Raw genomic sequence first — 115,343 nt, 5'->3', positions numbered from 1 at the left:
TATTTAAAATCGGTGCCTCTTACTCGCCGACTAACGTTCCGCATTCCCACAAAACTGCTTCTTATGACGGCGGCTGTTATCACAATTATGGTTGTTGTTTTGGGAGTACAGATGGTCTCAATGGTACGTGATATGACTCGTGTTGAAATAACGACTTTGGCAAAAAACAATGCCGCTCTTTCTTCCGACTATCTCAATGCCATGCAGGCACGCGCGCAGGCACTCAGTAGTTCTATAACAGATTTGCATGATGCCTCCATCCTAATAAGCAATAAGGTGGATCTGTCAAAAAGTATGATGAAGAGTGTACTGACAGATGATCGCATTTTCTCAGTTTACACTGCATGGGAGCCGAATGCGTTTGTTCCCAATACGCCCGACGGAAAATCGTATTACTATTACCGCAACGGCAGCAGTATTGTATTAGATGAATTGTCTGATTACAGTACATACGGGAAGAGCGATTATTATTTACCTACGAAAGAAACGTTAAAGCCTCATATTACAGAACCGTATACCTACGACCTTAGTAACGGCAAACGAGCATGGCTGATTACGATTAGCAATCCCATTCTTTCCAGCTCCGGCAAGTTTTTGGGCGTTGCCAACTGCGATATTATTGTAGATACGATTAACACACTCGAGTTTGATACGGGTGAATACAAAGAAGCTTACACCTATTTGCTTTCCGGAAAAGGCGTTTATTTGGCCAACTCAAAAAACGCTTCCGTCATGGGCTCTCAATTTGCTACGGGTGGAGTGAATGATGAGATTATTTCGGTAGCAAAAGAAGGCAAACAGCAACAGTGGGAGGCAAAGGATTCTCTATTTCAAAAGGAGAGTTATATTGTACATATACCGGTAACGATTTCAGGGGTAGATACCCCGCTTTCCAGTGCTTTTGTTGTAACAAAGGATGATGCGTTGCGGCAGGTGTATTTTATACTGGCACTGCTCATTGCAATTGGCATTCTAGGCATCATTGGAATCGGTAATGGAATCGTTTTCACCCTGCGCCGTGCGCTAAAACCAATTGGAACGGTGGTTACTGCGGCGGAAAATATGGAGCAGGGCAACCTGAGTGTGGATTACCACGTGGATTCCTCTGACGAGCTAGGGTATTTAAGCGAAGTATTTCAGCGAACCGCCACGGTTTTGCAAGGTTATATCCAAGAGATTTCTGCACTGCTAACCAAATTAGCTGACGGTGACATGCGAATAGCCGTTGATCAGGAGTACGTTGGTGACTTTGCGCCGATTCGGGAAGCACTGGAACGTATATCCGATTCATTCAACAGCACGCTGTGCCGAATTGGGCTTGCGGCAGATCAGGTGGGCGCGGGTGCGGCACAGGTTTCAAACGCTGCGCAGGCATTGGCTTCTGGTGCAACCGAGCAGGCCGCCACAGTAGAGCAGCTTTCTGCTTCTGTTATGAAAGTATCGGAACAGGCAGAAGAGAATATGAAGCACGTGGAAAAGGCCTCCCAATTGGTCGCCGAAACCAATGAGAGCTTTCAGCTGGGCATTTCTCATATGAAGCGCCTGGAAGAATCGATGGAAGGCATTGACGATGCTTCGACACAGATTAGTACCATTACCAAGGTGATTCAAGACATAGCGGCACAAACCAATATTTTGGCTCTCAATGCCGCAATTGAAGCGGCAAGAGCTGGTGCTGCCGGAAGAGGCTTCGCCGTAGTTGCGGATGAGGTGAGAGAGCTGGCTGCAAAATCTACGGAAGCAGTAAAGAAAACCGAGCAGCTAATTCAAAAATCTGCTGATATGGTGAAAGATGGAAGCAAAATCACAGACGATACTGCCAGTATTCTGAAAGAAATATTTGGGAAGGCAGCGCGTATTGGAGATATTACCAATGACATTGCAAAGGCCTCTGAGCAGCAAACTGCTGCAATTGAGCAAATTTCCACAGGGTTATCTCAAGTATCTGCAGTGGTGCAAACGAATGCCGCAACGGCGGAAGAAAGCTCGGCCTCTAGCCAGGAGCTTTCTGCTCAGGCAGAGACCCTACGGCATGAAATTAGTGGCTTCCAGCTAAGAGAAGAGATTTGTGCCGATGCGGCGCAAGTCGAGGAGCCTCTGTTTTAAGAGCAGCGATTCATCCGATGGCGTTCTTAATTCAAAGAATTAGATTACAAAAAATTTGTAAAATGGAAGCTTTGTTGAAAAAATGGAGTAAGTTGTAAAGTGCAAACTTAAAAGATAAGTAGGGAGCCGAGTGATTTCACCCGGCTCCTTCTTTATTAGCTTAATTATAAAAATACATTTATTATTTGTTTAACCTCTACCTCATATTGTAATAATATATAGAAAGAAGGATTCGTTTTTCTCAATACCCTCACATTTGCCAAAAAACTTCGTATGAGAATTCTGCTGCTTCCACTTTTATCGACAAGAATTACGATCTGCGTTATAATAAAATAGAAATATATATGTATTTCACTTGTTTGTACTCGATGACTCGCGAAAGGAGCGGTCTAAGTTGAACCCAGTGATGAATACGATTCTTACCAGACGCAGTGTTCGTTCTTTTGAGGAACGGCAAATTTCGGAGGAAAGCCTAAACCAAATTCTTCTTGCAGGTTCCTATGCACCTTCCGGCAGAAACCTGCAAACGTGGAAGTTTACCGCTGTGCAGAATCCGCAGGTGATAGCGAATATTAATACAGCAATTCGCAATGCCCTACGCGCTGTTATAATAGATGAGGACACTCACCCGTACGTTTCGTTTCTGAAAACAAAAGCGGAACGGGAAGACTCTGAATTTTTGTTTCATGCGCCTACTTACGTAATCGTTTCAAATCAACGTGAAAATGTGAACGCTCTAGCCGATACGGCTGTTGCGTTGGAAAATATGATGCTGGCCGCTCATTCTTTTGGAATTGGCTCGTGCTGGCTTAATCATCTTCCTGGTTTAACACACCATCCGGTAATACGAAGCCTGATGATGGAACTTGCGATTCCGGAAGATCACGATATTTACGGAACACTCGCACTTGGCTGGCCTAAAAACAAACTGCCAGCCGCTCCCCCACGTAAGTCTGACATTTACATTATCCGCTAACAGGGCGGCAATACCTGCCGTTCTTTTTATGAAAGAAAGGGGACCCCATGAAAAAGAAAGAGAAGCCCCGAGAAAAGAATCCGCGTGCACCAGTTGTGTTACAGGTGCAAGAAGCCGGAATACTAGTTGATTTTTTACGCAACAATTTGCGAGGGAAATCAAGGAACAACATTAAGTCTCTGCTGGTACGCGGTGCGGTTTTGGTAGATAACCGTGTTGCAACCCGTTACGATTACCCTTTGCGCCCTGGGCAAGCTGTTCAGGTTCGCTGGGCACCGGAGGTACCCACCGCTGGTGGCAAAGCACTCCAAATTTTGTATGAAGATGACGAGCTTTTGGTCATTAATAAGCCTGCTGGTCTACTCTCTATTTCGAATGAGAAAGAAAAAGAACGCACGGCTTACCATCAAATGACGGAGCATGTGCAGCAAAGTGACCCAAACTCCCGCATTTTTATTGTTCACCGGCTTGACCGAGATACCTCGGGTGTATTGCTTGCGGCAAAAACCTCCGAGATGAAATATGCACTGCAAGACAATTGGAGCAGTTTGGTGAAAACCAGAAAGTACACCGCAGTGTTGGAGGGGTGTCCCGAACCAATGAGCGGGCGCATTCACACATGGCTGTACGAAACAAAGAACTTAATGGTTTACTCTGGAGAAAAAAGTGATGAAGGCTTGGAATCGATTACCGATTATAAAGTAATTGGTGTCGCGCCCGGGTACTCTTTGGTAGATATTTTTCTGCAAACCGGGCGAAAAAATCAGATTCGCGTTCATATGAAAGAAAAAGGCTGCCCGGTTGTAGGCGATAAAAAATACGGTGCAAAGGGAAGCCCCTTTAAGCGACTTGGTTTGCACGCAGGGCTACTGGAATTGCGCCATCCGGTCACCGGAAAGCTGATGCGGTTTGAGGCAAAGGTACCCGCTGTGTTTTTGTCCATCTCGTTCCAGCGTGTGAAAGCAGAAAAAGCTATTTAATAAGAGTTTAGATATTTCTTTTCACTTGAAGCAGTAAGGCCGTCACGATATGGTATCGTGACGGCCTTACTCATTTTTACATATATTCTTAGGAGACTTTGAAAAGAAAGCGTAATAGAAATATAATAGCTTACGAAAAAATTAAGGCAAAAGTGCGGTGGAGAGAAGCTGGCCATCCCGCAGTTTATGGCGGGTGTTTTGAATAACGGCATCCATACGCTCCAGCTCTTCCAAAAGCTCGCGTTCCTGCTCACTGGTGGTGATTACTTTATGAATACCACCGTTACGAATGACAATTCGGCGGTCAGCAATCAGTGCGAGCAAGGGATCATGCGTAGCCATCAAAACGATTTTATCCTCGGCGACAAGGAGCTTTAACGCTTTTTTGCGGTCAATACCCGCGTTTTCAATTTCGTCAATCAAAACAATAGGTGAGGTGCTCAAAATTGCGGTGTCGGCAATCATGAGTGCGCGGGACTGCCCGCCGCTCAAGCTGGTTACGGGAGTATCTAAACGGAATTTCTCACCGGCAAGATAGTTCGCTTCTTCAATAATGCGGGCAATCACCGTATCGGCATTGTCGCACAAGCGGCTTTGGGCATGCAGCTCCAAAAACTCCTGTACCGTCAAATCCATTACAAAGTTCATGTTTTGAGAGAGCTGTGCAACCAGCTTGTTGCCGGATGAAAACCGCCATTTATTATCCGGTTTTTCTTCATTTATGAGGATACTGCGCCCGGTGGGGGTATCTCCCTGTGCCGCCCACTCAATGTCTGCCAAGAGGCGGCTTTTGCCGGAGCCGGTAGGACCAACGATGGATATAATCTGCGAACTGCTTACTGTTAAGCGGTCAAATCCTTCTGGTACACCGTTTTTATCGTGTCCCGGTAGTATGGTGAGAGAATGTACAAGCGAAGAAGCGTCCATCCCCAAAAAATCCTTCATTTGCTGAATGTATATGGGTAGGTCTGCTAAAAGACTTTCTTTATCGATTGCCATTTCTTCCAGCTCTATTGGTGAGAAATGCTCTAAAAACTGCGGGAAGGTCATTGCTTCATAACCGGCAACATCCAGCTTGTTCTGATCAAGATAATCTGAAACAAACGGATAATCGCTCAACAGCTGAGCAATGGTCTGCTCCATCATGCCAAATCCTCCCCCAAGTCAATTTTCTTTATGTTACCCAATTGGTAGTTCTCGCCGATTCGTGTTTCACCCAAACAGTAGGAGCAAAGGGCGGCGGGCATAGGGAATCGAAGCTGCATTCCCTGTACAGAATCCACACGCTTTTCTTCATCATAAACCAGCGTACCAAGCTCGTAGGCACCCTGCCCGGTCAGGCCGTTCACGTGCATCACAATAGCGCGGGGATTGACTGAGCTAACACGAGAAGAAAACACCTCGCGCTCTGCCTGCGACACAATGTCACCCTTTGTAATGACCACAATATCGGCAGATTTGAGCAAAGGGCCAATTTTCTTTGGGGTGTTAATGCCCGAAAGGTTATCAATAACACAAATGCCTTTGATTTCTTTCAAGTAAGGAGAGCAGCGATTGCACAATCCAGCGGATTCACTAATCAGCAAATCAAGCCCGGTGCGGTTGCCCCACTTTACAATCTCTTCAATGTTTGAGGCAAAGAAATGGTCGGGGCAAAGTGCGCCGGAAAGCCCCTTTTTTACGGGAACGCCCGCCTTTTCATATGCAACGTCATCATCTGTGTATAGGCAGTCAAACTTTACAACGCCCACTTTCATGCCGCGCCCCTGAAGGGAGGCAATGGTTTTTAGAATAACAGAGGTCTTACCCGATGAGGGAGGACCAGAGAATATGGTTAGGTTCATACGATCTCCTTTCCGGCAGCAGCGTAGAAATCACGCTCCGTCTCCAGGATTAATGCGCCGATGTCATTTTCATGGATATAATCCCAACCTAGCCACATGAAGGATTGATCCGGGGCAAGGTGATTGTTTACGATCGGATTGGTTGATGGGAATTTGCCGTTTACAGACATCAACTCGCCAACCTCTTTGGAGAAAAGGAAATCGACAAATGGCTTTACCTTATCTTTGGAGGCTGCTTTTGTGAGAAGAAAGATGGGGCTGATGATGGCACCCTCTTTTGGCCAAACCGGGACAAGCGGGCTTTTATCGTCAATCATCTGGGTAAAAAAGTACGGAGTAATAGAAACCGCAGGGCCTTGCTGCTGCTTACCGGCTTTTACCATCTGCGCCGGGTGCATACCACTAAGCAGATTGCGCCCGAGTTTCTCAACGCCTTCCTTGCCAAAGAAGCGGCGAATGTGCAGAGTAAGAGCGTTAAACATGTCCAAATCCCGAACCGGAAGAGAAATACTATTCTCAAATTCTGGGCTAAGTAGGTCTTCCCAGCTGGAGGGGAAGCGACGGTCGCCCAAAACTTTGGTGTTCACCATAAACACGCAAGCTACGGCACCAATAATGGTGTATTGCCCCTTAGGGTCTCGTAAATTAATATGCTCGTTCTCAAAATCGGTGTTTAAGTGCTCAAGACCAGAAATGTCTTCAAACACACCAGCGTCACGGTAACGACCCATCAGCTTGTGGTCGAAGAAGAGGTCAAATCCAGCGGAAAGATACAGGTCAGACAGCTTCTCGGCATCTCCGTCTGCGGCAAGAACACGTTCTTTTGTGCCATCAAGCCCCATGCTGGCAGCTTTTAAATCATAGTCTGTTTTAGCGGCGATGTCGCTGTTCTCTTTCAGCCAGCTTTCTAGCTTTTCAAGCAAAGGCAAACGTATGGGGCAGGGAAGAACGCCCTCTACTCGAATCTCGGCGCCGCTTTCCTTTTTCATAGCAGAAAGACCAGTTCCGGTGGAGTATTGCCCCTGCTCAATAGCATCCGTCAGCTTTTGAACAAAAAGCTCTGGGCTGATTTTGCGGCTCTTCAGTGCTGTTTCTAGTGAGATGGTGCGCCCCATGGTCTTTCGCATCAAATCGTTTTTAAGCTGTTCAAACCCGTGAGAAATCAAGAGCTCCTTTGCCTCGGGGTATTTTTCAGTAATATCGTAAACCGTATCGGTAAGTTTAAAGTACTTGTTCATATTTATTCCGTCCTTTCCGTTCGCTTTATTGGCGGATATTTTTTAAGTTAATGTTAGTATACCAAAATAGGGGACATTTGTATGTTGCAAAAGCAACAATTTTAAATCATTTATTAAATCTTATAATACGTTATATGATTTTTAGACATACAATAAACCGATTGATAATTGATTGGCGTTGACAGCTTAGAATGATGGGGAGTATAATACGAAAAACATTTGGATGGGCTGCTTCGCGATGAAGTTAAGGTTCGCGCAGGCGTTGTCCGCATATTATGAAAAAGAGCGCGAAAGTAGACGAGTTTGAGCGGAGGTGCTGCTATGGTGATTCATGAGCTGCCGTTTCCTCTTGTGTGGGAAAATGATGTACAAGCGGGGTACGGAGGGAATCAGGCATGGTTTTTGCAGGCGTTCCAACGCACTGCGGGCTGTGCCAGTGTGTCGGGTGCGAATTTGGCTGCCTATTATGCGTCTCAGTTCCCAGAGTGTCGCAGTGTTTACAAAGGCAATGTTGAACATTTTTCAAAAGAAGAATACCTGCAAACAATGGAGGCGGTGTACCGTTATATGACGCCGGGGCCGATGGGCTTCCCCGTGGCACGACAGTTTGTGCAAAAGCTTTTATTGTTTGCTGGTGACCGCGGAACAATGCTGGAAGCACACACTCTTTTTCACCACCAAAGCTGTGAGGGACGGATGCGCTTTCTAAAAGAAGCGATTGCCAAAGGGAACCCGGTTGCATTTTTGATATTAAAGCATCGTTCTCCTAAAATGAGGGAAAACAATTGGCATTGGATGACGATTACCGGGTGGGCGGAGGATGCCGACAGTGAGCATGTAATTGTGTCGAATCTAGGCAGGCGTGAGGTTTACCCAACGGAGCTGCTGTTTGAAAACCATTGGGGAAATGTGATGAGAATGGTATACTTTTCTTTATCACAATAATATAGATGGTCTCTTGCAAGAAATGCGATAAGGTTACATCTGCGGGGTAATGAGAGCACTCTAAAAATGACCGTTTGCATTTTTCTAAATGCTTTGATAAAAGCAGTATTGCGCTTGGACGCAAAGCATTCTGCTGGCGCAGGGCTTTACCCCTCATTCCAGAGGCTTTTGCTTTTCAAATAGAGAGAATTTGCTTGAAGAAGTTTTGCACTAGGGCGCAGGGACATTCTGCTGGCGCAGGGCTTGCCCCTCGTGCCGGGGCGGGCACAACCTTTCGCGAAAGGGTGAAAGGTTGCAAAGGCCTTCCAAGGGGAGAGTATCGATTCTCTCCCTTTGGATTCCCTCTCAACGACCAAAGGCTCTGCCTTTGAAATCCGGGTGAGCTCCCGCTCTGCATCTCATTTCCGCACAGGAACAAGCCTGTGCGTTGCAGTTTGTGCGTAAGGTTTTGCTTTACCACTCGTAAATGGAAAAGAAGCTAGCTATCAAATCTGTTTCTGCGAGGGAACGTGGAAGAGGTTAAAAAGCAAAAAAGAACGCCGTTCCAATCAAGGAACGGCGTGAGCCGCACGGGCGATAGTGCGGCGTTATATGCTTACAGACAAATAAGCGTGGCGAAGCCGGGTTCCACGGCTCAGGGATGGAGCGATGGCATTAAAATAGCTTGCAATATTACATCGGGATCAGAAAAGTGATTGGAGTGGTTTATTTTTTATCCCGAAAATCCGGCTTCGCTTTGCCTTTGTCTGTAAGGCAACAAAAAAGTGCTCGTCACGGAATCCCTCATAAGGGTACTTCCACAACAAAGCACTTACTCTATCCGTGCATCAAACACAATATAACCGTTAGGAGCCGTTGCTCATGCCCTCTGTACAAAAGGGAATAAATGGGTTATAATTGTGTAGCAATTCGCAGCGTAAGCTGTTGTTATGGAGGTTACTGCTCCGTAGCAGGGGGTGGGTGGTGGTACACCCATCCTCGCTTTGCACTTATATGTGCCCTACAAGGTAAATTATACCAGTATTTATTAATGATTGCAATATGATTTTGATAAAATGGGAAGTTTTATCACATTATAAATTTTCGAGTCGGATTTTTAGAAGTCCGACTTTTTTTATTTTATAGGTCTTTTTAAGCTATTTTTTCTTTATCAAGTAGTTTTGCGCTATGGCGCAAGGCACTCTGCTGGCGCAGGGCTTTGCCCCTCGTGCCGGGGCGGGCACAACCTTTCGCGAAAGGGCGAAAGGTTGCAAAGGCCTTCCAAAGGGAGAGTATCGATTCTCTCCCTTTGGATTCCCTCTCAACGACCAAAGGCTCTGCCTTTGGAATCCGACTGAGCTCCCGCTCTGTATCTATATTTCCGCACAGGGACAAGCCTGTGCGTTGCAGATTGTGCGTAAGGTTTTGCATTGCCGCTCGTAAATAAAAGAAGTACCTAGCTGCCGAGCATCTTTCTGCGAGGTGACGAGAGCGCTCTAAAAATGACCGCCGACGAAAGTTTGCAGATTGCTATCCGATTGTACAAGCAAAGGAGAGTGGGCATTTTTAATGGAGCGCCTTTCCGGAGGCTTTTGTTTTATCGCTTAGGGGTCGTTCCCCAAATGGAATCCAAAGGCGGAGCCTTTGGTGAGTCTTTCCTCCTTTTCTTCTCATCAAGAAAAGGAGAGCCTGCCCCGGCTTGAGGGGCGAATGAAAGAAAAGAAGAACCCCCCTGCGGCGCAAGCCGCTATCAATTTCAATTATTAAATGTGCTTTAGTAAGATAAGGGTTTTGCGCTCTGGCGTGTGGGGCAAATGAAACGAAAGAAGAATTTCTCTGCGACACTAGCCGCTTAAAATACTTTCATTCTAGAAGATGGAACTGCTGCCTATATAATGAAAAAGACCTCCCGTTACCGCATTCGCGGATACCGGAGGTCTTTTAAATATTTATCTTTACTGTTTTACTGGTTTCTTCCATTCAGCAACCAAATCGGCTGTTTCTTCGAGTACAGAGGCGGGGTAGCCCTCTACATTGCCGCTGTCACACGCTGCTGCCAAGGCGGGGTCAATGGGCAGCTTGGCAAGAACCTTTAGGTTATGTTCCTGTGCAATCTCATCTACATGACTTTCCCCAAACACAGCAATCTTTTTATTGCAGTCGGGACACTCCACATAAGAGTAATTCTCTATTAGACCAAGAATCGGAACGTTCATCATCTCTGCCATCTTAACTGCTTTCGAAACAATCATCGAAACCAGCTCCTGCGGAGAAGTGACCAAGATAATGCCATCCAGCGGAATCGACTGGAATGTGGTCAGCGCGACATCTCCCGTTCCCGGAGGCATATCAATAAACAGAACGTCTACATCGCCCCAAATAACGTCCTTCCAGAACTGCTTTACCACGCCGCCTACAATTGGGCCACGCCATAAAACGGGGTCGGTTGGGTTATCCAATAAAAGATTAACGGAAATCATCTTGATTCCTGTTTCACTCAAGACGGGGAGAATCCCATTCTGGTTTGCCATTGCTTTTTCGGTGATGCCGAATAGCTTTGGGATGGAGGGGCCGGTTATATCTGCGTCCAATACGCCGCTTACCAAACCCATACGGTTTGCTAGCACAGCAAGCATGGCTGTAATGGAGGATTTACCAACACCGCCCTTACCGCTCACAACACCGATTACTTTTTTAATACGGCTTTGGCTGTGGGGTGCTTCTAAAAGACTTGCCGGCTCGGTACGGCTGGCACAGTCTGAACTGCAGCTACTACAGGAATGGTTGCAGGTTTCACTCATCGTTTTTCGCTCCTTTTGACCTAGATTATCACCAACGGGCACGCCCGTATTCAGGTGTTTCCAGTTCAGTATACTCTGTTTAAGACGATTGTCAATAAAAGCACTGATTGGGATTTGGACATAAAAATATCCCTTTCGCTATGCGAAAAGGATCGAAAATCTCTCTTTTATTCAATAAAATACTAGAATATGTTTATTTGGTTAGAATTATTCCAATTATCTTTCAGGATATACTTGACAAATGCACTATATTGTAATAAAATAATATACTGCATCATCATGGAGACGTATACTTTTTCCCTTAACTTTAGGTCTATTCTAACACGCTTTTTGGAAAAAGGCAAGAGCATCTTTTAAAATTTTACCGAAGCGGTGGTGTCGCCGGCAGGAAAGTTTGTTTATCCGACAAAGATGGTGAAATATATGAATGGAGTGATTGAGCCAATGGTGAATGTCAAACCGGTACAACTAGGCAAGAATACTCGTATGAGCTTCTCCCGGATTGATGAAGTCTTGGACATGCCGAACTTGATCGAGGTACAGAAAAATTCCTACCAGTGGTTTTTAAAGGAGGGTTTAAAAGAGGTTTTCCGCGATGTTTCCGGTATTACGGATTACACAGGAAACCTGGTTCTCGACTTTGTAAACTACAAACTGGATGACAAGCCTAATTACAGCGTAGAAGAATGCAAGGAACGTGATACTACCTACGCTTCGGCTCTTCGGGTAACAGCCCGCCTGCTGAATAAGGAAACCGGAGAAATTAAAGAATCCGAGGTTTTCATGGGTGATTTCCCGCTTATGACAGACAGTGGAACTTTTGTGATTAACGGTGCGGAGCGCGTTATTGTATCACAGCTTGTGCGTTCTCCCGGTGTTTATTATAAAATGGATTACGATAAGACAGGTAAAGAGCTGTTCAGTGCTACTGTAATCCCAAACCGCGGTGCTTGGCTGGAATACGAAAACGATGCGAACGACGTGTTCTATGTTCGTATTGATAAGAACCGCAAAATCCCGATCACGGTGTTTATCCGTGCGCTCGGCCTTTCTACCGATGAGGAAATCCGCGAGTACTTTGGCGAGGATGACCGCATTATGGCTACCATTGAGAAAGACCCCTGCAAGAATACGGAGGAGGCTCTGTTTGAGGTTTACCGCAAGCTGCGCCCCAGTGAGCCGCCCACCATTGAAAGTGCTCAAACGCACATTAACGGGCTGTTCTTCGATGCACGGCGTTACGACCTTTCTCGTGTTGGCCGCTATAAATATAATAAGAAGCTGAACTTGGCTGGCAGAATTACCGACCAGCAGCTTTCTCGCCCCATTATCAACCCGCTTACCGGCGAGCTGATGGCAGAGGCTGGTGAAGTGGTTACTCTTGAAAAAGCCATGCAGATTGATAACGCTGGTGTATCTACTGCGTTTGTGCAGCAGGGCGAGCGTGAAATTAAAGTGATTTCGAACGGCATGGTGAACCTGAACGATTTTGTTCCGTTTGATGCGAAAGCAGAGTGCGGCATCAACGAGCGCGTTCGCTTTAGTGTGTTGGTTGAGATTCTGGAAAGCTGCGACGGCGAAGAAGAGTTGAAAGAAACTCTGCGTGCCCGTGCAGATGAGCTCGTACCCAAGCACATTATTATTGACGACATTTTCTCGTCGATTAACTTTTTAAACTGCCTTGCAATGGGCCTTGGCCATATTGATGATATCGATCACTTGGGCAACCGCCGCATTCGCTCCGTTGGCGAGCTGCTGCAGAACCAGTTCCGCATCGGTTTCTCCCGTTTGGAGCGCGTCATTCGTGAAAGAATGACCTTGCAGGCACAGGATTTGGAAATCCTGACTCCCCATTCACTCATTAACATCCGTCCTGTGGTTGCAGCAATTAAGGAATTCTTCGGTTCCTCTCCGCTGTCACAGTTCATGGATCAGAATAACCCGCTGGCAGAGCTGACGCATAAGCGCCGTCTGTCATCATTGGGACCCGGTGGTTTGTCCCGTGACCGCGCCGGATTCGAAGTTCGAGACGTTCACTACAGCCACTATGGCCGTATGTGCCCAATTGAAACGCCAGAAGGCCCGAACATCGGTCTGATTTCGTACCTCGCTACATTTGCACGCATCAATGAATATGGCTTTATTGAAGCACCGTTCCGCCGTGTGAATAAGGCAACCGGCTGTGTTACCGAAGAAGTAGAGTATATGACTGCCGACGTTGAGGATGATTACATTGTGGCGCAGGCCAACGAACCGTTGGATGAAGAAGGTCACTTTGTTCACCCCAAGATTAACGGTCGTTACCGTGACGAGTTCGTACAGGTGGAAAGTTCCCGTGCCGACTTTATGGACGTTTCCCCTCGTATGGTTGTGTCTGTTGCAACCGCAATGATTCCTTTCCTTGAGAACGATGACGCCAACCGTGCGCTGATGGGTTCCAACATGCAGCGGCAGGCAGTTCCACTGCTCACAACCGAGAGCCCCATTGTTGGTACCGGTATGGAGTATAAGGCCGGTGTTGACTCCGGTGTTTGCCTCCTTGCAAAGCGTGCTGGTGTGGTTCGCAGTGTAAGTGCAGACGAAATCCGCATTACTGCGGATAACGGCGAGATAGACACCTACCGAGTTACTAAGTTTATGCGTTCCAACCAGGGAACATGTATCAATCAGGTTCCGCTGGTAGACCGCGGCCAGCAGGTTGAGGCAGGCGAGGTTATCGCGGATGGTCCTGCAACCGACGGCGGTGAAATCAGCCTTGGTAAAAATGCCCTGATTGGCTTTATGACCTGGGAAGGTTATAACTACGAAGATGCTGTTCTAATCAACGAAAAGATTGTTCGCGAAGATGTGTACACTTCCATTCATATTGAAGAATATGAAATTGAAGCCCGCGATACAAAGCTCGGGCCGGAAGAGATTACCCGCGATATTCCGAACGTAAACGAAGATTTGCTCAGTGACCTGAACGAGAACGGTATTATCCGTGTGGGTGCTGAGGTTCGTGCTGGCGATATTCTGGTTGGTAAGGTAACCCCCAAGGGTGAAACCGAGCTGACTGCGGAAGAACGCCTGCTACGCGCCATTTTCGGTGAGAAGGCTCGTGAAGTTCGCGATACCTCCCTGCGTGTACCGCATGGTGAATACGGTATTGTTGTGGATGTTAAGGTGTTCACTCGTGAAAACAGCCACGATGAGCTGAGCCCCGGTGTTAACAAAGTGGTTCGCTGCTATATTGCCCAGAAGAGAAAAATCTCGGTTGGCGATAAGATGGCAGGTCGCCACGGAAACAAGGGTGTTGTCTCCCGCATTCTGCCGGAAGAGGATATGCCCTTCCTGCCAGATGGCCGCCCGCTCGACATCGTGCTGAACCCCTTGGGCGTTCCGTCTCGTATGAACATCGGTCAGGTTCTGGAAGTTCACCTTGGCCGTGCAGCAAAAGCACTTGGCTGGAAAATCATGACCCCCGTATTCGACGGTGCGCATGAAGATGATATTCGTGCCTGCCTGAGCGAGGCTGGTATGAGAGAAGACGGTAAGGTAGAGCTGAGAGACGGCCGCACCGGCGAGCTGTTCGACAACCCCGTTACCGTTGGCTATATGTATTACCTCAAGCTCCATCACTTGGTTGATGATAAAATCCATGCCCGTTCCACAGGCCCCTATTCACTGGTTACTCAGCAGCCGCTGGGTGGTAAGGCACAGTTTGGTGGTCAGCGCTTCGGAGAGATGGAAGTTTGGGCGCTGGAAGCTTACGGTGCTGCTTATACCTTGCAGGAAATTCTGACGGTGAAGTCCGATGACGTGGTTGGTCGTGTGAAAACGTACGAAGCCATTGTGAAGGGACAAAACATTCCGAAGCCCGGCGTGCCGGAATCCTTTAAGGTTCTCATTAAGGAACTGCAGTCTCTGGCTCTGGACGTTAAGGTGCTTGATTCCAATAACGAAGAAGTTGACCTTCAGGTGAACTATGATGAAGATGTTGGATTCACACCGTCTGGCGACACCTTTGATGAGCCTACGGTTGCCACACAGGATAATTTCGATGGGTATACAGTGGAAGATCCCGACCTGGACGATTCCTACGAAGAGGAAGCGGATCTGTTCTCAGAAGAAGAGGAGGATCCCTTCGAAAGCGAAACGACTACTAGCGATGATATGGAATAAACAGGGGGTTGCAACATGGAATTTAACGTATTTGAATCAATGAAAATCGGCCTCGCTTCTCCGGATACCATCCGCGAATGGTCGCACGGCGAAGTAAAAAAGCCCGAAACGATTAATTACCGCACCCTGAAACCGGAACGTGATGGTTTATTTTGCGAAAGAATTTTCGGGCCGCAGAAGGACTGGGAGTGCCACTGCGGAAAATACAAGAGAATTCGTTACAAGGGTAAAATCTGCGAACGCTGCGGCGTTGAAGTAACTACCGCAAAGGTTCGCCGTGAGCGCATGGGCCACATTGAGCTGGCCGCACCTGTTTCTCACATTTGGTACTTTAAGGGCATTCCCTCCCGCATGGGTTTGATTTTGGACATCTCGCCTCGTATGCTGGAAAAAGTTCTGTATTTTGCCCTTTATATTGTTACAGACCCGGGTGATGTGCGCGAACTCCAGAAAAAGCAGATGCTCAATGAAAAAGAATACCGCGATATGCGCGAAAAATATGAGGACGATTTCAAAGCAAGCATGGGTGCTGAAGCAATTCAGACTCTGCTTGCAGAGATTGACCTTGATAAAGAGTCTGAAGAGCTGAAGGTAGAGCTGGAGAATTCCTCTGGACAGAAGCGCGTTCGCATCCTGAAAAGACTCGAGGTAATGGAGGCGTTCCGCCTTTCCGGCAACCGTCCCGAATGGATGATTATGAATTCCGTTCCCGTTATCCCGCCGGATCTTCGTCCTATGGTACAGCTCGACGGCGGCCGCTTTGCGACCTCTGACCTGAACGACCTGTATCGCCGCGTCATCAACCGTAACAACCGTCTGAAAAGACTGTTGGAGCTTGGTGCGCCGGATATTATCGTGCGCAATGAAAAGCGTATGCTGCAAGAAGCAGTGGACGCCCTTATCGATAACGGCCGTCGCGGCCGCCCGGTAACTGGCCCGAACAACCGCCCGCTCAAATCCCTTTCGGATATGCTGAAAGGTAAGCAGGGTCGTTTCCGCCAGAACTTGTTGGGTAAGCGTGTTGACTATTCCGGTCGTTCGGTTATCGTTGTTGGTCCTGAACTTAAGATGTTCCAGTGCGGTTTGCCAAAAGAAATGGCTCTAGAGCTGTTTAAGCCCTTTGTTATGAAGCGCTTGGTTGAAACCGGTCTTGCTGGTAACATTAAGGCAGCAAGAAAAGCGGTTGAGCGTGCAAAGCCCGAGGTTTGGGATGCGCTTGAAATCGTAATTAAGAATCACCCGGTTTTATTGAACCGTGCACCTACACTTCACCGCTTGGGTATTCAGGCGTTTGAACCGGTTCTGGTAGAAGGCAAGGCGTTGAAGCTTCACCCGTTGGTTTGTACCGCATACAATGCGGACTTCGACGGCGATCAGATGGCGGTTCACGTACCGCTTTCCGCAGAAGCACAAGCGGAAGCCCGCTTCTTAATGCTGGCTGCCGGCAACCTGCTGAAGCCCTCCGATGGACGCCCCGTTGCAGTTCCAACACAGGATATGGTTCTGGGCTCCTATTATCTGACTCTAGATAAGGATGGCGAGCTGGGCGAGGGCAAAATCTTCCGCGATGTGGATGAAGCTTTGATGGCTTATGACACCGGAGTGGTTGAGTTGCATGCCAAAATTAAGGTGCGCCGTTCTCTTGAAATTAACGGGGAGCTCGTTACCGGTTTGGTTGATACTACCGTTGGCCGCATCATTTTCAACCGTCCCATCCCGCAGGATTTGGGCTTTGTCGATCGTTCCATTCCAGAAAACCGCCTGAAATTCGAAATCGACTTCTTGGCGGGCAAGAAGCAGCTTGGTAAAATTATTGACCGCTGCATCCGTGTGCATGGAACCTCGAAAACGTCTGAAGTGCTTGATAGCGTAAAATCGCAGGGCTATAAATACTCCACGAAGAGTGCCATCACCGTTGCGGTTAGTGATGCTACCATTCCTGGGGAGAAAAAGACACTTATTAAAGAAGCTGACCATCAAATCGATATGGTTACTGATGAGTACAGAAACGGTCTGCTTTCCGAATCGGAGCGCTACAATGCTGTTCTGAAAATTTGGGAGAGAACCACAAACCAGGTTACAGATGCTCTGCAGCATGCACTGGATCGCTACAACCCCATCTTCATGATGGCGGACTCCGGCGCCCGTGGTTCGATGAGCCAGATTCGTCAGCTCGCTGGTATGCGCGGACTGATTGCGAATACCTCCGGTCGTACCATTGAAATTCCAATCAAGGCAAACTACCGTGAAGGCCTAAACGTTTTGGAATACTTTATTTCTTCTCGTGGTGCTCGTAAGGGTCTGGCCGATACCGCTCTGAGAACGGCGGACTCTGGTTACCTGACCCGCCGACTGGTTGACGTTTCGCAGGAAGTTATTATTCGTGAAGACGACTGCGGTACAATGGAAGGCCTTGAAGTATTCGATATTCGCGAGGGTAAAGAATCGATTGAGCCTCTTACCGAACGTTTGCAGGGTCGTTACCTTGTGGAAGACTTTGTGGATGCTGAGACTGGAGAAGTGCTAGTTTCGAAAGATAAGCTGATGGATGAGCAGGATGCGGACCTGATTGTATCAAAAGGTACAACACTCATTAAGATTCGCTCTATCCTCAATTGCCACGCAAGACATGGTATTTGCAAAAAGTGCTACGGTGCCAACCTTGCAAACGGCCAGCCTGTTAATGTTGGTGAGGCTGTTGGTATTATTGCGGCTCAGTCTATCGGTGAGCCTGGTACACAGCTGACCATGAGAACGTTCCATACCGGCGGTGTTGCCAGTGCGGAAGATATTACACAGGGTCTGCCGCGTGTTGAGGAACTCTTCGAAGGTAGAAAGCCGAAGCACCTTGCTATCATCAGTGAAATTCCCGGTGTGGTTTCCTTTGAGGAAATCAAGAAGAACCGCCATGTTGTTATTACCAACCGTGATAACAGTGACCAAAAAGCCTACCTTGTTCCGTTCGGCTCGCGTATCAGCGTGAAGGAAGGGCAGGAGGTTAAGGCTGGCACAAGGCTGACTGAGGGTTCTGTTAACCCGCACGATGTTCTCGCAATCACCGGCCCGCAGGCCGTGCAGGACTACCTGATTCAGGAAGTACAGCGCGTTTACCGTATGCAGGGCGTTGATATTAACGATAAGCACATTGAGGTTATTGTTCGCCAGATGATGAAGAAGGTTCGCATTGAAGAAGCAGGCGACACGAACCTTCTGCCCAGTGCACTGGTGGATAAGAGCGACCTTGAGGCAGAGAACGAGGCAGTTCAAATGCGCATAGACGCAGGCGAAACCGAGTTGCAGCTTGCAACCTTTACTCCCATGCTGCTTGGTATTACCAAAGCCTCTTTGGCTACCGATTCGTTCCTTTCTGCCGCATCCTTCCAGGAGACCACACGCGTTCTTACCGATGCCGCTATTAAGGGCAAGGTTGACCCGTTGCTCGGCCTGAAGGAAAACGTATGTATCGGTAAGCTGATTCCCGCCGGTACCGGCATGAAATGCTACGGCGATGTTGTGGTTGAGTGCGAAAAACCGGTATTGACAAACGACGCAGTATCGTGATAAAATAACCAATTGTGATGATTTGTGAAAAGAACAGCGAAAATCCTGCTCAAAGCAACGTAAAAAGGGCAGGATTCCGCTGTGCTCTTGTGAATTTTTTACAAATAGTATTCTTGTAATTCTCTGTTTGTGCCATCTTTTTTTCGGTAAAAAATAAGAGAAAACGGCATTAATTTGTAAAAAAATTCTTGCTTGCTTAGTGCAAAGACAAGCCATCCATAGTATCAATTCGGTTAATACGGGAAGAATATTCCTGTTTAACATATTTATTCTTAAGTGAGGAGGTGTCATATGCCCACGTTTAACCAGTTGGTCCACAAGGGCAGAGAAGTCAGCGAAAGAAAGGCTAAGGCCCCTGCGCTATTAAAAGGTTGGAACTCCAAGAAGCGTATTGCTATCGATCAGGATTCCCCTCAAAAGCGCGGCGTTTGTACTTCTGTTAAGACCGCTACACCGAAGAAGCCGAACTCGGCTCTTAGAAAGATTGCCAGAGTGCGTCTTTCCAACGGAATTGAAGTAAGTGCTTATATTCCTGGTGTTGGTCACAATCTGCAGGAGCACAGTGTTGTAATGATTCGCGGCGGTCGTGTAAAAGACTTGCCTGGCGTGCGTTACCACATTATCCGTGGTACTCTGGATGCCCAGGGTGTTGCGAAGCGCATGCAGGCCCGTTCCAAGTACGGTGCGAAGCGTCCGAAGCCCGGCGCTGCGAAAAAGGGCTAAAAACCGAATATGACAGAAACCTTACGGCTGCGTGCGCATGCACACCTGCGGCGTTTTTATATTGATTGATTTTTCTATTAATAGATAAGAGCGTCTCTCGGCCCACGGGAGTTTGTCCTTTCGAGTACCTATGATATCATTTTTGTGAAGGAGGGAAGTAAAGTGCCAAGAAGAGGTTCTATAGCGAAACGTGATGTTTTGCCCGATCCGCTTTACAAATCCAAGCTTGTCACCAGACTGATCAATAACATTATGCTGGACGGTAAAAAGGGTGTATCCCAGAAAATCGTTTACGGTGCATTTGATATTATCAGCGAGAAAACAGGAAAAGAGCCGCTCGAGGTTTTCGAGCAGGCTATGGAGAACGTAATGCCTTCTCTAGAGGTTAAGGCTCGCCGTGTTGGCGGTGCTACCTACCAGGTTCCTATGGAGGTTCGCCCTGAGAGAAGACAAACGCTGGGTCTGCGTTGGCTCACTCGTTATTCGAGACTGAGATCTGAAAAGACCATGAAAGAAAGACTTGCCGGAGAGATCCTTGATGCGATTAATGGTGCCGGTGGCGCTGCCAAGAAGCGTGACGATACGCATAAGATGGCGGAGGCCAACAGGGCGTTTGCTCATTACAGGTGGTAATTTTCCGGCGCTGACCGAAAGATTTTCCGTGTGTAATCATGAGCGGATACATTTTTCAGATTTAAGGAGGAAACTATGCCGAGGCAGGTATCGCTTCAAATGACAAGAAATATCGGCATCATGGCCCATATCGATGCCGGTAAAACGACCACTACAGAAAGAATTCTGTATTATACGGGTATTAACCATAAAATTGGTGAAACCCATGACGGCTCCGCTACCATGGACTGGATGGCACAGGAGCAGGAGAGAGGTATTACTATTACCTCCGCTGCGACTACCTGCTTTTGGAAGGGGCATAGAGTCAATATTATTGACACTCCCGGCCACGTTGACTTTACCGTTGAGGTAGAGCGCTCCCTGCGTGTGTTGGACGGTTCCGTTACCGTTTTCTGCGCAAAGGGCGGAGTTGAGCCTCAGTCTGAGACCGTATGGCGTCAGGCTGAGGAATATAAGGTTCCCCGTATGGCTTACATCAATAAGATGGACATTATGGGTGCCGACTTCTACCGCGTGGTACAGATGATGAAGGACCGCCTGAAGTGCAATGCGGTTCCGATTCAGCTACCAATTGGCAGTGAAGATGTGTTCCGCGGTATCATCGACCTAGTAAACATGAAAGCTTATGTTTACTACGATGATCTGGGCAAAGATATTCGCGAGGAAGAGATTCCCGAGGATATGAAAGAGCTGGCGGACAAATATCACACCGAGATGGTTGAGCATGTGGCTGAGCAGGATGACGCTTTGTTTGAGAAGTACCTCAACGGGGAAACTCTTACCGAAGATGAAATCCGCAACTGCATCCGCAAGGCAACTCTAGCGAACCATATGGTTCCGGTTACCTGCGGTACCTCTTACAAGAATAAGGGCGTTCAAAAGCTTCTCGATGCGATTATTGACTATATGCCTGCTCCAACAGACATTGAGTCGATTAAGGGTGTAAATCCTGAGACCGAAGAGCCTGAGGTTCGCCATTCTTCTGATGAAGAGCCTTTCTCAGCTTTGGCGTTTAAGATTGCTACCGACCCCTTTGTTGGTAAGCTGTGCTTCTTCCGTGTTTACTCCGGTAAACTAACGGCAGGTTCTACTGTTTACAACTCTACGAAGGATAACAACGAGCGCATCGGCCGTATTCTGCAGATGCACGCAAACCACCGTCAAGATATTGATACCGTGTATGCGGGCGATATTGCTGCGGCGGTTGGCCTGAAGAACACCGTCACCGGTGATACCCTGTGCGACGATAAGCACCCGGTTATCCTCGAGTCCATGGAGTTCCCGGAGCCTGTTATTCGTGTTGCAATTGAACCCAAGACAAAGGCCGGCCAAGAGAAGATGGGTATTGCTCTTGCGAAACTCGCAGAAGAAGATCCCACCTTTAAGGCTTATACCGACGAAGAGACTGGCCAGACCATCATCGCCGGTATGGGCGAGCTTCACCTTGAAATCATTGTAGATCGTTTGCTGCGTGAATTTAAGGTTGAGGCGAACGTTGGTAAGCCCCAAGTTTCTTACAAGGAAACCATTCGCAGAAACTCTGATGCTGATACGAAATACGCAAGACAGTCTGGTGGTAAAGGCCAGTATGGTCATGCGAAGATTCGTATTGAGCCCAACCCGGGCAAGGGCTACGAGTTTATAAATGCGGTAGTTGGCGGTGCGATTCCGAAGGAGTACATTGGTCCTATCGATCAAGGTATTCAGGGCGCTATGCAAACCGGTATTTTGGCAGGCTACAACGTTGTTGACGTAAAGGTTACCCTGTATGATGGCTCCTACCATGAGGTTGACTCCTCTGAAATGGCATTTAAGATCGCCGGTTCTATGGCGTTCAAAGAGGCTATGAGAAAAGCTGACCCGGTTTTGATGGAACCCATCATGAAGGTTGTTGTTACTGTTCCGGATGAGTATATGGGCGACGTTATCGGCGACCTGAACTCCCGCCGTGGTATGATTCTGGGCATGGACGCTGTTTCCGGTGCACAGCAGATCAACGCGGAAGTTCCGCTTTCTGAAATGTTTGGTTATGCAACCGACATGCGCTCCAAAACACAGGGCCGCGGCCAGTATGTTATGGAGCCCGCACACTACTCTGAGGTGCCGAAGTCTGTATCGGAAAGCATTATTTCCGACCGCAGCAAAAAGAACGACTAACAAGTGCAAAAGGCTTGATTTTTCATACCCAACTTGTTAGAATAGGCGTAGCCTTGTAATGAGAATCAGGGGAGCTATATGGCTTTCTTATGGAGTTGGGCTTGCCCGCTTTAAAGGTTCTTATAATGAAATGAATTAATTGAAAAATAAAAGGAGGATTTCCAATGGCAAAGGCAAAGTTTGAAAGAAACAAACCGCACATAAACATTGGTACCATCGGCCACGTTGACCATGGTAAAACCACATTGACCGCCGCTATCACTAAGGTTCTTAACCTGAATGGTACTTCCGAGTTCGTAGATTATGCGAACATCGATAAGGCTCCCGAAGAAAGAGCACGTGGTATCACGATTAACACCTCTCACGTTGAGTATCAGACTGCAACTCGCCACTATGCTCACGTTGACTGCCCTGGGCATGCTGACTATGTTAAAAACATGATCACCGGTGCTGCTCAGATGGATGGCGCTATCTTGGTTGTTTCCGCTGCTGACGGCCCTATGCCCCAGACCAGAGAGCACATTCTGCTTTCCCGTCAGGTTGGCGTGCCGCACATCGTTGTATTCATGAATAAAGCTGACCAGGTCGATGATCCTGAGTTGCTGGACTTGGTCGAGATGGAAATCCGCGACCTGCTCAACGAGTACGAGTTCCCGGGCGATGATACCCCGATTATTCGTGGTTCCGCTTTGAAGGCTTTGGAATGCGCTTCCACAGACATCAATGCGCCTGAGTACAAGTGCATTCTTGAGTTGATGGACGCTGTTGACAGCTTTATCCCCACTCCTGAGCGTAAGGCTGACCTGCCCTTCTTGATGCCTGTTGAAGACGTTTTCACCATTACCGGCCGTGGTACTGTTGCTACCGGTAGAGTTGAGCGTGGCCAGCTGAAGACATCTGAAGAAATTGAGATTGTTGGCTTGTCCGAAGAGCGCCGCAAGGTTGTTGTTACCGGTATCGAAATGTTCAGAAAAATTCTGGATTACGCCGAGGCTGGCGATAACGTTGGCGTTTTGCTGCGTGGTATTCAGAGAACTGAGATCGAGCGTGGACAGGTTCTGTCTAAGCCCGGTACCATTCACCCCCACACAAAGTTCAAGGGTCAGGTTTACATCCTGAGCAAAGAAGAAGGCGGCCGTCATACTCCGTTCTTCAACAACTACCGTCCCCAGTTCTACTTCAGAACAACTGACGTTACCGGCGTTATCTCTCTGCCCGAAGGCACTGAGATGTGCATGCCTGGCGATAACGTTGACATGGACGTTGAGCTGATCACCCCCATCGCTATTGAAGAGGGTCTTCGCTTCGCTATCCGTGAAGGCGGCCGTACTGTTGGCTCCGGTGTTGTTACTGGCGTTACAACGGCTTAATTACAGGTTTTAACTTGTCTGACTGCCCCCAACCTTTTTGGTTGGGGGCTTTTTGTTAAAAAATTTTTTTGAATTCAATAATAATAGAAACTATGAGAACAGTGAAGATATTGATAATAGTTCTTAAATACTAAGAAAATACTGCAAAACGATGTTGACAAATAAATATCAGAGGGATATAATAAATATAACAAATTAATAAGCTGTCTTCGGGGCGGGGTGTAATTCCCCACCGGCGGTAATGCGGTTTTGTGCCGTTAGCCCGCGAGCTAGTGCTGATTTTGGTGAGATTCCAAAGCCGACGGTATAGTCCGGATGGAAGAAGAACTGCGCGTTTTGCGTTTGTTTTGTCCCGCAGATATTCTGCGGGATTTTTTTTCGTTGACAGCGAAAAAAGGAGAGAAAATAAGAATGAACAAACCCATGACCCAGAAAAGCATTCTTCAAATGACCCAGCTAGCTGTTTTAGCCGCAATTTCAGTAGTGCTCATTGCTTTCGTACGTATTCCTTTAATCCCTGCTGCACCTTTTTTAGAGTACGATATGGCAGATGCTCCCATACTAATTGCAGCGTTACTATTTGGCTCTGGTCCTGCATTTTTAGTGCTTTTTGTGGTTTCCATTATTCAATCAATGTTTTTTGGCAGTAATGGTTGGGTTGGTCTGGTCATGCACCTTATGGCCTCCGGTGCTCTTGTTTATTTGGTTGGCGAGTTTTACAAAAAGAAACAACGATTTACAGATGCAGTAATTGGTATGGTACTTGGCACATTGGCAATGACTGCACTCATGGTTCCTATGAATTACATCTTTACCGTTCACTTTTTTGGTATGCCTAAAGCAGTGCTCGACACATTAATCTGGCCGGCAATTATTCCGTTTAATTTGCTAAAGGCAGGTCTAAACAGTGCAATTGCGGCAGTTCTTTTTAAGTCCTTACAGCCATTTGTTCAAAAAAATCGCAAAATGATTCATCCGGTTTAGCAGTTATTTTTTCGACATTTATTTTGTATTCTTCATATAATATGATATAATGGGCTTACAGCATAGCATGTCTTAATAATGGAGTGCTTGCGGGAGTTTCAATAATCTGTTTGGCTTTTAAATTTGCATATCTTATAAAGACTATAAAGTTATTTTTAGTCTGAGGTATTTTTTACGTAACAAACAACAGAATAATTCCTTATCAAGAGTGACGGAGGGAACAGGCCCTGTGATGTCCGGCAACCTACGCAATGAGCGAAAGGTGCCAAATCCTGCGGATAAAGCCGGCAGATGAGGTTGCTTCCCACCGTTTGGCTTCTCCAAGCGGTGGTTTTTTATTTTCTGTAAATTTTCTACTTTTAATTATCTAGGAGGCTTACTATGTCAAAATATTTTTTCACTTCTGAATCAGTAACGGAGGGTCATCCCGATAAAGTTTGCGACCAAATATCTGACGCAGTGCTAGATGCCATTTTGGCGCAGGATGATAAGGCTCACGTAGCCTGCGAGGTAACTGCCACTACTGGATTGGTGCATGTTATGGGTGAAATTTCAACCGAGTGCTATGTCGATATTCCCGCAATTGCCCGTGACGTAATTCGAGACATCGGCTACGATGACCCGCAATATGGGTTCGACGGCAACTCCTGCGGCGTTCTCACCTCCATTGATATGCAGTCCCCCGATATTGCGATGGGTGTGAATCAGTCATTTGAGGCTCGTGGCGGCGCTACGGATGAAAATGATTTGATTGGTGCTGGCGATCAGGGAATCATGTTTGGATTTGCTTGCAATGAAACCACCAATTTGATGCCGTTGCCGATTTACCTTGCCCATGCGCTGGCCAAACGCTTGGCAGCAGTGCGCAAAGAGGGAAAGCTTGCTTACCTGCGTCCCGATGGAAAAACACAGGTAACCGTAGAGTATGTGGATGATAAGCCCATTCGTGTGGAAGCGGTCGTTGTTTCTACGCAGCACGACCCCGATGTAACACAGGAGCAAATCTATAAGGATATTCTTGAGCATGTGGTTCATCCGGTTATTAATGCGGATTTGCTCGATGAAAATACAAAGTATTATATCAATCCCACCGGGCGCTTTGTGGTCGGTGGACCAGTGGGTGACAGCGGCCTGACCGGTCGGAAAATCATTGTAGATACCTACGGTGGTTTTGGTCGCCATGGCGGCGGTGCTTTCTCCGGTAAAGACCCGACGAAGGTGGACCGTTCCGCGGCATATGCGGCTCGCTATGTGGCAAAGAATATTGTTGCCGCAGGCATTGCCGAAAAATGCGAGGTACAGCTTGCTTATGCCATTGGCGTAGCACGCCCGGTTTCTATTTTGGTTGAAACCTTTGGTACCTCAAAGTATTCTAGCACTGAATTGGAAGCTGCCATTCAAAAGGTGTTTGACCTTCGCCCGACTGCGCTGATTCAGTCTCTTGGGCTCAATCGTCCCATTTACAGAGCCTTGGCTGCTTACGGCCATATGGGGCGTGAAGATTTGGGCGTTGCATGGGAAAAAACCGACAAAATAGAGCAACTAAAGGCTGCTCTTGTTTAATTCAATCGATTATATTTTAAAAAAGAGGAAAGCCTTGTGCTTTCCTCTTTTTAGTAATTGTCAATGATTAAAAAAGCATTAAATTGTAATTTATCTTTCTTTAGAAAGTACTTTGCTCCCTATTCCAATCGAATTATGATTTGTAATTTTCGTTACAAGCTTTGAATGTATTAGATTTGTTTATCAAAATACTTAATTGCGATTAATTCGAGCAAATTACGTATGCCAATAAAGAAGACTCCGAATATGGTTACTCTTTGAAGTGTGAATACAATTTCGGTATCAATAAAAAATGGAATTAATGTTCCGACAAACACTAGTAAAATTAAAATCGAGTTTGCTATATTGGCAGTCTGATTGGCTTTCAACTGTATCGTCTGCCAGCGTTCATCTTTCTTATACTCTACTTCTTTTTTTGCCTTTAAAAAGTATAGCCAAAATGTGACTACTAGAGCTAAAACAAGAAAAATTAAAATAACCATTTGTTCTGTCATACTATTTTTCCTCCTTATGTTCAAAAACTACATCAATCGAAACTCCAAATGTTTCTGCAATTCTGAATGCTAATTCTAGGGATGGAGTATATTTGTATCTTTCTATTGATATGACAGCTTGTCGCGAAACTCCAACTTTATTTGCTAAATCTTCCTGCGTCCAATCCCTTTCAGCTCGCAAAACTTTAATTTTATTAGATATCAAAGTAATGATTCCTTTCCAAAATGTAATGTGTTGATTACTTTTATTGTAATGTACTCATTACATTTTGTCAATATGTAAGTGGAAAAGCCAATACTTTATTTACTGCATAGCAGTGCTTGACTACTTCACTAACGGAGTGCTTCTTGAACTGTCAATTTTTCTTCCTTCGCATATCATAACAATGAGGTGATAAACATGGAAGATATGATCGGCAGAATTCTGGTGGCGTTTTTTGCAGTTCTAGGGCTTACTGAGCTGTGCCGTTTTGTATTGTTCTGGCTGACCCGCCCCACCAGAGAAGAAAAAATCACCGTTCTGGTGTGTGTTTCAGGCAACGACAGCAGAGTGGAATATCGACTGCGCGGTGCGCTGGAGCGTTTGCGCTGGCTGCGCCATACGGGGCACAGAGAGCTTATTTGTGTGGATTGTGGGATGGATAAAGAAACAAGAGCGGTATGTGAAGCCTTCGCGCTGGCGAACCCCAGTGTACGCCTTTGTATAGCAGCGGATTTACCCGAAACACTGCGTGCGGAGTTTGCAAATACATAGAAAAAGAGGTATACTGAAAACAATAGCAATCAAGCTGAGGATGGAAATATGCAGGAAAAACAATTGCTCGAACTAACCGGAACAGTAGAAGAAATTGTATTTAGCAATGAGAATAACGGTTACAAGATTTTGGAACTGAAAGCAGGGGAGGAACTGATTACAGTAGTCGGTACCCTCCCCTGGGTTGGTTGCGGAGAAGAGCTGCGGGCAATTGGCACGTGGGTGCATCACCCAAGCTTTGGCCAGCAGTTTAAAGCAGAGGCGTTTGAGCGTTCTGCTCCCAAAACAGCAGATGCAATCTTACGCTACCTCTCTTCTGGTGCAGTAAAAGGAATAGGCCCGGCTACCGCAACGCGTTTGGTGGAAGCTTTCGGTGAGCACACGCTGGAGGTTATGGAAAAAGAACCCGAGCGCCTTTCCAGTATTAAGGGGCTTACCAAAGCAAAGGCAGAGAAAATCGCGCAGGAATTCCAGCGGATTTACGGGATTCGTGAGATAATGCTGTACCTTGGGGGCTTTGGCATTACGCCGGAAGAAGCACTGCGGGTTTGGAAGCAATATGGCCCATCCTCAAAAGAACTCATTCGCACCGACCCCTTTTTGTTGTGTGTGGATGGAGTCGACATCGATTTTGGACGTGCCGACCTCATTGCCGAATCTGCCAGTGTTGAGCAAGATGATTTTTCGCGCCTGCGTGCAGGGCTGCATTATGTGCTTCGCCACAACACGAACAATGGCCACACCTGCTTGCCGCAGGACAAGCTGATACCGGCGGCTTCGCGAATGCTGGGGATAGAACCGGAACGCATTTTCACTGTGTTACAGGAGCTCAAGGAGGAGCACGTGCTTATCCCTCAGTTTTTTGGGGAGAGGGAGTTTGTGTTCCTTCCGCGCTACTATCAGGCGGAGGCGTACTGTGCGGGCCGGCTGTTGATGCTGCTGCGGTACCCCGCTCAGTCTCTGCGCAATATTGATGGGCACATTGCGGCAGTAGAAACCCGCCTTGGCATTGAATATGCCGAGGGGCAGAAGCAGGCAGTGCGGGAAGCATTGCAGGAAGGCATGCTAATATTAACCGGCGGCCCCGGAACTGGTAAAACAACGGCACTCAACGCAATTATCTCCATATTGGAAGAGCAAGGGGAAAAGGTATTGCTGGCGGCGCCCACTGGGCGTGCGGCGAAACGAATGTCTGAGGTGACGGGCAAGGAGGCGAAGACCATCCACCGTATGCTTCAGGTAGAATGGAACGACCGTGATGCACCAACGTTTGCCCGCAATGAAAAGAATCTGCTGGAGTGCGATGCTCTTGTGTTGGACGAGCTTTCAATGGTAGACGTGCAATTGTTTGAAAGTGTATTGCATGCGCTTCCCTTGGGGTGCCGCCTAATATTGGTAGGTGACTGTGACCAGCTCCCCTCTGTGGGTGCGGGCAACGTGCTGGGGGATTTAATTCACTGTGGTAAGTTCCCTGTCGTTCAGCTGCAAGAGGTCTTTCGCCAGTCAATGAACAGCCTAATTATCCGGAACGCGCACCGGGTGGTTGCGGGTGAAATGCCAGAGCTGCATGACCGTACCGGCGATTTTTTCTTTCTCCCACTGCGGCAGGCAGATAAAATTGCAGATACGGTGGTGGGCCTATATACCGAGCGTTTACCGCGTACTTATGGCTATGACCCAACGGTAGATATTCAGGTGCTTTGCCCCGGTAAGCGCGGCGCTGTGGGAACGGAAGAAATGAACCGCAGCTTGCAGCAGGCGCTGAATCCGCCCGCACCCCATAAAAATGAGCTTACGGCAAACGGAACCGTTTTACGTGTGGGCGACAAGGTGATGCAGGTAAGAAACGATTATAACCTTACCTGGATGCGCTCGGATGGTACCTCTGGTGAGGGCGTATATAACGGGGACGTTGGCACATTAATAGAAGTTGACAAACGCGGTGGCACGCTCACGGTGCAAATGGATGACCGCTATGTACTCTACCCACTTGAAAGCGCCGCAGAGCTCGATTTGGCTTACGCTATGACGGTTCACAAAAGCCAGGGCAATGAGTTTCAGGCAGTGGTAATTCCGCTTTACACGGGGCCATCACAGCTTAATTACCGCAACCTGCTGTATACCGCCATCACCCGAGCAAAATCACTTTTGATTTTAGTCGGGATGGAGCATGTAATCGAAGCGATGGTAAACAATAACCGTAAGACCCTGCGCTATTCCGGGATGGGCTGGTTCTTGGCAGAGGAAAGCGTACATGAGCTTTAATTCATTTTCGAGCCACATTTTAGAATTTATTTACCCACCGCGTTGTATGTTTTGCCGCAAAATCATTTTACCCGGCAAAACATGCTGCGAGGTTTGTGAGAGTACGCTTGTGCCCTCCCATTGGGACGCACGCATCATGGAGTCGCAAAGCGGGAAAACTCTCGTTTGCATGGCTCCAGATGAATACAACGGTGACCTGCGAAAGGCCATGATTGCATTTAAGTTTCACAATAAGCCCAAACATGCGGATTTTTTTGCAAAGAGAATGGTGGCACAGTTAGAGCAGAGCTCTTTTTTTACCCGTGCCGATGGTATTACAAGCGTACCGCTTTCACGCGAACGCCTGCGGCAGAGAGGGTATAATCAGTCGGAGCTGATTGCCCGTGAAATCGCCGCACAAATCGGGCTCACTTATTCCACATTATTGGAGAAGAATGTGGAAAATCACGAGCAGCACCGCCTTCACAAAAAAGACCGCCAAGAAAACGTGCGTGGTGTATACCGGCTTTTGCCCGGCTATCCCGTAAAAGGTAGGCGTATTTTGTTGGTAGACGATATTCTAACAACGGGCGCAACACTGGGGGAATGTGCGTTTGTGTTATACAATGCCGGTGCAAAGGAGGTTCTTTGTGCGGCAGCCTGCCGAGTGCCCTCTGGGCAGGAATCCTTTTCCAGTTGAAAACAAGCACGAAATGTTCTATAATAATGTATTAAATCTTGCCGAATACAGGCGAACACGCCGCGGCAAAAATGGGATAAAGGCAGGTGACCGGCGCAGTGCTAGGAACAGATATTGCAATCGATCTTGGAACGTCTACAACTAAAATTTACTTGGATGGTAAGGGAATTATACTCTCTGAGCCGTCCGTTGTAGCATATGAGCAGGACACAGAAGAAATTGTGGCAATCGGCAGTGACGCGTACGCAATGATCGGCCGAACCTCTTCTAAAATCTCGGTGGTTCACCCGCTGTGCAACGGTGTAATTTCCGATTTTGCACTGGCACAGTATGTGATACAGCACTATTTGAAAAAGGTGAGCGGCAGTAAGGTTGTTATGCCGCGCGTGGTCGTAAGTGTTCCCTGCGATATTACCGAGGTAGAAAAGCGCGCGGTGGTAGATGCAATCAGCGCTTCTGGTGTGCGCAAAATCTGTCTGATTGAAGAGCCGGTAGCTGCGGCACTCGGCGCGGGGGTAGATATTTCAAACCCACATGGCTGCTTTGTAATTGATATTGGCGGAGGAACCACCGACATGGGCGTTATTTCGCTAAGTGGTGTTGCAATTGCACGGTCTATCAAGCTGGCAGGGGATGCGTTTGACGAAGCCATTATTAAGCTTGTTCGTCGTAAGTACAATCTTTTAATCGGCTTGCGTATGGCGGAGGAAGCCAAAATAGCCATTGGCTGTGTATACCCCCGTAAAGAAGTGGTAACCTACCGTGTAAAAGGCCGCAACATGCTCACCGGCTTGCCACAATGGGCAGACGTCAGCTGTGATGAGGTTTTAGAGGCTCTTCTGGAGCCTGCCATGCAGATTATTCGTACTGCACAGGAGGTGCTTGAGAAAACGCCTCCCGAGCTGATGGGTGACATTGATACCGACGGTATCATTCTTACGGGTGGTTCGGCACAACTCTATGGATTTGATACTCTAATTAGCAAGAAAACGAAGATGAAGGTGTTTGTACCGGAAAGCCCGGAGAACTGCGTAGCAGTGGGTGCTGGTAAAGCAATTAAATTCATTGACGATATGGAAAACAAAAATTATGGCGTGCTCAACCCGTTGAGTGCCGCTTATTAAGTAACAAAAAACAGGCCTCTTTACTAGAAGTCTGTTTTTTTTGTAGTGTATATAAAGCATGAATGATTAAAACAGCCATGAGAAAATACTCTCATGGCTGTTTTTTATCTTTAAAATCAATTTCTTATTGAGCAGCAGTACAGCATAGCTTTTCAGCTGATTTTCCAGCTTTCTGGTATTTGTCTACAATCAAATTCGCGCATTTATAAATGTCGCCACCGCCTAAAGTAAGAATTAAATCACCAGGCTGTGCGTGCTCTATTGCGTAATCTGCCATTTCTTCAAAAGTATCTAGACATACACAGCCCGGAACCTTTTCGGCAAGATCCTTTGCATAGATTTGGTACGTATTCGTTTCACGAACCGCTAAAATGGGGGATAGTACCACATGCTCTGGAATCGACAAAGCCTTTGCAAAGTCCTCAAGCAGAAGGTAAGTACGCGAGTAGGTATGCGGCTGGAATAATGCCCATACTGCACGGAACCCCATGCGGGAAGCAGCCGTCAGCGTCGCACTAAGCTCTGTGGGGTGGTGAGCAAAATCATCGGCTACGGTAATACCATCAAATTTGCCTAGCATTTCGAAGCGGCGGTGTACGCCGGTAAAGCGGCCGAGACTTTCTGCCGCGATTTTGGGGTCAATTCCAAGGTGATCTGCCACTGCTGCGGCTGCTAAAGCGTTTAGCACGTTGTGTTTACCCGGTACTGAGAGGGTAATATCAGATATTTTTTCCCCATTTTTGTAAACAGAGAAGCTTTCACAGGCTTTCGGCAAATCAGAAATTCCGTAAGCAGAGTAGTCATTGTTTTCGTTCATGCCAAATGTAATAATTCTGGCATTTTGAATTCCCTCCACTGCTTTGCGACAGTTCGGGTCGTCACCGTTAATCACCAGTAATTGGCTGGTTTGGGAAGAAAACTGGTGAAAGGATTTAATAATATTCTCCAGCGTTCCAAAATAATCAAGGTGGTCGGCATCAATGTTCAGTATTACAGAGATTGCGGGAGAAAGCTGAAGAAAGGTGTCTACATATTCGCAGGCCTCACAAATAATGGTTTGGCTTTTGCCAACGCGCCCGTTACCGCCAATGGCAGGGAGCTTTCCACCAATGACAGCCGAGGGGTCTGCGCCGCCGTCAATGCAAACCTGCGTAATCATTGCGGTAGTGGTTGTTTTGCCATGTGTACCCGAAACGGCTATTGAGTTTTTGTAGCGTCGGCTGACGATTCCAAGCATCACAGAGCGCTCAATAGTTGGGATGCCGCGCTCTTCGGCTGCCATAAGTTCCGCGTTGTCTTTTTTAACCGCCGCAGTGTATACCACCAACTCAGCATTGCCAATATTCTCTGCTTTGTGCCCCATGGTAACGGGGATTCCGTAAGAACGGATTCGTTCGAGTGTGTCAGATTCGTTCATGTCTGACCCAGTTAACTCAAAACCTTCATGGTGTAAAATTTCTGCGAGAGGGCACATGCCAGAGCCGCCAATACCAACAAAGTGGATGCGCTTCACCTGATCTAAAATATCATGCTTCATAAATTATGGACTCCTTTTATCCTGTAATCGCCGAACAGACGGCGCGTAAAAATTGAAACGTCGCTGCTTTTTGTTTAAAAAAGGCTTACCTATCTATTATATTGCTTTCACCTCATAAAATAAACATCTTTTTTGATTTTTCAGCAGAAAAACCATCCTTGTATTCTTTTATGCAATCACACCGCTACGCATAAATCCATACTATATTTTAGCAGACGAAATAGGAGGTTATGAAGCTTGGAATGGAACAGCTTTGGAGTGATCGGCGGCGATCAAAGGCAAATAGCGCTGGCGGAATCCATCGCGGCTGACGGATATACGGTATATGCCTATGGGTTTGATAAAACGGCAGGGCTCAAAGGAGTTCGGCCTGCGGAGCTTAGGGACCTTGCCTTGGTTTGCGACACGATTATTCTGCCTTTGCCGGTAACGCGGGATGGGCAGCATTTGAATACGCCGTATAGCAACGAACTCATAGAGCTTGATGAAGAGTTTGCACAATTAATGCGAAATAGGAGAGTGTTTGGAGGAATGATGGATCGGCTGTATCAAACCAGCGAGCTATGGCAGGAGATTGACACCAGCGACTATTTTGCCAGAGAAGAACTGGCGGTGCGCAATGCAGCGCTTACAGCAGAGGGAAGTATTGAAATAGCAATGAAAGAGTACCCCGGCTCTATCGGGAAATCTCGCTGCCTTGTAGCAGGGTTTGGCCGTATTGGGAAAGCACTTGCTTACATGCTGCGTGGCCTTGGGGCAAAGGTTACCGTAAGTGCCCGCAGGCCGGAAGACTTTGCATGGATTGACGTGTATGGTTACGAGCCGGTTCACACCGGCAGTATTTGTCAGAAAGAACAATACGATATTATTTTTAACACCATACCGGCCCGTGTGTTTACCAGGCGGGTGTTATCTGCCATACCCACGGATACGATTTTAATCGATTTGGCGTCTGCTCCCGGTGGTGTGGATTCGGAAGCGGCGGAGAAGCTTGGAATTCGTGTGATTCCCGCTTTGTCTCTGCCTGGTAAGGCTGCCCCAAAGGCGGCTGGTGAGGTAATTAAAAGGACTATTTACAATATGATGGAGGAGTGAGAGCCTTGAGCGGATTAACCATAGGATATGCATTAACAGGCTCGTTCTGCACCTTTGAAAAATCGGTGGAAAAGATGCGCCATTTAATAGAAGAGGGGCATAAGTTAATTCCGATTATGTCGGATAATGCCTATTCTACTGACACGCGTTTTGGCCGTGCGCAGGACTGGAACCGTAAGATTGAAGAGCTATGCGACCACGAGATTTGGCATACGATTGTTCAGGTGGAACCGATTGGGCCAAAGCGTTTGGTCGATTTAATTTTAATTGCACCTTGTACAGGGAATACTCTAGCTAAGCTGGCGCATGGAATCACAGATACCTCCGTAACAATGGCGGCAAAATCGCATTTAAGAGTGGGTGGGCCTGTGCTGCTGGCAATGTCTACCAATGACGCATTGAGTGCGGCAGCTCAAAATGTGGGTCGCCTCATGAATACGAAGAACTATTATTTTGTCCCGATGGCACAAGATGACCCGGTAAACAAGCCAACTTCTGTGGTGGCAGATTTTGGTCTTTTGCTCCCAGCAGCACTCAGTGCGGTGGATGGCAAGCAATTACAGCCGGTTTATTTAAAATAAAATCAATCAGGGCGTTTTCAGGTGAAAACGCCCTTTTAATCGATTCAAATTCATAAAATAATTTTTTATCTTACTTAAGATAAATACAGTATCTTTACACAGGAACATACAGCGGCTGTAAAAAAAGGGAACACGCCGAAACAGGCATGTTCCCTTTTACTAGCTATTGCTTTTCTCTTGTTTTTACATCGGAAGAATTCAGCTTTGCAATTGTGTTTTGGTCAGCAATGCCGGTTACCTCCATTTTGTTCAAGTACTGAAAATCCTTGACGGCTTGTTCCGTGCCCTGTGTGTATTCCCCGTTAATGGCAGTAAACATATATCCCAATTGATCGAGACGAGTTTGCAGTGCTTTCACAGCATCGCTTTTATCTCCGCGCTTATACGTTCCAGAGGGAACTGCACCTGCGGCTGCTCCGCCGGAAGACGATGCCGGTGCATTACTCGAGCTTGAAGCAGAACTGCTGGAAGAGGGGGAAGAAGAACTACTGCTGTTGCTTGAGGATGACGGCTTAGAAGGAGCGGAGCTAGAGGGCTTGGAAGAGGGGAGAGTGCCCTCAAGTAGCTGCGGGTAAACCGTTCCTGCCATAAAGCTAACGGCTTGAACCATACCACGGCCCTGGTATTCCATGTATTCTGGCTTCATTTCAAATACACGGTTTTTTTGCACTGCTTCCAGCTTCTTGTAGTCGGCAGACTGCTCAAGCTGCTTTTTTACACCCTCAGCGCAGAATATGTACTGCGGATTCGAAATGGTCATCGCCTCAGTGGTGGCCTGCCCGCCGCTGATTCCTGCAAATGCGTTAACCAGCACGGCACTTTCTATGAGTTTGCTTGCTAGCATATCTCCCGTCACTGCTTTGCCTTTCGCATCGTATAAATAGCAAACCGTTACCGGGGAGTTGGATTCCGGAATGATGCGTTCAATATCATCCAACGTTAAGAAGATGTTATTTGCCGTCTTAACTCCCTTTTGGTAGCCAGTGGAGCCGCCCTTAATCGCAGAACCAACCTCGGAATAGAGGCGTTCCAAATCGGTTCGGCTTGTAGCGGCTGGAAGTATAAGGGATAGAATTCCCTCTTTCTGCAAGGCGGCGGTAATATCATCCCCGGGGTTTTTATCAAACAAGGCCAAGGTCGCACCGGTAGCTTTTACCGCTGCCGCGTCTTTGGGTTCTACATTCGGCAGAACAGAAAGATCGCTCTGACCGCAATCGCTGGATTTCGCTTTTAGTGAAATTTCATAGCCCATGGCCAAAATAACATCGGCAAGGTTCGGCGAAAATACGGCAACTCCGGCCGGTTCATTTTTTAGTGTTACGGTCCCGATTGCTACGGGGAAATCCTTTTCGGTTGGGCCGGAACTAATATCTGCTTGCCCTGAGCAGCCTGCAAAAGCAGAAACAATCAGTGCCGCTGAAACGATTCCTGCAATCGTTCGTTTCCATTTTCCCATACAATCCTCCCAGAATCTTATGTTTTCAGTTTTTCTATGACAAAATTGTACCATAAAATTATAAATAAAATATGAAGTTCTGCAAAGTAAGCAGTTTTATAAAATACTTTTTCCTTGGCGTATACGGGATTCTACAAGGCGAATATATTGCTGTGCACAGCGTGGGGAACGCCCGGCGCGTTCCAAAGCAAAGCGCTCCGCTCCAATGAAAAGCTCTGGAAGGTGCTCTGTAATGCCGTGCTGGTGTGCGAGCTTTTCAATAATATCTAAGTACTGCGCCTTGTCAGGCAACATAAAGCGTACGGAAAGGCCAAAGCGGTCCGCCAGAGAAAGACTCTCCTGAATGGTATCACCGCGGTGAATCTCATCGCCCTCTCGGTCCGAAAAGGTTTCACGCAGCAGGTGACGCCGATTAGAGGTGGCGTAGATCAACGTGTTTTCCGGTCTGGAGGCTAAGCCGCCTTCCAGCACAGCCTTGAGGGAGGCATAGGTATCGTCTTGCTTTGAAAAGGAAAGGTCATCGATAAACACAATAAAACGCATTGGTAGGCCAGCTAAAAGCTCGACTAGCTGGGGAAACTGGGGAATATCTGCCTTAGGCATTTCAATCAAACGCAAGGTGGGGAACTCGTGCAGCAGTGCTTTTACGGTAGAGGATTTTCCTGTGCCACGGTCGCCGTACAGCAAGCAATTGTTGGCGGGCAGACCCTTTACAAAAGCACTTGTGTTTTCCAGAACCATGCCACGCTGCAGCTCATAGCCTTTTAAATCTTTGAGAAGTGTTGGGTCGGGATGCAGAACAGGAGAAAGTATACCATTCCTCCAAATAAAAGCCCGGTTGCGGGCAAAGTGGCCGCAGCCATTCTTCTTATAAAACTCTTTTAGATGCACGGCCCATTCTTCCGGCTGTTCTTGCTTAAGCGGTTCAATGGCTTGTCCGTTTTCCCAAAAGGGTAAATTGAAATTGTTTGAAAGAGTGCTTGCCGCAAATATATCTTGCGCAGTAATCGCTGACAGCTCTTTGAGTATTTTTAAATCTCGCATTGCGGCCGATTGTATTAAAGAGGAAGGCTCACCCCCGCTTGCGTGTGCAAGTGAGAATGCATTCTCATCATATAAAACTGGTTCCGTAAATGCCCAAGAGAACTTTGTTTCGGCATTTTTTGCACTAAGGGTAGAAAAAAGCTCTCCCCAAGCTACCAAAAAAGGCTCGGGATTTTCATTGAGAGCCGTACGTAGTAGTTTAATAAAAGCTTTTGGCACACCTTGCTCCAGTACACCTCGATATATGGAAAGTGAAGCTATTTTATATACAGCCTCCTGTATTTGTAACACGACAGTTGCCCCTCTCTTATGATTTACTGTTATTGTACCGTTCGTAAGACTTGAAGTCAATAAAAGTGCTTGACTTTTGCATACTTTCTCTATAAAATAAATAGGCACGGACAACAGCTGTTCTATAATATGATTGGGTAGCTTCTGCTTAAAATCTTTAAGAACATATAAAAATTGCTTGCCGCGTGTATTAAAATAAAATATGGAGACGTATCGAAGTGGTCATAACGAGCCTGACTCGAAATCAGGTTGTCCGCAAGGGCACGTGAGTTCGAATCTCACCGTCTCCGCCATGAGCCTGTTTGCGGTCAATGTCCGCTGGCAGGCTCTTCTTTTGTGCTCTTTTCTACGCCTCTACGCCCTTTTTGAGGGTGTTTTTTCTGTTTTCGTAGAAAACAAATGCGCCCAATCCATTGGTATATAAGGCTTTGTAGTGTTTTTATAAAGCAATCCGTAGAAAATCATTCGATTGGTTCAAGTCCACTCGGTTCAGCCACTCGGTTTCTTTCAAACATCCCATCCATAACCAAGCCCGATTCGATCTGTGCATGGAAGTCTAGGTGCGAGTAAATATCCGCTGTGGTCGAGAAGGTGCTGTGTCCAAGCCAGATTTGAATTTGCTTTATAGATATTCCGCTTGTCAGCAGCAGACTGGCGCGGCTATGTCTGAGATCGTGGAAGCGAATCTTTTTGAGTCCGAATTTTTTAAGCAGTTAGCTGAAATGCTCTGTGACATAATTAGGGCGAATAAGCTTTCCGGTTTGGTCGAGGCAAATGTAATCGAGATATTCCCGGCAGTAAGAGCGTTTTGCGCTCAGTCTGTCTTAACACAGCAATGATCTCATCGCTGGCATCCGGATACATTTTTCAGAAATCCGGCATGATAAATTTCTTTGACATATGCTTGTCCTCCAAATTTTCAAAATGTGATTAAAACAAAGGACAAGAGGAGGTGATCGACACCGAGGAATGATTTTGAGCGGTAAAAAAAGAGCGTACCGATAGACATGGCTGTCCGTTGGTAAGCTCTTGTATGTTAATTCATATTCTACCTGCTCTGCTGGTTCGTGTTGGTGGGAATAGCTATCCGCTGAGGAACATAGGCTTTTTTAACGAGTTACCTATGTAAAGATCAGTTATGTGGATTGCTTAATGTCGCTGCAGCAAATGCGCAGCGGCGTGGTCTGTATAGACCAACACATAAAAATCCCTCCAAACTTTACGGGTTTGGAAGGACTTTAGGAAATATGGACATGGGAAAAGGCCCGCCAAACTCACGTTTTTTTATTTGGCGGGCTTCGCCTATCTATTAAAATGATGTTGTATTTTTTAGATACTATTGATTATCTTTCTGATCCCATCCATCAAAATCATCCTCATCTTCGGCTGAGTCAGCTTTGATGATTTCTCTTTTCTCCACATCCTGGGGAACTGTCTTATCAACCTTGGGGGATTGATGATATATCATCCAGCCAAGTGCGAATAGAATGACCGCAAACACACCGTATTCAAGGCAATTGGTCATGTAGAAATTCATGATATTGAACTCGTTGTCGGAAGTTGTAAGCTGACCTTGCTTTATCAACAGGGCAATCTGCTGATAGCAATTTATAATTGCCCAGCTAGTGTACAGCAATAGTAATCCTGATAAACAGTACAGGAGGATCCCGGCGATTTTCGTTTTCATATTGAGGTTCCTGCCTTTGTTTTATAGGTTTGCTGCGTCCTGTCGGACTTACGTATTACACCCAAGAATATTAAAATTGCGCCTATAGCTGCACACATGGTTTTTCCAGCCCACACGGAAAACGGCACTGTGAAAGCCGGTTCGCCCCCCGTTCCGATTGGCAGGGACAACGGCATTTTCTGAAAAAAGCTGCTTCCAAATAAATCAAGAGCATTCGGTATAGGGAGATACCCAAGCAAAAAGAGGAGCGGCATCACCGCATAGATTAATGCGGGATGTATTTTGCCTATCATAATGCCGATACCGAGAACAAACAGCATAGCAGGAATCAGCGTCAGAAGCGCAGGCAGGAGAAAATGGGTGAAATCCGTGTATCGGAAGTTTACCGCATAAAACCACATGCTTACGCCGACCGAAACAACGGAGATACACACAAATCCTACCATCATTGCACCGCAGCGTAACACTCCAAGCTGTTTCTGATCCATAGGCGTAGTATCAGTAATGCGGCGCACCTCCTGTTCCTGTCTAGAGTAGAAAAAGGATACAAAGAACAGCAATGTAATCAGTAAAATCGGCAGCATTCTTGAAAGATACATCCCAAAGCTCCATTCGGAAAATGGGGCCGTATTTGCCGTTCCCAGCACGATTTCACTGGCCATTACCTGATAGCTGTATAAAAACGTGATAATGAGCAGGCCTGCAAAAAACTTGTTGCATAGAATACGGTGCAACTCATACTTAAATAGCTTCATCAATGTTCAATTCCTCCTCTGTTAAACCGCAGGCGTTTAGAAAATCATGCCATGTGATAAAGGGCGGATGCTCTGTGCCTCCATTTTGATACAGTCCGGTTAGAACAGCATCCATCTTATCCTCCCCAATCAATTGAGCGGCCTTATATATTTTTAGAGCCATCCCCGCATGAGTTCTGATGGTTGAAAACTCCACCTGTAAGTCGGCAATGTACTTTTCTGGGAGAATATCTGCATATTCAGGATGCCGGATATAGAAATTACGGTTCATGCTGTTCCACGCCTTTTTCCATTCTTCCACATGATGTTCTATGGCATAATCTTCACCATACATCTCCTTTGCCAATCGGTAGGCGGCATAGACGGAAAGGCCGCTATTCGTCCAATCTGAATTTTCAGCATCCATCACCATAGCGCCTTGCAGCCACCATGTTTGAATGATTTCCGTAGAAAGACTGTCCGCAATGGTTGCTCTGCTGTGGGTGTTGATTGCTCCATTTTCACTGAAATTGGATTCGTCCATGATGTTCAGGTTACCGGAGCTGCCCCCGCCGAACATATGCCCCGCCGTTTCCAAAATACTAAAGGGCTCGTCCTCCGTATACCTCAACGGGCCAAATTGCTTTGTACAATAGGCAATGGTATTCTCTAGAATCTGCTCAATACCCAGCTTTTCCATCTGATCGTCGTGCTTCTGGCTGTAATAAAAATAGATTGGTGCTTCACTGCCGGACAGTTCTTTTTTTACGTAGTTCCCGGCAAACAGACTGATGGAGCCGCTTGGATCATCAAAGCACCAAGTTTTTGTACCGTCAGTATTCTCCTGTATGACCTGTGCCGGTTTGCCGGAGGAAATCAGTTCAAGCCCCGCCGGAAGAGTAATTTCTCCGGTAACACCGGCACCCTTTGTTGATGCATTGAGTACAGGACGAAGATGGATACCGCTAAGCTCCACATAGTCCTTTTCTATCTTTGCACCGGATAAGTGTTTTCTGGTTTCCGACCATATTTTGGGATAGCCCTTGTACTCAACTTCCAGTCTGATCTCTTTTTCAGCAGGCAAAGAAACAATAATGTCTTTCATCTGTTCATGATCGTTTTTCTTGTCTGTAAAAGAAACTTCTTTGCCATTTGCGGTAATGCGGTCAATGGTATATCCGGGATTCACCTGTAACGTGCAATCCTGCGGCTTGCCGCTGCTGTTTTTTAACTGATACACCGCTGTGCTTCTCAGGTAGGAGCGGGAAGCATCAATATCCGTATCAAGTTGTGTTGATACCAATGTGAGGTTCGGGTTTTCTTCGGCATAAGGACTGTCCGTTACAACAGTGGTCTGCGTACCGCCGACACCTGAACCGTAAATTTTAACCGGAGAGTGATCGATATACGGTTCCGCATGATAAAGCATAATGCCCACACACAGGAAAGCAATGGACAGGACTGGAAGGTAGGCTTTGCGAGAATTATGAACAAAAGAGCCCAGCAGCCCTTTCCGGTGGTTGCGTACACAAAGGAGTGAAAGGAACCATATCCCCAACAGGATACTCAGCCAGAACAGGCGGTTATAAGTTGCCGTGCGAAAGACAATCCCGTTGCTAAAATCGTCAGACAATCCCGGCACCAGCGGATTGATCCAACGCAGGATATATTCGCTTTCTGCCCATGTACTCAAGCTGAAAAATGTAAATACGGCAAACAAGACAAAACTTAAGTCCACCCTGCGGATCATCTGATAAAATGCTGTTGCTGCTAAAATTGACAGCCAAAGGGACGGCAGCATCAGGATGAAGAAACAATCCATATATTCTGAAAAATCAAACACCGCTCCTATTTGATAGACTGTATAAGGCAGATAAAGGACAGCGGCAGCTACCGTTGCGGCAAGGGATGCCGTGAGCAAGGAAATTAGCTTTGCCACGCTAAGCAACAACGGAGAGGCGATACTCTCGGTCAGTGCATCGGTGTGATACTTGTATACCCGATCTAATTCATAAAGTGCAAGGAGCGCGAACAGAATCCCTCCGGCAAGTCCTCCAGCCAGCACCGGATTTGCCAGTACAATGCTGGAAGTTGTGGCAGTAACAGCCGTTTGATGTACACTGTATCCTACAATAGGACAAAGCAGCGTAAGCACCATGACCAGCCATGTGGATTTCGACCGGAAGATACGGTCTGTTTCTACCTTCATGTAGGAAAAGAAGCTCATTGTTTATCTCCCTCCTTGCCAATCAGGTACATATAGGCATCTTCCAGCGTAGGCTCCACCGCCTGCGCACCAAGCGGTAACTGTTCTGCGACAATGCGGTAATGAACGCCGTTTGCGGTATTCACCCGTGCAGTTACCTTAAATCCCTGTTCCTTCTGCTGATTCTGCAAAAGGCCCACATGACCCCGTGCTGACAAAATCAATTGCTCCGGCGTTCCATCAAACAGTATTTTACCGTGGTTAATTGCAATCAGTCGGTTGCACACGGATTGTACGTCCTCAATGATATGGGTGGAAAGCAGCACAATTTTATCCTGTGCATTTTTGGAAAATAAATTGCGGAAGCTGATTCGTTCTTCCGGATCAAGACCGACTGTAGGCTCGTCAAAAATAAGCAGCTCCGGCTTTCCCAAGAGCGCTTGTGCAATACCTACCCGCTGACGCTGACCGCCGGACAGTGTTCGGATTTTTGCGTTCCGCTTATCCGTTAGATTGGTCTCCTGAATGACTCGTTCAATATCCTGCTTGCTGTTACGAATCCCTTTCAATGCTGCCATGTAATCAAGAAACTGACAAACGGTCAGTTCGTCATACAGGCCAAAGCTCTGCGGAAGATAGCCGAGCTTACTTTTCAGCTTTTTCTCCTTGCGTACAAGGGGTTCTCCATCAAGGAGGATATTACCCTCTGTGGGCAAAAGTCCGGCAGTCAATAGATTCATGAAAGTGGATTTTCCCGCACCATTCGGGCCTAACAGCCCGATCAGGTTGGGGCTTTTTATGTCAAGAGAGATATCTCGTAAGGCGATTTTTCCTGTCCCATAAGTCATATTGAGATTTTGTACTGATATGTTCATCGTGTCATTTCCTTTCTTTTTTGCTGATAATAAGAAGTCACGGTTTGTTAAAGCGTCACTGCTTGCCTTTCTGCGTAATATGGGCCGGACGTTCCAGTATTTGTACCTTACCTCGCTTGAGCTTCAGCACAACATCGGCTTGCTTGGCAAGGGCGCTGGAGTGTGTAACCATGATGACACAGCGCCCTAAGTCATGGGCACTTTCTTTTAGAATCCCGGTGATTTCCTCCGCAGTTTCCTCGTCCAGTAAACCCGTATAAAGTTACCTGTCTGTTCATGGATTCGTCATTGGCAAAATAGCTGCCTTCTATACTTTTGAGTGACAGATGTTTCCCATCGGGTGATTTTAACTCCGCAGGCCCAATCACCTCTGCATTATAATTTTTTACTCCTGAAACCTTGGCAACTTTTTCAGCTATCTCTTTGGTCAAAGTTTCTCCCACATATTCTATGGCAGTTGTGCCGTTTCCCAGGTCCCTTTGCACCTGCTTGGACGAATTACGGGTATCCTGCTCCATAACAAAACCGCCGCCAAGGGCTTTTCACAAATTTTCTGAGGCTTCTTTAGAGGCATTTTTAATGGAAATGGCCGATAGAGCCAGCGTAGCAACAACCAACAGGATGAAAAAGAGCAGTGCGCTATACAATGCAGACTTGTTTTTACTCATGCATTGTATCCGTCCAATGTTTCACCAGTTTGTCATGGCTAAAATTATTTTTGGACAAAAAAATACCCTCTGCCTGTTTTGACAAAGAGTATCAATTGAAAGTTAAAAGGAAATTTTGAATCTCATTCCCTTGTTGAAAGGAACAAAAGAATAGCGAAAATGATACGCAATTAAAATTTGCGCTGTGATATATAGGCCCAATCCGCTTCCGCCGCTGTTTTTTGCTCTTGAGAAATCCGGACGATAAAAGGGTTCAAAGATATGTTCTAAATGTTCCGTTGCAAGAGGGGTACATTCATTTTCGATGATGAGCTGTTGCTTTTCGGTATATACCCGGATTTTTCCTCCGGGAGCAGTGTAGTTGACCGCATTGGATAGAACGTTGGAAACAGCCTTGGAAAATGCGTGCGGCGGTATCTTGACGGTAAATGTATCGGGTACATCTACTTCCATAAGCAGTCCCTTGGTCTTGGCAATCAGCAAATAAGGGTCGAGCATCTGCGTCAGATACTTAACGAGTGGCACATCCTGCACTTCTTCATCCCCGGCAGAAAAATTCAGTTTTGATGTATCCAGAATGTTACCGATCATTTCGCTTAGTTTCTCAATCAGCCCTTTGCATTTTGGCAGGTAAGTATCATAATCTTTGAATTTACCGACACCTAGCATCATATTATCCAGCATAAAACCGACCGCCGTGACGGGTGTTTTCAGTTCGTGAGAAGCTGCTCGCATGAACTCCACTTTTGACTTTTCTATCTCGCTGACATGATTAATTTCTTTCTGCAGGCTGTCAATTGTGGAGAGTAAGCTTTTATAAAGAAAATTAACATTTTCCGCAAGTTTTCCGATTTCATCTTCGCTATTCACCTCACAAACGGCCTGTCTATCCATCTTCTCCATTTGTTCCGTTGTTTTAGAAATATGAGTAATGGGGCTTGTCAGCCTTTTGGAATAGAACAGGGCAAATGCCACGGAAATAATAAGACAGATCAACAGCGTAAAAGGGAGTATTTCAAGTACGACATTTTTCGCTTCGCTGACAGGCTGTAATGTTATCATGGTTTCCAAGCTGCAGGACTGTCCCGATGGGTTGGTAAATGTTTCTTCTGTGCGAATAAACTCCGCAGACGGATATAAAACTATTCCGTTCTCGATCTCAATGGTGTTGGGTGGAAGCTCTCCCGCCTTGCCGTCAAAGGGAGAAGCCTGAAATGAAAAGTGGGAATTATCATCGCCTGTAATATTCTGAATGTAGATTGATCCATATACAAGAGATTCCCCGTTGTAATTAAGTCTTGCAAACACTTGGTTCTGTTGAGTGTATTTTTCAGTTTCTGCTTTTGCCTGACCAATGTCCATTTTTTGAAGTCTTTGCACCATTTGGTGATGATTTTCTTTCATGACGCTTTCTTTTTGATTGACATACACAATCGGCATCAAAGCATAAATCAGGGCATGACCGATCAAGGTGATAACCACCATGAGAAACAGCGTATATAAAAAGGTTTTAGGAAATAATTTCATTCTTTTCATTCTGATCCCTCAAGTTTGTATCCAATCCCCTTGATTGTTTTGATGCAATCAATTCCCAGCTTGTTTCTCAGCCTGCTGATATACAGATCAATGGTGCGGTCGGATTCGGGAGATTCCAGCCCCCATAATTCATCCAATATCTGATTTCGCGTCAAAACCAACCCTTGATTATCAATCAGGAGTTTCAGAAGCTGCAGTTCCTTTTGCGCAACATCAACAGGCTTGTTTTCTTTATAAACAGTGTAGGCAGAAAAGTCAACCACAAGGTCTTGCCACCCCCAGCTACGCACATCTTTACCTTTTCCAGCCCTGCGAAGTAATGCCGTAATACGCTTTCCCAATAACACAATGGAACAGGGTTTGGTGATGTAATCGTCGGCAAGTCTATCAAAGCTGGCAATTTGCGTCTGCTCGTCCCTAATCGCTGTGAGCATCAGAACCGGAACATTATTGTTTCGGCGTATTTCTCTAAGAACCTCCATGCCGCTTAATTTAGGAAGCATGATATCTAAAACAATAGCGTCTATTAGAAAACTTTCAAATAAACCAAGTGCCTGCTGTCCATCAAAGGCTGCGTGAACCTGATGACCCGCACCTTTCAAATACTCACAGATACTATCGTTTGTATCCGGATCATCTTCAACAATTAAAAGTCTTGCCACGTTTTCACTTCCTTTCATCAGAGAAATATAATAAGTTTAATATCGCAATGTGTCACCAGTATATCATAGGCGGTATTATCTTTACTTTTTGTTTTCTTTTAGCCTGCTGTCTGCAGGCTTTTGTGCATCCTTGGGAATCGCCCATGCACGGCCGAAGCGAACCGCTCCGTTAATTCTGTTTTCTTCACAGAGCTTTTGTATTCTCCGCTTGGAGATTTCCCATTTGTCAGAAGCCTGCTGCACAGATATATAATCAAGCATTTGTATTCCTCCACCATGTATATTGCACACATTATATACGCATTAGCGAATGAAATCAACACTCCTTTCAGAAGACATTTATTCACTTTTATAATCATCATTGGTTCGTTCTCAATCCTATGCCCATACTGTAAAATTGGGATGGGAGGTGAACTAACAGTGGAGGAATTACTGAACTCATTTGGCCAGACCATAAACGCCCGGATTGCAGCAGGCATGACACAGGATGCGCTTGCGGAACAGACCGGAGTTACGCCAAGATACATAATGGCCATTGAGAATGAAAACAAAACCCAAGAATGCCGGTGCTGCTTAAACTCATCCGCACCTTGAAAATATCAGCCGATACAATCTTTTATCCGGAAATTCAACATACGGACAGAGAAAAAGAACAGCTTTTGCACATGATCCAGCTGTGCGGTGAAAAGGAAATCAAAATAGCCGCCGCAATTCCCTTTACCGTTTAGTAGTAGGGCCGAAATACCCCTTTTTCTGTCGTGTATCGTATGCAGTGGGAGATTTAATCTTGACAAGCGACCAACGGTCGCTATATAATGAAAAAGAAACGACCATCGGTCGCTACAAGGAGGTATCGTTATATGCCAAAAGGAATTATGCTTACACCGGATCAACAAGCAGCACGCCGGGAAGAGATAGTCGGTATTGCTTTACGCCTCATAGCTGAAAATGGATTCCAAAAAACATCAATGAGGGAAATCGCGGTTTTAGCAAACATGGGAAAGTCCAGTCTGTATGATTTTTTCAAAACGAAAGACGAGATTGTTGTATACGCAGTTGAGAAAGAAATAGAAGAAACAATTCAAAAGGTTCATGGGATTATTGCCGATGAATCCTCGCCGGAACAGTGTCTTAGAAAAATCATGCTGAATCATCTTGGAGTACCAAAGCAGTATCGAACGGTGCTGATGTGGTTAAATACAGAGTCTGACTATTTAGAAGAAGAATATCGAAAGCGGCTGAAAACTGGGCGTTACGCATATCAGGATATTATAAAATCCGTGATTGAAGATGGAGTGACTTCAGGTATTTTTCGCAAAACAGATGCTGATCTTATGGCGCGATTGCTAATTAACTCCGTTATAGCAATCGTCTATACGTCCCGCCCGTCAGCCAGCCCAGAAAAAATGCTGGATGATACAATGAATATATTTCTACACGGAATTATGAATGATGGAGGTGAATGATTATGATTTATTATATCCTACCCTTGTTGCATAAACAGGCAACCCTTGAAATGGTCGGCGGAAAAGGTATGTCTTTATCAAAACTTTTGACTGCGGGTATCCCTGTGCCGGACGGCTTTCATGTTACGACTACCTCATACAAGATTTTTGTTGAAAAGAACCATATTCAGCCTCACATTAATAGGTTGCTGGACGGTATTGACTCTAACAATACCAGCCAGCTTGAAAATGTATCTACGCAGATAGGGATGCTTTTTCATAATGGAGAAATGCCGCAGCAAGTATCAGAGGCAATTAAAACCGCATATGCCGGATTGGGAAATATAGCGGTTGCTGTCCGTTCCTCCGCAACCGCCGAGGATTTGCCTGACGCTTCTTTTGCGGGCCAGCAGGAAACTTATCTTAACATACAGGGAGAGAATGAAGTCCTTGCCGCTGTAAAACGGTGCTGGGCTTCTCTGTGGACAGCTCGTGCTATTGCTTACCGCATGAAGAATAATATAAAGCAGGAAGTTGTCGCACTTGCCATAGTCGTACAAAAACTTGCGTTTTCTGATGCGTCCGGCGTTATGTTTACGCTAAACCCCATCAATGGCAGACGTAGCGAAATGATTATCAATGCCGCATGGGGGCTTGGTGAAGCGGTAGTTTCCAGCTTAGTCACTCCCGATACAATCGTTGTGGATAAGAACGCCGAACGAATTGTATCGTATGAAGTAGCAAACAAAGAGATTATGACGGTCCGTACCTCAGACGGAACGGAAGAAATTCCGGTTCCCGAACGCTTGAGAAAGAAACATTCTCTTACACGCAATCAAGTCATGGGATTGACACGGCTTGGACAGAAAATTGAACAGTATTATCAAATGCCTATGGATGTAGAGTGGGCACTGGAAAAAGATAAAGTGTATATTGTTCAGGCTCGCCCCATAACTGTCCTGCCTCCGGAATGGGTGTTGCCAGAAAAGGATGTTATATATACAAAGGGCAGTCTGGCGGAACACTTGCCAAATCCGGTTACTCCTTTATTCGCCACGCTTGGACTTGAAATTATCAACCGTGCGTCGGAGCTTTTATGGGTAGATATGTTTGATAAAAGTGCAAAAAAACTACTGCCGGAGAATGGAGCATATACGATTATTAATGGATATGTCTATCTTTCCGCTAAATCAAAGCCACTTTTGATCGCTGTCAAATCCCTTTCGCCCCGCTCTTTGCGCCGGGCGCTAAAGAACAGCGTTGCACGCTTTGAAGCCGCTCGAAAAGAATTTGAGGCTGTAATGAATCAATGGGAAGAAATATCCCTGCATACACTAAATGCGCATCAAATAATGGAGGGGATTCAGACCGTATTTTGTGCCGCGTGTATTTATTTTACAAGGATTCAGCTTACATTGCCCGCTGCCTCTATTAGCGAAACATTATTTACAAAATTATTTCAGGGAGCTGCCCGCCGTGCTGGTATAACAGATACTTCCGTTTTCCTGCTTGGGTTTGATACGATTGCTCTGCAATCGGAAAAGAACCTGTGGAGCCTCTCGGAATGGATAAAGCAAAATAACACCATGAGCCTTTATCTGCGAAATAATCTCACAACAAAAATAGTGGAAGATTTCATGTCCTCAGTTCTGCCTGCCGGAGTTTCGCAGGAAGCATGGATAGAATGGAAAACCCGAATCAATCAGTATTTCAAAGAGTTTGGCCGTACCGCTTATGAATTTGATTTTGCGTATTCTACACCGCAGGAAACGCTTAAGCCTACCCTTGAATCCATAAAAACATTCGTGGAAGGAAAAGGGGAAAGTCCTTTTTTACGCCAAGCTGCATTTAAAAAACGTAGGAAACAGGCAGAAGATAATATTTTACAACATATCGGCATATCACGTAAAAAACTGTTTTTGCAGTTACTCCATTGGGCGCAGGCAACCGCCCCCATGCGTGAAAACGCTATTTATTTGATGGGAATGGGGCATCCGCTTATTCGCCGAATGTTTCAGGAACTTTCAGAACGCTTCCTGCGCGGTGGAGCTATTTCACATCTGGATGATATTTACTGGCTCACAAAATGGGAATTGGAAGCACTCATAGAGCAGTTGGATAAAAATATACCTTTATCTGATATGAATGGGGCAATACCTGCTCGAAAGGTGGAACTCGAAAAATACCGGAGCTATGTGTCCCCCTCTCAACTGCCGGAGAAAACCGGAAAGAGCGTATCACGCACACCACAGAAGCAGAAAGACGGAAAACTTATGTTGACGGGAATTGGCACCAGTACGGGTGTTGTGACTGCTCCTGCCTGTGTCCTAAATAGCCCTGCAGATTTTGAAAGCTTCCAGCTGGGAAGTGTGTTGGTTGCCGTTACCACAACTCCCGCATGGACACCTTTGTTTGCCTCCGCAAGTGCGATTGTAACGGACATTGGCGGTCCACTCAGCCATTCAAGCATTGTCGCACGCGAATATGGCATCCCTGCCGTCATGGCGGCACACACCGCTACACGAACTATCAAGAGCGGGCAGATGATAACGGTGGACGGGGCTGCGGGAACGGTGACAATCAATGAATAAAAAGCCTATGTTTGCCTTGAATCTTGCTACCTTTGTGATTGCGTTAGGATATAGCCTAATCATTCCGGTTATGCCGTTTTACATGGAAAACCTCGGCGCGGGTGGCCGGGAACTTGGCTGGCTCACTGCCGTATATGCTCTGGCACAAACAGTATGCGCTCCTTTGTGGGGGGCGCTGTCCGACCGAATTGGCAGAAAGCCGATTATCAGTATTGGTATTATAGGCTATGCTATCAGCTTGTTCCTGTTTGGCTTGGCTTCCTCCTTTTGGACGCTGTTTATCGCCCGTAGTTTATCCGGTATTTTGTCATCAGCTACGTCTGTTGCGTCTTTGGCGTATGTGGGAGATTCCAGCTTGGAGGACGAAAGAAGCAAAAATATGAGTCAACTCGGAGCTGCAATGAGTGTAGGCGTAATGATAGGGCCGCTATTGGGTGGTGTTCTTGCGGGGTATTCGCTTGCACTTCCATTCTTTACAGGAGCCGGAATTTCATTCATCGCCTTCATATTAATTGTAACGCTTTTACCGGAGTCAATTGAGCGGTCTGTACAGTCGCACAAAAGAGAATCCTTTGATTTTGCACACCTAAGAAGTATGCTTCTTGATTCCACAGGAATTATTCTGTTGCTTATTTTCATCGTGAATTTCTGCCAAACCGGATTGCAAGGTATCACGGGGTTGTATTTTGTTGATAAGTTTGGGTTTACCACCAGGCAGGCTGGTGTTATTTGGATGGTGCTGGCAGGTGCTTTGATTGTAGTACAAGGCTTTTTGACTGGCCCTTTAGAAAAAAAGACTGGCGAGAAACGACTAATATTGATAGGCATATTTTGCAAAGCGTTGGTTGCCTTTGCTATGGTATTGACATCAGGCTTCGTCAGCGTGCTGGTGGTTTTCAGCTTGTTTGCAGTATCTTCCGCTATTACGGTACCCACACTAAATGCAAGTCTTTCAAAAGTAGCCAATGAGCACAAAGGAACACTCATGGGATTTGCCAGCACTGCCGGAAATCTTAGCAAAGTCGTTGCTCCTCTGTTAGCTGGGTATTTGTATGAAAGCAATATCGAATTACCGTATATTGTTATGGGAGCGATAGCCCTAATCGGAGTGCTTATATGCTTTATCTGGATAAAAAGGAAGTAGCATATTTAACATTTTCAGATTCCACTATAATACTATACTTTTTACTTTTAGGACTGTGAGGTAATATAACATTTTGAGAATAAATGAATGGTTGTTGTGCCCAATCTGCAACGGCAAAACACGAATAAAATTACTGGAGAATACGGTATTGGAGAACTTTCCTCTGTTTTGTCCCAAGTGCAAACATGAAATAATTATTAACCTAAAAAAATTCAATATCTCCACCATAACAGAGCCAGATGCTAAGACACAGAGCCGATAACCATTGAGGGAACTCATGGGAATCGGCTCTTTTTTGTAACCGCCAAATAAAATAAGAGAACAATTATTGAAGCCGGAGAATCGGAGTGCGGAAACGCACTCCGATTCTCCGGATATTTTGTTTTCTGGAAAGGAACAGTCATGATGGTACGCTATATGAAACAAGCAGATTGCCTGCTACGATTCAAACAATCTAAGCGCCACCCCTGGTAGGATACCGCCGGACGAAAGGCCACGCGGTCCGTTCCAAAGCTGAGGCAGCTGCCCGTACCTTTCCCACGGGTTCATCAGCTAGTTGAGAAACAGAATACGGCAGGCATTAGGGGAGTCTGGTCGCTGACAATTAAGCAAAAGTCTTCTCTTCCTCAAGAGGTAGGCTTTTTAAATTTTTAATAAATTTCGATTATAATCAACCTGTTGAAACTATAATGGATAATCGTATATAATTAACCATGCGTTATTATTTCTACCTGGAGGCGAAACGATTGAGCGGCTTACAAGGATATATTTCGGCGCGGGAAACGTCATACAAATCGGGAGTATCCGAACGGCGTGTGCACCAATACTGCCAAGCCGGACGTAACGCGGGTTTCCCGTTTCAGACGTTCATGGGCTATTCCAGCTGATGCAAAAAAGCTCACCGATTCCCGTAAAGAACAAACCGAAAGGAAGTGATTGCCATGTTGCGTGTTGCCATTTGTGATGACCAGCCAAATGAGCTTGCCATCTTAAACGACTACATAACAGAATACCTTGATAACCATGCTTTGGATGTGGAGGTCAAAAGATTTTCGCATCCTGATATACTGTTAACTACCATTGAGTCTGAGAGCTTCCAGCTTTACATATTGGATATTGTTATGCCCATGGTCAACGGCATTGAACTTGGCAAGGAAATTCGCCGACTTGATCGCGAGGCGCAGATTATCTACGCTACCAGCGAGCCTCAGTTTGCCTTGCAGGCCTACGCCGCGAGTCCAATCAACTACCTTGTAAAGCCCATCGAAAAGCAGACGCTGTTCGACACGCTGACCCTTGCCATCTCCAAAGCAGACCTTGCCGAGGAACAGGCCTTTACAGTCAAAACTTCTGAAAGTCTGAGAGTAATTAAGCTGGTCGATATCGCCTGCTGCGAGTACCGCAGCCACACGGTCGTTTTCAGCTTGAGAAACGGAGAAGAAGTCATCAGCCGAACTGTACGCGAGAGCTTTTTGGAATATTGCGCGCCAATTTTAAAGGACAGTCATTTTCTGCAATGCCACAGCTCGTTTGTAGTCAACATGCGCCGGGTGGAACGCTTTTCGAAAGACAGCTTTACTCTGTACGGTGAAAAAGTAGTGCCTATTGCGGCAAAGCAATATGCTTTGGTACGGGATAATTATATGGATTACTTGATGGTGAAGGAGGGAAAGAGATGAGCGAACTTTTTCCCGACTTTCTGCGGGCAGTGGTTTCCACCACTGCAAATGTTCTACTAATGGGAACTCTTTTACAGCCAAAGTACTCTAAAAAAATCACCGTACTAACTTTGCTGGGGATTCTCGCTGCCGATTTGGGCACGGCGGTCTATTGTTATCTCAGCGGAAACCTTACCTTGCTTTCAAAGCTTGACATCGTCCTGTTTGCAGTGCTGTGTTTTGCGGTGCGGCCTTTATTTAAGGACACCTTCATGCAGTGGCTGTTTTCTTATATCACCCTCCAAAACATCAGCGATATTGTGATTATTCTTAGCTTTGAAGTCTGCAGGCATTTGCCTTATCCAGCCTACGCCAATTCGCTGCTACGTGCGATTCTGTTCGGCGCTTTTCTGCTGGTCTTGTCACGCTATGTACGTCCGCTGTATCGGCAGGCGGTAGAGCATTGGACGGCGTATTTCGCCGTTGCTCTGAGCCTTTACCTTACATTCAACTACTATGTCATGAGTGCGGACGATATTATCGTGATGCTGACTGAACAGGCCATACCGCTGCTTCTGGTGATCTTTATCGGGCTTGCTGCCTACGCTTCCATTTTCCTCTCGCTCAAGAATCTTCAGCGGGAGTTTCAGGTGAAGGAGGAAAACCAGAAAATGCAGGCAGAGCGGGAATACCTGCAGCTGGCAGCGGGCAACATGTCCCAGCGGCTTATGTTCATGGAAGAGGTGTCGGCTCAAAACAGCCGCGCCGCCCATGACCGCCGTCATTTTAACAATGTGCTTCTGGAGCTTTTAGAGCAGGGCAAACCCGGTGAGGCCGCCGCTTTGCTGGAAAGTCAAAATCAGACGACGCATGAAATCAGCAGGGTCTATTGCGAAAACCCCGCCGTAAACGCCGCTGTCTGTCATTATGCGGGGCTTGCGAAGCAGGAGGGCATTCCCACTAAGATTGAACTGGACATTCCGAGAAATCTGACCGTGGATTCCTTGGAATTGGCCATGGTGGTCTCGAACCTGATGGAAAATGCAATCCGGGCCTGTGAACGTCTGCCTAAAAATCAGACCGCCTATCTCCGCTTTACCTGTCGGAGTGTGGGACGGTTGCTGCTGGAAATAGAAAATCCCTGTACAGAGGATACCGTACTGGATGAAAGCGGCTATCCTATTGCGCACGAAGAAGGGCATGGAATCGGCAGTAAAGGGGTGATTACCTTTGTGAAAAAGTATGATGGCGAACTGCTGTATAAAGTTGAAAAGGGTGTTTTTAGGGTGCGTATTCTTGTGTAGGAGCACGTTATTTTCTATTTGTCAATAGCGAATTTTAACTGAATAGATATTTTTAAGTGTAAAAATGAGCCTTTTAAGTGTAAAGGCTCATTTTTATTTCTTTATATGTTAATTTATCCCTGTTATTTTGTGGGAATATCTATTTACTTTTTGTGCAAAGGTGTGTGATGAAATGGAAAAACGCAGGAGTGAGGATGCACCGCTCTTCGCTCCCAATGCCGGAGGAAACGTGTGGCCAAAGCAAGTTTGCCTTGTATTTGAGCCAAGAGCGGATGCTCTGGAAGGGTTGCGGCAGTGCTGGTACTGCCAGTATGCTGATTTCCATCTCAACGAGCCTCGCGCACTGGATGTGGGCGTGTGCTACTGGCCTAGAAAAGTAATACAATGAGGAGGGTTAAAGAGGATGAGAAAACGAATTTTGAGCATTTGTCTCTCATTTTGCATGGTATTTACCATGATGCCATTTTCGGCAATGGCACAAGCAAATACAGGGGTGAGCGGAGAGATTATTTCATTTGCTCCACTTACCGAAACCGAAAAAGCGGTAAAGACGGGAACAACTATAAAGAACTTAGAATTACCTCAAAAACTGACGGCGACGGTTCAAACAGCCGTGAACGACAATGGCAAGGAATCGGAAGAGCCTACGCCGGAGTCAGAGCAACCTGCGTCGAGTTCGGAAGAATCTAAACCGGAAGCAGAGCAACCTGCGTCGAGTTCGGAAGAGTCTAAACCGGAAGCAGAGCAACCTGCGTCGAGTTCGGAAGAGTCTAAACCGGATACAGAGCAGCCTGCGTCGAGTTCGGAAGAGTCTAAACCGGATACAGAGCAATCTGCGCCAAGTTCGGAAGAACCGAAGCAAGACACAAAGGGTGTAACAGAAAGTATTTCCAGCCCTGTTTTAGAAGCAAGCGGCAGTGAACTGCAGGGAAAAGAGGAAAAAAACACCACCCAGTGGGAATTGAAAACGGTTGAGGTTCCAGTTACATGGGTTTCGGAGCCGGAATACGACAGCAATACAGAGGGTGTTTACGTATTTACGCCGGTAATAGAAGGCTATACGGTGAGCGCCGATCTGCCTGAGATTACTGTGACGGTGGGTACGCAGCCCCTGATGATGGCTCTGCGAGTGGGCACGCCCACTACCTACGGCGACCTTTCTGTCAGCGTAGATGAAGATGGCGCGGCGCCAATATATGAAAACGGCGTGCTGACATTCGGCACGGCGGGGGAATATACCGTTGCTATGGCGGATGAAAAGACTTCCACCTCCAACGTGATTAAAGTCACCGCCGATGGTGTCAAGCTGAACCTTGACGGCGTAAACATTACTGCACCGCAAGGTGCCGGGAGTGATAACGGTGCGGCTGCCTTGACCGTGACAACCGGCACAGTAACCTTGAATGTTATTGTGGACAGCTCTCTGACTGGCGGTGTCGCAGGATCAGAAACCGACCCTGATGCGAACTACGGTGCAATGGGCGGCTGCGGCATCAGCGGGAATATTGCCGTCACAGGCACGGCAACGCTTACCGTGACCGGCGGTACAAGTGGTCAAGGTATGAGCTTGTGCGGTATGGGCATCATTGGCAATGTGAATGTCTCCGGTGAGGCCACCCTTATCGCCAGAAGCGGCAGCGGTAATGGGGGTATTGCCATCAGCTCCGCCACCCAATACGGCGGAGGCACAATTACCGTGGGTGATGGCTATACGGTCAAGGCTGGAAAAGATGCTGCCAGCGCGACAGCATTTACAGGGACTTCAACCAATTTACAGTATGTCGCTATAGAACCCATTATTTTCACCGTTGCTGAGAATACGGCGCTCGAGATTAAGGTTCTACCTATTTATGGGGACCCTCAAGTGGATAATATGGTTGCTTCGCAAGGGTTTACACAACCAACAGATGGAAGCAAAACTGCAAACTTATACTGGGATTCAGCGAAAACCCAATTAATCCCATATGGGGATAATTCTTTCGGAATTGGATCTAATACTCTGGAGAAAATTTACTTTTATGCAACAGAAACGGGAACTTATATATTTACTGCCACGTTTATAGATGATAATGACAAAAGCAGTAATTATACTATTAAAGTAAAGGTTACCGGAGACACTCCGCCTGACTCTCTCCCCACGGCGGAGGAGTACGCGTCGGCTTCTCCGGCGGCGGCTTCCGATACCGACTATGTGCTCGATTCCGTTAAAAAGACCCTCACCATCAAAACCGCAAAGGGTGCGGCGTTCTGGTCGGCGAACGGCAAGAATTATCTTGACTACACGATCCTTCTTGCCAAGGACATCAACGTGTCTGCTTTCCAGTGGACGCCGGTGGGAACAAGAGATGGCTCTTTTTCCGGCAGCTTCAACGGACAGGGGCATACCATTAGCAGCCTTACAATAAATACTACAGACGTAAAATACGCCGGACTGTTCGGCTATGCAAGCGGTGCGACCATCAAAAACCTTACAGTTTCGGGCAGCGTGACGGCAAGCTACATGTGGGGCGAGTGCTCCGCTGGCGGAATTGTCGGCTTCAATGACAGCACCATTGCCAACTGCGCCAACTACGCCGCCGTTTCGGTAAGTACCATCGGAAGCTCCGTTTATGCGAATGTCTCAGGCGGGGGGATTGCCGCTCTAAATAGTGGCACAATCGAAAACTGCCAGAACAGCGGTGATGTTACCGCTGCGAACAACTCAACAAACGCGAACCCGGGCGGTGCCTATGCCGGCGGTATCTGCGCATCAAACAACAACAAAAGCATTACCAACAGCTACAACATTGGAACTTCTTCTGCGACCAGCAAAGTCGAAGCTCTAACCGGAGGCATCTGCGCCCAAAACTACGAAACCATAACGAATTGCTATTCCACAAATGGATACAATGTCATAAATAACTTTTATGGCTTCGCCACTACCACCGGCTGCGGAACCTTTTCGGATAACGGCGGTGTGCTGACGGCGGGCACCGCCGATAACTGCAGCAGTGACCAGACCCTTTCCTATGGAAACGACCTTCTCGCCGCCCTCAACGCCTGGGTTGGCGCCAAAGCCAGCGGTGACTACTACACATGGCAAGCCGACAGCACAAGCGACCCGGTAAACAAGGGTTACCCCGTGTTCGGTGAAAAGTGGGAAGTGCCCGTTACGGAATATGACGTTTGGGTAGGTAATGTTCAAGTAACCAGTGCCAACTCCAATGGAATTACAGGGGATGGCATTACGGGTACGGTCACCTACAACCACGACACCAATACTCTCACATTAGACGGTGCTACGATTACCAGCGGTTATGAGATATGGTGGAATAAAAACAGTCCCGCCGGAATTTATGCAAAGGGTAATTTAAACTTAGAACTAAAAAATATTAATACGATTACCGGAATTAACCAGTCCGGCGTAATGCACAGCTACGCTGTATACAACAATGCGAACCTTACGATAATAGGTAACGGAACCTTAAATGGTACCGGCGGAGATACTGAATCTGGCGTCAGCTCCGGTTTGTATACCACAAATGACCTTAGCATTCAAGACAATGCTACCGTTAATATTAAAAGCGGGAATACAATATCTGGGAACTGCATTGGTGCTAAGGTCTTCGGAGTGCTTACCATTCAAGGGAGCGCCTCCCTGAACGCCACCGGCGGTAAAACAGGAAATAATGGGCTAAGTGTCGGTGTGACCGCCAGCAATGGCATCAAAGTGAAAGACAGTGCCAGCCTAGCCGCCACCAGCGGCATATCAAGTAATGGTAGCTACGGTATTCGTTACTCTAATATTGAGATATCCGGCGGGACTGTGACGGCCAGTACCACCGATAATGGCGGCGCAAAGGAGTCTGGCGCCATGGATAAAACGCCAAATTTAAATTCTTACACGCCTGCACCTGTAGTTATGGCAAGCAATCTTGGGAGCGGTATGAATGCCATAAGGACTACGCTGAACGATATTAATATTAAGACCTTCAAATATATTCGCATTGAACCATCTTCTATTCCCACGGCGGCGGAGTACGCGTCGGCTTCTCCGGCGGCGGCTTCCAATACCGACTATGTGCTGGACTCCGATAAAAAGACCCTCGCAATCAACACTGCCAAGGGTGCGGCATTCTGGTCGGCTAGCGGCAAGAATTATCTTGACTACACCGTCCTCCTCGCCGATGACATTGATGTGTCTAACTTTCTGTGGACACCGGTGGGAACAGGCACAGACTCTTTTACCGGCAGCTTTAACGGACAGGGGCATACCATCACAGGGCTGACGGTGGATATTTACAAGGGTAATGAAGCAGTCTATGCCGGGTTGTTTGGCATGACCAGCGGTTCCATTAAAAACGTAGGGTTGGCGAAGGCGTCAATCGTCGTTTCCAACACCTCTACTGACTCTAAGCAGGTGTTTGCCGGTGGTCTGGCAGGCGAAGCATTCGATGGGGCCATCACGAACTGCTTTGTCATGGGAGGCACCGTGAGCGCCAGCAGCGGCTATGGTTCCTACGCCGGAGGGCTGGTGGGCTTTGCCAGCGACGACATCACTGTCAGCAATTGCTACAGTACCTCCAGCGTCACCACCAGTGGCACAGGCGGCCATTCCGGCGGTGTGGCAGGCTGTATAGGCGCTGGCACAATCAAGGATTGCTATTATTTGAACAGCGGTACAGGTATGCCGGAAAAGGGCGTTGGCCGTGTGTACCCCAATTGCGAACCTGTCATCACAGGCTGCGGCACGATTGGCAGCAACAATAGCACACTGGCGGCGGGCACGGAGGAGCAGTTTACCTCTCAGCAGACCCTTGCCTATGGCACCCTCTTTACCGCCCTCAAGGGATGGGTGGACGCCAAAGCCAGCGGTGACTACTACACATGGCAAGACGATACAGGGAGCATAAACGGCGGCTACCCAGTATTCGACGCGCTGTGGGGTACGACCACCCCGGTTTTCGACGATTGCTTCAAAAACATCAAAACGAAAAAGCCTGCCGACCCCGGTAGTCATATGGATGAATACCACTACGACTTTGACGGCTGGTATACCGAGCAGAATGGCGATGGTACGAAATTGGGCGACAACGACGATGGCACCGCCGGTACCCGCTATTACGCCAAGTGGATCAAGAACGGCAAAACCGTTCGCACTACGGCGCTGGATTTGACGGATATCAGCGAGTCCAACCTCTACCGCTCAACCAAAAGCGGTGACGTATACACCAATGCCACTGAGGGCTGGACATGGTACGCCGCCAAAACCACAGTGGGAAGCAATACCTACGCCGCCAACACCCTTGTCCTCTCCGGCCTGAACATCAACACCGCCGCTACCGCCACCGCTCTGAAGGTTCCTGGCGGCACAACCATTGTGCTCACGGAGGGTACCATAAACTCCGCAAGTAGCGGCTATACCAGCTCGGACAGTGAATCTGTATATACCTATGGCGTTTATGGTGCTGGTGCCCTGAACATAAAAGGCGGCGGCACGCTCAGCGCCTTTGCCGGCACAGCAGCATACACCAAAAGCAACAATTCCTATGGAGGCTTCAGCCACGGTATTTACAGTGCCGGGGCGCTCAACATCACCGAAGGCATAATCTCTGCCAAAGGCGGTTTCGGTGGGTCAACAGGCGCTGAAAATAAAAGCTACGGTATCTATTCCAATTCAACCATCGACATCAGCGGCGGCACCGTCACCGGCAACGGCGGCGGAGGAAAGGCTGAAAGCGCTGGCATCGCAGCCAAAGGTGATATTAAAATTACCGGAGGTGTCGTTGCGGGTCAAGGAGGAGCGGTAAATCTCCGTCCAAGTATAGGTATCATCGCGCAAACAGCGAAAATATCCGTCACCGGCGGCACGGTTTCCGCCACAGGCGGTGCGTCGACTGGTGCTAATGACTCGTGTGCCAGCGTCGGTGTTTTCGCTGATAAGGTGGAAATCTCCCAAGGAACTGTCACCGCCATCGGCGGCAATGTAGCCGGTGGCAACGAGAGCTGCGGCATCTCAGCCAAAAGTTCGGTTGCTGTTACCGGCGGAAGGGTTACCGCTAAAAATGGTGCAGCAGAGGTGCTTTCTGCGGCGATAAATGTGTACCAAGGTACACTCACCGTTGGCGGCACCGAAAAACTTGCCACTATTGAAAATGCCACAGACGGCACAAACGCGATTACAAGCAGCAGCGGCAGCATTGCGAGCACAAAGCTCGTCATGTCCGGCAGCGATGCCGTGAAAGTCAGCTTCGCCACTTATGCCATCACCGCGAATGCCGCCACCAATGGCAGCTACACCGTGAAGGTGGATGGCAGCGCGGTAACCTCGGCACAATCCGACGAAAAAGTCGTCGTCACCCCCACCGCAAGCAGCGGCTATGAGTTGGACACCATTTCGGTTTATAAAACTGGTGAAGCAAACGCATCGGTGGCGGTCAGCAACAACACCTTCACCATGCCCGCTTATGCGGTAACAATCGACGTAACCTTTAAGGCGGCAATCACTTCTCTTGATTTGAACAGCGTAGGCTGTAACGTAGCTACCGGAAAGCTCACCGGCACGACGGCAAATATGGAATACAGCCTGGATGGCGGCAGTACCTGGAAACCTTGCACACAAGGAGAAACTACAAACCTAACGTTTACGGCAGGCACGGTAAAGGTTCGACAAAAAGACAAAACAACCAACGAACGCACCGTTGCAACCATTGCAGCTCCAGCAGCATCCACCACACCAACACTGGATAGCAAAACTGCTAACACTGTGACGCTCCATGCGATTGCGGGCTATGAATATTCGAAAGACGGCGGTACTACCTGGCAAACCAGCAATGTCTTTTCTGGCTTAGCGGCAAACACAGCATACCGTTTTGTAGCCCGTATGAAGGCAACGGTAAGTACACTCGCCGGTACTGTAAGCACCGAGTTTAGCGTTACTACCGATCAAAGCTCTTCCAGTGATAAGAGCAGCAATTCTTCCAGCAGTGGCTCTACGGCTCCCAGCAACAAACCAACAGAGCCCGTTACCGGTGAAACCGCAAACAAAGCTGTGGTAGACGGTAGTGGAACCGCTAGTGTTCGCCTTACAGACCAAAATATTGCAGATGCAATTGCAAATGCGAAGGAAGAAGCGGCTAAAAAAGGGTTGAATGCCGGTGAAATAACCGTAAAGATTAACGTTTCAGCAGATAACGCAACAGCAACCAATTTCTCTGTTAATCTGCCGAAAACCACCCAGCAGCAGGTAATTAGTAATAAGGTTGCCGGGATTGAACTGGCTATTGACCGGCCAGACCTTACGTTGGGCATTAATTTGGCAGCGGTCACCGAAATCAATCGTCAGGCAAATGCAGATGTTCAGCTTACCGTAATAAAAACAGATGCAACAAGGCTAAGCCCCGCTGCCAAAAACACTATTGGAAGCCGACCAACATTTGATTTTAAGGCAAGCTACGAGAATGGAAGCAAGCAGGTAACAGGCTTTGGGAACGGTATGGTTTATGTAAGCGTACCTTACACTCCGGCGAGCAATGAGGCCGTAGGGTACTTGTATATGACCTATGTGGACGGCAGCGGAAATGCGGTTCGTGTTCCCGGTTCGGCTTACGATGTAAACAGCAAGAGTCTGATTTTTGTAACCAATCATTTCTCTGTTTATGGTGTAGGATATACAACTCCCCCTGCTAAGTTTACAGACATTAATAGCCATTGGGCAAAGGAAAGCATTGATTATGCAGTTGGGCGCGGCCTGTTTGGCGGCAGAGCAAATGCAAAGTTTGCACCCGATACCGCCATTACCAGGGGAGACCTGGTTACCGCACTCGGAAAGCTTGCCGGTGTAAATGTAAGTTCCTACACCAAGAGCAGCTTTACCGATGTAAAACCCGGCTCCTACTATACACCTTACCTTGAGTGGGCTTACAGCAAGGGCATTCTTACGGGAAATGCCAATAACAAGATTGCTCCCGAAAGAGCAGTCACACGTGAAGAAATTGCGGTGATTCTGCAAAACTACATTCGAGTTACCGGTCGTGAATTACCGGCAGCCCGTAGTGCAGGGGCCTTTGCGGATGCTTCCAGCATCAGCAGCAAATATCAAGCAGCAGTCACAGCTATGCAGCAGGCGGGCATCCTCATGGGTAAACAGAACAATCTGTTTACTCCCAAAGCGAACGTAACCAGAGCTGAGGCTAGCGCGATGCTTCACCGTTACATCAAACTGACCATTGACCCGGCAACAGCGCAGGGATGGGCAAAAAATGATGCAGGTAAGTGGATGTTCTTTGATAACGGGAAACCCGTTACCGGAACAAAGGCGATTGATGGCCTTACCTATACCTTTGACGTATACGGAATAACAACCGATCTTCGAAGAAAAAAGTAAGAGATTGAATCGTCTAGAATATACCATATAAAGTAACACAAAGGGCCTGCCTTCTCTAGCGGAGGGCAGGCCCTTTGTGTTACTATAAGGGTACAAAATAAAACGTTACAGTGGGGGTGGCGGTGTGGTAGCCGAGTTTGCAGGTAAGCAAGATGTGGAAAGCTGGATGGCCTTGTTAGAGCTGGTAGAAGATTATTTTCCGGGCTTAGAGAAAGAAGAATACCGTAAAGGGCTGGAAGCAAGTATTTTACAAAATCAAGCATTGGTAGTAAAACAGGGCAAGATTGTAGTGGGTGCCTTGGCATTTTCAAAAAGCGAGAAGGAATTACTCTTTTTGGCGGTACACCCGCACTACCGCAAAATGGGGATTGCACAAAAGCTCATCCAAAAAGTGTTTTCGCTCTTTGAAGAGGGAACGCAGATAAGCGTTATTACTTATCGGGAAGATGACCCGCAGGGGCTTGCGGCAAGAAAGCTGTATCTTAGCTTGGGGTTTGAGTGCGGCGAATTGATAACCGTGTTTGATTACCCCTGCCAAAAATTGATTTATACTGTACAATAAAGATGAACTTATTTATTTAGATGCTATAACAACGAGAGAATTACAAAATAGGATGATTAAATCGAATGTTTATCGAGAACCCAAGTAGAACAGATGCATTAATAGAGCAGTTGACAGCCGTATGGGAGGCCTCTGTAAAAGCTACCCATACATTTTTAAGCGAAGAAGATATTTCTTCGCTAAAACCAATTGTTAAGAGCGCGCTGTTGCAAATAAAAGTATTGATTGTAGCTTATAAAATGAACCAGGCCGTAGGGTTTATGGGAATCGCGCAAGAGAAATTAGAGATGTTGTTTTTAGAACCTAATTGTATAGGTAAAGGCATAGGAAAAGCTTTTATAAGTAAGGCAAAGGAAGAATATTCGGTAAAATATGTAGATGTAAATGAACAAAACCCTCATGCGGTGGAATTCTACAAACATGCAGGCTTCACGGTGTTTGAACGCACCGAACGGGATGAACAGGGTAACACATTTCCAATTCTAAAAATGAAGAGAGTGGAGTAAGACATTCCTCCGGAATATCAAAAAGGATGATTGGTAGATTTCTGCTTTGCTCGTACTATTTTATGGATGAAGGGAGATATAAAGATGTTAAAAGCAATCCCCTCCCCAGAAGAGATGGCACAGTTAATTGGGGAAAACAGATTGCAGCTTTGGTACAAGCTGTTTGATTTGTAATAAGGATATGTAAGAAAAAAGAGCAGTCAAAAATATTGACTGCCCCACACAATGTTCAGGCTAAAATCCCAAATCTTCATCAATAAAGATTATTTCACACTTCATACTCATTGGTACTCGTTCAATGATTGAGATAATGCGACAAATTCGATTCGGGCTGTTGCAATCATAGCACTTATCTCCTTTGACCGCACACGGAGTTTTTGCTCCCAATCGTCGAGCATTCAAAGGTGCAGCTATATTTTTACAACGGGAATAAGCATCGCTGATATTCTCTGTTATTTTGTTTTTTCCTATTACGTAATAACAGATTTGTGGGCCAAAGGCAGTCATAGCAACACGATTTCCCGTTGCGTCAATATTCACGATTTCTCCAGTCTTCGTTATTGCGTTTGCACTTGTTATATAAATATCTGCACAGTTTGCAAGCTTTCGCACGGGATAGCCTGGAATCTTATTATGCCATACAACAACATTCTTTTGCTGCAAAACCTCAAACAAGTCCATTTCCTTCAAAGTTTCACTTCCGCCAAATCCAATGGTTTGATGTTGTAAAACATCGGCAAGATAACAGCAAGCCTCTTCCTTTGTTGAAAAAAGCTGTGTTGTAAATCCATGCCGCTCAAAATTTGTTCTTATCTGTAAATAATCCATAAACTTATCTCCCATGCAAAGCTTATATCTATAACGACTTTGTTTGTATCGTACCACAAAATATTCTGAATGGAAAGGATAACCACCTACATGATTTTCTAATTTAAGTATAAAACTATAAATATGAAAATGGACGGCAGTTAAGCCGTCCATTTTTTATTTATCATAGCGAAATGCCCGCAAGGTTGTTACAGCAATATTTAAAAGCAATGCAAATAATATAATTGCAAGCATAATAAGATTATAGGCTGGTAAAGTGTGCCCGAGTCTTTCGCTGTTTAATTGAAACATAGCATCAAAAATCACATTAAAATTTGGATTCACAATTTTATCGTTAGTGAAGAACAAAGTGGCGAGTACTCCGGTAAGAGTATTAGAAACTACTGTGGCTATGGCTAATTTTTTGCTGTAATGGCGTTCGGTAAGACGATATATCTCATAGGCAATGCCAATAATAACCCAGCTGATAATATAATACCATACCTCTTGAATATAGCTTTGATTAAATGCGGGAACCCAACCGGTACTTTCTGTATAGCCACCGATGAGATACGAAAAACCCAATAACAGAGTAGCTAGGGCTATGTGCCAAAAGATATTGATAATGGGCTGGTGTATTTTAATCTGCGCTCGCTTATCCGGTACAGGAGGGAGTTTTGATAAAAAGTCTCCTTCATTCAATTTAACCTTTTTGTGTTCCAAAATAGCAAATATCACGACAATCCAAACAAAGGCCTGCATGGCAGCGCTTACTGCTCCAGAGATAACCTCCGAGATAAGCTGTGATATTAAGGTAGGATCGTTTACATTATAAGATTGCAACCCAATAAAAGAGGAAATGAATACAGCGAGGGCAACTCCACCGGCAGCAATTGGCAGCACAATTTTTAATATTCTTTTGAACCAAAGAAAATAAATTCCGCTAATAAGAGCTTTATGTTCCTCTCCGCTGTATTTGACTGCAAGCTCCTCCGGTGAGCCGAGTTCAGTCAAAACAATGCGAATATTTTGATCAGTTGGTTCTGTTTCGCCGCATCGTGCATCAATCAGTTCGGAAATCATATTTTCCAATTCCATTTCTACTTCTGCTTGTAAATTTGTTGGCAAATTACAAGTAACGGCATAAATATATCGTTTGATTAAATCGTTCTTCATGAGTTTCCCTCCAGTATCTGGTTCATGTTTAGCACTGTATTATACCAGTGCTTTTTCAATTCAATTAGAACTTCTTTACCGAAGTTTGTAAGATTGTAATATTTACGTGGCTTAGCGCCTCCTGTGTTCCAAGAACTTTCTAATAGTCCTTGTCCCTCTAATCTTCGAAGCAAGGGATAAAGTGTATTTGCTTCGATAGATATTCCCGTATTCGTCAACTTTTCAATCAATCCGTAACCGTAAGTAGGCTCGCTTAAATTAGCAAGAACACAGAGGATGACGGTACCTCGGCGTAGTTCACCTAAAAAGCCATTGATTATTTCATTCTTATCCATAAGATTACCACCTTGTTACATTGTGTAATGTAATTGTATAGTGTGGCACACTATATGTCAACTGGTAAAATTTGAATATGGCTTACAAGCATGAAATAAGCTTGATGAAAGTATAAAAAAGATAAATATGCTGGATGAGGTACAAAGTTTTACGTATATCTAAAAACAGACAGATATACGGGCAAAATTTTTAACTCAAATTTATAAGCGAAGATTAAACAGAAGATAATGCCAACCGATGCTTTGTAATTGATAAATCCCCCCTCCAAATCGGTTACATTGGAGGGGGGATTTATCAATTCTATTTAATTAAATTAAGCTACCTGATGCATGCAGTATGTGCGTGCCGAAAGGGATAGGAACACCGGAATTTCAATCAATGCGAACGCCATGATGACATAGGGCGACCACAAACTAACGGAACCCAAATATACGAAATTGAATCAAAGTTTAGAACGCTCTGATGACCGTATCACTATCAAAATAAGTCCTTGTGCAACTGTAATATTATTGCCACATCACGATGCGGCAGGTATTGAATTTATGGTACACATTTACGACATTTCATGGGTCGTAATGCGTTTTTATTTTTGTTTGTGTGCTGTAATAATCGTGTAGCTGTGAGCATTTACGGTTATTATACTCCCGGCCACGGTAATGTACCAGTTCTTGCCCTTTCGCGTAATTTGGGCATTAGCGGCTTTTATTTTTTCTTTGCACCAACCAACTACATCCTCTGTGTTCAAACACAGATTTTTCTGAATGCGTTGTGCTCCCATCTCTGTCGTATGCAGTTGTTCTAAGTTTAAAAGCAGCAGTTCGGTTTTATAGAAATCATCAAAAAAATCCTGTGGTTCTGTGGGCTCTATGTTACTTAGTTCCTCAGTAATGAGTGCTTTAGATATCTCCATTGCTTTTAACCGGTTTTTTAGAAGAGTGTGCTGTGATTTTCCCTCTGGGAAATTCTCTTGTGCCTTTTCGCATTTGTGAATAATCGAATTGATGGCGCGGAGTGCCTCATTTAATTCTTCAGTGGTAAACTGTTTCATATCGTTGCCCTCACTGGTTTATATGACTTAATCCCCCATATCTTTAGCTTTCATTTGATCCAATTCTTTTTGTAGATTTTTTTTATACTTTTCACGGCCAGAAATCCAATCCCCGAGCATAAATGAAATAAGTAAAAGAAATGGAAAAAAAGCTTCTCTGCCAAAGGGTAGAAGTCCGCTTGAAAAAATATAAATAGTTGCAATGATTAGTATAAAAGGGATTATTCCACCCCATATTGGATTTTTTAGTTTTGAACTAAGAAAATACTCTACCGCCATCAAGATTGCGGCAACGCCTAAGCTAATAACCAGTTCCATCATTCTTTCCCCTTTTCTTTTTTATATTTTTCTATGATTATTTTTGCAGTTTCCAAATCAATTCGAGAATCAACGGCTAAGCCTTTAATAAAGGTTTGAAATGGCTCTTCTTCCTGTTGATCTCCTATCTCTATTTTTTGAATCAGCTTATCTAACCGTAATCGAACGGTAGGGTAAGATACATTATATAATTTTGCAATATCTTTTAAGGAACCAGATTTTAATACGAAATTTTTAAGAAAGGCAGCATCTTCTAATTCGAGAGAAAGCAGCCAAAGAGGGATCTTATTAATATCCATTTAAGTTTTCCTTTCATAATAACTTTAATATAATTTATTATATACTAAATTATATTAAAGTCAATATTAAAATAGTATTGTATATATACCAACAATTCCATATTAAGCACAGACTTTTTGCTACGAAAGGAAAGGTACTACAAATATGAACTTTGATCCAACCTTCAAACTCAACAGTTAGGAGCAGCCATGTGAGAAAATGACTGCTCCTTTTTGCTTTATTGATTATTGTGTATGGATAAATAGAAGCCCCATATTTTCGGTATAAGCAAAGCTATTTTGTCTAAGCTTGTTTTAGTTTTGGGTTTAAAATAGGGTTACTCAATCACTCCGTCTCGAACAGTAATGATACGGCTGCTGCTCTTCGCAGCCTCTGGCGAATGTGTCACCATAATAATTGTTTGCCCGTTTTCCCGGTTAATATCATAAAGCAGGCGCATGATTCCAGCTCCTGCTTTACTATCCAGATTCCCGGTAGGTTCATCTGCAAATAGAATTTCAGGATTTGTAATCAGTGCGCGGGCGATTGCTACACGCTGCTGCTGACCGCCAGAGAGTTCGCGGGGAGTATGCGTACGCCGATCTGATAAACCCACTACTTCTAAAATGTGGCGTAACGGATTCTGGTAATCCCTCATTTTTTTACCGTCTAAAAGCAAGGGGAGCATGATGTTTTCTTCTACATTGAGGTTTGGAATCAGATTATAGAACTGAAATACAAACCCTATTTTTTGCCGTCGAAATCGGCTCATGTTTTCATCTGTGAAATGAGAGATATCTATTCCGTTCAAGTGAACCGAGCCTTTGGTTGGGGCATCTAACCCTCCTAAAATATAAAGAAGAGTGCTTTTTCCGCAGCCGGACGGTCCCATAATGGATACGAATTCTCCCTGCATCACCTGCACAGATATGTCTTTTAATACGTTGGTTGTGGTATTCCCAAGCTGAAAGTCTTTTATAATATGTTTGCCTTCAACAGCAATGGAACTGGTTAATGGTGTCACCGATAAACCCTCCAATTAATTACGATTCAAATTTGATTTCTTCTACTAATTTCATTTTACGGCTTTTTACAATGGGAACAATAGATCCTAGCAACGTGACCAGTATTCCCATAGCCCCGGCAACGAGGAATGTCTCGGCATGAAGCTCCGGTATCATAGAGATTTTAGGTCCGGCGACTCGAAAGATTGTTTGTATTTCCATATAGGAAATACAAATGGAGATTGTTGCGCCAATCAGACCAGAGGTAAATCCTTCTATTAATGTCATTTTTACAGTTTGCCGGTTGCTGAGTCCAACAGACTTATACATAGCAGTTACGCGCCTTTTTTGCATATAGTGAATCAGAAGATTATTGATAACTCCCACCGTCGCCAGTAGCAAAATAAAGTAGGTCATACTATGCATGGGCTGCAAAAAGGCACCTACAGTAGAAAGAGCATCGGTATTAAATTCCTGCACGGTTCGGCTCCAGTTTGGAGTATCTCCGAATAGATTACGGATTTGCACCATAATTGCATCGGGGTCAGCGGCGGTGTAGGCTAAAAATCCGTAGTCTACCTTACCAAAATCCATAGTTGCGTAGGATGATGGAATTACGGCTTCCACATCTGTTGCGCGGGACTTAAAACTGCCGACTATTACATAGGAATTAGAGCCGCTTTTGTTTGAGACGATAAGCGTTTCACCTATGGAAACTCCCATGCGTTTGATACAGCTTTCACTTAGAATGATGGAGCGTTCGGATGCAAACGCAGCATCGGACTGCTTTTCCATCCCGTTTTTTGTGTAGTGGAGTGCAAGCATAGAACGATACCACTCTAAATTGTCCGTTGCCTCTAATCTTGAAAAAGTCATTCCGTTGCCTTGTGTATTATTTTTAAATACATAGAGGGGAAGCACCTTCTCAATGCCATCCATCTTTTTTACTTGCTCTACAAATTCCGGCTTTATTTGTCCGTCAGCAAAGCCTTGCAGCTCTGCACCCTTAAATACATCACTAATATAAGTGGTTACAAAATTCCCAACAATGCTGATCGAAATCACGGCGGAAATGCTGATGAAAAGCAATGTAATATTTTGTGCCGTGCTTTTGTTGTTCTTCATATTCCGAGCAGCAAGTTTGCCTTCATTTTTCAAAATCAGGCCATACAGGTGCTCCAGCCCTACGGAAGCCAGATTGGTTATGAGTGGAATGAGAAGTATTGTCGAAGCAATCATCCCTAATAAAGAAACCCCACCCGCCAAATATAGCAATTTCCCCGAAGCGGCCTGCGGTAAAAGTGCAGAAATTAGAAACAAAACGATTCCAAATACAACAATAAAGCGGCGGGGGATGCGCTTTTCTTCAACCGTTCCCAAAACAACCTCTTTAATGGGCAGGCGGCTTGCCCGGCGCACGGGGAACCACGCACTTAGCAAAGAAACGGTAACCGCCATTGTAAAGGAAGCGATGATGCTTAGCGGTGTAATTACGATGGGAATTTCAATCCCTTGCGAGAAAGATTGTCCCATTCCCTGTAAAATGAATTTCAGCACAACTATTCCGATAGGAATACCAATGAATCCACCCATGCAGCCATACAACAAGCTTTCCCAAAGAAGAATACGGGTTACTGCCTTTTGCGTAGCCCCAATGCTGCGAAAGGTACCAATTACCGGTAAGCGGTCTAATGTGATTACCTTATAGCTGCTGTAAATGATAAAAATACTAATGGTAAGGGAGAAAAAGCTGATTAAGAAGAATGGCATCGACTTTTGTCTTGCATCTGCGGTAAGCTGATCTTCGTTGATGATTTTAGAAATCTGATACCCACTGGAAGGAAGCTTTGCATTCAGTTCCTTTACCAAATCACTCGTGGAGACCCCCTCGGCTGGTTTTAGAAATACCTTGCTGAATCCGTCTGTTTGCCCTAAAAGCTTTGCTAATGTTGAGAGCGGTAAAAGGGCAGTTGCACCCCTTGTGTGCCGTAAAAAAACAGTATCATAAGCGGCAATCTCCGCTACGGTGAAATTAATAAGATTTCCTTTGATTTGCAGGGAAATGGTGTCGCCTTTGTGAATCCCATATTTTGATGTAAAACGGTCGGGCAGTATGATTTTGTTGCCGGAAAAGTCCGTAATGTTACCATTACCTAATAAACGTGGCGAATTGATTTGGTCTAACTGGGAATGGTCGCAAGCAATCAGGTCAATTGCTTCGTAATATCCTTTTTCGTGATATAACGAGCTTTGCTCCAGCATACCAACACTCGCCCCAATAGAGGGTAAGTTTGGAATGGCTCGAATATCAATGTAATTACCATTCCCTGTGGCGGTGACGGAAATAGTTGCACTTCCTGCCATGCCACGCGCCATCTTCCGCTGGGCACTCTCATAAGATGTACCAATGGAAAATGACACAAACATCAATGTGGTGGAAAGAAGAATGGAGAGCAGCATAACAGCGGTTCTTGTTTTGTGTTCTTTTAGATTTGTTAGAATGTATTTTAATATAATTTTCAAAGAAACACCTACTTTCTTGTTGCATTAAAAATGGTGATATACAATGCCGTTTTAAAACACTTAAAATGCCTGCAATGAGGTAGCTATAAATTAAAATAAGGTTGGCAGTCATCATATAAAAATGATACACTGCCAACCTTAATCTACTTTTTAGGGAAGCTTAATAAACCTTAATTTATGGGGAATTGCATCTGAAAAGTGGTTCCTCTACCCGGTATACTAGTTACAGAAATTGCGCCCGTGTGAAGCTCTACAATTCTTTTGGTAATAGCAAGCCCTAATCCCGTTCCCTCAGGTTTGTGCTCCGTATTGGTTCCTCGGTAGTAACGCTCAAAGAGTGATTCTGTTTCTTCTGCTGTCATTCCATTTCCGTTATCAGACACAATTAGTTGCAGTATAGAATCTGAACTGGTTATTTGCAGAGAAACCTCTGTGTTTTCATCTCCATGCACAAAAGCATTGATAATTAAATTCTGAAACGCCCTTGTAAAAAGCGTTTGATCAAAGGAATACAAAATGCTTTTTTCATTCGCTTCAAAGTGAATGGTACGGTTCTCATATGCAGGGGTATTTAACATATCGATTACCAATTCCTTTAAAAAACGGATAATGTTTTGCTCTTGTATGTTTAAGGGAATTAGGCCGTTCTTTAATTGATACGTTAATTTTAAATCGTCAATCAGTTTTTCCATAAAGGCCGTATTCTTGAGTATTACCTTCGCATAGCGCTGGCATTGTTCCTCAGTTTTGCTTCCCTTTTCCTGCAATAATTCAGCGTAACCCTTTATAGGCGATAAGGGTGTTTTTAAATCATGAGTGATGTTCGAAATCCATTCTTCGCGCATTTGTTCTGTTTGTTCTCGCAGTTTGTCACTAGCTTTTATTTCTTCATTTAAAGTGTTTAAACTATTATATACATCACCGAAAGCGCCTTGAGCCTCAATCGGAAAGTAACTGCGTGCGGCTATCTCTTTCATGCACACTGTTAAGCGGCTCATAACCCGTGTTGCCCAAAATCCATACAGAATACCTGAAACGAGCACGACGATTAAGAGGGCTCCCGCTATATAGAGGATAATAGTTTTCCCACCTGTAAATCTCTCTCCATTTAAATACATGGTCGTTTTTGAGATTTTAACAGGGAAATGGAGGAGATATATATAATCATTACCGCGATTCGTAATGGTTCCAACCATTAACGTAGTATTGTTATTTTCGAATTGACTTGTTTGGTAAAGATGCAGCAGCTCAATATTAGAAAAAGAGGAGTTTGCGTGTATTGGCTTCTGATAGCTGTATATTTCGTGTCCGGTACTATCTAAAACTTGCAGGCCAATGCCGTTTTCTTGCAATCGTTCAATGCCCGCCTGCTTTATTTGTACGTTATCATCCTCAAATAAAAATTGCGTGCTAAAATCTTGCGTGAATGATTTCGGCCAATCGCTTTTTGTTAAGGTGCCATTGGGTGTTCTTACGGTTATTAAGAAATAAAAAAGGATAATAGCCGCTATCATTGCTCCAAGCAATGAGAGAAAGAAAATGAAATAAACGTGGAAAATAGTACGAAAGCCAGATTTCTTCATTTAATCAGCCCTTTTCTTCAACTTATACCCTAAGCCTTTCACCGTAATAAGCTGTTGGGGAGCGGATGGCGTTTCTTCTGTTTTTTCGCGAATGTGGCGAATATGAACCATAATGGTATTATCGCAAATGCTGCTGTATTCTCCCCATACCTGCTCATATAAACGTTCTTTGCTGATTATTTTATCGGCATTCTCCATGAAATAAGACAATAAAAGAAATTCCCGACCAGTAAGGGCAACTTCTTGCCCATCTTTATAAATTCGGCAACTATCCCGATTTAAAGAAAGAGAGCCAACATTCAGAACTGTGTTTGTGCTTGAGTCAGCGGATAATTGGTATTGCTGGCGGCGAAGCTGCGCTTTAATACGATATACCACTTCTCGCGGGCTGAATGGTTTGGTAATGTAATCGTCCCCTCCGCTGGAAAGGCCAAGTATCTTATCAATATCATCATTTTTAGAGGAAAGGAAGAGAATCGAGCAGTAAGAAAACTCCCGGATCTTTTTGCAAACCTCAAAGCCGTCAAGGTCTGGGAGCATAACATCGAGCACAACGACATCGGGCTGAAACTCCCGACATATTTGCAACGCCTCGAGCCCCGTAGAAGCTGTTTGAATCGACTGAAAACCGTCTTGCTGCAAGACTTCTTGTATTAAATGGACGATATCTGTTTCGTCATCTACCAATAAGATTTTACTTGTCATTTTTTTCACCCGCTGTCTGTTTTAGCTGCTGTTAAAAGACTTTTACATTTATGTGTGTGCAAAAATAAGTTATAATAATCTGGTACTGCTGAAAATTATAACACGGTTACATGTAAATATATCTTTTAGTATATATGCCGAATCCAATAAAAACAAGGGAGCACATCTTCTTTAAGAGTTACTTAAGCGTTGTAGCATCCACGCGGCATGGAGTAGGGTTATGTATGCAAGCAAGACTCAGCAAACTGCGCGGCTTTTTTTAAATCATCAGAATTAGGCCGGCCTGTACGCAAAAACATATAATGCCCGGGGCAATGATATTCATGTTCAGATACAGAAAGTCCTTGCTCTTGAAGATATCTTTTCGTCTTTTCATATGCGGATCTCACAATAGCCGCGGTACTAAAAACAACTACCGTTTTGATATTTTCTGGGTGTAGAGTAGAGATATATTCCTTTAGTTCAGGGTCAATGTCAAAAGCATATATGCCTGTTCCTAAAAACAGAATGTCTACTTTGCCCTGTATCGGCTCATGGATTGACTTTGCGGGTACACCTGCTTGTTTGGCAATCGCAGTTGCAACCTTTTTTGTATTACCTGATTTCGAATAATAACGGACTTCAATATTCATAAATAGTCCTCCTTTGAGCGATTTATTTAACGATTAGCGGAACAAGTCTACCAATAATCGACTTTATGATAATGCACCCTGCAACTACCAAAAGTGCAATCTTGGGGTCATAAAGCAAAGGGATTTTCCATTTGAATAGTTGTGTTGCTGTTGTAAGCAGCGCAATGGTTCCAAAGAGGTACCCCATGATGGTAAGTGGGTGAGCAGGTGCATTGCGGATAAATATGCCGATGGTTGGCATAATGGTGCACATTGCGAATCCGATTGCGCCCAAAGTAATAACAGCCGCTCTCGGCCCATTGATGAATAATATTTGCTTGCCGGAAAGACCTGAATAAACAATCAGGCTGGTTATCAGCCACTCTGCTGCCAATATTCCAGTTGCTTTCACTATTTATCGCCTCTCATATAGGTTTTATTGAACATCGTAATGTGTCTCTCTAAAAAAGAGAAAGCCTCTTCCTGTTTTTCTGGCTGATTGTCATATTTGGATAACAGCAAATATAAGGGGGAATAGAACTGCAAAGCCATTATCATGGGGTCAGCATCAATATAAACTCCATCCTTGATTAAATGAGTGAACACACCCGAAATATAATCTAATCCATTGTCTATTATAATGTCACGAAAGAACTTGCTAGCCTCTGAGGTTCGATACTGCTCCATTGTCAACATTCTACGCAGTTGGGAACCATATTCACCGTTAAGATAGAATCGGAACATCGTTACGCTAATACGGAATAATTCCTCTCTTACATCACTTTCGCCTGAGAGAATATTGGTCATGCTTTCAGGTGGAATAAAAGTTGAAACTTCTTCTTGGTAACGACGCTCTGTGTCTTTGAGGATTGAACTGAATATATCTTGTTTTCCGCTATAATGCTTGTAAAGGGCACTTTCCCGTATTCCGATTTCCTTTGCTATATCACGAATGCCAACGCCATCATAACCCTTTTCAGAAAACAGTTTTAATGCCACTGTTAAAATAAGTTCTTTTGTATCCCGTGTCTCGTTTTTAGGCATGTTAACCTCCCAGTTATAATCATGGTGAGCATCTGCTCACTACGATTATAGTGAACGATTGTTCACTTGTCAAGAAGAAAAGCGAAATGATATCTAAACTTTTATTTATAGGCAATTGTGGTCTCTCTGGCAAACATCAAGCAGAACACGTGTGTTTCTGTTATTTTTGGTGTACGACTATTCCAATCTTTCATAAACAAAAGAGAAAGCGAGTGTGAAATACATGATACAAGAAATCGTAAAAGATGAACTCTTTCTTCGCCTGCCGTCAGAGCCTGCAACACCAGCTGATGCACAAGTTGCACAGGATTTGCTCGATACGCTTGCTGCAAATGCAGAGCGCTGTGTAGGGTTAGCTGCCAATATGATTGGGGTGCTAAAGCGCATTATTGTAGTGGATGACGAGGGAACTGCTCTTGTTCTTTTTAATCCGGAAATTATCAAAGCAAGCGAGCCTTTTCAAACGGAGGAGGCATGTCTTTCCCTAGAAGGAAACCGCTCGACGAAACGCTATAAATCCATTAAAGTGCGCTACCAGAATGAAAACTTTCAGGAGCGAATAAAAACGTATAAGGGCTGGACGGCACAAATCATTCAGCATGAGATTGACCACTGCAACGGAGTTATTATTTAAAATATTGCAAAGCAACGTGGAAGATGCAAAAGAGAAAGCCTTGGGTGTTTGTTACCCAAGGCTTTCTCTTTTTTAACTGCTTATTCCTCACCAGCCTTAAAGTTATAGACCGGGCGAATGATTTTCTCAATCTCTACCGTGTCGCCAATGTTTTCAATAATGTCTTCCATCCGTTTATAGGCCATAGGGCATTCATCCAGTGTGGCTTTTCCCACGGAGGTAGTATAAATACCATCCATCTGTTTTTTGTACTCCGATACAGTAAAGCTCTGCTTTGCCGTACCTCGGCTCATAAGCCGCCCTGCGCCGTGAGGGGCGGAGCGGTTCCAATCCTCATTGCCGCGTCCTACACAAATCAGGCTGCCATCCCTCATGTTAATAGGAATAAGCAGGCGCTCTCCTGCTTTGGCAGAAACAGCACCTTTTCGCAGAATCATGGCCTCGGTGTCAATATAATTGTGGATGGTGGTAAAGCTTTCATCCACATGCAGACCCATGCCACGGAGGATTTCGTCTACCATTGCCTTGCGGTTTAAAAGCGCGAATTGCTGAATGAGCTTCATGTCGTGAATATAGTGGTCAAACAGCTCACCAGAGAGGTAGCAAAGGGCTTTGGGAATAGCGGTTCGCTTGGTGTTCTTTAAAGCCTTAATGGCCTTTTGAACTTCCTTTTCTCGTCCCTCCGCTTTTAACTGCTCAATAAGCGCCTGAACATCTTCTTCGCCGCTGCCGTTGCACTGGTGGTAAGCTTCATTCTGGTAGTAATTTGCTACCTCTAGCCCCAAGTGTCGGCTGCCGGAGTGTATCACCAAGTAGTAACGCCCTTCATCGTCGATGTCCACTTCGATAAAATGGTTACCGCCGCCAAGGGTGCCAAGGCTCTTTTCTGCACGCTGGGGGTTGATTTCTTTGTAGCAATAAAGCTTGGTCAGGTTAATCTCCTGCATATAGCGGTGCGGCTTTTCCCGTATGGCAAAGCCGGAAGGAATTTTCGCATAGATGAGCTTATCTAGCTTTTGCAGCTCAATATGGGTTTCTTTCAGTTTTACCGTTTCCATCCCACAGCCGATATCCACTCCTACTAAATTGGGAACAATTTTATCGGTGATGGTCATGGTTGTTCCTACCGTACAGCCCGCGCCAGCGTGAACGTCCGGCATTAGTCGAATGCGGCTGCCTTGTGTAAACTCTTGGTTGCACAGTTCAATAATTTGGGTAATGGATGCCTGATCCACCACCTCTGTAAACACCTTTGCGGTGTTGTATTTTCCGTTTAGTTCTAACATGTATTTCTCCTTCGATGGTACAGTCGCTGCCGAGCACAGCGAGGGCTCTCAATACGATTTATTGCATTTCAATTGCTCTTTGTAATATCCCCAGTTCCATCTAACTTTAGCCGGTGTGGGCTTAGTAAAGAAAACAGCGCAAGTAGTATTGGAGTAGTGTCCAATATCGCTGTAAATTTATTATGCCCAAAGCGATTAAGTTGCGAAAAGGGCATACTGCCTGAAAATGAAACAGACAGTATGCCCACTTGTTTTATAAACCATTAAAAATCTGTCAAATCATGCATTAGAATAGTTTTGTGAGTGCATCCTCAGTTGGGTTTGAAAACACATTTACAGAGGAGTCTTGCGAAAGCATGGAGTCTGAAAATAAGCTCGCCATAGGGCTTTGTGTTTGTTCTGAATCCGCAAATAAAGCCTGTAGAGCCTGATACTGGTACAGCTTCATCATCAGGTAGCTTTCCGAAGTGGTTGCACCCATGGTTGAGGGAGAGACTCCTTCACTAATTGCAGAGACGGGGTAACGCTCATCAACCGTATTTGCCTGCACCGTAAGGGGAACCGTACCGGCTGTTAACTCGGAACCGGACAGCTTCATTACCTTTTGCACATATTTCTGTGTTTCCTTAAATGGGGGGATACCGCCGTATTTTTTTACATTACCCGTGCCTGCGTTATACGCGGCAACAGCTAGGGTTTCGTCACCCTCATACTTGCGCAGAAGCTGGCTTAAATATTTAGCACCACCCATAATATTCTGCTCTGCATCGAACGGGTCACTTACGCCAAGGCTTTTTGCGGTACCCGGCATAAGCTGCATAATACCCTGTGCACCGGCAGTAGATACCACCGTCGGGTCAAAATCGGATTCCGCTTTTGCAACCGCCTTAAGCAGATTCAAAGGGACGCCATAGGTTTGGGAAGCCTTTTGAAACATGGCATCCAGACTGGTGCTTTGCTGAACAGAATCCAAAACGCTGGAAAAAGAGGTGCCGTTTTGTGGTGCAGATTTGTCTGTAATCTGCGGGGTGCTGCTGCCCAAAGCAGCTGCGCTGATGCTTGGAAATTCCAATGTGTTCAAAACAACACTTCCTTTTTCGACATTTTACTTATTCTTAGGCTAATACAAGGTCGTTCGTTTGTCAATCCTTTTGGTATTAAAATGGGAAATTAAATACCAGATTGTTGGAACATCTTCTCAAAGAGCGTATTTGCTTTATGAAGGGGCTTCTTCAGTGCAGCCAAGGGAAGAAATACAAGAATAAAGCAGAGAAGTGACCGAATATTTTCATATACGCTATCCCATGTTGGGCCAGCAATCGCCTCACGGAAGCCGTTGATGCCGTAAGTAAACGGCCAGAGTGGGTGCAATACACCAAATACATGCGGGTTGGTTTGAATGGGGTAAATACCACCGGCGCCCGCAATTTGGAACACCATCATTATTACGACAATGGCTTTGCCGACATTTCCAAACAAAGAAACCAAAGTAAAAATAATAACAACAAATGTGATAGAGCACAGTAAGCTGAACAGCATCATCAATCCAAAGTTCTCTGGTCGTACCCCCAGAACAACAACATCACCCACGGTGATAATGGTTGACTGAATCAGCGACAAGAATAAGAACAGGTTCATTTTGCCAAAATGCTTTTGCTTGAGGTTTAGATGATAGCCTTCGGGGTCTTTGCAGTGTACCGTTAAGAATGCGCAGAGGAGCAGAGCACCCACCCAAATGGCAAGTACGGAATAGAACGGGGTAAGACCTTCACCGAAGGTACCGCCTTTATAGATTTCCTCCTCTACAACATTAAGAGGGGAAGAAATAAAATCGGCAATGGAGTCAGGGTGGTTTTCTACTAAATCCTGCAAGGTTTCTAGGTCTTCGGTTGAGATGTCATCCAGTTTGCCGAGCACGTGATTTAAATCCTTTTGGAGGGTATTGAGCAAATCGGTCATTTGTATGCCGCGCTGCAGCGATAATTCACTGGATGCCTTTGATAATGCAGCTAGGGCATCCAACTGAGGAACAATTGCCATAGTGGAGCCAATCAGGTCGCTGGTGTTGTTAAGAGACTGTACCATGCTGTTGCTTAGGCTGCTGAGCAGTGGCGCGCCCTGCGTGGAATAGGTAGTAGCAAGGTTACTGGTAAGCTGAGCATTTTCGTCGCTTAGCTTAGAAAGGGTGGTAAGCATTTCATCCCTTGCTTCCTTAGAGGTGCTGTTTTTGGAATCCACTATTTTTTGGAGTAAATCGTGCTGGGTATTTATAAGACGGTCCGCATACTTTAAAGAGTTAATGAGCAAGGTAAGTGCGCTCATATCGTACGACTTATTTAGTTCGGTAAGGTCCTTTATATCCGTTTCTAATAGAATATCCATCGATTTGCAAAGGGCAATGTTTTGCTGGGCAATGCGCTTGGTGTTTTCATCCAGCGTATTGTTGTTGATACTGCGAAGTGCGGTAATCAACTGTTGGTTTTGTTGGTTGAGCTCCTGCATACGATTTAAATCCGCACTAATATTGGCGGCAATTGATTGTATAGTGTTTTGCGTTTTTTGGGTAAGGGATGCCGCAGACGACGTGATTTGCTGCAAACCGTTGATTTGGTCTGCAATGGTAGGGGAAAGCGCCGCTGCTTCATCGAGGTAGATCTGAAAACTTTTGGTGTTTTTACTGGCCTCATCGATAATCGATTTTGCACGAGTAATATCTCCGTCAGCTTTTTTTAGAGTAGTTTTAAAATCCTCCAAGCGGGAGGGGGTTATATCGGTATCCTGCGTTTTCTCATTGATGATATCCATCGATTTTTCGTTAACCGTTTTTACAAAGCTGCTTTCAATGTTTTCGATTAAGCGGTCTTTTGCAACCGTTGTAATTTTAGAAGCAATGGCATTGAGCTTCTCGTTCACACGGTACGTTAAAACCGGTTTTTGTGGAGTGGAGGTGGTTAAACTCGCCAGCCGCTGCGAAAAATTACGGGGGATTTCAATCATGGCGTAGTAATTCCCTTGGCTTAGGCCATAGTTACCTTGCCAATCGCTTACAAATTGCCAGCCGATGGATTTGTTTTCTTTGAGTTCCTCTATTATCTTATCGCCAACATTGATAATCTCTCCATTTACAACCGCACCTTCGTCGTTGTTTACAATCGCCACCGGGAGATTGCCGGTGTTTGCGTAGGGGTCCCAGCATGCGTAAATATTAACCCAAGCATAAAGGGAGGGGAGGATACATAAACCAATAACTACGGCAAGTGTGGCTTTGTTGTGGCGGATGGTTCGCATATCTTGAAAAAAGACCATAAAAACGGGACGAATGCGGTTTTGAGCAATGTAATGCAGGCCCGATTTTATTTTAGCGGGGATAGCCCCAAGTTTTTTAAGTCGTTTCATGTTACATTTCCCTTTCATTCGCCTAGGCCGGAGCTTTCAAATGTTTCTTCAAAGCGATGTACCGGTTCCGCCATTCTCTGAACAACAAAATACCCAGAAATGAGGAAGACAACGGCAAACAGGCCCAGTACAGAAAAATCCAAAAGAACCTGGCTGGTAAGGGGGCCGCCAATCGCCTCGCGAAAGCCGCTCACGGTGTAAGAGAACGGGAACAGCGGCTGAAGAATTTTGAAAATGGGCGGATCTACTTGGATGGGGTAGGTACCACCACTGCCGGGAATCTGAAAGATCATGTAAATAATTGCCAGTGCTTTACCCGCATTGCCCAGTGTGGAATACAGGGTATACGTAATTATGCAAAATACTAGGGAGGAGAACACGCCAACCATAACAAACAGCAAGGCGTTCACCACATAAATCTTGAGTAAAAGAATGTTGCCAAGTGAGATGACAAGCCCCTGTATAAGTGCCATAGAGCAGAAGGTCATCATTTTGCCGTAGTGCTTTTCGCGCAGCGTTAAATGCTCAAGCCCCTCCATATCGCGCGGGCGAGACCTTAAAATAGAGTTTAAAATAAGGCAGCCGACCCAAAGTGCCAGAGTGGTATAAATCGGCGCCATGCCGGAGCCGTAATTGGGAATGGCGTTAATATATTCTACATTTTGTTCAAACGGCTTTGCGACAAAATCGCCCATGAACTCGGGGTTGCTTTGCATAATGGAGATAATCTGTACAATGTCGTTGTTGTCGATAAGCTCCAGCTTACTGCCTAGAGATTCAATGCTTCCTTTAAACTCCTTAAGCTTGCTTTTTAATGTTCCGGTTACATCGGTAGAAAGCTCTGAGCCGGACTGCGCCGTTTTTAACATGGCACCTATTTCAGTGCCCAGTTTTTGCGTGGTTTGCGAAATTTTGGCGGCATTGTCTGCGGAAGAGACCAAACGTTGGCCGATTACATTTACGTCGCCACGAATGCTATCATTATAATCCTTTAAAAGGGTGGTAAATTGGCTTTCCATCTGGTACAAATCGTCGTTTATGGTATTTGCTTTCCCAGCAGTAATCTGAGCCGCTGCGTCGGCTTGTGTGTGAAGGGTATTTAGTTTTCCCCGCATGCTATCCACCTCTGCAGCAACGGAATCAAGCGAGCGAATCATTTTGGTGAGCTGTGTTTTTTTATCGGATTGATTTCCCTCCACCTTTTTCAAAAAATCATTTGTTTTATCAATTTTCGGGATGGCATCGTCAATCATACCAATAACGGTTGCTGCCGTTTGATTTGCGGAAGCGATTGCTTGTGCAGTGGAATTGCGGGAGGCCTGAATCTGCTTCAGTGTGGTAATCAAATTCTTACCCATGCCGGAATCCTGCAACGATTTTAGGGAGCTAATTAAGCCTTGCAGCTGGGGTGAGTTCAACGAACTGTTGAGTGCCTCGAGAGTAGCTATCATAGAGCTGAGGGACTGGTCAAGTGCCTGCGCTTGTTTTTCCAGTTCAGGAACAGTTTTGTCTAAATAATCGTAAAAGGCTTTTGAGCCTGCATCCAGGCTTTTTAGGCCCTTTTGCAGCTCCACCAATTGAGAGCGTGATTTTACCAGAGCGGCACGTAATGTGGCTAGGTTTTTCTGTGCGTTTTCCGCATCCTTGCCCCAGTCGATTTGGCGGTACTTTTTAAGGTAGGAAGAGGTAGCGTCAATTGAGGAAGTCATACCACCAAAGGCTGCGTCCAAATTAGAAAAGGCGGTATCCATTTTAGCGGTACTGCCTTCTTTTGCGGCATCATTCAGCTCGGTAAGCAGCGCGTGAATACGCTCACTGGAGGTTTGAACGTAAGATAGGTTCGTATCCATATAAGTCAGAGAATTGTCGAGCCGCTTCTGCGCATCCCGCGAAAGCTCTTGCCGGTTGATTGCGTTTTTATTTGCCGTTTCTAGGCTGCTCTCTACCATTGGCCAAGCGGTATTCATGCTGACTAAAAATTGATTTAAGTTAATGGAATTCGTATTCAAATTATCAAGTGAATAAGTGATGACATCCATATTTCGGTTTAGGTTTACAATGGCATCCTTCATCTTAATAATGTTTTGCAGGTTTTTATCCGCATCTTCTCCCACGGGGTTTAATGAAGAGAAAATCTCCTCATTTACCGTTGAAACAAAATTCGATTTAATTTCTTGTACTAAGGTGTTTTTTGCGCTCTCTGTAATTTTTTCAGCAACAGGGTTCACCTTTGTATCTATTTTAAAAATGATTTTGGGTTTGACAGGGTTTTCTGAAAACAGAGTGGTAAAGCTATCTGAAAAGTCTTCGGGCAGCTCAATGGAGGCATAGTAGGTTCCGTCTGCAAGGCCAAGGTCTGCTTGGCGTTTGCTTACGAATTTCCAATCGATTTTATTATTTTCTTTGAGTTTATCAACAACACCGCTACCAATGTCTACTTCTTTATCATGGAATTCAACAGGGCGGTCATTGTTGACGATGGCAACCGGTATATTACCGGTATTCTCGTATACGTCCCAACATGCTTTTATATTTACCCAAGCATAGAGTGCCGGGAGAATACAAATACCAACTGTAATAATGAGTGCAACAGGATTGCGAAGTATTCTGCGCCAATCTTTTATAAAGACCTTGCGCATGTTTTGAAATTTCATGTGTGCTCCTCTCTAGGGTGGGCCGATTGCCCGCAAACTGGTTTTCCGGTTTGTGCATGGTTAATAATAGTACACGATTCCTTTATTTTGTCAATGGACAGAAATATTTAGGAAAGTGAGAACAAAAGAATGAATCTATAATTTCTATTTTATATAGAAAAAATAAGAGACAAAAACAGTAAATAAAGGTATACTGAAATCTATAAATAAAGAATGATTTTCAATATTCGATTGAAAACTTTTCTATAAGGCTTACAAATGAAAGTTCAAATCATAGGAAAGAGGGGAAATACCGTGCTAAAAATAGGGTGCCATTTATCATCTGCAAAAGGATTTTATGCAATGGGGAAGGATGCGCTCTCCATTGGTGCAAATACATTTCAATTTTTTACGCGTAATCCACGTGGCAGCAAGGCAAAAGAAATTGACCCAAACGATGCTGCCGCACTTCGCGATCTAGCAAAGAAAGAGGGAATCAGCCACATTTTGGCTCACGCTCCCTATACGCTTAACGCTTGCTCTGCTGACCCAAAGGTAAGAGAATTTGCACACTTTGTAATGCAGGATGACTTACAGCGAATGGAGTATTTGCCAGGCAGCTATTATAATTTTCACCCCGGCAGCCACACCGGCCAAGGGGAAGAGGTTGGCATTGCACTAATTGCAGAGGTTCTTAATGCCATATTAACCCCAGACCAAACCACTACGGTATTGCTTGAAACGATGGCTGGAAAAGGCACTGAGGTAGGCTGTACATTTTCACAGTTACGCCAAATAATAGACCGAGTTTCTTTAGAGGATAAAATGGGCGTATGCCTCGACACCTGCCATGTGTATGATGCCGGCTACGATTTGGTAAACGACTTGGATGAAGTACTAACCCAGTTTGATAAAGAAATTGGTCTTTGCAGATTAAAGGCAATTCACCTCAACGACAGCATGAATCCCTTCCGCAGCCATAAAGATCGCCATCAAAAAATAGGTGAGGGTAGTTTGGGGCTTTCTGCAATGGAACGGATTATCAATCATCCCGTACTGCATAACTTGCCTTTTTATTTAGAAACTCCAAATGAACTTCTCGGCTACGCAAAGGAAATCGCCTTACTAAAAAGTATGTACCGTGAGTCGGAGCAATAGCAGAGTTATGGAGAATTAGTCCATTTATATAAAATTTAGAAGGGTCATGAAAATTGGCCTTTCTTTTTTTGTTGTATTACCGAAAGAATTGTATGTTAGAAAATTTGAGCTATGTAGCTGACGCAATGGAGCCAATTCGGAAATTACACTATTCATTTTATGTCATTTTCACGTAAATGAAAATTGATTAATATTCTTAACCATGTTATAATATAACAAATAAATAAGAATTTTTTGTAAATAAAACATTTAAAATTTATTTCTTTTTCAATAATGCGGTGCTAATGAGGGAATTCAGTGAATAAAGGTTATTTTTAAAATGGAGGTTATATTGTGACGCAGGATGAGATTAAAAAAATGGACCGCAGAATTCAGCAAGTAAAAGACCCTTTTGGAACGGGTTTTCCAAGCTTTTACCGCCTTTTAGACGACATGGCGCTTAAAAAGGGTGAATCTCGCGATGAAATATTGCGGCAGCTTATCGATTGGAAGTCAAAGTACCGTATTTAATTTTAGATACGTGGAAGTTTTTCCCTAGAATTCATTCATTTTCAGACGAAACATCCGATAAAATAATTACAAATACCATTTTGTTGAAATACAATTACATAGCTAGGCAATCGGATGCGAAAATAAGAGGCTGAATCATGAAACTAAATGTGAATCAAATGCTACTTTCTTTTTCCTTTACATTGGATTTTGTGGAAAAAGATTTACTCAAAGACGTTACCAATCATACCAGACATGTGGCGTATATTTGCGCTCGAATTGCAAGGTTATTAAATCTTCCGCAGTCAGACTTTTTCGATTTAATTTCTTATGCACTTCTGCACGACAATGGAATTACGCGCTCTTTGTTAGACAGAGGGCCGATCAATATGGCTGGGCTTGAAAAAAATGTTCGGCATTGCGAAATTGGGGAAGAAAACGTGTCTTTCTTCCCCTTTAACAACCCCATTCCCGGTGTTATTTTGTATCACCATGAAAATTATGATGGAAGCGGTTTTTTTGGTAAGAGCGGAGAAGACATTCCCTTTTACTCCCGTTTAATCTCTTTGGCCAACCGAATTGCAGTGGAGTACGCACAGGGAAACTCCACGCGCGACATTATGGCGATGCTGCAAAAAGATTCGCAGCTTTACGACCCCGAACTATTGCAGCTATTTTACCGCGTATCGCAGCATGGGGAATTCTGGCTGAATATGCAGCCCATGTTTATTAAGCTTGAGCTGGAGCGGCTGCTCCCTCATCAAATCAAAGAAATCGGCTTTCGCAATATTCGCCGTATCTCGCAGCTATACAGTAATATTATTGATGCAAAGTCACCCTTTACTGGAGGGCACTCGCGTGGTATTAGTAAAAAAGTGGGTATTTTGTGCCGCTACTATGGTTACGGGGAAGATGAGTATTGGAAAATGCGCATCGCAGCAGATCTGCACGACCTAGGAAAGATTATGGTTCCAAATGAAATTTTAGATAAACCCGGAAGTCTTACTCGGGAAGAAATTGATATAGTACAGTCGCATACCTATTACACCCGCAAGGCGCTTGAAATGGTGCAAGGCTTTGAAGATATTACCGAATGGGCAGCAAACCACCATGAAAAACTCAACGGCAAGGGGTACCCCTACGGTTTAACTGCGGAGCAGCTTGATTTTAACTCTCGTATGCTTGCTTGTGTAGATATATACCAAGCATTAACGGAAGACAGACCCTACCGCCCTGCGCTTTCTCATGTAGATGCAGTCAGCATTTTAGACACAATGGCAAAACAAAACCTGATTGATGCTTCCATTGTAAAGGACATCGAAGTGGTTCTAGGCGTTGCCTTTTACGAGGAAGATTTAAAGCTGATAAAGAAAAAGCAAATCTTATAAAATGAGAATAATTATCGTTATATACACTAAGAAAGTGACCGGGAAAGCGGGCATTTTTTCCATCGAGTAGTCTTGTTTTACAAAGGCAACATGGTATAATAAGAAATATAGAAAAAAGGATTGATTTTTACTGCAAAGCAATGGTTTTGCTTTTAACATAGTGTGTTACAAGTAAAACCAAACTGGCTATTAAATTAAAAAAACCAAAGGAGTGATATTTGTGTTAAATGAAAAAGTGGTAGAGCTGCTCAATACGCAAATTAATAAAGAGTTCTTCTCGGCTTATTTGTATTTGGATATTGCCAATTACTATAAGGATGAAGGGCTGGACGGTTTCTCCAATTGGTATCAGATTCAGGCGCAGGAGGAACGTGACCATGCAATGCTGTTTCTGCAATACTTGCAGAACAATAACGAGAAAATCGTTTTGGAGGCAATTGCAAAACCCGATACAAAGTTTAGTGATCTAATCAGCCCGGCAAAGGCCTCGCTTGCGCACGAGCAATATGTAACCAGCCTGATTCATAAAATTTATGAAGAGGCTTATACGGTAAAAGATTTTCGCACCATGCAGTTCCTTGATTGGTTCGTAAAGGAGCAGGGCGAAGAAGAGACCAATGCAGAAACCATAATTAAGAAAATAGAGCTGTTCGGTTCTGACTCCAAGGGCTTGTACCTGTTAGATCAAGAGTTGGCAGCCAGAGTGTATGCGGCACCCAGCTTGGTACTGTAAGAGTTACAGTCTGCGGGTAAAAGGCTAACGGTGTAACACCATTTGTTTTCGCATTGTTGTTACCGCCATAGTCCATGAACCGCAAAAGGGTTTGCCCAACAGGACAAACCCTTTTTTGTTACACCGGTAATAGTGGAAGCTATAAATGGCCATTGGTTTGCAAATAATCGGCATAGCGGCGCAATTGATCCGCTGTTTTAACGTGCTCGTTGTACCGGTGCAGTTCCATTTGATCCGGAACGGGTAGAGACATAAAAAATTGCCTGCTACTGCTGCTTCGGCGAATCAAATCTTTTAAATTTTCAGCTTTCACAAAGTATCACCCTGTTTTACTATGTGTTGTCTGGCTCTGCATTATGGCAGGGAAATTACACCATACGCAGAGCGAGACCTTTTTTCTCAAGGAAATAGAATAGGAGATGTTATGAACTCAGTTTCTTGGCTAACGTTTGGCCTTGCGTTCCCGTTTTTTATGACTACGTTGGGAGCGGCGCTCGTATTTTTCTTTCGTGGTACAATTCATGAAAATGTACAAAAGGCATTATTGGGCTTTGCTAGCGGTGTGATGATTGCCGCTTCGGTTTGGTCGCTGTTAATTCCAGCGATTGAACAGGCAGAGCAACAAGGGCAGGTAGGGTGGATTCCCGCTGCGGGCGGCTTCGTTTTAGGCGGCCTCTTTCTTTTGGCTTTGGATAATGTGCTGCCACATTTGCATTTAGGGGAAAGCCAGCCGGAGGGTGTTTCTTCCTCTTGGAAGAGAACAACGCTTTTGTTTTTAGCCGTTACCCTACATAATATTCCAGAGGGCATGGCCGTGGGGCTATCTTTTGCACTTGCTTTGCAAAGTGGAGAGCAGGGAGCACTTAGCGCCGCGGTTGTACTTGCAATTGGTATGGGAATTCAAAACTTCCCAGAGGGTGCGGCAATTTCTTTACCCTTGCGCAAAGAGGGTCTTAGCGTATCAAAGGCCTTTTTGGGTGGTATGTTATCAGGTGCGGTTGAGCCAGTGTTTGCAGTCATCACCATTCTTCTGGCAAGCCACGTGCTCTCTTTCATGCCTTGGCTGTTGGCGTTTGCGGCGGGTGCAATGCTGTATGTGGTTGTAGAAGAGCTAATCCCCGAAGCCAGCCGTGGCGAACATTCCAATGTAGGAACACTAGGCGTAATGGGCGGTTTTGTTTTAATGATGATACTAGATGTGGCATTGGGTTAAATTCTATTTCTACCAATACTGAGATACCGTGCATTCGACTTCACTTTAAATGAGGGAAAAATGGCTATTTTTCTAAAGAATTCTTGTATGTCCAATTGCTTATAATTCGCTTGACAAAATAAAAACATATGATATATTTATGGGTGTGGAAGGCGATATGAGCTTGCTTTTCTTTCACTAAGCTGCTATACCGGCGCATATTAAGATGCTGCCAATAAATATAAAGGAGCGGTTTTATGGCTTATCAAATCAAAGACGTAAAAGGCAGGGAGATTTTGGATTCCCGCGCAAACCCAACCGTTGAGGCGGAGATTTTACTGGAAAATGGCGTATCAGCTCGTGCGGCTGTTCCCAGCGGTGCTTCTACCGGCCAGTTTGAGGCGTTGGAGCTAAGAGATAAGGACGCAGCCCGCTTTGGCGGAAAGGGCGTTCAGAAGGCTGTTGCAAACATCAACACCATCATCCGTGACCGCCTGATTGGCATGGACGTTTCTGATGTTGCTGCCATTGATGCTGCTATGCTTGAGCTCGATGGAACCAAGGATAAATCGAACCTGGGTGCAAATGCGATTCTGGCAGTTTCTCTTGCTGCTGCACAGACCGCTGCAAAAGCACAGGGTGTTCCGCTGTACCGCTTCTTGGGCGGCGCTGCTGCTGACACTCTTCCTGTTCCTATGATGAACATTGTAAATGGTGGCGCTCATGCTGCAAACAATGTTGATATTCAGGAGTTTATGATTATGCCTGTTGGCGCTCCGAACTTCCGTGAGGGCCTGCGTATGTGCACAGAGGTGTTCCATTCTCTGGCAGCGATTCTGAAAAAAGAGGGTCTCTCCACTGCAGTAGGCGATGAGGGCGGCTATGCGCCGAACCTGAAGAGTGACGAAGAGGCAGTTCAGTACCTGCTGCGTGCTATTGAGGCAGCCGGCTACAAGCCCTACGATGATTTCATGCTGGCAATTGATGCGGCTTCCAGCGAATGGAAGAGCGACAAAGGCACTTACCTGCTGCCGAAGAGCCAGAAGCACTATACCACAGATGAACTGATTGCATTCTGGGAGGATTTGGTTTCCAAATATCCCATTCGCTCCATTGAAGATGGCCTTGACGAAGAAGATTGGGATGGCTGGAAGAAGCTGACCGATCGTTTGGGCGACAAGGTTCAGCTTGTTGGTGACGATTTGTTCGTAACAAACACAGAGCGCCTGCAAAAGGGTATTGAGCTCGGCTGCGGTAACTCCATTCTGATTAAGCTCAACCAGATTGGTTCCTTGACCGAAACACTCAATGCTATTAAAATGGCTCATAGCGCAGGCTATACTGCCGTTGTTTCTCACCGTTCCGGTGAAACAGAGGACACCACCATTGCGGATTTGGCAGTTGCGATGAACGCAGGCCAGATTAAGACTGGTGCTCCCAGCCGCAGTGAGCGCGTTGCAAAGTACAACCAGCTTCTTCGCATTGAAGAGGATTTGGGCAAATCTTCCCGCTACCCGGGTAAGGCTTGCTACGACTGCAAATAATAGAATATCTCTTCGCGAGTGAGCGGAGCGAAAAGGCAATGAAGATAAACTATCTTCATTGCCTTTTTTATAATCTGCACTTGTTATTTCTACTATTTGAATACTCTAAATATAAAAACAAAAGCAGAAGCTGTTAAGCGAACTTTTTGGTTTGGTCTAATTTGTAGTAATTATAGTACATTGTTCGTCCTTTCTGTTTCGTTACATCCTAACATTAAACCCACAAGCATGGTAATTGCTAATTATAATGCTTTGCTTAGTAACAAAAGAAATCAACCTAATTTTTACGCAGTTACTGAATAATTATTCAGTAACTGTTGCGCTTTTTTATTTGTTTTTTTAAAATGTATAGTGAAATGATATTATATATGAAAAAGAAAAGAAAACCTCTCTAAGCCGCGCTGTAACCGCATTCTTCGCTTATTTCATCTGTTTTTCGTCAATTAAAGTAAGTATAGCGTAATTCGTAAAGGGATTGCGTTATTTTTGCTATGGCACACAATATAGCACTACATAGGTAGGCAGACATACCAAGCTTACTGTAAGAGAAAAAACAAGCACTAATCTGCATTTATTCAATGGAATTCCTGCATAATAATCAAAAAAATCTGCGGGTATCTAGCAATTTGTGCAGAAAAATCGTTAGATTTGTGCATTCTGGTACAATATGTAAAAGACTTAGAATTGCCTAAATTTAGTCCTCTATCCGTGAGAAAGTCGGGAAATGAATCGGCGAAACGGGGAAATTTGTGCATTACCATAAAATAAGAGAAGTAATCGGAAAATGATTGACAAGCAACGTATAAATAGTTACAATATATACGATATTATTCATAAATTCTATGACAGCGAGGAGGTTCTGACAAAGAGCGGCCTTGCTGTTTTTATTTTTAAGGAGGTAGAGGTGTTTGAGCAGGTATACAAAGGCGGATATTCTGGAGCAGATTCAGAAAAATAACGTCCGCTTTATTCGACTGCAGTTTACCGATATGTTCGGCGCGATTAAAAACGTGGTCATCACCAGCGGGAAAATCGAAAAAGCTCTGGACAATGAGTGTATGTTCGATGGTTCCTCTATCGAGGGGTTTGTCCGCATTGAGGAATCCGACATGTATCTGCACCCGGATTTAGACACGTTCCTGATTCTGCCTTGGAGCAGGCAACTTGGCGGCAAAACCGCCCGCTTAATTTGCGATGTTTATAAGCCGGATGGAACTCCTTTTGAGGGTGACCCTCGTTACATTTTGAAAAGGGCTCTCAAAAATGCTGCCGAAATGGGCTTTACCCTCAATGTAGGGCTTGAGTGCGAATTCTTCCTCTTCAATACGGATGAGTTTGGGCACCCCACTACCGTTACGCACGACACTGCCGGGTATTTTGACCTTGGCCCTGCCGATTTAGGGGAGAGCGCCCGCCGGGACATTTGTCTTACCATGGAAGAAATGGGCTACGAGGTGGAAGCTTCTCACCATGAGCTTGCCATGGCACAGCATGAAATAGACTTTAAATATCAGGAGGCGCTGTGCTCCGCCGACCAGATGATGACCTTTAAAATGGTGGTGAAAAACGTAGCGAATGCGCATGGCCTTTGCGCGTCGTTTATGCCAAAGCCTCTTTCAGGTCAGGCTGGTTCGGGCTTGCACACAAACATTTCTCTCTTTAAAAACGGAGAAAATGTGTTCTATGACCCCGAAAGTGAAACCGGGCTGAGCCGATTGGCACACCACTTTATTGCGGGTGTGATTCGCCATATTAAAGGAATCTGCCCGTTTACCAACCCGATTGTGAACTCCTATAAGCGCCTTGTGACCGGTTATGAGGCACCCCGCTACATTGCGTGGACGACCGGTAACCGCAGTGCGTTGGTTCGCGTACCGAGTGCAAGGGGCATTGGCACACGCGTTGAGCTTCGCAACCCCGACCTTGCAGCGAACCCCTATTTGCAGCTAGCGGTTTTGCTTGCCGCTGGTCTCGAGGGCATTCGCGAGGAGCTACAACCGCCCGCTCCGGTTGGCTCCAATATATACGATATGACCCCCGACGAACGGCAGGAGAAAGAAATTGACTGCCTCCCCGCGAATCTGATTGAAGCGGTTCAGGAATTAAAGCGAGACCCATTTCTTTGTGAGGTTTTGGGTGAGCATGTGTACCAAAAGTACATTGAAGCAAAAGAACAGGAATGGAACCGTTTCAACAGCACGGTAACCCAATGGGAGCTAGAGGAATATCTCGAGAAATTCTGAGAGCCGGTAAGGCACCAATTTTTCCAACGGGGGTGTGACCGTGAATGGGCAGTGTAATTGTTGCAAATCCAAATAAAGACTCTGCCCGGCGGATTGGTGCAGTGTTAAAATCAGGAGGAGTGCTGGTGTACGGCACTTGCACCACGGGTGCTCAGCTTCTGGAGATGACCAGTTACCATTACCGTGGCGGAGTGGTTGTGAGTACGCTCGATTTGCAAGATGTTATGGCGGCATGGGAGCTTCCGCAAATGGCGCCCAACTACGATTTTCTATTTGTGGTAAAGCCGCATCAGTCTGAAATTGCCGCAGAACTGGAATCGGCTTGCCTAATGACACCGCTGAACAAACCAGATTTAACCGCTTCTGTCAATATGCTTCTAAATCTCCCAGAACCGGGAATACCGGTTCGCAGGAATTTTGAAGAGGACCCCAAAGAGCTTCTTCAGCGAGCAAAGTTGCTCTTAATGGAGCGCAATTACTTTACAGAAGCACAGGCACATCGATTTCTTCAAAAAAAGAGTATGGATACCGGCAAACGGCTTGTGGAAATTGCGGCCATTGTACTGGAATTGTTCTAGAGCAGACCCGTTTGTGTATCCTAGCTGTTTTCAAAATAAAGAAAGCGCCCTGCCCCGACAAGCTACCTTGGGGGATGGGCGCGTAAGGCAAAGCCAAAGTGGTATCGCATAGAGGAGGAGTAAAGTTTGAAGTTTACAAAGATGCACGGCATCGGCAATGATTATTTGTATTTTAATTGCTTTGAAGAGCCCGTAGCAGACCCTGCCGCACTTTCCATTCGCCTGAGTGACAGGCATTTTGGAGTTGGCTCTGATGGAATTATTCTCATCGGCCCCAGTGATAAGGCAGACTGCACCATGGATATTTACAACGCGGATGGCTCCCGCGCCATGATGTGCGGCAATGGAATTCGTTGTGTGGGCAAATACGCTTACGAGCGCGGCATTGCGAAAAAAACAACCCTCACGGTAGATACCCAAAGTGGAGTGAAAACACTGTTTTTAACCGTGGATGAAAACGACCACGTTACCAGCGTAACGGTTAATATGGGCAAGCCCGAATTGATTGCAGCGAAAATTCCAACCTTGTTTGAGACGGAACAGGCTATTGACCATCCGCTCGATGTTGCAGGCAAAGAATACCGTGTGACCTGCGTTTCGATGGGCAACCCGCACTGCGTTACCTTTGTGGATGATGTGGATGCCATTGCGCTTGAGGCAATTGGCCCATCCTTTGAATTTCACCATATGTTCCCCCAGCGTGTAAACACCGAGTTTGTGCAAATGATAGCAGAAAACGAAGTGAAAATGCGTGTTTGGGAGCGTGGCTCCGGCGAAACATGGGCTTGCGGTACCGGTGCATGTGCAGTTGCGGTAGCTTGTGCATTGGGTGGAAAAACCGGGCGTCAGGTATTGGTGCACCTAAAGGGTGGCGACCTGAACATCCGCTGGGATGAAGAAACGGACGAGGTCTTTATGCAGGGCCCCGCAGAATTTGTGTTTGACGGGCAAATCGATTAAGAACTGCCCGAATGGATATAGGAAACGATATTAAAGGAGATTGTAGTATGCTAAAGGTCAATACCAACTTCGTGAAGCTACCACCGAGTTACCTCTTTGTAGATATTGCAAAGAGAGTCAATGAATTTGTAAAGAATAACCCCGACCGTCCCATCATTCGTTTGGGCATTGGCGACGTTACACTTCCGCTGCCACAGGCAGTGGTAGATGCAATGAAGAACGCCGCCGACGAAATGGGCAAAATGGAAAGCTTCCGCGGTTATGGCCCGGAGTGCGGCTACGAGTTCCTTCGCAAGGTTATCGCAGAGAATGATTTCATCAAGCGCGGTGTTAATATAGACATCGACGAGATTTTCGTCAGTGATGGTGCCAAGTGCGACACCGGCAACATTGGCGATATTTTTGGGCAGGACAACGTAGTCGCTGTTTGTGACCCTGTATACCCTGTATATGTGGATACAAACGTAATGGCTGGCCGTGCCGGTGAATATGTAGAGGGTAAGGGCTGGAGCCGTATTGTGTACATGCCCTGTGTAAAAGAAAAGAACTTTCTGCCGGAGCTGCCCAAAGAGCCGGTTGATTTGATTTACCTGTGCTTCCCGAATAACCCCTCCGGTGTGGGCATCAGCAAGGAAGAACTCAAAAAGTGGGTGGATTACGCCAACGAGAACAAGTCGCTCATCCTCTTTGACGCCGCCTATGAGGCGTTTATCACTACTCCGAATGTACCTCACAGCATCTACGAGATTGAAGGTGCAAGAACCTGTGCCATCGAATTCCGCAGCTTCTCTAAAACCGCTGGCTTTACCGGCACCCGTTGTGCATTTACCGTAGTGCCCAAGGAGCTTGAGTTTGACGGAGCATCCCTCAATCGCTTGTGGAGCCGCCGTCAGTCTACCAAAATGAACGGTGTACCCTATGTGATTCAGCGTGCGGCAGAGGCTGTGTATTCCGAAGAGGGTGCCAAGCAGATTCGTGAGAATATTGCGTATTACCAGAATAACGCAACGATTATTCGCGATGGCCTTGCCTCCGCTGGTTTTGAAGTGTACGGTGGGGTAGATTCCCCTTATATTTGGCTCAAAACTCCCGGTGGGCTTACCTCTTGGGAATTCTTTGATTTACTGCTGGAAAAAACCGGCGTAGTTGGCACTCCGGGTTCCGGCTTTGGCCTGAATGGCGAGGGGTACTTCCGCCTTACCTCCTTTAATACAAAAGAAAACACGGAAAAGGCTGTGGCAAGAATCATTGAGTCCTTCAAAGCCTAACCGTTACAAACCATGATACAGCGGCCCTGCCGCCGAGAATGCTCCAGCTCTGGCTGCATGTAGGCCGAAGAGGAGCTCGGCAGCAGGGCCTACCGGCGGGGATACCGCCAAATAGATACCGGGACCTTTCCCCGTGCTGTGGCAAGTCGCGCACTGCCACAGTGACCGTAAAATAGCGGCGCGAAGAAATGGTGGTTTTAGCGTGAAAGCAATTTTGATGTTGGAAAACGGAATGACCTTTGAGGGTCAGGGCTTTGGTGAGCCGCGCGATGTCTTGTGTGAGATTGTATTCAACAGCGCGATGTGCGGGTATACCGAACTTCTCACAGACCCTAGCTATGCAGGCCAGGGCGTGGTAATGACTTACCCCATGATTGGTAACTATGGAATCTGTTATGAGGATGCGGAGGCCGAGCGCCCTTGGGTAGAGGCGTTTATCGTTCACTCTGTATCGGGAATCGCAAGCAATTTCCGCTGCGATATTGACCTTGACGGATACCTGAAAAATAACCGGATACCCGGAATCAGCGGTATCGACACCCGCGCGCTTACCCGCTGCCTGCGGGAGAGCGGCACCATGCGCGGAATGATCTGCTTTGGCGATTCCATTGACAAAGAGGAAATGAAGCGCAGTATTGCGGCTCATTGTGTGCCGAACGGCGTTTCGCTGGTAAGCACCAAAGAGCAATGCGATTACGGCAATGGTTCTGTAAAAGTGGCACTGCTCGATTATGGCACTAAGCAGAATATCATTCGTTCTCTTACCCGCCGCGGCTGCACGGTTCGCCGCTTCCCGAACACGGCTTCGTTTGAGGAAATTAAGGCGTGGAACCCGGATGGCATCATGCTCTCCAACGGCCCGGGCGACCCCCAGGCATGCGTAAAAGAGGTAGCGGAATTAAAGCGTGTTTACGACAGCGGGATTCCCACCTTTGCGATTTGCATGGGTCACCAGCTTATGGCGCTCGCGCAGGGAGCAAATACGTACAAGCTCAAGTATGGTCACCGTGGAATTAACCACCCGGTAAAAGAGCTGAAAACCAACCGCGTGTACATCACCTCGCAGAACCACGGCTATGTGGTAGATGCAGGCAGCATTAACCCCTCTATTGCAGAGGTAAGCTATGTGAGCATGAACGACCAGAGCGTGGAGGGCCTTGATTATAAGAATGGCCGCGTGTTCTCGGTGCAGTTCCACCCAGAGGCATGCTCCGGTCCGCTCGATACAGGCTTTTTGTTTGACCGCTTTATGGATTTGATGGGAGGGGGCCGCATATGAGTAAAAATGAAAGCATCCGGAAGGTATTGATTATTGGCTCTGGCCCAATTGTTATTGGACAGGCCGCAGAGTTCGACTATGCAGGCACACAGGCTTGCCGTGCACTGCGCGAAGAAGGGGTAGAGGTAATCCTTGTTAACTCCAACCCGGCTACGATTATGACTGACGGCGAAATTGCCGATAAGGTTTACATTGAACCACTTACCATTGATACCCTCAAAAAGGTTATCTTAAAAGAACAGCCTGACAGTGTTCTGCCGACCCTTGGCGGACAGAATGCGCTGAACCTTGCGGTAGAGCTGGAAGAAACGGGCTTTTTAACCGAGCATAACGTTCGCATGATTGGTACAAATGCTGACACCATTCGTATGGCAGAGGATCGCGAGCTGTTCAAAGAGGCTATGGCACGCATTCAGCAGCCCTGCGCCGAAAGTGAAATTGCAGAAACGGTTGAAGACAGTATTCTCATTGCGAAGCGCATTGGTTACCCGGTTGTTGTGCGCCCGGCGTACACACTGGGCGGCAGTGGCGGCGGTATTGCCTACACAGAGGAGCAGCTTCACGCCATTGCTTCTATGGGTCTGCACCGCAGCCGTGTGAATCAGGTTCTCATTGAGCGCTGTATTTCTGGCTGGAAAGAAATTGAGTATGAGGTAATCCGTGACGGCAACGGCAACTGCATCACCGTTTGTAATATGGAAAACTTTGACCCGGTTGGCGTTCACACTGGCGACTCCATTGTCGTTGCGCCCTGCCAGACTTTGGCGGATAAAGAAATTCAGATGCTGCGCAGCGCCTCCATTGCGATTATCAATGAGCTAAAGGTCGAGGGCGGCTGCAACGTGCAGTTTGCGCTGAATGCGGAAAGCTTTGAATACTGCGTTATTGAAGTGAATCCCCGTGTAAGCCGTTCGTCTGCACTGGCTTCCAAAGCAACGGGTTATCCCATTGCAAAAGTCGCTTCGAAAATTGCACTGGGCTATACGCTCGACGAAATTCAGAACGCGATTACAAAGAAAACATACGCTTGCTTTGAACCGACGCTCGACTACTGCGTTGTGAAAATCCCCAAGTGGCCGTTTGATAAATTTGTTCATGCGCGCCGCAGCCTTGGCACCCAGATGAAAGCAACCGGTGAGGTTATGGGAATTGCCCCCACCTTTGAGGCGGCTCTCATGAAGGCAATCCGCTGCCTAGAGCAGAACATGTATGATTTAACCGATGCCGAGCTCGACGGTCTTTCGGATCTGGATGTTTCGGAACGCATTCACGCGGTGGATGATCGTCGCCTGTTTGCAGTAGCCGAAGCCCTGCGCCGTGGTTTTGCAATGGAGAAAATCCACAGCGTAACCAAAATTGACCGTTGGTTCCTGCAAAAGCTTCAGTCCATTATTGCGGTGGAGAAGCGCCTTGTAAACGAGCCGATGAGCAAAGAATTGCTCCTGAAAGCGAAGTCGTTCGGTTTTCTGGATGAAACAGTCGCGAAGTTCTCCGGCATCAGTATGGAAGAGATTCGCGAGCTGAAAACAAAGTGGGGTATTCGACCCGTTTATAAGATGGTTGATACCTGTGCCGCAGAGTTTGAGGCGGAAACACCCTACTATTACTCCAGCTACGGCGATGAAAATGAAGCACACCCCCAAAGCAAGCGTAAGAAAATTATGGTTATCGGTTCTGGCCCCATCCGAATTGGTCAGGGCATTGAATTTGACTTCTGCTCGGTTCACAGCGTTTGGGCGCTCAAAAAGCTTGGCTTTGAAACCATTATTGTGAACAATAATCCCGAGACAGTGAGCACAGATTTCGATATAGCCGATAAACTGTACTTTGAACCCTTGACTCCGGAGGACGTTTGGCATATTGTAGAACTGGAAAAGCCCGACGGAGCCGTGGTTCAGTTCGGTGGCCAAACTGCCATTAAGCTGGCAGGTGCCATTGAAAAAATGGGCGTTCCTCTGCTTGGTACCAGTTTTGACAGTATCGATGAAGCAGAAGACCGTGAGCGGTTTGATGCCATCCTAGCCAAATGCGGTATTCCGCACGCCGCAGGACGCATGGTATTTACCTGTGACGAAGCGTTAAAAGCGGCTCACGAGCTTGGCTACCCCGTATTGGTTCGCCCCTCTTATGTGCTGGGCGGGCAGGGTATGGATATTGCTTATAACGATAACGACATCCGCGAGCAGATTGCGATTATTAATACCATTACGCAAGAGCATCCCATTTTGGTGGACAAGTACCTCATGGGTGTGGAAGTGGAAGTGGATGCAGTTTGCGACGGTGTAGATTCTCTCATTCCAGGCATTATGCAGCATGTTGAGCGTGCGGGCGTTCACTCGGGAGACAGCATTTCCGTTTACCCGGCACAGAGCCTTTCGAAGAAGGTGGAAGACACCATTGTGGATTACACCAGAAAGCTGGCACTTGCACTGCGGGTAAAGGGCCTTCTCAATATCCAGTTTATTGTAAAAGATGAGCAGGTCTATATCATAGAGGCAAACCCCCGTTCCTCCAGAACGGTACCGTATATCAGCAAAATTACCGATATCCCGATTGTTCACCTTGCGGTTCGCAGCTTCTTCGGCGAAACCCTTCCGCAGATGGGTTACCAGTATGGCTTACAGCCAAACAAATCGCTCATTGCCATCAAAATGCCGGTGTTCTCGTTTGAAAAGCTCTATGGAGCTGATGTAAACCTTGGGCCGGAGATGAAATCGACCGGCGAAGTTCTCGGTATTGCAAGAAGCTTTGAAGAAGCTATGATTAAAGCGTTCCAGGGAGCGGGTATGCACCTTCTCACCAACGGCAATGTAATTATTACCGTGAAAGATCAGGACAAGGAAGAGGTTCTTCCTCTTGCAAAGGGACTGCGTGACCTTGGCTGGAGCATTTATTCCACGGAGGGAACCTCTAAGTATTTGGAAGAGAACGGCGTTCCGAACACCCGCCTCAATAAGGTAGGCGGTGAATCTCCCGATATTCTCGATGTCATCCTTTCCGGCACCATCGATTTGGTTATCAATACGCCCTCCAAGGGCGCCGAGCACCGCCGCGACGGCTTCTTCATTCGCCGTAACACGGTTGAGGCTGGTATTCCGTGCCTTACCTCGCTCGATACAGCCAATGCCTTCCTGCGCTGCGTGCAGCATGTGGAGAGCACCAATCTTTCTGTGGTTGATATTACCAAAGTGTCATCCTTCCTGGTTTTCTTATAAAAGAAAGCCTTAGTCGTTTTAAGTCTCTCTCAGCCGCCGGCAGCAATTTGCTGCCGAGCCCGGCGTGAGATTCTAATAAAATCCCCGCGGCGCCTGCCAGCGGATCTGTCTTAAACGAATGTGTGTAAGTTTAATAAAAGCTTACAGATGGAAACAAGAACAGGGGGAAAAGAATCATGCAAAAAGGAAAATTACTCTACGAGGGAAAAGCAAAAAAGGTGTACACCACGGAGGATCCCAATTTATACATTGTGGATTATAAAGACGATGCTACCGCATTCAACGGCCTGAAAAAGGGAACCATAGTGGGCAAGGGTGTTGTAAACAACCGTATGTCGAACTTTATGTTCCAAATGCTGGAGAAGAATGGCATCCCCACTCATTTTGTAGAAGAGCTCAGCGACCGTGAAACGGTTGTAAAAAAAGTAGAGATTGTTCCGCTTGAGGTAATTGCCCGCAATAAAGCCGCCGGCAGTCTTGCCAAGCGCCTTGGTTTGGAAGAGGGAACTCCCATGCGCACTCCAGTGCTGGAGTTCTGCTATAAAAACGATGACCTTGGCGATCCCATGGTGAATGAATACCACATTCTCGCCGCAGACTTTGCAACAAAGGAAGAGGTAGACACCATCAGCCAAATGGCGCTGCGCATCAATGAGCTGATGTGCGAGTTCTTCCGTTCCGTGAATATTGAACTCATCGACTTTAAGCTTGAGTTCGGCCGCTGCGACGGCAAAATTATTCTTGCGGATGAAATTTCCCCCGATACATGCCGCTTCTGGGATATCAATACTCATGAAAAGCTCGACAAAGACCGCTTCCGCCGCGATTTGGGCGGTGTGGAAGAGGCTTATGCCGAAGTGATGAAGCGTATTGGCCTGTAATGCAAATACAACTGCTTTTATCAGCGGTTTACAGTAAAAAGGACGGTTTCTCTCTCTGCCCAAAGCAGGGAGGGAAACCAACCGTCTTTTTAAGGTGGGTTCTAAAAATACCCCTGCAAAGACTAATGAGGAGTGAATTCGTTGACGAATTTTGAAGATACCTCCTGGAAGCCGCACGAGGAATGCGGCGTATTCGGGATTTACAGCAAAGACGGAAAAGAGATTCCGCCTGCTTATGCCTGCTATAACGGCCTTTTGGCTTTGCAGCACCGCGGGCAAGAGAGCTGCGGCATCGCAGTGAACAACTGCGGTGTGATTTCTTACTCCAAAGACATGGGGCTGGTGTCCGAAGTGTTCAGCGATTCTGTTCTGAATCGTCTGGGCGGGCAAATTGCGCTCTCCCATGTGCGTTACTCCACTTCAGGAGACAGTGTGCGTGAAAATGCTCAGCCGCTTGTCATGCGCTATATTAAGGGTACACTGGCCATTGCCCATAACGGCAATTTGACCAATGCTCATGAGCTGCGCCGTGAACTGGAGAAGAACGGCTGCATTTTTCAAACCACCATCGATTCTGAGGTCATCGCATACATGATTGCCCGGGAGCGTGTGGGTGCGGTCTCCATTGAGGAGGCCGTGTTCCGTGCCATGCAGAAGGTGGAAGGCTCGTTCTCTCTGCTTGTCATGAGCCCACAAAAGCTGATTGCCGTGCGTGACCCCAATGGCTTCCGCCCGCTTTGTATGGGCAAAATCGGCGAAGATATTGTATTTGCTTCGGAAAGCTGTGCGCTTGACGCCGTGGGTGCGGAATTTGTGCGCGATGTAGAACCGGGCGAGCTGATTGCCGCAGGCCCCAGTGGGCTAAAATACCATTACAATAAAAAACCGGCAAACCGTTCTTTGTGTGTATTTGAGTACATTTACTTTGCCCGTACCGACAGCAAGATTGATGGCCTCGGTGTTTACGAGTCTCGCAAAGAGGCTGGCCGTTTGTTGGCTCGCCAAAGCCCGGTAGAAGCTGATGTGGTGATTGGTGTGCCGGAATCCGGCATTGATGCTGCCATTGGGTACAGCGAGGAATCCGGAATCCCTTACCAAAAGGGAATTGTGAAGAACTCGTATATTGGCCGTACCTTTATTAAGCCCACGCAATTGGAGCGCGAGCGAAGTGTAAGAATTAAGCTCAACGCTCTAGAAAGTGAGGTTCGCGGCAAACGGGTGGTGTTACTGGATGATTCCATTGTGCGCGGTACCACGAGCGGGCGAATTGTCTCCATGCTCAAAGATGCCGGTGCAAAAGAGGTTCACCTTCGCATTAGCTCTCCGCCCTTTTTGTGGCCTTGCTATTATGGAACCGATATTCCGACCAGAGATGATTTGATTGCCGTTAAGCATACCGTTGAGGAAATCGCTCAGATGAACTATGCGGACTCCCTCGCGTTTTTGTCGCTCGAAAACCTGCCCCACATGTTAAAAGGCAAGTGTTCGGGCTATTGCGATGCCTGCTTCTCCGGCAAATATCCAACTGAAATTCCGCAAGAGATAATTGACCACAGACCGCAAAGCTACTGCACCCCGATTCAGCGCTTATAATAACATCTCTTTCAAGACAAGGCACCGAAGTAAAGCGGTGTTAAATCAATGTTTTGTACAAAGGGATTGCTTTTAGATACGATTGGAAAAACGCTTGGAGGTTTCAGCATTGAGAAATACGTACGAATCCCCTCTTTCGGCACGGTATGCCAGCGCCGAGATGAAGTTTTTATTTTCGCCGGATAAGAAGTTCCAAACCTGGCGCCGCCTTTGGATTGCACTGGCGGAATCCGAAATGGAGCTAGGTCTCCCTGTTACACAGGAGCAAATTGACGAGCTGCGCCGCTTTGCAGATGACATTAACTACGATGTTGCCGCAGCACGGGAGAAAATTGTGCGCCACGATGTTATGGCTCATGTTTTTGCCTATGGTGAGCAGTGCCCGAAAGCCCGCCCGATTATCCACTTGGGGGCTACCTCCTGCTATGTGGGAGATAATACCGATGTGATTGTAATGACGGAGGCGCTGCGCCTACTGAGAGACAAGCTTGTTGGGGTCATTCGTATTCTGTCGCATTTCGCAATGGAATATAAAGACCTGCCCACCTTGGCATTTACACATTATCAGCCCGCCCAGCCTACCACCGTGGGCAAGCGTGCCACACTTTGGATTCAGGATTTGTTAATGGATTTGGAAGATGTGGAATACCAGCTGAGCAAAGCAAAGCTTCTTGGCTCCAAGGGCACAACCGGTACACAAGCCAGCTTTTTAGAGCTGTTTGACGGTGATTATGAAAAGGTAAAGGCACTGGATCGCAAAATTGCGGAAAAGATGGGCTATGCCTCTTGCTTCCCGGTTTCTGGTCAAACGTATTCGAGAAAGCTGGATAGTCAGATTCTCTCGATCTTGAGCGGAATCGCCCAGAGCGCCACGAAGTTCTCAAACGACATTCGCCTGCTGCAGCACATGAAAGAAATTGAGGAGCCTTTCGAGAAGGGGCAAATCGGTTCTTCTGCAATGGCATATAAGAGAAACCCGATGCGCAGTGAGCGCATTGCCTCTTTGGCGCGCTATGTAATTGTAGACAGCCTGAACCCTGCCATTACCACGGCTACCCAGTGGTTTGAGCGTACACTCGACGATTCCGCAAACAAACGTCTCAGCGTGCCGGAGGCATTCTTGGCAGTGGATGGAATACTCGATTTGTACAGCAATGTGGCAGATGGCCTTGTGGTTTACCCCAAGGTAATCGAGCAGCATTTGCTGCGCGAGTTGCCCTTTATGGCAACCGAGAACATTATGATGGACGCCGTAAAGCGCGGTGCAGACCGCCAGCAGCTGCATGAGCAGATTCGTGTGCATTCCATGGAGGCAGCAAAGGTTATAAAGGAGCAGGGTGGCGAAAACGATTTGTTAGACCGTATTGCCGCAGACCCCGCCTTTGGCGTAACACGTGAGGAATTGTCCGGCCTTGTAGACCCGTCACAATACACTGGCTGCGCCGGTGTACAGACGGAAGAGTTTATTGGTGGAGTCGTAAATTCGCTGTTAAAGGAATATGATTCCATTAAACTCAAAAAAGCAGAAATCAATTTGTAAACAAAACGTAAAATTCGCAGGCATTTGAAAGAAAATCATAGGCTTTTTAGGTGTTTTGTGGTATGATAGAAGCAAAGCGTTTTGAGCGCGATTGGAACAAATGCCAAAATGAGTGCGTATGTGCCTTTGGGTAATTTGAGTCCAATTGGTTTGCTGCCGAATGAAAAGCCGCTGGCAGCGGAAAAATTTGCTGGTGCGGCACCGGCGGAGAGTGAGCAGTTCTAATGGTAAAAGCAATAGTAGGCGCTAACTGGGGCGATGAAGGAAAAGGGAAAATTACCGATGTTATGGCGGCACAGTCCGACATCGTAATTCGGTACCAAGGCGGTAGTAATGCGGGCCATACCATTATCAACGAATATGGAAAGTTCGCGCTGCACCAACTCCCCTCAGGCGTATTTTACGACCACACGATTAACATTATCGGCAACGGTGTTGCTCTCAGTGTGGAAAACCTCGTTAAGGAGCTGGATTCCCTGCGTCAGCGCGGTGTTCCAGAACCCAAACTGATGGTTTCAGACCGTGTGCAAATCGTAATGCCTTACCATATTGAAATGGACGCGTTGGAGGAAGCACGTCTGTCTTCCAAGTCCTTTGGTTCTACGAAATCCGGCATAGCGCCGTTTTATTCCGATAAATACGCGAAGATTGGCTTTCAGGTCAGTGAGTTGTATGACGATGAAGCACAGCTGAAAGACAAGATTCAAAGAGTTTTAGATGTAAAGAATGCACTGTATGTGCACTTGTACCACAAAGAGCCCCTTACGGTGGAATCCGTTTACGAAAAGCTGATGGAATACCGCCAGATGATTGAGCCGTATGTGGCAGACACCTTTACACTCCTGCATCAGGCAGTGAAAGATGGCAAGACCATTTTGCTCGAAGGCCAGCTTGGCGCTCTAAAAGACCCCGATTTTGGTATTTACCCCATGGTTACCTCTTCCTCTACCTTGGCTGGCTACGGTGCAGTTGGCGCCGGTGTTCCTCCCTATGAGATTAAAGAGATTATCTCTGTGGTAAAAGCATATTCCAGCGCCGTAGGTGCAGGTGAGTTTGTAAGTGAAATCTTTGGTGATGAAGCCGATGAGCTGCGCCGCCGCGGTGGTGATGGCGGCGAGTTTGGCGCCACAACAGGTCGCCCCCGCAGAATGGGCTGGCTCGATTTGGTGGCATCCCGCTATGGCTGTGCGGCACAGGGCGCTACCAGTGTTGCACTGACCGTTATTGATGTACTCGGCTATCTCAAAGAGATTCCCGTTTGTGTGGCATATGAGCTCGACGGCAAGCGCATTGACCATTTCCCGCCCGCCTCTCAGCTTCGCCGCTGCAAGCCGGTGCTCGAGATGATGCCCGGTTGGGAATGCGATCTTCGCGGAATTACTCGTTATGAGGATCTCCCTGAAAATGCTCGCCGCTACATTGAGTTTGCGGAAGAGCAGATTGGTGTTCCGGTGAAAATTGTATCGAACGGCCCTGCTCGTAGCGATATCATCTACCGGTAATTTATTTCGTGATTTTTTGCTTGGGAATGTAATAAAAGCGTCAACTTGAAAAAATGGTTGGCGCTTCTTCCTATTTTTAATTGCTTTCTTATTTGTGCCTAAAATTGGGCATTTTAACGCGTTCTCCACCCGGTTACAATAGGGAAGAGAACAAAACGTACTTACATTGTAATCCTATCACAGGGAAAGAAAGGTGGCATTTATCATGTGTGGAATCGTTGGATACATCGGCGGTGATCAGGCGGCGCCCATTTTGTTAAACGGTCTGGAAAAGCTGGAATACCGCGGGTATGATTCCGCAGGAATGGCAGTATATACGGGAGACGCTCTGCGTGTTGTAAAGAGCAAGGGACGCTTGCAGGTACTTAGCGATTTGGTGGATGGCGGCAAAGCCTTGCACGGCTCTGTTGGCATTGGCCATACACGCTGGGCGACCCACGGCAAACCCTCCGACGTGAACTCTCACCCACAGGTGAGCAATTCCGGTAAATTTGCGGTTGTGCATAACGGCATCATCGAAAATTACCAGGAAATTAAAGAAAAGCTCATCAAAAAGGGAATCAGCTTTGTATCGGAAACCGATACCGAAGTAGTGGCACAGCTTCTGGAATACTACTACGACGGTGATATACTCGACGCGTTTATTCGCGTAATTTCTCGTTTGCAGGGTTCCTATGCACTGGGTATTTTGTGTGTGGATGACCCCGAGAAGCTGTACGCGGTTCGCAAAGATAGCCCGCTTGTAGTTGGTCTTGGCGAGCACGAGAACTATGTTGCTTCTGACATTCCTTCCATTTTAAATCGCACCCGCGATTTTTACCGCTTGAAGGACAATGAAATTGTGGAGCTTACTCGTGAGAGTGTACGCATTTGCAACATGGAAAAAGAGCCGATTGAAAAAGAGCTGGTTCATGTGGATTGGGATCTTTCCGTTGCGGAAAAGGGCGGCTATGAGCACTTCATGTTTAAAGAAATTATGGAGCAGCCCAAGGCTCTGCGCGACACAATTTCTCCCCGCTTAAAAGACGGCCGTATTGTACTTGATAATGTGACCCTTACTGCGGAACAGCTCAAGAGCTTTAACCGCATCAGCATTGTGGCGTGCGGCTCAGCATACCATGTGGGCGTTGTTGCAAAATATGTGATTGAAAAGCTGACTCGCATTCCTGTTGAAGTGGATGTTGCTTCGGAGTTCCGTTATCGCCACCCGATTCTAGACAGCAATTCTTTGGTGATTGTCATCAGCCAGTCCGGTGAAACGGCAGATACGCTGGCTGCTCTGCGTGAGGCAAAACGCCTTGGCGCACGCGTGATTTCCATCGTAAACGTGGTAGGCAGCTCCATTGCAAATGATTCAGACGATGTACTGTATACATGGGCCGGCCCTGAAATTGCAGTTGCAACCACAAAGGCATACAGCACACAGCTTGCTGTCGTTTACCTGCTGGCGATTTATATGGCAGACCTGCTCGGTCGCATTACGCCCGAGGAGTATGCCAACTATATTCAGGAATTGCATGATTTGCCGGATAAAGTTGAAACGGCAATTGCAAACAAAGAAGATATCCAGTACTTTGCCTCCAAGCATTTCAGCGCAAAGGATATTTTCTTCATCGGCCGTAATCTGGACTATGCCATTTCTCTCGAAGGCTCGTTAAAGCTCAAAGAGATTTCGTATATCCATTCCGAGGCTTATGCCGCCGGTGAACTAAAGCACGGAACCATCTCTTTGATGGAAGAAGGCACTCTGGTTGTTGCGATTGCAACCCACCAGCAGCTTTTAGATAAAATGATGAGTAATGTCATTGAGGTTAGAAGCCGTGGTGCTGTGGTGCTCGGCCTTACAACGGAAGAAAATGCACAGGACATTGGCAAAGACGTGGATTTCTTGTTCTCTGTGCCAACTGCCTGTGAAATTATGCGGCCGTCTCTTGCGGTTATCCCGCTTCAGCTGCTTGCGTACTACGTTGCCTCTATGAAGGGCTGCGATATTGATAAACCGCGTAACCTGGCAAAATCCGTAACTGTGGAATAAGAGTGGAATAGAATAGGGGAGTTTTATGACGATACAAAACGAGGCTGTTTTAATATTAGATTTCGGCGGCCAGTATAGCCAGCTCATCGCTCGCCGTGTGCGCGACCTGAACGTATACTGCGAAATCAAATCGTACAAAACGCCAATTGAGGAGATTCAAAAGGCGGGCTATAAGGGAATTATTTTTACCGGCGGCCCCAACAGTGCCTATGCTCCCGGAGCACCCGGCTGTGATAAACAAATTTTCGAGCTTGGGATTCCGGTTTTGGGCATCTGCTATGGCGCTCAGCTTATGGCATTTAAGCTTGGCGGCAAGGTTGAGCCTTCTACGGTGAAGGAATATGGTAAAACACCGGTGGAGTTTGACCTTTCTTCTGAGCTGTTTCATGGCACGGCGCAAACCAGTGTATGCTGGATGAGCCATACCGATAAAATTGTAGAGCTGCCCGAGGGCTTTACAGCGCGTGCACACAGCAGCGCTTGCCCCGTAGCTGCAATGGATTGTGCAGAGAAGAAGTTTTATGCTGTGCAGTTCCACCCCGAGGTGGAGCATACTGAAAAGGGCAATGAGTTCCTTAAGAACTTTTTGTACCGCGTGTGCGAGTGCTCCGGTGATTGGAGAATGGACACCTTTGCCAAGGATACCATTCTCCAGATTAAGGAACGCGTTGGCGAGAAAAAGGTGCTGTGTGCGCTTTCCGGCGGTGTAGATTCCTCTGTTGCCGCTGTTCTGGTGCATAAGGCAATCGGTAAGAACTTGACCTGCATCTTTGTAGACCATGGTCTTCTGCGTAAGGATGAGGGAGATCAGGTAGAGCAGGTGTTCCGCAAGCAGTTTGACATGAATCTGATTCGTGTGAATGCACAGGATCGCTTTTTAAATCGCCTTGCGGGTGTTTCTGACCCTGAAACAAAGCGTAAAATCATTGGCGAAGAGTTTATCCGCGTCTTTGAAGAAGAAGCGAAGAAGCTTGGTCACATGGATTACCTGTGCCAAGGAACCATTTACCCGGATGTTGTAGAGAGCGGCGTTGGCGATGCGGCTGTGATTAAGAGCCACCATAACGTTGGCGGCTTGCCGGAAGATATTGGCTTTACGGGTCTTGTAGAGCCTTTGCGTGATTTGTTTAAGGATGAGGTTCGCCGTGTTGGCCTAGAAGTTGATATTCCTGAGTTTTTAGTATTCCGCCAGCCTTTCCCAGGCCCTGGCCTTGCAATTCGTGTATTGGGCGATATCACAAAGGATAAGCTCGATCTTCTGCGCGATGCCGACGCGATTTTCCGTGAGGAGATTGCCGAAGCTGGGCTCGACCGAAAGATTAATCAGTACTTTGCAGTGCTTACTGGCATTCAGAGTGTTGGCGTAATGGGCGACGGCCGTACCTACGACTTTACCATCGCACTGCGCGGTGTAACCACCACAGACTTTATGACGGCAGACTGGGCGAGAATCCCCTATGACGTTCTCGAGAAAGCCTCTAGCCGTATTATTAATGAAGTAAGCGGCGTTAACCGCATCGTTTACGACATTACCAGTAAGCCCCCGGCTACGATCGAGTGGGAATAATAAAATACAAAAAGAAGGCCACAAACCCGTAACATAGGGTTTGTGGCTTTTTGTTTTACCGAGTGGTTCTTAAATGGCTCTGACTAATGTCGGTATTCTCAATGTTTCTCTTGTTTCCTACTTTAAAAACATTTCATTTTTACTCAGAAGAGACTTTATGTACCGCGTGTTCAATTTTGCTAATTTTAAGTGCTACACTTTATACTGTCATTTTTAAAAACTGATGAGGTAAAGTATACAATGCCAGCAAGAATTCCAAAGACGATAACTTGTAATATTCTAAGATATATACTAAAAGAATTTCCATAAAGGTATTGAGAACAATAATTAAACACAATATGAAACAATACTGCAGTAATCAAATTCTTATTTCCTTTATAATACAACCATGTAATGATAATAGACATTTCAATCGTCGTCACAATAAATAGTACAAAGCCGAAACCTTCACTAAACTGAAAATGCCATATCCCCCACATTGCGCCTACTAATACACTTGATAACAGTAAACTGTATTTTTCTGAAAACAGCGGGAGTAAGTATCCTCTCCACCCGATTTCTTCTCCTATACAGCCAATCATCACAGCAATGACAAACCATATACTCCAAGTAACAGCACTATTCCCATACCTCCCAAAATTATCTTTGCTTAAAATACGATAAATAAAATCGCATACAAAAACCATGAGTAATGGGATAATGACCGATAAGCCTATCCAAAGCCACCCTGCCTTTTTTTGATTTAATCCTTTTATAAACACCAGCAAATCATTTTTTTTAGTAAGCATCTTAATCATAATAAGTGCAATTATTCCGGGCGCAAGTTGCATGAACGTTAGTCTACTATTCGGAAAAACAAAAATTTGAAGAAGTAAGAATAACCCAGAAAGTAATATCGTCCCTATATAAAAAGTTAATGCTTCATTTTTCCGTATTACTTGCAAGTAGTTCACCAACCTTTATTATCATTGAATTTTGTAGAATTTGGCATATCGCCAGATTCTACACTCAATACCATCGCTAATAACTATATCTTTTTAATATATTAATACCCACATTTTACAGCTTTCACTGCAGAAAAGCAAGGGAGAAGCAGGCGTTCCTTTGACACAAATCGATATTGACTGAATGACTGCTGACGGCATATTGCTATCTATTAGAAATTCCATACGTTTTGCAGGAGAGTAAACGGCTCATAATAATCAGCTTAAAAATAAAAAGCGACTTATATTTATTTCATCAGCTTATTAGAAAAGTTGTAGGTAATTCTTCGAATAGAATAGAATTGCAGAAAAAGAGCCCTCGCTGGAATAATCCAGCGGGGGCTCTTTGGGATACGTTAGCGGTTAACGGGTTGATCCATCTTATTATGCCTGGTTTTCTGAACAGCGTTAATAATTAACAATAAAATTACGGCTCCCACAGTTGCTACGACTAAGCTCCAAACGTTAAAACCAGTGAAGCCGACGCCGGTAACCATGCTAAATATAAATCCGCCTATAAAAGCACCAGCAATACCAATGCAAACGTTTGCAAATGCTCCCATTTCAGAATTTTTGCCAACGATCATACTTGCGATCCATCCTGCTAACGCACCTAATACAATCCATGTAATGATACCCATAATAAATTCATCTACTTTCTTAAATTAGATTTCTGCATTTAGAATACCCGATTGCTTATTATTTATGAATAAAAAATTTAGTAAATTTTTATTTTAAAAATAATAATTAAATTTTTATCATCCTAATCTCATTATATAATTGTATCGTTACCAATTGACACACATGTAGGTTGTGAACTATAGTAAGTTTGAGGAGAATACAAGAATACCAAAAAGAAGGATTGATGGGTAAAATGGCAGGTATTAAAGATGTAGCGGAAAGAGCCGGCGTCTCAGTAACCACTGTTTCGCGGGTGCTCAATAAACGCGGCTATATTTCAGAAGAAATGTATCGGCGAGTGAACTGCGCAATTGAGGAGTTAAACTATTACCCAAATCAAGTGGCTCGAAATTTATTTATGCAACGAACATTTATTATTGGTTTGCTTATTCCAGACGTAAGTCATCCTTTTTTTGCCCGGCTGACAAAGTGTATTGAATGCGAACTTAACAAACAGGACTACAAAATGATATTATGCAATACCATTGGAAATCCCTTAAAAGAAAAAGAGTACCTAGCAATGCTGCGGCAAAATAAGGTAGATGGTATTATTGTGTACAGTTTTGCTCAAGATACTTCCGATTATCAAAAATTAACACTTCCCATTGTTTCAATTGACCGAAAACTGGGGGAGAGAATTCCGTATGTTACCTCCAATCATCGATTAGGCGGTGAGTTAGCAGCGAAAAAATTTATAGAGAATGGGTGCAAAAACGTATTACATGTGGTGGGGATGAGCCGAGGGAAATCCGCATTGATGGAAAGACATGTCGCTTTTCGTGAAACACTAAAAAAGAGTGGGATTCGTTGCTCTAGTTTGAAAATAAAAGGGAACGAATTTTTATCGCGTGTAGAGTACGATCAAATTGTGAAAGCTGTTATTACAGCTAGCAAAAAAATAGATGGTGTATTTGCGGTAGATAGCGTTGCGGTTCGGGTGCTGCAAGAAGCTCTATTTCATGGAATTTCTGTTCCGGAAAAGTTAAAGATTATAGGCTATGACGGCTCTGAGCCCTCCGAGCTTACATACCCTAGACTCACTACCGTTTGCCAAGATTTCCATGCAATTTCCAAATCTATTGTAAACTCTCTGGTGTACCAAATTGATCATAAAGAAGGAGGAGTAACCGAATTTGTGCACAATGTAACATTAATAGAGGGTGCTACAACTCTTCTATAAAATTTATGAAGCAAATGGCACTTCCACAGAACAGCTATTCGGGATTTGCAAAATTATTGCATTATTTTATAAATGATAAGGAGCTTGCTATTTTACAGCAGGTGCCTTATCTGTGTGTAAATCTTTTTATATTTATATAAAATAATAATAAAACTAGCCCCCAACAGATTTTGTATCTGCTTTTGGGGGCTAATTTATACAGTAAAGCTTGATTTAGCTATTCGGGTATTTTGTACCCTTTTGTTTTTACGAGATGCACAATTGCATCTACAATTTCTGGGTGGTAGAGGATACCTTTGTTCTGAACCAGTTCATCTATGGCGGCATCTACACCAAGGGCAGCACGATAGGGTCTGTGGGAAATCATAGATTCAAACACGTCTGCTACCGCTAGAATTTGTGCTTCGGGCAGTATTTCGTTTCCCTTTAATCCATTGGGATACCCGCTCCCATTGTATCTTTCATGGTGTTGTAAAATAATCTCTGCTGTAACGGAAAGCAAAGGTACATCCTTAAGTATGATATACCCGATTTCAGCATGCGTTTTTATGAGCGCGTATTCAATATCGGTAAGCTTAGCGGGCTTTGCAAGCAGCTCACTAGGGATTCCTATTTTACCAATATCGTGAACCACACCCGCACGGAATACTTTTTCGCAGCTCTCCAAGCTGCAGCCGATCTCTTGCGCAATAGCCATCCCAATGGTTGCAACTCTTTTTTGGTGGCCCGCGGTATATAAGTCTTTTTGTTCAACCATATTGGCGATAGCAAGCAAGGTGCCATCAATTGCATTTTCAAGCTGCTTGGCTTTTGCCGCAAAAATATTTTGGTAATGGATGTTGTCGAGGGCAATTGTGGCGGAGTCTGCCAACACTTGCAGTACTTTTAACTGCTCAGGAGTTGCATAATGCTGTTTTGCCCAGTAGCAGCCAATTGCACCGATTGGCTCATGTGTTTTAATAGGGACTATTGCAAGGCTTTTTACAAAAGTATCTTTATATGTTTCGATGGGGACGCGAGGGTCGCTATACACATCTTCAATTATAACAGGGCAGCGGTTGAGCATAGCCCACCCGCTGATACAACTTTGGATTGGGAAGCGTTTCCCTTGCCATAGTGGAAAGATGGCATCCTCTTGTGCATAAAAGCAATCATCTTCTTCACGCAATACAAAGGTTGCACCATCCGCTTGTATTAAATCACGTACTGAATGGCGAACAAGGTTCATAACCGTATGGATATCGTGTGCTGCAGATAATTGCTGAACAACTTGCAATAGCCTTTCCATAGTTTGAATGTAGTTAGAGGTTTTGAGGGGTTCTTCTTGGTTTCGGAGTGCTTCCATAATTTCCTCCTCACTTCCCGAGTGTCTCTTATACAAGCAAATGATGTTTTGACTATCTCCAGTCAGCGAATTTGAAGGCATTGCTTTTATTATATTACTAAAACTATGTAATTTCAACAAAAAATGGAATTAAAAATGAAAAAGATTATTAATTCCTGTTTGTGTCAATTTTATTTTGTTTCTTTATTGCAATCATACAGCTTAAAGGATGGAGCCCACCACCTAATATTTTTTGCTCAGCTATGTGAAAATCATGAGAATGAATAAAGCGCTCAAACTCCTGTGCACTCCATTTCCGGTACACGGTTAGCCCTGCTTTTGAAACGAGCCAAGAGCCAAACGATTGGCGATTTTCTTCATTCCACAAGAATGTAGGGGCAAGCAGAGTCCCACCTGGTTTTAATACACGGTAAATCTCTCTCACGGCTTTTTCTGGCTCAGGCATAATATGCAGCGCGTTTGCAATGAATACCGCATGGAAGTGTTCATCCGGATAGGGCAGGCAAGTTGCATCTTGAACCTCAAAGGAGAGATGAGCAGGGGCGCTTTGCTTCTTTGCCTGTAAAATCATATTAGATGAAAAATCAGTCGCTATCCAAGTCTGCACATTAGCCGATAATGGAAAAGAAAATAGTCCGCTGCCGCAGGCAAGCTCCAAAACGTCCATATCTCTTTTCAGGTAAGGCTGGCAGAGGGAACATATATCTTGATACAAGCTTTCAGAGCCTTTCATAAAAGGTGCATAGAGCTTCGCCATTCGTTCCCAAAACCGATGGTTTGCAGTATCTTTCATATGAAACCAACCTTTCTGTCAGTACTTAAAGTATTGTTGATATGAAGTAAATTGATGAACGTTTCTTCTAGTAAACAAAGTGGAGCTTTCTAAATAATAAAAAAGCTCCACCGATTATTATGTTTTAATTGATCGAATTTAAAGAAGGCCGACAAAAGAAAAGACCATCTCCAGCTCGCAGACACGAATGCAATTCGAAGCACGGTTGCTTTTAACCATATCAAGGCAGGCGTCCCAATCCATCCATAGTACAGATTCTACCTCAGATTCCTGCAACTGAAATTGTGATTCGTCCCAAGCTCGCCATAGAATATAAATGTTACTAACCTGCTTGTCCCAAAAGCCTTGCCCGTGAAAATTTCCATGAAATTCAATATGGCGGCAGCCACAGTACTGAAGCTCCTCCGCAGTGGTGGTAATACCCAGCTCCTCCTGCAATTCCCGTAGGGCAGAGTTAATATAATCCTCCCCACAGGGAATGTGGCCGGCGCTCGAAATATCGTAGCACCCAGGGTAGGAATCTTTATTTTTACTTCTCTTTTGCAAAAGTACTTGTATCGTATTGTTTTGCTTTCGCAAAATCCAAACATGGGAGGTACGGTGGCGAATTCCATTGCGGTGCGCCAACTCTCGTTCTATGGTTTCTCCGGTAGGGACACCGTCCTCATCAACAATATCCAGTAATTCCATCGTGTTTTCACCGCCTAGATTGATTTTGTCTGCAGCATATGTGTTTGCTTGCTCTAGCAACCGTAGCTTATCGGCTCGTTTTAACTTTTTCAGGGCAGCCTCTCGCTGCATAGCCTCATGCTTTGTGGAGTACTTTTCCACCCATACCAGCTCCACCGGTCGGCGAGAGCGCGTGTATTTTGCACCGGTACCGCTGTTGTGTGCCGCAACACGACGCTTTAGGTCTGTGGTGTAGCCGCTGTACAGCGTTTCATCGGCACACCGTAGCATATAAGCGTAGAAATACGAGGCTTCTTTCTGTTCCATACGGTACTCCTCAAACAGGCTATTTTTGAGCTGCAATTTTCTCGGCTAGTTCCGTTAGGTAAAGCCAACGCTCGGTTTTTGCTTCTAATTGCGCCTCTAGCTCTGCCTTTTGGGTAATCAGAGCCTCTAACCGAACGTAATCGCTGGCCGCTTCGCGGGATTCTGCTTCGCATTCCTTTATTTTAGCTTCCAGTTCAGAAATCTCTTCCTCAATCGTATCAAATTCCCTTTGTTCTTTAAAAGAGAATTTTAGCTTCTGCTGTTTTTTTGGTGCTTCTTTCGGTGTACTCGATTCCTTTTTGGGAGCAGGCTGCAGCATTTCTTTGCGCTTTTCTTCATAGTCGCTGTAATTACCCTGGTATTCCATAAGAATTCCTCCCTCAGTAACCTCAAAGAGAGTGGTAGCAACCTTATCTAGAAAATAGCGGTCATGAGATACCGCAAGTACAGGGCCTGCAAAGGATTCCAAATAATCCTCTAAAATGGAAAGCGTTTCAATATCGAGGTCATTCGTAGGTTCATCAAGCAGCAAAATATTAGGAGCAGACATTAAAATGCTGAGAAGATAAAGGCGTCTGCGCTCACCGCCGCTGAGTCTACCAATGAGTGAGTATTGCAAATCAGGAGTAAACAAGAAGCGTTCGAGCATTTGCGACGCAGAAAAGGTGCCTTCTTCGGTTTTAACTTCATTTGAGACCTCGCAAATGAAATCGTACACTCGTTGCTTGGGGTCTAGCTCACGGTTTTCCTGCGAAAAATAACCGATTTTAACGGTCGAACCAACCTCAACAGTACCTTCATCCGGTTCAATTTGACCTGCAATCAGGTTTAGAAGAGTAGATTTTCCCGCACCGTTTCTGCCAACGATGCCAATTCGGTCATCGCGCTCCATCAGGTACGAAAAATCGTGCAGTACAGTACGGCCATCAAAGGCCTTTGTTACATGAGTCAGCTCAATAATCTTCTTACCCAAGCGGCTCGAATGGTGAGAGAGTTGAACCGTTTCGTCCGTTTCCGGCGCAGATTGGTCTTTGAGCGCCTCGTAGCGCTCAATACGGCTTCGGCTTTTTGTACTGCGTGCTTTTGCTCCACGCATAATCCACTGGTATTCTTTACGTAAAATCGACTGCCGCTTGCGTTCGCTGGCGGCATCCATTTCTTCACGCTGGGCTTTGAGCTCTAAATACTTGGAGTAGTTTGCCTCATATGTGTAGAGCTGGCTTCGAGAAAGCTCTACAATGTGGTTTACCACTCTCTCTAGAAAATAACGGTCATGGGTGACCATAATCAGGCCGCCGTTAAAGCGAACCAGCTTTTGCTCTAGCCAAGAGACCATTTCGCTGTCTAAATGGTTGGTGGGCTCGTCCAAAATAAGGATGTCTGCCGGGTGAATAAGAGCCGTAGCCAGTGCCACACGTTTTCTTTGCCCACCAGATAGCGTACCCATTTTTGCCTCAAAATCGGTAATGCCAAGGCGAGTGAGCATCGACTTTGCTTCGTATTCCTTTAGGTCGCGAAATTGAGAGGGAA

Annotated in this window: 92 protein-coding genes, 1 tRNA gene, 1 pseudogene and 2 riboswitches (2 of these 96 cut by a window edge); of the genes and pseudogenes, 51 read left to right on the top strand and 43 right to left on the bottom strand. The window is 45.7% G+C overall.

Annotated elements, in window-relative coordinates; all coding sequences use genetic code 11:
* The 3 genes from E7L17_RS00995 to E7L17_RS00985 form a co-directional block, all read left to right on the top strand.
* Positions 1–2,106, top strand: partial view of a methyl-accepting chemotaxis protein gene (locus E7L17_RS00995; protein ID WP_316321394.1) — the 3' portion only. Its footprint begins 42 nt before the window's first position; the window shows 2,106 of its 2,148 coding nt (coding positions 43–2,148); its start codon lies beyond the left edge, outside the window; its stop codon occupies positions 2,104–2,106.
* Between the two features lie 403 nt (positions 2,107–2,509).
* Complete coding sequence (locus E7L17_RS00990; protein WP_316321600.1) at positions 2,510–3,082, top strand: nitroreductase family protein; 573 nt, start codon at positions 2,510–2,512, stop codon at positions 3,080–3,082.
* A 47-nt stretch (positions 3,083–3,129) separates the two neighbouring features.
* Positions 3,130–4,062 carry an RluA family pseudouridine synthase gene (locus tag E7L17_RS00985; protein ID WP_316321393.1) on the top strand — a complete coding sequence of 311 codons (933 nt, stop codon included), beginning with the start codon at positions 3,130–3,132 and terminating at the stop codon, positions 4,060–4,062.
* A gap of 141 nt (positions 4,063–4,203) precedes the next feature.
* On the opposite strand, the gene E7L17_RS00980 is transcribed toward E7L17_RS00985, so the two are convergent.
* Genes E7L17_RS00980 through E7L17_RS00970 form a run of 3 tightly spaced genes read right to left on the bottom strand, consistent with a single transcriptional unit; the run spans position 4,204 to position 7,144 of the window.
* Positions 4,204–5,208 carry an ATP-binding cassette domain-containing protein gene (locus E7L17_RS00980; protein WP_316321392.1) on the bottom strand — a complete coding sequence of 335 codons (1,005 nt, stop codon included), beginning with the start codon at positions 5,206–5,208 and terminating at the stop codon, positions 4,204–4,206.
* Positions 5,205–5,906 (bottom strand): GTP-binding protein, encoded by a 702-nt coding sequence (locus E7L17_RS00975; protein WP_316321391.1) that lies wholly within the window; start codon positions 5,904–5,906, stop codon positions 5,205–5,207. The genes E7L17_RS00980 and E7L17_RS00975 overlap by 4 nt, the downstream gene beginning before the upstream one ends.
* Positions 5,903–7,144 carry an ABC transporter substrate-binding protein gene (locus E7L17_RS00970; RefSeq protein ID WP_316321390.1) on the bottom strand — a complete coding sequence of 414 codons (1,242 nt, stop codon included), beginning with the start codon at positions 7,142–7,144 and terminating at the stop codon, positions 5,903–5,905. The genes E7L17_RS00975 and E7L17_RS00970 overlap by 4 nt, the downstream gene beginning before the upstream one ends.
* Before the next feature lie 321 nt (positions 7,145–7,465).
* On the opposite strand from E7L17_RS00970, the gene E7L17_RS00965 reads away from it, so the two are divergent.
* Positions 7,466–8,089, top strand: coding sequence for a hypothetical protein (locus E7L17_RS00965; RefSeq protein ID WP_316321389.1), 624 nt, complete (start codon positions 7,466–7,468; stop codon positions 8,087–8,089).
* Positions 8,090–9,220: 1,131 nt separating this feature from the next.
* Here E7L17_RS00965 and E7L17_RS00960 read toward each other — a convergent pair.
* Both E7L17_RS00960 and E7L17_RS00955 read right to left on the bottom strand, forming a co-directional pair.
* Positions 9,221–9,499 (bottom strand): hypothetical protein, encoded by a 279-nt coding sequence (locus E7L17_RS00960; protein WP_316321388.1) that lies wholly within the window; start codon positions 9,497–9,499, stop codon positions 9,221–9,223.
* Positions 9,500–10,023: 524 nt separating this feature from the next.
* Complete coding sequence (locus E7L17_RS00955; protein ID WP_316321387.1) at positions 10,024–10,869, bottom strand: Mrp/NBP35 family ATP-binding protein; 846 nt, start codon at positions 10,867–10,869, stop codon at positions 10,024–10,026.
* A gap of 444 nt (positions 10,870–11,313) precedes the next feature.
* On the opposite strand from E7L17_RS00955, the gene rpoB reads away from it, so the two are divergent.
* The 8 genes from rpoB (at position 11,314) to metK (ending at position 26,024) form a co-directional block, all read left to right on the top strand.
* On the top strand, positions 11,314–15,033 hold the full coding sequence (gene rpoB, locus E7L17_RS00950; protein ID WP_316321599.1) for a DNA-directed RNA polymerase subunit beta: 3,720 nt from the start codon (positions 11,314–11,316) through the stop codon (positions 15,031–15,033).
* Positions 15,034–15,048: 15 nt separating this feature from the next.
* The gene (gene rpoC / locus E7L17_RS00945; RefSeq protein WP_316321386.1) at positions 15,049–18,594 is read left to right on the top strand and encodes a DNA-directed RNA polymerase subunit beta'; all 3,546 of its coding nucleotides are present in this window, start codon (positions 15,049–15,051) and stop codon (positions 18,592–18,594) included.
* A gap of 291 nt (positions 18,595–18,885) precedes the next feature.
* Entirely contained in the window at positions 18,886–19,317 is a 432-nt protein-coding gene (gene rpsL, locus E7L17_RS00940) for a 30S ribosomal protein S12 (RefSeq protein ID WP_009060375.1), read from the top strand.
* Between the two features lie 162 nt (positions 19,318–19,479).
* Positions 19,480–19,950, top strand: a complete 471-nt coding sequence (gene rpsG, locus E7L17_RS00935) for a 30S ribosomal protein S7 (RefSeq protein WP_187138289.1) — start codon at positions 19,480–19,482, stop codon at positions 19,948–19,950.
* Between the two features lie 75 nt (positions 19,951–20,025).
* Positions 20,026–22,107, top strand: coding sequence for an elongation factor G (fusA, locus tag E7L17_RS00930; protein WP_316321385.1), 2,082 nt, complete (start codon positions 20,026–20,028; stop codon positions 22,105–22,107).
* A 164-nt stretch (positions 22,108–22,271) separates the two neighbouring features.
* The gene (tuf, locus tag E7L17_RS00925) at positions 22,272–23,477 is read left to right on the top strand and encodes an elongation factor Tu (RefSeq protein ID WP_316321384.1); all 1,206 of its coding nucleotides are present in this window, start codon (positions 22,272–22,274) and stop codon (positions 23,475–23,477) included.
* Between the two features lie 201 nt (positions 23,478–23,678).
* A riboswitch (FMN riboswitch) is annotated at positions 23,679–23,809 on the top strand.
* A gap of 79 nt (positions 23,810–23,888) precedes the next feature.
* The gene (locus tag E7L17_RS00920; protein WP_316321383.1) at positions 23,889–24,461 is read left to right on the top strand and encodes an ECF transporter S component; all 573 of its coding nucleotides are present in this window, start codon (positions 23,889–23,891) and stop codon (positions 24,459–24,461) included.
* A 196-nt stretch (positions 24,462–24,657) separates the two neighbouring features.
* Positions 24,658–24,759: riboswitch (SAM riboswitch) on the top strand.
* Between the two features lie 83 nt (positions 24,760–24,842).
* Complete coding sequence (metK, locus tag E7L17_RS00915; protein ID WP_316321382.1) at positions 24,843–26,024, top strand: methionine adenosyltransferase; 1,182 nt, start codon at positions 24,843–24,845, stop codon at positions 26,022–26,024.
* 170 nt (positions 26,025–26,194) lie between these two features.
* Here metK and E7L17_RS00910 read toward each other — a convergent pair whose 3' ends face one another.
* Both E7L17_RS00910 and E7L17_RS00905 read right to left on the bottom strand, forming a co-directional pair.
* A complete protein-coding gene (locus tag E7L17_RS00910) occupies positions 26,195–26,518 on the bottom strand; it encodes a hypothetical protein (protein WP_316321381.1) in 324 nt (107 codons plus the stop codon).
* Between the two features lies 1 nt (position 26,519).
* Entirely contained in the window at positions 26,520–26,723 is a 204-nt protein-coding gene (locus tag E7L17_RS00905; protein WP_316321380.1) for a helix-turn-helix transcriptional regulator, read from the bottom strand.
* 195 nt (positions 26,724–26,918) lie between these two features.
* Between E7L17_RS00905 and E7L17_RS00900 the strand changes: the two genes are divergently transcribed.
* From E7L17_RS00900 to E7L17_RS00885, 4 genes are all read left to right on the top strand, one after another.
* Positions 26,919–27,272, top strand: coding sequence for a hypothetical protein (locus E7L17_RS00900; protein WP_316321379.1), 354 nt, complete (start codon positions 26,919–26,921; stop codon positions 27,270–27,272).
* Between the two features lie 48 nt (positions 27,273–27,320).
* Positions 27,321–29,537, top strand: a complete 2,217-nt coding sequence (locus E7L17_RS00895; RefSeq protein WP_316321378.1) for an ATP-dependent RecD-like DNA helicase — start codon at positions 27,321–27,323, stop codon at positions 29,535–29,537.
* The gene (locus tag E7L17_RS00890) at positions 29,527–30,216 is read left to right on the top strand and encodes a ComF family protein (RefSeq protein WP_316321377.1); all 690 of its coding nucleotides are present in this window, start codon (positions 29,527–29,529) and stop codon (positions 30,214–30,216) included. Before E7L17_RS00895 ends, E7L17_RS00890 begins: the two co-directional genes overlap by 11 nt.
* Before the next feature lie 98 nt (positions 30,217–30,314).
* A complete protein-coding gene (locus E7L17_RS00885) occupies positions 30,315–31,340 on the top strand; it encodes a rod shape-determining protein (RefSeq protein WP_316321376.1) in 1,026 nt (341 codons plus the stop codon).
* A gap of 124 nt (positions 31,341–31,464) precedes the next feature.
* On the opposite strand, the gene murC is transcribed toward E7L17_RS00885, so the two are convergent.
* On the bottom strand, positions 31,465–32,877 hold the full coding sequence (gene murC / locus E7L17_RS00880) for a UDP-N-acetylmuramate--L-alanine ligase (protein WP_316321375.1): 1,413 nt from the start codon (positions 32,875–32,877) through the stop codon (positions 31,465–31,467).
* 237 nt (positions 32,878–33,114) lie between these two features.
* Between murC and dpsA the strand changes: the two genes are divergently transcribed.
* Entirely contained in the window at positions 33,115–33,972 is an 858-nt protein-coding gene (dpsA, locus tag E7L17_RS00875) for a dipicolinate synthase subunit DpsA (protein WP_316321374.1), read from the top strand.
* A gap of 5 nt (positions 33,973–33,977) precedes the next feature.
* Positions 33,978–34,553, top strand: a complete 576-nt coding sequence (locus E7L17_RS00870; protein WP_085832297.1) for a dipicolinate synthase subunit B — start codon at positions 33,978–33,980, stop codon at positions 34,551–34,553.
* 163 nt (positions 34,554–34,716) lie between these two features.
* Here E7L17_RS00870 and E7L17_RS00865 read toward each other — a convergent pair whose 3' ends face one another.
* Both E7L17_RS00865 and E7L17_RS00860 read right to left on the bottom strand, forming a co-directional pair.
* Entirely contained in the window at positions 34,717–36,009 is a 1,293-nt protein-coding gene (locus E7L17_RS00865; protein ID WP_316321373.1) for a peptidoglycan-binding protein, read from the bottom strand.
* Between the two features lie 96 nt (positions 36,010–36,105).
* On the bottom strand, positions 36,106–37,344 hold the full coding sequence (locus tag E7L17_RS00860) for an ATP-binding protein (RefSeq protein ID WP_316321372.1): 1,239 nt from the start codon (positions 37,342–37,344) through the stop codon (positions 36,106–36,108).
* A gap of 204 nt (positions 37,345–37,548) precedes the next feature.
* Between E7L17_RS00860 and E7L17_RS00855 the strand changes: the two genes are divergently transcribed.
* Positions 37,549–37,637, top strand: a tRNA-Ser gene (locus E7L17_RS00855).
* A gap of 168 nt (positions 37,638–37,805) precedes the next feature.
* On the opposite strand, the pseudogene E7L17_RS00850 reads toward E7L17_RS00855, so the two are convergent.
* From E7L17_RS00850 to E7L17_RS00810, 9 genes and pseudogenes are all read right to left on the bottom strand, one after another.
* Positions 37,806–38,153, bottom strand: a pseudogene (locus E7L17_RS00850) (tyrosine-type recombinase/integrase); the annotation flags it as partial.
* A gap of 527 nt (positions 38,154–38,680) precedes the next feature.
* The gene (locus E7L17_RS00845) at positions 38,681–39,031 is read right to left on the bottom strand and encodes a hypothetical protein (protein ID WP_316321371.1); all 351 of its coding nucleotides are present in this window, start codon (positions 39,029–39,031) and stop codon (positions 38,681–38,683) included.
* Complete coding sequence (locus E7L17_RS00840) at positions 39,028–39,786, bottom strand: hypothetical protein (RefSeq protein ID WP_316321598.1); 759 nt, start codon at positions 39,784–39,786, stop codon at positions 39,028–39,030. Before E7L17_RS00840 ends, E7L17_RS00845 begins: the two co-directional genes overlap by 4 nt.
* Positions 39,773–41,992: a hypothetical protein gene (locus E7L17_RS00835; RefSeq protein ID WP_316321370.1), complete on the bottom strand. Its 2,220-nt coding sequence runs from the start codon at positions 41,990–41,992 to the stop codon at positions 39,773–39,775. Before E7L17_RS00835 ends, E7L17_RS00840 begins: the two co-directional genes overlap by 14 nt.
* Positions 41,989–42,846, bottom strand: a complete 858-nt coding sequence (locus E7L17_RS00830; RefSeq protein WP_316321369.1) for an ABC transporter ATP-binding protein — start codon at positions 42,844–42,846, stop codon at positions 41,989–41,991. Before E7L17_RS00830 ends, E7L17_RS00835 begins: the two co-directional genes overlap by 4 nt.
* A 191-nt stretch (positions 42,847–43,037) precedes the next feature.
* The gene (locus E7L17_RS00825) at positions 43,038–43,364 is read right to left on the bottom strand and encodes a hypothetical protein (RefSeq protein WP_316321368.1); all 327 of its coding nucleotides are present in this window, start codon (positions 43,362–43,364) and stop codon (positions 43,038–43,040) included.
* 252 nt (positions 43,365–43,616) lie between these two features.
* A complete protein-coding gene (locus E7L17_RS00820) occupies positions 43,617–45,050 on the bottom strand; it encodes a HAMP domain-containing sensor histidine kinase (protein ID WP_316321367.1) in 1,434 nt (477 codons plus the stop codon).
* On the bottom strand, positions 45,047–45,712 hold the full coding sequence (locus E7L17_RS00815) for a response regulator transcription factor (protein WP_316321366.1): 666 nt from the start codon (positions 45,710–45,712) through the stop codon (positions 45,047–45,049). Before E7L17_RS00815 ends, E7L17_RS00820 begins: the two co-directional genes overlap by 4 nt.
* 81 nt (positions 45,713–45,793) lie before the next feature.
* On the bottom strand, positions 45,794–45,973 hold the full coding sequence (locus tag E7L17_RS00810; RefSeq protein ID WP_316321365.1) for a DNA-binding protein: 180 nt from the start codon (positions 45,971–45,973) through the stop codon (positions 45,794–45,796).
* Positions 45,974–46,132: 159 nt separating this feature from the next.
* Between E7L17_RS00810 and E7L17_RS00805 the strand changes: the two genes are divergently transcribed.
* From E7L17_RS00805 to E7L17_RS00755, 11 genes are all read left to right on the top strand, one after another.
* Positions 46,133–46,306, top strand: coding sequence for a helix-turn-helix transcriptional regulator (locus tag E7L17_RS00805; protein WP_316321364.1), 174 nt, complete (start codon positions 46,133–46,135; stop codon positions 46,304–46,306).
* Positions 46,307–46,572: 266 nt separating this feature from the next.
* On the top strand, positions 46,573–47,178 hold the full coding sequence (locus E7L17_RS00800; protein ID WP_316321363.1) for a TetR/AcrR family transcriptional regulator: 606 nt from the start codon (positions 46,573–46,575) through the stop codon (positions 47,176–47,178).
* A gap of 2 nt (positions 47,179–47,180) precedes the next feature.
* Positions 47,181–49,748, top strand: coding sequence for a PEP/pyruvate-binding domain-containing protein (locus tag E7L17_RS00795; RefSeq protein WP_316321362.1), 2,568 nt, complete (start codon positions 47,181–47,183; stop codon positions 49,746–49,748).
* Positions 49,741–50,892, top strand: a complete 1,152-nt coding sequence (locus E7L17_RS00790) for an MFS transporter (protein WP_316321361.1) — start codon at positions 49,741–49,743, stop codon at positions 50,890–50,892. Before E7L17_RS00795 ends, E7L17_RS00790 begins: the two co-directional genes overlap by 8 nt.
* Positions 50,893–50,965: 73 nt before the next feature.
* Positions 50,966–51,154, top strand: coding sequence for a cysteine-rich KTR domain-containing protein (locus E7L17_RS00785; protein WP_316321360.1), 189 nt, complete (start codon positions 50,966–50,968; stop codon positions 51,152–51,154).
* A 679-nt stretch (positions 51,155–51,833) separates the two neighbouring features.
* Positions 51,834–52,571 carry a LytTR family DNA-binding domain-containing protein gene (locus tag E7L17_RS00780; RefSeq protein ID WP_316321359.1) on the top strand — a complete coding sequence of 246 codons (738 nt, stop codon included), beginning with the start codon at positions 51,834–51,836 and terminating at the stop codon, positions 52,569–52,571.
* Entirely contained in the window at positions 52,568–53,854 is a 1,287-nt protein-coding gene (locus tag E7L17_RS00775; RefSeq protein WP_316321358.1) for a GHKL domain-containing protein, read from the top strand. The genes E7L17_RS00780 and E7L17_RS00775 overlap by 4 nt, the downstream gene beginning before the upstream one ends.
* Before the next feature lie 172 nt (positions 53,855–54,026).
* Positions 54,027–54,242, top strand: coding sequence for a hypothetical protein (locus E7L17_RS00770; RefSeq protein WP_316321357.1), 216 nt, complete (start codon positions 54,027–54,029; stop codon positions 54,240–54,242).
* Positions 54,243–54,257: 15 nt separating this feature from the next.
* Positions 54,258–62,219, top strand: a complete 7,962-nt coding sequence (locus E7L17_RS00765; protein WP_316321356.1) for an S-layer homology domain-containing protein — start codon at positions 54,258–54,260, stop codon at positions 62,217–62,219.
* A 124-nt stretch (positions 62,220–62,343) separates the two neighbouring features.
* On the top strand, positions 62,344–62,781 hold the full coding sequence (locus tag E7L17_RS00760) for a GNAT family N-acetyltransferase (protein WP_316321355.1): 438 nt from the start codon (positions 62,344–62,346) through the stop codon (positions 62,779–62,781).
* A 65-nt stretch (positions 62,782–62,846) separates the two neighbouring features.
* Positions 62,847–63,287 (top strand): GNAT family N-acetyltransferase, encoded by a 441-nt coding sequence (locus E7L17_RS00755; RefSeq protein WP_316321354.1) that lies wholly within the window; start codon positions 62,847–62,849, stop codon positions 63,285–63,287.
* Between the two features lie 234 nt (positions 63,288–63,521).
* Here E7L17_RS00755 and E7L17_RS00750 read toward each other — a convergent pair whose 3' ends face one another.
* The 13 genes from E7L17_RS00750 to E7L17_RS00690 form a co-directional block, all read right to left on the bottom strand.
* On the bottom strand, positions 63,522–64,268 hold the full coding sequence (locus E7L17_RS00750; RefSeq protein ID WP_316321353.1) for a lactate utilization protein: 747 nt from the start codon (positions 64,266–64,268) through the stop codon (positions 63,522–63,524).
* Between the two features lie 3 nt (positions 64,269–64,271).
* Positions 64,272–65,270 carry a hypothetical protein gene (locus tag E7L17_RS00745; RefSeq protein ID WP_316321352.1) on the bottom strand — a complete coding sequence of 333 codons (999 nt, stop codon included), beginning with the start codon at positions 65,268–65,270 and terminating at the stop codon, positions 64,272–64,274.
* Positions 65,267–65,605, bottom strand: a complete 339-nt coding sequence (locus tag E7L17_RS00740; protein ID WP_316321351.1) for a PadR family transcriptional regulator — start codon at positions 65,603–65,605, stop codon at positions 65,267–65,269. The genes E7L17_RS00745 and E7L17_RS00740 overlap by 4 nt, the downstream gene beginning before the upstream one ends.
* A 584-nt stretch (positions 65,606–66,189) precedes the next feature.
* Positions 66,190–66,423, bottom strand: coding sequence for a DUF3781 domain-containing protein (locus E7L17_RS00735; RefSeq protein WP_316321597.1), 234 nt, complete (start codon positions 66,421–66,423; stop codon positions 66,190–66,192).
* Positions 66,424–66,681: 258 nt separating this feature from the next.
* A complete protein-coding gene (locus E7L17_RS00730; RefSeq protein WP_316321350.1) occupies positions 66,682–66,975 on the bottom strand; it encodes a hypothetical protein in 294 nt (97 codons plus the stop codon).
* Positions 66,972–67,271: a DUF2089 family protein gene (locus E7L17_RS00725; protein ID WP_316321349.1), complete on the bottom strand. Its 300-nt coding sequence runs from the start codon at positions 67,269–67,271 to the stop codon at positions 66,972–66,974. The genes E7L17_RS00730 and E7L17_RS00725 overlap by 4 nt, the downstream gene beginning before the upstream one ends.
* Before the next feature lie 317 nt (positions 67,272–67,588).
* Positions 67,589–68,275 carry an ABC transporter ATP-binding protein gene (locus E7L17_RS00720; RefSeq protein WP_316321348.1) on the bottom strand — a complete coding sequence of 229 codons (687 nt, stop codon included), beginning with the start codon at positions 68,273–68,275 and terminating at the stop codon, positions 67,589–67,591.
* Positions 68,276–68,294: 19 nt separating this feature from the next.
* Positions 68,295–70,778, bottom strand: a complete 2,484-nt coding sequence (locus tag E7L17_RS00715; RefSeq protein WP_316321347.1) for an ABC transporter permease — start codon at positions 70,776–70,778, stop codon at positions 68,295–68,297.
* A gap of 170 nt (positions 70,779–70,948) precedes the next feature.
* A complete protein-coding gene (locus E7L17_RS00710; protein ID WP_316321346.1) occupies positions 70,949–72,361 on the bottom strand; it encodes a HAMP domain-containing sensor histidine kinase in 1,413 nt (470 codons plus the stop codon).
* A complete protein-coding gene (locus tag E7L17_RS00705) occupies positions 72,362–73,066 on the bottom strand; it encodes a response regulator transcription factor (protein ID WP_316321345.1) in 705 nt (234 codons plus the stop codon).
* Positions 73,067–73,284: 218 nt separating this feature from the next.
* Positions 73,285–73,698, bottom strand: a complete 414-nt coding sequence (locus E7L17_RS00700) for a flavodoxin family protein (protein WP_316321344.1) — start codon at positions 73,696–73,698, stop codon at positions 73,285–73,287.
* Positions 73,699–73,720: 22 nt separating this feature from the next.
* Entirely contained in the window at positions 73,721–74,089 is a 369-nt protein-coding gene (locus E7L17_RS00695) for a hypothetical protein (protein WP_316321343.1), read from the bottom strand.
* Positions 74,089–74,721 (bottom strand): TetR/AcrR family transcriptional regulator, encoded by a 633-nt coding sequence (locus tag E7L17_RS00690; RefSeq protein WP_316321342.1) that lies wholly within the window; start codon positions 74,719–74,721, stop codon positions 74,089–74,091. Before E7L17_RS00690 ends, E7L17_RS00695 begins: the two co-directional genes overlap by 1 nt.
* 223 nt (positions 74,722–74,944) lie before the next feature.
* Between E7L17_RS00690 and E7L17_RS00685 the strand changes: the two genes are divergently transcribed.
* Positions 74,945–75,355 carry a peptide deformylase gene (locus E7L17_RS00685; RefSeq protein ID WP_316321596.1) on the top strand — a complete coding sequence of 137 codons (411 nt, stop codon included), beginning with the start codon at positions 74,945–74,947 and terminating at the stop codon, positions 75,353–75,355.
* A gap of 80 nt (positions 75,356–75,435) precedes the next feature.
* Here E7L17_RS00685 and E7L17_RS00680 read toward each other — a convergent pair whose 3' ends face one another.
* The 4 genes from E7L17_RS00680 to E7L17_RS00665 form a co-directional block, all read right to left on the bottom strand.
* Positions 75,436–76,641, bottom strand: a complete 1,206-nt coding sequence (locus E7L17_RS00680; protein WP_316321341.1) for an RtcB family protein — start codon at positions 76,639–76,641, stop codon at positions 75,436–75,438.
* Positions 76,642–76,927: 286 nt separating this feature from the next.
* Entirely contained in the window at positions 76,928–77,722 is a 795-nt protein-coding gene (locus E7L17_RS00675) for a lytic transglycosylase domain-containing protein (protein WP_410470637.1), read from the bottom strand.
* 89 nt (positions 77,723–77,811) lie between these two features.
* Positions 77,812–80,037 (bottom strand): YhgE/Pip domain-containing protein, encoded by a 2,226-nt coding sequence (locus E7L17_RS00670; protein ID WP_316321340.1) that lies wholly within the window; start codon positions 80,035–80,037, stop codon positions 77,812–77,814.
* 14 nt (positions 80,038–80,051) lie between these two features.
* Positions 80,052–82,691: a YhgE/Pip domain-containing protein gene (locus E7L17_RS00665; protein ID WP_316321339.1), complete on the bottom strand. Its 2,640-nt coding sequence runs from the start codon at positions 82,689–82,691 to the stop codon at positions 80,052–80,054.
* Between the two features lie 294 nt (positions 82,692–82,985).
* Here E7L17_RS00665 and E7L17_RS00660 point away from each other — a divergent pair, with 294 nt between their 5' ends.
* The 4 genes from E7L17_RS00660 (at position 82,986) to E7L17_RS00645 (ending at position 86,438) form a co-directional block, all read left to right on the top strand.
* Complete coding sequence (locus E7L17_RS00660) at positions 82,986–83,828, top strand: deoxyribonuclease IV (protein ID WP_316321338.1); 843 nt, start codon at positions 82,986–82,988, stop codon at positions 83,826–83,828.
* Positions 83,829–84,161: 333 nt separating this feature from the next.
* Entirely contained in the window at positions 84,162–84,338 is a 177-nt protein-coding gene (locus E7L17_RS00655; protein WP_187138286.1) for a hypothetical protein, read from the top strand.
* Between the two features lie 137 nt (positions 84,339–84,475).
* Complete coding sequence (locus E7L17_RS00650) at positions 84,476–85,705, top strand: HD-GYP domain-containing protein (protein ID WP_316321337.1); 1,230 nt, start codon at positions 84,476–84,478, stop codon at positions 85,703–85,705.
* A gap of 220 nt (positions 85,706–85,925) precedes the next feature.
* Positions 85,926–86,438 carry a ferritin gene (locus tag E7L17_RS00645; protein ID WP_085832273.1) on the top strand — a complete coding sequence of 171 codons (513 nt, stop codon included), beginning with the start codon at positions 85,926–85,928 and terminating at the stop codon, positions 86,436–86,438.
* A gap of 139 nt (positions 86,439–86,577) precedes the next feature.
* On the opposite strand, the gene E7L17_RS00640 is transcribed toward E7L17_RS00645, so the two are convergent.
* On the bottom strand, positions 86,578–86,751 hold the full coding sequence (locus E7L17_RS00640; protein WP_187138285.1) for a hypothetical protein: 174 nt from the start codon (positions 86,749–86,751) through the stop codon (positions 86,578–86,580).
* A 111-nt stretch (positions 86,752–86,862) separates the two neighbouring features.
* On the opposite strand from E7L17_RS00640, the gene E7L17_RS00635 reads away from it, so the two are divergent.
* The 15 genes from E7L17_RS00635 to guaA all read left to right on the top strand — a co-directional run bounded on the left by E7L17_RS00635 (position 86,863) and on the right by guaA (position 107,835).
* Positions 86,863–87,651 carry a ZIP family metal transporter gene (locus tag E7L17_RS00635; RefSeq protein ID WP_316321336.1) on the top strand — a complete coding sequence of 263 codons (789 nt, stop codon included), beginning with the start codon at positions 86,863–86,865 and terminating at the stop codon, positions 87,649–87,651.
* Positions 87,652–87,887: 236 nt separating this feature from the next.
* Positions 87,888–89,174 (top strand): phosphopyruvate hydratase, encoded by a 1,287-nt coding sequence (gene eno, locus E7L17_RS00630; RefSeq protein ID WP_316321335.1) that lies wholly within the window; start codon positions 87,888–87,890, stop codon positions 89,172–89,174.
* Positions 89,175–90,082: 908 nt separating this feature from the next.
* Entirely contained in the window at positions 90,083–91,417 is a 1,335-nt protein-coding gene (glnA, locus tag E7L17_RS00625; protein WP_316321334.1) for a type I glutamate--ammonia ligase, read from the top strand.
* 44 nt (positions 91,418–91,461) lie between these two features.
* Positions 91,462–91,995 carry an ANTAR domain-containing protein gene (locus E7L17_RS00620; protein ID WP_316321333.1) on the top strand — a complete coding sequence of 178 codons (534 nt, stop codon included), beginning with the start codon at positions 91,462–91,464 and terminating at the stop codon, positions 91,993–91,995.
* A 126-nt stretch (positions 91,996–92,121) separates the two neighbouring features.
* Positions 92,122–92,955 carry a diaminopimelate epimerase gene (gene dapF / locus E7L17_RS00615; protein ID WP_316321332.1) on the top strand — a complete coding sequence of 278 codons (834 nt, stop codon included), beginning with the start codon at positions 92,122–92,124 and terminating at the stop codon, positions 92,953–92,955.
* Positions 92,956–93,002: 47 nt separating this feature from the next.
* Positions 93,003–94,223, top strand: a complete 1,221-nt coding sequence (locus E7L17_RS00610) for an LL-diaminopimelate aminotransferase (RefSeq protein WP_316321331.1) — start codon at positions 93,003–93,005, stop codon at positions 94,221–94,223.
* Positions 94,224–94,425: 202 nt separating this feature from the next.
* Complete coding sequence (locus tag E7L17_RS00605) at positions 94,426–95,502, top strand: carbamoyl phosphate synthase small subunit (RefSeq protein ID WP_316321594.1); 1,077 nt, start codon at positions 94,426–94,428, stop codon at positions 95,500–95,502.
* A complete protein-coding gene (gene carB, locus E7L17_RS00600) occupies positions 95,499–98,717 on the top strand; it encodes a carbamoyl-phosphate synthase large subunit (RefSeq protein WP_316321330.1) in 3,219 nt (1,072 codons plus the stop codon). The genes E7L17_RS00605 and carB overlap by 4 nt, the downstream gene beginning before the upstream one ends.
* A 176-nt stretch (positions 98,718–98,893) precedes the next feature.
* Complete coding sequence (gene purC, locus E7L17_RS00595; RefSeq protein WP_316321329.1) at positions 98,894–99,598, top strand: phosphoribosylaminoimidazolesuccinocarboxamide synthase; 705 nt, start codon at positions 98,894–98,896, stop codon at positions 99,596–99,598.
* Positions 99,599–99,739: 141 nt separating this feature from the next.
* Positions 99,740–101,191, top strand: coding sequence for an amidophosphoribosyltransferase (purF, locus tag E7L17_RS00590; RefSeq protein WP_316321328.1), 1,452 nt, complete (start codon positions 99,740–99,742; stop codon positions 101,189–101,191).
* Between the two features lie 109 nt (positions 101,192–101,300).
* Positions 101,301–102,731, top strand: a complete 1,431-nt coding sequence (gene purB / locus E7L17_RS00585) for an adenylosuccinate lyase (RefSeq protein WP_316321327.1) — start codon at positions 101,301–101,303, stop codon at positions 102,729–102,731.
* 81 nt (positions 102,732–102,812) lie between these two features.
* Positions 102,813–102,956, top strand: a complete 144-nt coding sequence (locus tag E7L17_RS00580; RefSeq protein ID WP_316321326.1) for a hypothetical protein — start codon at positions 102,813–102,815, stop codon at positions 102,954–102,956.
* Positions 102,956–104,233, top strand: a complete 1,278-nt coding sequence (locus E7L17_RS00575; protein ID WP_316321325.1) for an adenylosuccinate synthase — start codon at positions 102,956–102,958, stop codon at positions 104,231–104,233. Before E7L17_RS00580 ends, E7L17_RS00575 begins: the two co-directional genes overlap by 1 nt.
* A gap of 205 nt (positions 104,234–104,438) precedes the next feature.
* Entirely contained in the window at positions 104,439–106,268 is a 1,830-nt protein-coding gene (gene glmS / locus E7L17_RS00570; protein WP_316321324.1) for a glutamine--fructose-6-phosphate transaminase (isomerizing), read from the top strand.
* A 31-nt stretch (positions 106,269–106,299) separates the two neighbouring features.
* Positions 106,300–107,835 carry a glutamine-hydrolyzing GMP synthase gene (gene guaA, locus E7L17_RS00565; protein ID WP_316321593.1) on the top strand — a complete coding sequence of 512 codons (1,536 nt, stop codon included), beginning with the start codon at positions 106,300–106,302 and terminating at the stop codon, positions 107,833–107,835.
* 185 nt (positions 107,836–108,020) lie between these two features.
* Here guaA and E7L17_RS00560 read toward each other — a convergent pair whose 3' ends face one another.
* Positions 108,021–108,779: a CPBP family intramembrane glutamic endopeptidase gene (locus E7L17_RS00560; protein ID WP_316321323.1), complete on the bottom strand. Its 759-nt coding sequence runs from the start codon at positions 108,777–108,779 to the stop codon at positions 108,021–108,023.
* A 395-nt stretch (positions 108,780–109,174) separates the two neighbouring features.
* On the bottom strand, positions 109,175–109,405 hold the full coding sequence (locus E7L17_RS00555) for a GlsB/YeaQ/YmgE family stress response membrane protein (RefSeq protein ID WP_316321322.1): 231 nt from the start codon (positions 109,403–109,405) through the stop codon (positions 109,175–109,177).
* Between the two features lie 278 nt (positions 109,406–109,683).
* On the opposite strand from E7L17_RS00555, the gene E7L17_RS00550 reads away from it, so the two are divergent.
* Positions 109,684–110,679 carry a LacI family DNA-binding transcriptional regulator gene (locus tag E7L17_RS00550; protein WP_316321321.1) on the top strand — a complete coding sequence of 332 codons (996 nt, stop codon included), beginning with the start codon at positions 109,684–109,686 and terminating at the stop codon, positions 110,677–110,679.
* Between the two features lie 217 nt (positions 110,680–110,896).
* Here E7L17_RS00550 and E7L17_RS00545 read toward each other — a convergent pair whose 3' ends face one another.
* From E7L17_RS00545 to E7L17_RS00530, 4 genes are all read right to left on the bottom strand, one after another.
* A complete protein-coding gene (locus E7L17_RS00545) occupies positions 110,897–112,024 on the bottom strand; it encodes an HD domain-containing phosphohydrolase (RefSeq protein ID WP_316321320.1) in 1,128 nt (375 codons plus the stop codon).
* A 148-nt stretch (positions 112,025–112,172) separates the two neighbouring features.
* Complete coding sequence (locus tag E7L17_RS00540) at positions 112,173–112,817, bottom strand: class I SAM-dependent methyltransferase (protein ID WP_316321319.1); 645 nt, start codon at positions 112,815–112,817, stop codon at positions 112,173–112,175.
* A gap of 138 nt (positions 112,818–112,955) precedes the next feature.
* Positions 112,956–113,813: a GIY-YIG nuclease family protein gene (locus E7L17_RS00535; RefSeq protein WP_316321318.1), complete on the bottom strand. Its 858-nt coding sequence runs from the start codon at positions 113,811–113,813 to the stop codon at positions 112,956–112,958.
* A 19-nt stretch (positions 113,814–113,832) separates the two neighbouring features.
* A protein-coding gene (locus E7L17_RS00530; RefSeq protein ID WP_316321317.1) for an ABC-F family ATP-binding cassette domain-containing protein crosses the window boundary here: on the bottom strand, positions 113,833–115,343 show its 3' portion. It continues 268 nt past the right edge of the window; 1,511 of the gene's 1,779 nt are visible here — the last part of the coding sequence; its start codon lies beyond the right edge, outside the window; its stop codon occupies positions 113,833–113,835.

The organism is Clostridium sp., assembly GCF_032576335.1.
In the GTDB taxonomy this organism is placed as follows: domain Bacteria; phylum Bacillota; class Clostridia; order Oscillospirales; family Acutalibacteraceae; genus Faecalispora.
The sequence above is the reverse complement of the archived record's forward strand: the minus strand, read 5'-3'. Positions and strand labels throughout refer to the sequence as shown.

What these genes read in the sequence shown, in the direction of transcription:
- E7L17_RS00985 (WP_316321393.1), top strand. Translation starts at nt 3,130, where the DNA reads ATGAAAAAGAAAGAGAAGCCCCGAGAAAAGAATCCGCGTGCACCAGTT.
- E7L17_RS00980 (WP_316321392.1), bottom strand. Translation starts at nt 5,208, where the DNA reads ATGATGGAGCAGACCATTGCTCAGCTGTTGAGCGATTATCCGTTTGTT.
- E7L17_RS00975 (WP_316321391.1), bottom strand. Translation starts at nt 5,906, where the DNA reads ATGAACCTAACCATATTCTCTGGTCCTCCCTCATCGGGTAAGACCTCT.
- E7L17_RS00970 (WP_316321390.1), bottom strand. Translation starts at nt 7,144, where the DNA reads ATGAACAAGTACTTTAAACTTACCGATACGGTTTACGATATTACTGAA.
- E7L17_RS00965 (WP_316321389.1), top strand. Translation starts at nt 7,466, where the DNA reads ATGGTGATTCATGAGCTGCCGTTTCCTCTTGTGTGGGAAAATGATGTA.
- E7L17_RS00960 (WP_316321388.1), bottom strand. Translation starts at nt 9,499, where the DNA reads ATGCAAAACCTTACGCACAATCTGCAACGCACAGGCTTGTCCCTGTGC.
- E7L17_RS00955 (WP_316321387.1), bottom strand. Translation starts at nt 10,869, where the DNA reads ATGAGTGAAACCTGCAACCATTCCTGTAGTAGCTGCAGTTCAGACTGT.
- rpoB (WP_316321599.1), top strand. Translation starts at nt 11,314, where the DNA reads ATGGTGAATGTCAAACCGGTACAACTAGGCAAGAATACTCGTATGAGC.
- rpoC (WP_316321386.1), top strand. Translation starts at nt 15,049, where the DNA reads ATGGAATTTAACGTATTTGAATCAATGAAAATCGGCCTCGCTTCTCCG.
- rpsL (WP_009060375.1), top strand. Translation starts at nt 18,886, where the DNA reads ATGCCCACGTTTAACCAGTTGGTCCACAAGGGCAGAGAAGTCAGCGAA.
- fusA (WP_316321385.1), top strand. Translation starts at nt 20,026, where the DNA reads ATGCCGAGGCAGGTATCGCTTCAAATGACAAGAAATATCGGCATCATG.
- tuf (WP_316321384.1), top strand. Translation starts at nt 22,272, where the DNA reads ATGGCAAAGGCAAAGTTTGAAAGAAACAAACCGCACATAAACATTGGT.
- E7L17_RS00920 (WP_316321383.1), top strand. Translation starts at nt 23,889, where the DNA reads ATGAACAAACCCATGACCCAGAAAAGCATTCTTCAAATGACCCAGCTA.
- metK (WP_316321382.1), top strand. Translation starts at nt 24,843, where the DNA reads ATGTCAAAATATTTTTTCACTTCTGAATCAGTAACGGAGGGTCATCCC.
- E7L17_RS00910 (WP_316321381.1), bottom strand. Translation starts at nt 26,518, where the DNA reads ATGACAGAACAAATGGTTATTTTAATTTTTCTTGTTTTAGCTCTAGTA.
- E7L17_RS00900 (WP_316321379.1), top strand. Translation starts at nt 26,919, where the DNA reads ATGGAAGATATGATCGGCAGAATTCTGGTGGCGTTTTTTGCAGTTCTA.
- E7L17_RS00895 (WP_316321378.1), top strand. Translation starts at nt 27,321, where the DNA reads ATGCAGGAAAAACAATTGCTCGAACTAACCGGAACAGTAGAAGAAATT.
- E7L17_RS00890 (WP_316321377.1), top strand. Translation starts at nt 29,527, where the DNA reads ATGAGCTTTAATTCATTTTCGAGCCACATTTTAGAATTTATTTACCCA.
- murC (WP_316321375.1), bottom strand. Translation starts at nt 32,877, where the DNA reads ATGAAGCATGATATTTTAGATCAGGTGAAGCGCATCCACTTTGTTGGT.
- E7L17_RS00865 (WP_316321373.1), bottom strand. Translation starts at nt 36,009, where the DNA reads ATGGGAAAATGGAAACGAACGATTGCAGGAATCGTTTCAGCGGCACTG.
- E7L17_RS00845 (WP_316321371.1), bottom strand. Translation starts at nt 39,031, where the DNA reads ATGAAAACGAAAATCGCCGGGATCCTCCTGTACTGTTTATCAGGATTA.
- E7L17_RS00840 (WP_316321598.1), bottom strand. Translation starts at nt 39,786, where the DNA reads ATGAAGCTATTTAAGTATGAGTTGCACCGTATTCTATGCAACAAGTTT.
- E7L17_RS00835 (WP_316321370.1), bottom strand. Translation starts at nt 41,992, where the DNA reads ATGAGCTTCTTTTCCTACATGAAGGTAGAAACAGACCGTATCTTCCGG.
- E7L17_RS00830 (WP_316321369.1), bottom strand. Translation starts at nt 42,846, where the DNA reads ATGAACATATCAGTACAAAATCTCAATATGACTTATGGGACAGGAAAA.
- E7L17_RS00825 (WP_316321368.1), bottom strand. Translation starts at nt 43,364, where the DNA reads ATGGAGCAGGATACCCGTAATTCGTCCAAGCAGGTGCAAAGGGACCTG.
- E7L17_RS00820 (WP_316321367.1), bottom strand. Translation starts at nt 45,050, where the DNA reads ATGAAAAGAATGAAATTATTTCCTAAAACCTTTTTATATACGCTGTTT.
- E7L17_RS00810 (WP_316321365.1), bottom strand. Translation starts at nt 45,973, where the DNA reads ATGCTTGATTATATATCTGTGCAGCAGGCTTCTGACAAATGGGAAATC.
- E7L17_RS00800 (WP_316321363.1), top strand. Translation starts at nt 46,573, where the DNA reads ATGCCAAAAGGAATTATGCTTACACCGGATCAACAAGCAGCACGCCGG.
- E7L17_RS00795 (WP_316321362.1), top strand. Translation starts at nt 47,181, where the DNA reads ATGATTTATTATATCCTACCCTTGTTGCATAAACAGGCAACCCTTGAA.
- E7L17_RS00790 (WP_316321361.1), top strand. Translation starts at nt 49,741, where the DNA reads ATGAATAAAAAGCCTATGTTTGCCTTGAATCTTGCTACCTTTGTGATT.
- E7L17_RS00780 (WP_316321359.1), top strand. Translation starts at nt 51,834, where the DNA reads ATGTTGCGTGTTGCCATTTGTGATGACCAGCCAAATGAGCTTGCCATC.
- E7L17_RS00775 (WP_316321358.1), top strand. Translation starts at nt 52,568, where the DNA reads ATGAGCGAACTTTTTCCCGACTTTCTGCGGGCAGTGGTTTCCACCACT.
- E7L17_RS00770 (WP_316321357.1), top strand. Translation starts at nt 54,027, where the DNA reads ATGGAAAAACGCAGGAGTGAGGATGCACCGCTCTTCGCTCCCAATGCC.
- E7L17_RS00765 (WP_316321356.1), top strand. Translation starts at nt 54,258, where the DNA reads ATGAGAAAACGAATTTTGAGCATTTGTCTCTCATTTTGCATGGTATTT.
- E7L17_RS00755 (WP_316321354.1), top strand. Translation starts at nt 62,847, where the DNA reads ATGTTTATCGAGAACCCAAGTAGAACAGATGCATTAATAGAGCAGTTG.
- E7L17_RS00750 (WP_316321353.1), bottom strand. Translation starts at nt 64,268, where the DNA reads ATGGACGGCTTAACTGCCGTCCATTTTCATATTTATAGTTTTATACTT.
- E7L17_RS00745 (WP_316321352.1), bottom strand. Translation starts at nt 65,270, where the DNA reads ATGAAGAACGATTTAATCAAACGATATATTTATGCCGTTACTTGTAAT.
- E7L17_RS00740 (WP_316321351.1), bottom strand. Translation starts at nt 65,605, where the DNA reads ATGGATAAGAATGAAATAATCAATGGCTTTTTAGGTGAACTACGCCGA.
- E7L17_RS00730 (WP_316321350.1), bottom strand. Translation starts at nt 66,975, where the DNA reads ATGATGGAACTGGTTATTAGCTTAGGCGTTGCCGCAATCTTGATGGCG.
- E7L17_RS00725 (WP_316321349.1), bottom strand. Translation starts at nt 67,271, where the DNA reads ATGGATATTAATAAGATCCCTCTTTGGCTGCTTTCTCTCGAATTAGAA.
- E7L17_RS00710 (WP_316321346.1), bottom strand. Translation starts at nt 72,361, where the DNA reads ATGAAGAAATCTGGCTTTCGTACTATTTTCCACGTTTATTTCATTTTC.
- E7L17_RS00705 (WP_316321345.1), bottom strand. Translation starts at nt 73,066, where the DNA reads ATGACAAGTAAAATCTTATTGGTAGATGACGAAACAGATATCGTCCAT.
- E7L17_RS00700 (WP_316321344.1), bottom strand. Translation starts at nt 73,698, where the DNA reads ATGAATATTGAAGTCCGTTATTATTCGAAATCAGGTAATACAAAAAAG.
- E7L17_RS00690 (WP_316321342.1), bottom strand. Translation starts at nt 74,721, where the DNA reads ATGCCTAAAAACGAGACACGGGATACAAAAGAACTTATTTTAACAGTG.
- E7L17_RS00685 (WP_316321596.1), top strand. Translation starts at nt 74,945, where the DNA reads ATGATACAAGAAATCGTAAAAGATGAACTCTTTCTTCGCCTGCCGTCA.
- E7L17_RS00680 (WP_316321341.1), bottom strand. Translation starts at nt 76,641, where the DNA reads ATGTTAGAACTAAACGGAAAATACAACACCGCAAAGGTGTTTACAGAG.
- E7L17_RS00670 (WP_316321340.1), bottom strand. Translation starts at nt 80,037, where the DNA reads ATGAAACGACTTAAAAAACTTGGGGCTATCCCCGCTAAAATAAAATCG.
- E7L17_RS00665 (WP_316321339.1), bottom strand. Translation starts at nt 82,691, where the DNA reads ATGAAATTTCAAAACATGCGCAAGGTCTTTATAAAAGATTGGCGCAGA.
- E7L17_RS00650 (WP_316321337.1), top strand. Translation starts at nt 84,476, where the DNA reads ATGAAACTAAATGTGAATCAAATGCTACTTTCTTTTTCCTTTACATTG.
- E7L17_RS00635 (WP_316321336.1), top strand. Translation starts at nt 86,863, where the DNA reads ATGAACTCAGTTTCTTGGCTAACGTTTGGCCTTGCGTTCCCGTTTTTT.
- eno (WP_316321335.1), top strand. Translation starts at nt 87,888, where the DNA reads ATGGCTTATCAAATCAAAGACGTAAAAGGCAGGGAGATTTTGGATTCC.
- E7L17_RS00620 (WP_316321333.1), top strand. Translation starts at nt 91,462, where the DNA reads ATGGGCAGTGTAATTGTTGCAAATCCAAATAAAGACTCTGCCCGGCGG.
- E7L17_RS00610 (WP_316321331.1), top strand. Translation starts at nt 93,003, where the DNA reads ATGCTAAAGGTCAATACCAACTTCGTGAAGCTACCACCGAGTTACCTC.
- carB (WP_316321330.1), top strand. Translation starts at nt 95,499, where the DNA reads ATGAGTAAAAATGAAAGCATCCGGAAGGTATTGATTATTGGCTCTGGC.
- purC (WP_316321329.1), top strand. Translation starts at nt 98,894, where the DNA reads ATGCAAAAAGGAAAATTACTCTACGAGGGAAAAGCAAAAAAGGTGTAC.
- E7L17_RS00575 (WP_316321325.1), top strand. Translation starts at nt 102,956, where the DNA reads ATGGTAAAAGCAATAGTAGGCGCTAACTGGGGCGATGAAGGAAAAGGG.
- glmS (WP_316321324.1), top strand. Translation starts at nt 104,439, where the DNA reads ATGTGTGGAATCGTTGGATACATCGGCGGTGATCAGGCGGCGCCCATT.
- E7L17_RS00555 (WP_316321322.1), bottom strand. Translation starts at nt 109,405, where the DNA reads ATGATCGTTGGCAAAAATTCTGAAATGGGAGCATTTGCAAACGTTTGC.
- E7L17_RS00550 (WP_316321321.1), top strand. Translation starts at nt 109,684, where the DNA reads ATGGGTAAAATGGCAGGTATTAAAGATGTAGCGGAAAGAGCCGGCGTC.
- E7L17_RS00545 (WP_316321320.1), bottom strand. Translation starts at nt 112,024, where the DNA reads ATGGAAGCACTCCGAAACCAAGAAGAACCCCTCAAAACCTCTAACTAC.
- E7L17_RS00540 (WP_316321319.1), bottom strand. Translation starts at nt 112,817, where the DNA reads ATGAAAGATACTGCAAACCATCGGTTTTGGGAACGAATGGCGAAGCTC.
- E7L17_RS00535 (WP_316321318.1), bottom strand. Translation starts at nt 113,813, where the DNA reads ATGGAACAGAAAGAAGCCTCGTATTTCTACGCTTATATGCTACGGTGT.